The sequence below is a fragment of the Clostridium sp. AM29-11AC genome (assembly GCF_003480545.1).
GTDB classification, from domain to species: domain Bacteria; phylum Bacillota; class Clostridia; order Lachnospirales; family Lachnospiraceae; genus Otoolea; species Otoolea saccharolyticum_A.
Map to the genome: position 1 here is coordinate 1 of NZ_QUJI01000018.1, position 81,770 is coordinate 81,770.

The following is an 81,770-nucleotide window of genomic DNA, read 5'->3' on the forward strand; positions in this document are numbered from 1 at the left end:
CTGATTCTTCTGTATCCGGAACGTCTTACACCGTATCTGTAAAGGAAGAAAAAGCAATATAAGCCGGGACAGCGTTTTATAGGCATAAGCAGCTGTTCCGGCTCTGTAATACAGACATTTACAGTATAGCCGGGAAAGCCCGTTTTAAACCTGAAGTACGGGAAATGGCTTTGGCTTCTGTAAATGTCTAATCAGCATGTAAAAATTTAAAAAGCATGTATAAAAGAAAGCGGGCAGGAAATACTATAACCAGAAAGATAAATTCGACAAAAGATACGGCTGCAAAAGCCGACAAAAACCACTACATATCGAATTCTTATCTGGAAGGTTTCATTCCCATAGACACAGAATATTTTACAGCCTCAACTAATTTCTCCCCTTCCTTCCCCCGTGCCAACACACTACCCGTACCATCCCGCCATCTGCGCCGCCTCGCTTCCTGCACCATCTCACCGCCCGCGCCATCTCACCGCCGCGCCGGCTTCCACACAAAAAACCCGCTTTCTCTGAAAAGGTGAAACAGCCTTTCGGTGAAAGCGGGTTTTTATCCCGTCTGAGCACTACGTCCTGTCCGAGTCTGATTCTGCGCAGACCTGGCTGTGCCAAATGCTGTGCAGACAGTTTTCTGCAGGACGCCGCCCGGCATGGGAGGGCATGTCCAGCAGGCCTGATGCCTCTGTCCATACCGTCCCCCGGCCGATTATTTAATTCTATGTATCAGGCTGTATCTGAAATGATACCTGGCCAAATGTTCTGTCTGATCCGCAAATTAAGCGTTCTGAGCAGCCTTTGCAGCTTTCAGCTTCTCTGTTAATAACGGAACTACCTTGTTCAGGTCGCCTACAATGCCGTAGTCAGCTACGTCGAAGATCGGAGCTGTCTCGTCCTTGTTGATGGCGATGATGATGTCAGACTCCTCCATACCAGCTACGTGCTGAATAGCACCGGAGATACCGATTGCGAAGTAAACGTTCGGACGAACAGTCTTACCTGTCTGACCTACCTGTAATGCCTTTGGCTTCCAGCCTGCATCTACAACGGCACGGGAGCAGCTTACTGTTCCGCCGATTGCCTCTGCCAGATCGTCAAGCAGCTTGAAGTTCTCTGGGCTTCCAACACCGCGGCCGCCGGATACCAGGATCTTTGCGTCCATGATATCTACTGTATCAGCCACTGCCTTTACTACGTCGAGGATCTCAACATAGTTCTTGTTTGGAGTAAAGCCTGGGTTGTACTCTACTACATTAGCCTTAACGCCAGCCTGCTTTGGAAGCTTCTGCATAACGCCTGGACGTACTGTAGCCATCTGAGGACGGAAATCCGGGCAGGCGATAGTTGCGATTGTGTTTCCGCCGAATGCAGGACGAGTCATTAATAACTGGTTGTGCTTCTGCTCCTTGCCTGGCATTGGGTTGATTGGGAAATCGCCAATCTCAAGCTGTGTACAGTCAGCTGTCAGACCTGTATGGATTCTTGCGCAAACACGAGGTCCTAAGTCACGGCCGATTGCTGTAGCGCCGATTAAGAAGATCTCCGGCTTGAACTCATTGATAACGGATGCCAGTGCGTGTGTGTAAGGCTCTGTTCTGTACTCCTTTAACTCCGGATCGTCTACAACGATAACCTTATCTGCGCCGTACTCAGCCAGCTCGTCTGCAAGGCCCTTCACGTCAGAACCTACTAAAACAGCTGTAACCTCTGTTCCTAAATCTTTTGCTAAATCTTTTCCTTTGCCAATCAGCTCAAATGCGATGCCGCTGATCTCATTGTCAACCTGCTGTGCAAAGACGAATACTCCCTTATATGCTTCTAAGTTCATTCTTATTCACCACACTTTTCTCTTATTTTTAATTAGATAACATGTTTTGCTGCCAGCTTCTCAACAATGTAGTCAGCTGCTGCTGCCGGATCAAGAGTAACCTGCTCGCCTGCTCCCTTTCTAACCTTATCGGAAGCTCTTGCGATCTGTGTCGGGGATCCCTTAAGTCCTAAGTTGGAGTCCTCTACATCCTTCAGGTCATTTCTTCCCCATACGGTGATTTCCTTCTTATAAGCATCGAAGATTCCGCCTGGAGTCATGTAACGCGGCTCGTTTAACTCTGCCAGAGCTGTGATTAAGCATGGCATCTGAGCCTTTAATACGTGGTATCTGTCGTCGTACTGACGCTCAACGATAACGCTGTCGCCCTCGATCTTGATATCCTGAGCGTAGCTGATTACCGGAATATTTAAGTGCTCGGAGATCTGAGGACCTACCTGAGCTGTATCTCCATCGATAGCCTGACGGCCTGTGATAATTAAATCATACTCAAGGTTTCTGATAGCACCTGCGATTGTCTGGGATGTAGCCCATGTATCGGCACCGCCCAGTACGCGGTCTGTAACCAGGATTCCCTTGTCAGCGCCCATAGCCATAGCCTCGCGGAGAACCTCCTCTGCCTTTGGAAGTCCCATGGTGAGAACTGTAACCTCTGCGCCGTACTGATCCTTTAAACGAAGGGCTGCCTCAAGGCCTGCCTTATCATCTGGGTTCATGATTGTGAGCATAGCTCCTCTGTCGAGAGTTCCGTCCGGGTTGAATTTAACGCCGCCCTTAGTATCTGGAACCTGTTTGATACAAACTATAATTTTCACTGTATTTTCACTCCTTATTTTTTAATGTCATACAGCCTGTCCCGCTCCGAACGGGCTGCAGCTTATTTAGAGCCACCGTCTGTACGATTGCCTGGCCGGCAGACCGGCGCGGCAAACGGTCTTCTGCGGATAGATGCAGAATACGGATACTATTTTAACAGAGCGCCGGAGATAACCATTCTCTGAACCTCAGATGTACCCTCGTAGATCTCTGTAATCTTTGCATCGCGCATCATACGCTCTACATCGTACTCTCTGATGTAGCCGTATCCGCCGTGAAGCTGTACAGCCTTTGTTGTAACTTCCATAGCAACCTCTGCTGCATACAGCTTAGCCATAGCTGCCTCTACGGAATAGGTCTTCTGTGTAGCCTTAGCCATAGCTGCTCTGTAAACAAGGAGCTGAGCTGCCTTAACCTTTGTTGCCATATCAGCAAGCTGGAACTGTGTATTCTGGAACTGTCCAAGAGCGCGTCCGAACTGCTTTCTCTCTTTTACGTACTCGATTGTTCTCTCAAGAGCGCCCTCTGCAAGACCAAGAGCCTGAGCTGCGATACCGATACGTCCGCCGTCCAGTGTGTGCATGGCAATGTTGAAGCCCTTGCCCTGCTGGCCTAACAGGTTCTCCTTCGGGATGCGGCAGTCTGTGAAGATTAACTCATATGTAGCAGATCCGCGGATACCCATCTTCTTCTCCTTTGTACCAAAGGTGAAGCCTGGTGTTCCCTTCTCAACGATGAATGCGGAGATCTCTTTCTTCTTTCTTCCTCTGGCATCCTCTTTTGTGCCTGTTACAGCGATAATCACATAGATGTCAGCCTCTTTACCGTTTGTGATGAAGATCTTGGAGCCGTTTAATACCCACTCGTCTCCGTCTAAAACAGCCTTTGTCTGCTGGCCCTGAGCATCTGTACCAGCGCCTGGCTCAGTAAGACCGAAAGCACCTAACTTCTCGCCCTTTGCAAGGGGAACCAGGTATTTCTGCTTCTGCTCTTCTGTACCGTATGTCTGGATTGGATCACAGCACAGGGATGTGTGAGCAGATACGATAACACCTGTAGTACCGCAAACTTTGGAGAGCTCCTCCACGCACATCGCATAGCACAGCGGATCGCAGCCCTGTCCGCCGTACTCCTTCGGAACCGGGATGCCCATGAATCCGAGCTTCTGCATCTTCTTAACTGTTTCTGTCGGGAAGTGCTCTGTCTCGTCAACTTCCTGCGCTAAAGGCTTAACCTCTTTCTCGGCGAAGTCATGGAATAATGTTCTCGCCATCTCATGCTCTTTACTTAATGTAAAATCCATGTCTAATCCTCCATCTTCTTATATCACGCTAAAAAGGGGCCTGACCTGGACCCCTTATGCGGTTGTAAATCTATTATAACAGAAAACCAAAAAAAGTGGTATCCATTATTTGCTGTAATCGTAGAATCCTTTTCCTGTCTTCTGTCCTAAATAGCCGGCACGAACCATCTTTCTTAACAGCGGATGCGGACGGTACTTTGTATCTCCTGTCTCGTGCTGCAGAACCTCCATGATGGCAAGGCAGACATCCAGGCCAATCAGATCGCCCAGAGCTAACGGTCCCATCGGATGGTTTGCGCCTAACTTCATGGCTGTGTCGATTCCCTCTACAGATGCGATTCCGTCAGCGTAGATGCCGACAGCCTCGTTGATCATCGGGATCAGGATTCTGTTTACAACGAAGCCTGCGCCCTCCTCAACCTGTACCGGAGTCTTTCCGATAGCCTTGGAGATTTCGATTACCTTGTCAACCATCTCCTTCGGTGTGTTGAGTCCTGCAATGACCTCTACTAACTTCATAACAGGAGCCGGGTTGAAGAAGTGCATGCCTACAACCGGTCTTGCGCCTGATCCAACTTCTGTGATGGAAAGGGAAGAAGTATTTGTGGCAAAAATGCAGTCTGGCTTGCAGATAGCATCTAACTCCTTGAAGGTCTGTTTCTTGATCTCCATGTTCTCAATGGCAGCCTCCACAACCAGATCGCAGTCGCCGCAGATATCCTTAACGCCTGTGGTGATCTTGGCAAGGATCTTATCTGCATCCTCCTGTGTCATCTTGCCCTTAGCGATTCTCTTCTCAAATCCTTTGGCAATCTTTTTCTTTCCGTTTGCGGCAAACTCTTCGTTAATATCACATAAAACTACTTCGTAGCCCTCTGTCTGTGCAAATGCCTGTGCGATTCCAGAACCCATGGTTCCGGCTCCGATAACACCAATTTTCATTGTTATCTCCTCCTCTGATTTAAAACAACAAGCGGCGGACTCAGTCTTAACAGTACCGTCGTGAACATTATGTACCATAAAGATTAACGGTTTTTAAACTGTTTCTCTTTTCTCTTTTCAAGGAAGGCTGCCATGCCCTCTTTCTGATCCTCTGTCTCAAAGCAGGCGCCGAACAGCTTTTCCTCGATGACAATCGCCTGATCCATATCTGTCTGCAGTCCGTCGTTTGCTGCCTTCTTGCTGTTTCGCACAGCAATCGGGGCGTTTGCGGCGATGATGCCTGCCATCTTCTTGGCTGCCGGCATCAGTTCCTCCTGCGGATAGACTGCGTTGACAAAGCCCAGACGGTATGCCTCGTCAGCCTTGATATTTCTGGCTGTGTAGAGCATTTCCTTGGCCTTTCCCACACCGATGAGGCGGGCAAGCCTCTGAGTTCCACCAAAGCCTGGAGTGATTCCCAGTCCCACTTCCGGCTGTCCAAACACTGCGTTTTCAGAACAGATTCTGACGTCGCAGCTCATGGCAAGTTCATTTCCGCCTCCGAGGGCGAACCCGTTCACTGCCGCAATTACCGGAATCGGGAATGTTTCGATTTTGCGGAAAATATCATTTCCATATTTTCCGAAGGCCTCTCCCTGCTCCTTTGTCATCGTGCTCATAGCCGCAATATCGGCTCCCGCCACAAAAGATTTCTCCCCTGCGCCTGTGAGGATCACCGCTCTCACTGTGTTCTGATCAATGGAATCGAACGCAGCTTCCAGATCCTTAAGCACTTCCTCATTCAGAGCGTTTAATGCCTTGGGCCTGTTGATAGTTACAATACCAACAAATCCTTCCTGTTCGTAATCTACATAACCCATGCCGTTCATCTCCTTAGGCTTTTTTGCAGCCGGAGAGCAAAAGGCGCTGCCTTTTGCATCTGCCGGCCGCTGACTGCTGCTTTATTTAATTTTATGCTTCGCACTATGTGCTCAGCTGTTTTTTATTTCACTCGTTCCTCGTTTCATAAAAACGGACGGGAAACCCAAACTCCGCTTCGCTTCGTTCGGGTAGCAAACAGCTTCGCACTATGTGCTCAGCTGTTTTTTATTCCACTCGTTCCTCGTTTCATAAAAACGGACGGGAAACCCAAACTCCGCTTCGCTTCGTTCGAGTAGCAAACAGCTTCGCACTATGTGCTCAGCTGTTTTTTATTCTCTCTCGACGATGGTTGCGCAGCCCATTCCGCCGCCGATACACAGGGTTGCAAGTCCCTTCTTTGCATCGCGTTTCTGCATCTCGTGGAGCAGTGTAACCAGGATACGGCAGCCGGAAGCTCCTACCGGATGGCCGAGAGCGATGGCTCCGCCGTTTACGTTCAGGTTCTCTTTGTTGAAACCAAGCTCACGGGCTACTGCGATAGACTGTGCAGCGAATGCCTCGTTGGCCTCGATTAAATCAAAGTCGTTTACTGTAAGGCCTGTCTTTGCCAGAACCTTCTTTGTGGCAGCTACCGGGCCGATACCCATGATGCGCGGGTCTACACCGCCAAGGGCTCCTGCAACCCATGTAGCCATCGGCTTAATGCCGAGCTCTTTTGCCTTCTCCTCGCTCATAACGACAACTGCTGCCGCACCGTCGTTGATGGAGGATGCATTTCCTGCTGTCACGCGGCCGCCGTCTGGCTTAAATGCCGGGCGCAGCTTTGCAAGGCCTTCCATGGTTGTGCCTGGACGCGGACCCTCGTCTGTGTCAACGATAACGGTTTCTTTTTTCTTCTTAACCTCGATCGGCACGATCTCGTCTTTGAATCTTCCGGACTCTCTCGCTGCGCATGCCTTTGCCTGGCTTGCAACGGAGAACTCATCCAGCTCTTCTCTTGTGATGCCCCACTCGTCGCAGATGTTCTCTGCTGTGATTCCCATGTGGTAGTTGTTGAAAGCATCCCAGAGAGCGTCATTTACCATGGTATCAATCATCGGAGCGTTGCCCATGCGGTATCCGTAACGCGCATTCTTGAGGGCATATGGAGCAGCGGACATATTCTCTGTTCCGCCTGCTACAACAATGTCAGCGTCGCCTGCGATAATCATCTCAGCAGCTGCATTTACGCACTGAAGACCGGAGCCGCAAACAACATTCAGCGTAACTGCCGGAACCTCGATCGGAAGTCCTGCCTTGATGGATGCCTGGCGTGCCACGTTCTGTCCAAGGCCGGCCTGGATTACACAGCCCATGTAAACGTGATCAACCTGCTCCGGAGCAACTCCTGCTCTCTTGAGAGCTTCCTTAATAACAACTGCGCCCATCTCTGCCGCCGGAACTGTGCTTAACTGTCCGCCCATAGAGCCAATGGCAGTACGGCATGCACCTGCTATTACGACTTTCTTTGACATAATCTGTTTCCTCCTTGTCATGATTAGCCTGTAAGATAAGATATTTGCATAAATGATAGTAATTCTATAGTACCACCGCTTGGCAAAACTGTCAACGAAAAATTGATAAATAATTATCAATTTATAATTTATTAACTTATTTTACCTGCATTTCATAAGTAATCTTATTGACCTTGCCAGCGGGTAATGATAAACTATTAACAAAACTAAATATAAAAATAAAAGGAACAGGTGAACAATATGGATTATAAGAACATGTATGATCAGAAACTTGTGTCCGCAGACCAGGCCGCCGCTGTCGTTAAATCCGGAGACTGGGTGGACTATGGCTGGACTACCGGCACGACGGTTGCCTTCGATGGGGCTCTTGCCAGGAGAATGCCGGAGCTTCACGATGTAAGCTTACGCGGCGGTATCCTCATGTGGGTGCCGGAGGTTTTCAAGATTGAGAATCCGGCAGAGCACTTTACATGGAACTCCTGGCATATGAGCGGAATCGAGCGAAAGGCCATTGCCCAGGGCTTTGCCTACTATGCTCCTATCCGTTACTCTGAGCTTCCCAGATACTACAGAGAGTCCTCCACTCCTCTCGATGTAGCTGTATTTCAGGTTGCTCCCATGGATGAGCACGGCTTCTTTAATTTCGGCCCCAACGCCTCCCACATGGCCGCTGTATGCGAGAAAGCCAAGGTTGTGATTGTGGAAGTGAATGAAAACATGCCGGTCTGCCTGGGCGGCTTCGAGAACTGCGTACATATCTCTGATGTAGACATGATCATCGAGGGGGACAACCCTGCCATCGGAGAGATGGGCGGCGGCGCAGCTGCCTCCGAGGTGGACGAGGCTGTTGCAAAGCTCATTGTGGAGGAAATTCCTGACGGGGCATGCTTGCAGCTGGGAATCGGAGGAATGCCGAATGCAGTAGGCTCCCTGATTGCCAAGTCTGACTTAAAGGATCTGGGCGTTCACACGGAGATGTACGTAGACGCGTTCGTAGATATTGCAAAGGCCGGAAAGATCACAGGCGCCCACAAGGCTATTGACAAGGGACGCCAGGTATATGCCTTCGGAGCCGGAACAAAGAAGCTCTACGACTACCTGCACAACAATCCGGAGTGTATGAGCGCGCCTGTGGACTACACAAACGACATCCGCTCCATCTCCGCCCTGGACAACTTCATGTCCATCAACAATGCAGTTGACGTGGATCTGTTCGGACAGGTAAATGCAGAGTCTGCAGGAATCAAGCACATCAGCGGAGCCGGCGGCCAGCTGGACTTCGTGCTGGGAGCTTACCTCTCCAAGGGCGGAAAGAGCTTCATCTGCTGCTCCTCCACCTTCAAGGGCAAGGACGGCAGCCTTCAGTCCAGAATTGTGCCGACCTTAAATCCGGGCTCCATCGTCACTGACACGAGAGCCAACATCCACTATCTGGTAACAGAGTTTGGAAAGGTCAATTTAAAGGGACTTACCACCTGGCAGAAGTGTGAGGCCATTATCTCCGTAGCTCACCCTGACTTCCGGGATCAGCTCATCGCCGATGCTGAGAAGATGCACATCTGGAAGAAGAGCAATAAGCGTTAAGCCTTCTGTTTTTATCTGGCTTTTATGTTATACCAAAACAGCCACAAATAAAGGAGCAGAGCCGCTTCCTGAGCGGCCTTCCGCAGGTCAGATTTCGGTCTGGAATCTGACTTTCGGCAGGTCGTCTCAGGGGGAGGCTTCTGCTCCTTTTCCTTACTGTTCGTCTGCTTTCTTTTCTTTTAAACACCGGCTAATCCGGAGCGCTCTGCGCCGGGCTTTTCTGGTTCTGACTGCTCCGCGCCGGGCTGTCCTGGTTATGGATGCTCTGGTTCTGGATGCTCTGGACCCGGCTGCCCCGGATTCTGACTGCCTGATGCCTGGCTGCCCTGGCTCTGACTGCCCGAAGCCTGGATGTCCTGCCCCTGACTGTCCCGATTCTGACTGCCCGAAGCCTGGATGTCCGGTTCCCGACTGTCCCGGCAGTCTTCGGAGGATATGGGGGTACCGCACCTACGGCAGAAATTTACTTTTTTTGCATAGACTGCCCCGCACCGGGGACAGAAAAAGCGGGCTTCCTGTTTCTCTGTTTGTTTTTTCTCTGCCTTTTTTCCCTCTTCCTCCTCTGACTCTTTTTTTGTCCCTGCTTCTTTTTCCTGTTCCTTTTCTGGCTTCTGTTCCGGCTCTTTTTCTGACTCCTGTTCCGGCTCCTTTTCTGTCTCTTTTTCCGGCTCCTCTTCCCCGCAAAGCTCCTCATTATTCTTCAGAGCACGCAGCTCTCTGGATGTCTTTTCCAGACAGACAATGTCCTTTTCCCTCTCCTGATTTTCCTCTTCCAGCTCCCTGGCCTGGAAAAAAGCTTCCTCAAGCTCCTCCAGAAATTCCTCTCCTGCCTTCCACTTCTCATAGGCCTCCATGGCAGCCTGGGCAACCAGCGCTTCCTTTTCTCTCTCTGTCTGGGCGATCTCTCCCCTCAGATTTCCGGCTTCCAGGCGCAGGCGGCTGAGCTCCAGGATGAGAGCTGCCTTCCGGTTCACTGCCGCCGCCTTTTTCCCAAGTTCCAGTTTCACTCTCTTGATCGTATCCTCTGCCATTGGTATCCCTTCTTCCCTCTTTCCCGTATCTTTTCCTGTCTTTTCCGCTTTTTTTCAGTGTCTTTCAGATTTTCCTCTGTCCTCTGCCTGACGGCAGAATGTGTTTTATCACCTTTATTAGCTGCCTTGCTGTTTTTCTGCCGGATGTCCTAGCGGATCTCCGTCTGCCGCACAGCTCCTCTCTCCCGGCCGTCCGCCGACTCTGCGTAATAGGCCCAGACATCCGTATCTATCTGCTCTGTTTTTTGGCTTTCTCTGTCATACAGGTTCAGCGCAGCCCGCCCCCTCTGAGGCTCGTAATCAGTAAAATAGAAAATCTGTCCGTCTGACGTATACCCGTATCCGGAAACATCCTCTCCTATCTGCCTGGTTCCCCCTTCTGTCACCTCCAGCAAAACTCCGCTCCGGGCCTCAGCGTCATACTGGGCAATGCAGTATGCCTTTGTCTGCGCGCTGTCCAGCGTCACAGAATCCATCTTTACATCATAGGCCGCTCTCTCTTCTCCCAGGTAGAGATCTCCTGCTTCTTCGCTTCCATCCCTCAGATAAAGGGGCGTTTCCCCCAGCAGGCCGCACCAGGCCTCCACTGCCTGCACTATCTCCTCTGTTCTCCCAAAGCTGTCCGGTTCAAGGGATACCCGGTACAGCGACAGCGGCACTCCCGGCTCCGGCTCTGCTGTATACCAGGCGTACCCTCTTTCTTCGGCAATCGGGGTTTCCTGCCCGCAGTCTACAGCTGCACTGCCATATTGTGTCGCAATTCTCACTTCTTCCCCGCTGTCCGAAACGGCCTTGTAGGTGAGAAGTCCATCCTCCCCGTGAATCAGAAACAAAAATTCCCGGTCAAGCAGATTCTCCTCTCCATTTTCGTCCAGAAAATACAGGCTCTCTCCTTCGCCTTCCTCCCTGGTAAAAAACAGGGTTTTGCTCTCTGCTTCCGGCAGAAAGAGCTGTGAAGTATTCTGCACAAGCCGTTCCTTCTCCTTTCCTCCGAGGAGCAGCCACACATCTCCATCCTTCTCGTATAGGATGGAGCTTAAATCACCGGATACGTCAAGCAGGGTATCTTCCCTCTCTAAGCGCACATTCTCTGCGTCTCCTCCGTCCAGCTGTCTGTAAAACAGCTCCCTTGTTCCATCTGTATTTTCCTCCTCCCAGATAACAGAGCTTCCATCTTCTGAGAGCTGGTAGAAGGCCACGCCTGCCGACAGCTTATCTCTCCCTTCGCCGCGGCTGACATACAAACCTGTATTGTTTTTTTCATATACCGCTGTGCTTCCCGCCGCCTGGAAGGATACCACACCGCTGTCTATCTTTTCCTGCTTCTTCTTATTATAATGCATCAGAGTGAAGGAGCTGTCCCCTATTTTTTCCGGATACCAGATCTGTGTCCCGTCTGCCGTGATAACGGGAGCGCAGGAATTGTCATAGGGAAGCCGCGTCTCTTCCCTCCGCTTCCAGTCTGACAGATAGTAGTCTGTCAGCTCCTCTGCCGCTCCATCCCCGTCGATGGCAAACAGGCTGTTATCCTTTATGTATCCGGAAAAGCTTTGACTCCCTTCTGTCTCCTTTCCCGGGGCAATCAGGAGAAGAATTACTCCGCAGGCGGCAGCAGTCAGGAAAACGGCCAGTTTCTTTTTTTCAGCTGCATTCAGAAATAATTTTCCTGTCTTTTTGCCTTCAGGTTCATCTGCAGCGTCCTTAGTTTCCTCCTCCAGCTCCCTTTCTATTTTCTCTCCGCAGAACTCACAGTACACAGATTCTTCCGGAAGAGGCCTTCCGCAGCTGGTACACCAGATCACAAAATCTGCAGAAAAATTCTCTTCTCCTTGATCCGCCTTCTCTCCTCTGCCGTCCGGCTGGCTCAGCTCCCCGCCCGTTTTTTTCTGTGTCTCTTCTTTTTCATCCCTGCAGGATGTATGTTCCCTGTCCCTCATCCCAGTCCTCCTGCCATATCTGTTTTATCCTGTCTGGTTTATCACGGCTGTTTTATCCCAGCTGTTTTGTCCCGGTTGCTTTGCCCTGGCTGTTTTGTCCCGGCTGTTTTATTCCGGCCGCTTTGTCCCGGTTGCTTTGCCCTGGCTGTTTTGTCCCGGCTGCTTTGTCCCGGCTGTTTTATTCCGGCCGCTTTATCCCCGCTGCTTTTCCCCGCTTTCATCCGCTCCGGGAAGGATCGAACGGCTCGCATCATCTCTTCTCAGCCGTTTCCTTAACCTGCCGTTTTTCGGCATTCTGCTCTCTGTCCAGTCTACCATAAAAGCGCGGACAATGGAAGGCAGATGAAAAGGTGTCTTTACACCCTGCCGTCCATTGTCCGCGCAGTCTTATTCAGAGACAGATTTTCTGCTCTGCTTTTTACTTGATTTTAAGGGCCCTCATGGCATTTAGTATGGCGATAACCGAGACTCCCACATCGGCAAATACTGCCTCCCACATATTCGCCATTCCGAAGGCGCCCAGAGCCAGAACCAGAGCCTTCACTGCCAGAGCAAACACAATGTTCTGCTTTACAATCGCCAGGGTCTTCCTTGCTATCCGAACTGTCAGCGCGATGCGGGCCGGGTCATCGTCCATCAGAACAATGTCGGCAGCCTCAATCGCTGCGTCAGAACCCATGCTGCCCATGGCAATTCCAATGTCTGCCCTGGTGAGAACGGGAGCATCGTTGATTCCATCTCCCACAAAGGCCAGCTTCCTGCCCTCGCCCTCTGATTTCAGCAGTTCCTCTACCTTCTCCACCTTATCGGCCGGAAGAAGCTCTGTGCAGACCTCGTCGAGCCCCAGCTTTTCAGCCACAGCCTCGCCTACAGCTTTTCTGTCTCCTGTAAGCATAACTGTCCTTCTGACTCCTGCCTTCTTCAGAGCAGCCACAGCCTGGGCGGAATGTTCCTTGATAGTGTCAGAGATCACGATGGTTCCTGCAAATACACCGTCCCTGGCCACATAGACTACTGTTCCTATGCTGTCACAGCTTTCATAGGGAATTCCCATCTGTTCCATCAGCTTTCCATTGCCCGCAAGGACTGTGGATCCTTCTATTTCTGTCTTGATGCCGTGTCCGGAAATTTCCTCACTCTGACCGAGGGCAGAGGTATCCAGTTTCGCCTGGCTGGATGCCTCATAGGCCTCCCGGATCGATGCCGCGATCGGGTGGGTGGAATAGGATTCAGCCAGAGCTGCCAGCCTCAGCAGCTCCTTCTCCTCTATTCCCGCCGGGAGAACCTCCGTCACCTTAAACTCTCCCTTGGTGAGTGTTCCCGTCTTGTCAAATACAATCGTATCCATCTGCGCCAGCGCTTCCAGATAATTGCTTCCCTTTACAAGCACTCCGTTTCTCGATGCAGCACCGATTCCTCCGAAGAAGCCAAGAGGCACAGAGATAACAAGGGCACAGGGACAGGAGATAACGAGGAAGATGCAGGCTCTCTGAATCCATTCCCCAAAGTCTTCTCCCAGGAGGACAGGAGGCACGACTGCGAGAAGCACGGCCGCGATCACTACTATGGGAGTATAATATCTGGCAAAACGTGTGATGAAGTTCTCCACCTTGGCTTTTTTGCTGCTGGCATTTTCCACCAGCTCCAGAATCCTGGCCACTGTGGAGTCGTCGAATTCCTTTGTGACCTCTACGCGGAGAAGCCCGCTGCCGTTGACACAGCCGCTTATGATCTCAGAGCCCTCGCTCACTCTGCGGGGAACGGATTCTCCTGTCAGAGCCGAGGTATCTACCATGGATTCACCGGAAACCACACGGCCGTCTAAGGGGATTCTCTCGCCTGCCTTGATCACAATGATGTCTCCTACTTCCACCTCATCCGGATCCACCTGTTCAAGCGTTCCGTCCCGCTCAATGTTGGCATACTCAGGGCAGATGTCCATAAGCTCTGTGATGGACTGTCTGGAACGGTTCACCGCATAGCTCTGGAAAAGCTCGCCTACCTGGTAGAACAGCATTACAGCTACCGCCTCTGAATACTCTCTCACTCCAAAGGCTCCGAAAGTGGCCAGTGTCATCAGGAAGTTTTCATCAAACACCTGTCCATTTGCAATGCCCCGGAAAGCCTTGTATACAATATCCCAGCCAATCACCAGATACGGGACGAGAAACACCGCAAACTGAACCGGCCGGCTCATGCCCTCCGTCACACCCATATGGGCGGCTGCAAACAGTGGTATATAGATAATAAATGCTGCGATAATCCTTGCCAGCATCACTTTATGCTTCTTTGTCATAACGCCTCCGTCTTTCTCAAAATACTGTATCCCTGCAGCTGCTCAACCTTTTTACCTCCCACAGGAATGCCCTGAAGAGGGGCTGGGACCGCTCAGTCCCCTTACGCCCTCTGCTACATGTTGATGATGCAGTCCGGCTCCACCTTCCTGCACACCTCTACGACCTCTTTCATAATCGCGTCGAAGCGCTCCTCATCTGCCTCAATGGTCATTTTCTGCATCAGAAAGCTGACGCTTGCATCGGAAACCCCCTCGATTTTCTTGATCGCCGCTTCCATCTTTGCAGCACAGTTTGCACAGTCCAGATCCGTCAGTTTAAATTTTTTCTTCATATCAGATTCCTCCATCCTTCTGCTGTTCTTTTATTTTCTCAGCCCTTCTTCGGGGCCGGACATACGGTTTTTCTCTCTATTCCTCAATATGCTCAATTCCCTGGTTAATGATGCTTCTCACATGACTGTCTGCCAGGGAGTAAAACACTGCCTTCCCGTCCCGGCGGCTTTTCACCAGCCTGGACTGCTTCAGTATCCTGAGCTGATGTGAGATTGCCGACTGGGTCATATTCAGAAGCTGGGCAATGTCACAGACGCACATCTCCGCCTCAAACAAAACGTAAAGAATCTTGATTCTCGTAGAATCTCCAAACACCTTGAAAATCTCGGCCAGATCGTAAAGCTCATCCTCCTGCGGCATCTTGTCCCTTACGGCCTGCACCACATCATCGTGCACCTGGTAGAAATCACAGCACTCGATATCGTTCAATGCCATCCCGTCCTCTCCTTTCCGGATTCTCTGTGAAAAGCCCGGCTCTTTCTGCCTTTCTTTTCCCTTTTCCTGTAAATGCTTTTCCTTTGCTCTGGGATTCATTCAAACATATGAATGATTGTTCATGTGTTTATAGTAAGATATTTTTATAGGAATGTCAATAGATTTTCAAAAAATTATTTTCCAAAGACTTCCGCCTTAATCCTTCACCTTCCGTTATCCTCCCGGCACGTCAAAAGAGGCAGGCACCACCGGCCAATCAGCCCGGCAGTGCCTGCCTCTCTTTCTTCTATATTTAAAATCTTAAAAATTCAAAATCTTAAAAATCCTTCTTCTCCAGAATTGCTGCCGACAGAAGATAGGAAGGAAATACTGCTGCCACAGAAAGGATAAAGCAAAAGGCAGTGATTTTTAACACTCCGCTTTCTGTCAGGCTCAGATACCCCCGGGACACCGCATAGGTGCCTCCGAAGGCAATCACTGCCGCAGCAGCAACCATGGCGAAGCGGGCTCTGTTTTCCCCAAGGCCGTAGATAGCCGGAAGAAGAATCACCTGCATCAGGAGCGCCACATCGAAGACAGCGGCAAGTGAAAGACCGGCTTCTGCCAGATCCTCTCCAAACAGCCGGCTCAGAACCAGAGCCGTCCCTCCAAAGACAAAGGCAGCGGCAGCGTCCCAACTCAGCAGGCAGACGTATCTGGCTGCCGCAATCTCTTTTCGCATCACCGGAAAAGTTCCTGTATATCTGTCGCTTCTGCTCATCCGCTCAACTGTAAACGGCATAAAGGTATGAATCATAACAGAAGCGCAGAGCCCTCCCAGCAGGGGCCCGATATCCCTTGTAAACAGGCTGAAAACAATAAAAAACAGGAGCAGCGCAAGCCGTGTTTTAATCTGGGCCGTAAAAATACAGTATTCTTTATAGAGCAGTCCCCTCATCCCTGTTCCCCCTTTCTCTCCCCTCTTCTTCCTTCATCAGACAGACCACAATCTCCTCCAGACTGGCCGGCTCTGTGACGACACTCTCTCCCAAAAGTCCTTCTCTGCCCTTTACGCTCTCCCTGTCTAACAGGGCCCAGGTGCCGAAGCTGCCTCTGCGAGTTCCCAGAAGGCGGACTTTCTTCTGCTCCAGGGAGGAAATATCTTCCCACGAACCCTTTACCGCCGCATACCGTTCCAGCAGGGCATCCTTTTCCTCATAGAGAACCACTTTTCCATCCGACAACATGACGAGATAATCTGAGATTTTGTCCAGATCTGTCAAAATATGGCTGGATATGAGTACCGTGTGTTCCTCATCTGCGGCAAATTCCCTGATAAGCTCCAGAACCTCCTCTCTTGATACGGGGTCAAGGCCATTTAACGGCTCATCCAGCAGAAGCAGGGAGGCCCGGTGAGACAGGGCCCCTGCTATGGCCAGCTTTACCTTGGTTCCGGCCGAATAAGACTGAAGCTTTTTTTCCTGAGGAATCCGAAGCTGAGCGGAGAGCTCGCCAAAGCGCTCCCGGTCGAAATCCTCATATATTTTTTCCCAGAGCTTCGCAGCGTTTTTTGCCGTAAAGGTGCCGGGAAGCTCAATTTCCCCAAATACAGCTCCTGTCCTCCGGCGGATCTCACGTCCCTCTTTCCTGATATCCCGTCCCAGACAGCGGAGCTCTCCGCTTTCCGTGCTCACCATTCCCAGTGCCGTTTTAATCAGCGTGGTCTTTCCCGCTCCGTTCTCCCCTGCCAGCCCGATGATACAGCCCGAAGGCAGCGCAAGATTAATCGGCCCAAGGCAGAAATCTCTGTAGCGCTTTGTGACGTCCCGAAATTCCAGTGCCCAGCTTTTATCCTCCCCTGCGGGTTCTGCGGCAGCCCCCACGTCTGCTCTGTTTTTGTGCAGCCACTGACTTTCCCTCATGATTACAGCCCCTTTCTACTCTTCATAAAGCGTTCTGACTAATTCCTCCATCTCTTCGCAGGTAATGCCCGCCATCCTCGCCGCTTCCACTGCGCAGCCAAGATAGGATTCCACCTTGCGGAACTGTTCCTCCCGCAGCAGCTCCCGATTCAGTTTCGCCACAAAGCTCCCCTTTCCCGGAACAGAGGTGATATAGCCCTCCCGTTCCAGCTCCTCATACGCCCTCTTTGTGGAAATAACGCTGACTCTCAGCTCCTTCGCCAGAAAACGCAGTGACGGCAGCGCCTCTCCCGGCTGAAGCTCCCCTGCAATGACCGCATTTTTTATCTGCCTGGCAATCTGATCATAGATGGGAATCTCTCCGGAATTGCTGATAATAATATTCACTTTCCCACCACCCCTCTCTTATCTCTCATCAGATATTTCACCTGCTTGATTTTTCGTTTTACTGTACATCAACATTATATACAGTAGTTACAGTTCTGTCAACCCCTGATGTCTTTCAGGGCTGCGCGTATGGCAGAAAAAGGCAGAACCTGGCCGGGAATCATCCTGTTCCCGGTCAGGTTCTGCCTTTCTTGTCTGATACCTCTTGTCTGGTACTTCTTATCCTCTTTCTCCTGTCTGTTCCTATTCCCACTGGCCGTCCTGTTTCTGCTCCGGCCTTTCCCCCTGGCCTGCGGCTTTTTTCGTCCCGACTCCCCATTCAGGGCCGGTCCGGCCGTACAGACGGCTCAGGCGGTACAGATTTCTGAACCGTCCGCTCCTCTCACGGATATCCTTCTCAGATACCCCGTAATAGGAAAAGATCTCCCAGAGCATTTTCCCTGCTTTGTCGAGAGCCGGCCTCTCCCCTGAGGCCTCCGCCCGGACTGCCTGGCGCTTTTTCTCGATTCCCACCCGTATGACTGCCCCTGTCTTCCTCCCCTCCGGCTGGCTGCTCTGGCCGGTCCAGCGGTTTTTCAGGGCTGTGTACAGCCGTCTTGCCCGGGACGGCGTCTCCGATACACGGATGCCTATCTCATAGAAGGAAAACTCTGCAGGAAATTCCTCATGGGAAATTTCTCTGGCCTTCTCCTCCCGACGCGCCATATAGTCAAAATACCGCTTCAGCTTTTCGGCATCGTTTCTGTCAGAGGGGTATCTGGCCGGCCTGGGAAGAAGCCAGGGGGCATCCCTGTCTATCAGCTCCGTCTTCATGCTGTCGCGCATCCTGCTGCACCTTCTGGAATCCTCCGGAAGCTTCCTGGCGTGGCAGGTCCTGATAAGGTACTCTTCAAGCTCTGTCCCGGAGCGCGCGCCTGCCTTCAGATACCTGGCATACACATTCATCTCCCACTGGCGCTCCCTCTGTCTGCCTGCCTCCCTGCCCCCGGTGGAAAAAATCAGCTCTCTGGACTCCCGTTCTGCTTTTCGGTCTCTCGCCCTCTTCTTCAGCCTGTCAAGCCCGCTCATTTTGATCATCTCTTTTCTTCTCTTCCTCCCAAACCCTTGGTTTTCTTATCATCTTACCAGAAATCGCAGTCTGCCGCCATGGCCTTTTTCCAATCTTTAAAAAATCGTCATAAAAATGAAAGAATTCCCTCTTTCCCTCCTTCAATTTGGCAGTCTGTGCGGTTGCAATTAGGAGAAAATTATAGTACACTGTAGAATCATTGATAAATATATGACAGGAGGAAGAAACCATGAAAGCAGTTCAGATAAAAGAAGGCATTTACTGGGTGGGTGCCCTAGACTGGCATGTGAGGAATTTCCACGGCTATACCACGGACCGGGGAGCCACCTATAATGCCTATCTCATTATGGATGAAAAAATAACCTTAATCGATACAGTGAAAGCCCCATTCGCCGCAGAAATGCTGGAGCGGATCAGCGATGTGGTTGATCCGGCCAAAATTGACTATATTATCTCCAACCATGTGGAGATGGATCACTCCGGTGCACTGCCAAAGCTTTTAAAGGTATGCCCAAATGCAACCATTGTCACAAGCTCTCCTAACGGAATCAAGGGGCTGACTGCCCATTACGGCGATTACAGCTACCAGCCGGTAAAGAGCGGAGATTCTCTGAGCATCGGAAAGAGAACGCTGTCCTTCGTCTCCACCCCTATGCTCCACTGGCCGGACAACATGGTTGTCTACTGCCCGGAGGAGAGGGCCCTCTTCTCCAATGACGCCTTTGGCCAGCACTACTGCACAAGCTGCCGCTTTGACGACGAGACCGATCTGGCCATCACTCTGTTTGAGGCTAAAAAATATTATGCGAACATCGTTATGTGCTACGGCTCTCAGGCAGCCGGCGCATGGAAGATTGTAAAGGAGTTAAATCCTGAGATGATCATTCCGGGACACGGCGTAATCTGGAGAAGCCATGTGTCAGAGATTCTGGATGCCTACGAGAAATGGAGCACAAAAGCCCCTGAGACAGGAGCTCTTGTGGTCTTTGACAGTATGTGGAATTCCACCGAGTCTATCGCCAGGGCCATCGCCGAGGGCTTCTCATGCAAGGGCGTTCCGGTTAAGCTGGTTGATCTGAAGACAGAGCACATTTCCAATATCATCCCGTTTGTGCTGGACTGCAAATACATCGCTGTCGGCTCTCCGACTCTTAACAACAATATGATGCCGAACGTGGCAGCCTTCCTCTGCTACCTCAAGGGACTTTCCCCGAAAAACCGCGAGGCCTTTGCCTTCGGCTCCTATGGATGGGGAGGACAGAGTGTCGGACAGGTTGAGGAAGAGCTGGTTAAATGCGGCTTTAACATCTGCATGGACAAGATCCGCATCCAGTATGTTCCTTCCAGGGAGCAGCTGGAGGAGGTAGAGGCAAAGGTAGAGGCTCTGATCGGCGCATAGCCGGCACAATTGACTCTCCGGCAGACGGCAAGTCTTCAGCCCATGTGGCACTGCATCTTTTGCGATAGAGAGAGGGGTCAAAAACATCGGTTTTCGGCCTCCTCTTTTCAGCTGGTCCAGACAGCCTCGGACGGGCAGATACAGGACAGAGACAGAATTCGGTCCGTCTTCCGGAAACATCAGGAAGTTTGCGGAAAGAATACTTCAGAGTCAGGAGGAGTTTTATGTACGAAACTATGTTTTCCCCTCTCTCCATCGGGAGTGTTACACTGAAAAACAGAATTATATTTGCCCCGACTACCATGGGATTTGCAGGAGAGGCGTATCTGTCCTCCATGGAACGGATCGCGGCCGGCGGGGCAGCTATGCTGGTAATCGGGGATGTCCCGGCGTTAAATGAGCCGCCTTCCTTCGGGGCTCCTTCCCCTCTGACGGAGGACGGTTTTTTCTTTTACCAGAAGCTGGCAGAAAAGATTCACCGCCACGGGGCGGCTGCCTGTGCCCAGCTCCATATGTCTGACACAGACACGTCTGCCGTGTCCGGCCTCATACCGAATCTGAAAGCTGGCCTCATCTCCATGGATGAGATGCGCCGTTTTATACACAGCCGTGTCCGGCCGTTTATCACCCAGATGTCTGCAGATCGGATTCGTTTCATCGCAGAGGGCTTTGGAAAAAGCGCAGCCAGACTGGAGCAGGCCGGCTTTGACATGGTGCAGATCCACGGCGACCGGATGTGCGGCAGCTTTCTCAGCCCACTGTTTAATGAGCGGAATGACCGGTACGGCGGCTCTCTGAAAAACAGGGCCCGCTTCGCCCTGGATACGATCTGTGCAGTGCGCTCCTGCTGTCCCGAACTGCCTCTGGAATTTAAACTGGCCGTCCGCATGGAACACCCACATTACGGCAATGCCGGTGTTACAGAAGCAGAGCTTGAGCAGTTAATCCCCCTTCTTGAACATGCAGGGATCAACTGCTTCCACGTCACTCTGGCCAACCATTCCAGCCTGAGCGATACAATCCCCCCGGCTAATCACCCCTATTTTGGAAAGGAAGGATGTTTCCTGCCGTTTGCTGACAAAGTCAAAAAATATACCGCACGCCCCGTCTGCGGCGTAGGCGGTCTTTCCAATCCGGACTTCATTGAAAAGCAGCTGGCTTCCGGCCGTATCGACTATGCCGCCATGAGCCGTCAGCTTCTGGCCGATCCGGAGTGGCCCCAAAAAGCAGCCTCAGGGTGCACAGACTCTATCTTCCGCTGCATCCGCTGCAATAAAAAATGCCTGGGAGGATTGAAATCCCGCCAGGGCACACACTGTATCTATGACGATCAAAGGAGAAAGTGACATGAAATATCCGGTTTTTTACAGCAGCAGCACCGGAAATACCGGTCTTCTGGCAAAAGCCCTCTCTGACCATCTGGAGGGCACTCTGATTTCAACGGAGGAAGCTCTTAGCAAAGCCCCTTCCCAGACTGTGGACAGCCTGCCCCAGGTTGTCTTCGTTGGCTTCTGGACTGACAAGGGAAGCTGCGACACAGATACTCTGAACCTTCTTTCCACACTTCATGGAAAGCAGATTCTCCTCTTCGGTACTGCCGGCTTCGGGCAGAGCGAATCTTATTTTTCTCAGATTCTCAGCCGTGTCAGCGCTGTTATTCCCTCTGACAGCCAGTTTCTTTCTGGCTTCATGTGCCAGGGCAGAATGCCCTCCTCCGTTCGTTCCAGATATGAAAGCCTTCTTGGCGCTGCCGGATCCGACGAAGAACGGGCCCGCCTTTCTGCTCTGATCCAGAATTTCGACAGCGCTCTCTCACATCCGGACAGCTCTGATTTACAATCTCTCCTCTCCTGGGCTGACAGCCAGCTTCCGGCTGTCTCAAAAGAAATCTGTTAATTTTCTGTTAAGTTCATCAAGACTGAAGGACATTTTTATAGTATAATAGCTGAAAAGGCAGGAGGCGGAAGCAGAGCTTCCGTCTTACCTGCCCGTATACTATACAGCTCAGGAGGCGACAACTGTGAAACAGGAACTGCATTTTGATCTTTCCATTCATTTTCTTATGGCTCTCTGCGGAGGTTTTCTGGGGGCTTACGCCATTTTCAACCGTATGGCAGTATTTGCCAATGCCCAGACAGCCAATCTCATCGAACTTATCGGCGACCTTGTAGGACGGGACTTTACGGAGGGAATGATCCGGCTGGGGGCCTTTCTTATTTTCGCCTTTGGCATTGTTCTGTCGGTGTTTCTGGAACAGCTCCTTCACCGAAAGCTCAAATATCTGGAAATTTTCGTTGAACTTGGAGTCGTCTTTCTTGTCGGTTTCTTCCCGGCAGGCCTGCATCCCATTCTGGCCGTCTATCCCATTTTCTTTATCGCCGCCCTTCAGTGGTGCGTATTTCCGGGTGCAGACGGCTTCACAGCTGCCAATGTCTTTTCCACAAATAATGTAAAGCAGACTGTAGCCTCCTTCACAGAATATCTGATGGAGCGCAGAAAAAATCCGGAAAAAGCCGCCAAAACGGCAAGAAAGGCGCGTTTTTTCGGCGGGACCCTTCTCTCCTTTCACAGCGGGGTTCTCTGCGGATACATAGGAAGTCTGTTCCTGGGTCTGAAAAGCATCTGGCTGTGCATGATTCCCCTGCTTTCTGTTCTCCTTCTCCTTTTCACGGAGGACAGGAAACGGGGCGGACACCTATCTTAAAAGGTGCACCAGCACGCCTCCCAGGGTCAGCATGAGAGCGCCGCAGGAGCGCGTCACAATCTGTGCAAAGGGAAGCAGCTCCATTCTCTTTGCACTGCTTAAAACAGCCACATTTCCTGAACCGCCCATATTGGTGGTGCACATTCCCGCTGCGATGGCTGCCTCAAGGGGATAAAAACCCACTGCTCTTCCCACTGCGGCAGCTGTCAGGGTAATCACTGCCACAGACGCCACCACAGTAAACAGGTAAAACGGCGTCAGGGTGTGAAGAATCGTCTTTAAGTCAATCAAGGTCGCCCCGATTCCCGTCAGCGCGGCAGCTGTCCAGCTGTGGATGGCAAACTGTCCCCATTCTCTCGCCGCATCCTCCAGCTCCTCAGACAGAATTCCGGTTCCCTTTACCACCACAACTGCTATGATCATCCAGGCGTAGGTGGGAATGATGCTCACAAACCGGTTGCACAGGGCTCCCAGCTCATAAAAGGCAAGGGAGAGAATCAGCCCCGTGCAGAGGAGGGCAAAGGTAGGCTTCATAGGCGGCCGCTCCGGCGTTTTCTGCCCGTCGTTGACAAGACGTCCGTTTCCTGTCAGGGACGGCCGCCTCTCCCCGAGATTATTTGCCAGGCCTCCGAAAATGATGGCCACACAGTTTCCCAGCACAGTCGCCGGCGCGATCCTTGTGAGAATTTCCCCGGCCTCGATTCCCAGCACAGGGGCGTACATGCCGGAGAGAGGCACAGCCCCTGCTGTCATTCCCCCGCTGGTCATGGGGATTCCGATAAACAGGATTCCCTCCAGAAAGGAGTTTCCCATAGCCATCCCGAGAATCCCTGCTGTAGCCACCCCGGCTGCCAGGGCAACTGCCGCTGTGGGAAGCAGCTTCACTGTTGCCCGAAGAAGCAGATCCCTGTCAATGTTGAACAGGCTTCCCGTGATCAGTGCCGAAATGTAAAACACCAGAAAGCCCTCCTGATTGACAAAGCTGTCCATCATCTCATAGGCATCCTGGGTGAATACTCCGGCCGCCTGAAGGACGGCTGCTCCCAGAATGCAGATGACGGAGCCGCCCAGGTAGGTCTTCACCACCGGCACAGTATTCCCCACAGCATTCAGCCCTTCCCCCAGAACCATCAGAAGGATGAGAGAGCCCACCAGTCCCCTGGGAAGGCAGCCTGTATACATGCAGACAGCCACCAGGGCCAGAACTGCAAAGTAGAGGGGCAGGGGAAGCCCTGCTATCCTGAACCCTGTTCCCGGAAGCTTCTGCCCTGGTTTTTCTGCTTTCACGCTGTCTTTCTTCTTTTTATCTCTTTCCACTGTTTCTCTGTTTCGTTTCCTGCCGAAAATTCCTCTCACCAGTTCTTCCCTCCCGTCTTTTCCAGGCGGTCCTTCCTCTCTCCCTGTCATTAATAGCTGCGGATCGGATCCGTTCCGTCGTCTCCGGTCTTTTCAATTTTTCTCACTTCCACATAGTAGCCGGCTCTGTCGTTTACCTCCACATAGACCCGGTCGCCGACCTTATGGCCTCTGACGGCCTTTCCGAGAGGTGACTCGATACTGATCTTGTTTTCCAGGGAATTTCCCCTGATGCTTGTGACAAGGCGGTACACATCCTCCTCGTCATCGTCCTCAAAATAGAGGGTAATGGTGTCATTGAGCCCTACCTCATCAGACCTGGACTTATCTGACACAACTCTGGCATTTTTAATCATATTCTCCAGATAGCGGATGCGGCTCTCGTTCCTGTTCTTGTCCTTCTTGGCCGCGTAATATTCAAAGTTTTCACTCAGATCTCCCTGTGCCCGGGCCTCCTTCACCGCCTCAATGGCTTCCTTTCTCACTACCAGCTTCCTGTAGTCTATCTCCTCCTGAATTTTCCTGATATCGCTTTGTGTCAGCTGTTCCCTCATCACTCTCACTCCCATTCTGTCAAAACGCAAAACCTGCCTGCTCTGTCTTCAGAGGTTTGTCTGCCTGAAGCGTCTTAAACCCGCCTGCTCTGTATATGGCCAGGCATCTTCGCTTTTATATCGAAGGGCCGGCAGCGGCGCACAGGCATGTTCGCCTGCGGCCCTGCCAGCCCTGTCTGGTTATTCTTCCAATTTCTCCTCTGCGCTGCAGCAGCTATTATCTTTTATCTATTATCAGCTCTGAGTCAGAGCCGTTCTGCGGCCTCTGTCATTACAGCACATGTCCCTTGGCCTTCATCACCTCGATGACCTGATCCACATACTTCTCGCAGATCTCATCGGTCTCAGCCTCTACCATGACGCGGACTACCGGCTCTGTTCCGCTCTGTCTTAACAGAATACGGCCTGTGTCTCCCAGAGCCTCAGCCACCTTCGCTACCTCTGCCTGAACATCGGCGTCATCCTGAGCCTCTTTCTTATCGTGAACGCGCACGTTCTTTAATACCTGAGGATAAATCTCAATCTCGTCGGCCAGTTTTTTCAGGCTCTCCTTCTTCTCCAGCATAACCTCCATCACCTTTAAGGAGGTGAGGATACCGTCTCCGGTGGTAGCGTGCTTGCTGAAAATGATATGGCCGGACTGCTCGCCTCCCAGGCAGTGTCCGTTCTGAGACATGTTTTCATACACATATTTGTCGCCTACAGCTGTCTTTTCAAAGCGGATGCCCTCACGCTCCAGAGCCTTGTACAGACCGAAGTTTGACATAATGGTGGTGACAACGGTGTTGTTTACCAGGCTTCCCTGCTCCTTCATGTACTTTCCGCAGATGTACATGATCTTGTCTCCGTCCACCAGATTTCCCTCACTGTCCACAGCCAGGCAGCGGTCTGCGTCGCCGTCGTAGGCAAAGCCCACATCCAGGCCGTTCTCAACCACATATTTCTGGAGTCCCTCGATGTGGGTGGAGCCGCAGTTTGTGTTGATGTTCAGCCCGTCCGGATTGTTGTTGATCACGTGGGTCTCTGCACCCAGAGCGTCGAATACATTCTTCGCAATGGCAGATGCGCTTCCGTTGGCGCAGTCCAGTCCCACCTTCTTATTCTTGAAGGAACGGGTTGCAATGGAAATCAGATAGCCGATGTAGCGGTTTCTTCCTGCTGCAAAGTCCACGGTCCGTCCGATATTTTCTCTGGTGGCATAGGGGATCTCTCCCATCTCTCCGTCCAGATACTTCTCGATCTCAGTAATCACATCCTCCTCCAGCTTCTCTCCGCGCTCGTTGATGACCTTGATTCCATTGTCATAGAATGGGTTATGGCTGGCAGAAATCATAATTCCGCAGTTAAATTCCTCGGTGCGCACCACATAGGAGACGCTCGGCGTCGTCGTCACATGGAGCAGATACACGTCAGCCCCTGACGCGGTCAGCCCGGCTACGAGAGAGTACTCAAACATATAGCTGCTCCTTCTCGTATCCTTTCCGATTACCACGCGGCAGCGCTCCCCCTCATTCTTCTGTCCGTAATACCAGCCGAGGAAACGGCCTACCTTGTAAGCGTCCTCCACAGTCAGAGTCACGTTTGCCTCACCCCGGAATCCGTCTGTGCCAAAATATTTTCCCATTTTTACCTGTCCTCCTGTTTTATGTCAACTTATTCTTACATGATTTCCTTTAAATATCTGGAAAGTGCGTCCTGCCATGCCGGAAGCGGCTCAAAGCCGTTGGCCGCAAGCTTGCTCTTGTCCATGCGGCTGTTCATCGGGCGCTTCGCCTTGGCCTTAAACTCATCGCTTGTCACCGGAGTCACCTTCACCTGATCCATACCGGCCTGTCTGAAAATCTCCGATGCGAACTCATACCAGCTGCACAGCCCCTCGTTGGTGGCGTGATAGCGCCCATACTTCTCGGACTCAATCATATCCACCAGAAGCCTTGCCAGATCATAGGTGTAGGTAGGGGAGCCGATCTGGTCGTCTACAACGCTCACCGCTCCGTTTTCTTTTCCCAGGCGAAGCATGGTCTTAATAAAGTTCTTTCCGTTTACCCCAAACACCCAGGCGATTCTGACAATGAAGAACTTTTTCACAAGCTCCTCCACTGCCATCTCGCCCTCACACTTGGTCTGGCCGTAGACATTTAACGGCTCCCTCTCATCATCCGGCTCCCAGGGGCGCAGTCCCTGGCCGTTGAACACGTAATCCGTGCTGATATACATCATTTTGATGTCCAGATCACGGCAGACAGCGGCAATGTTTCTTGTTCCGTCCGCGTTTACCCTGCGGCACAGGTCCACATTGTCCTCGGCTGCGTCTACTGCAGTATATGCGGCGCAGTGGATGACTGCATCTGGTCCGGCCTCTGTAATTACCCTGCGGCATGCCTGCCCATCCGTAATATCCATCTCCTCCACATCCACGCCCACTGCCTCATGGCCGCGCTTTTTCAGTTCATTTACCACATCATAGCCCAGCTGGCCCTTTACGCCTGTAACAAGTACTTTCATTATAATCGATCTCCATACATCTTCTCAAAATAGTTCTGATACTCACCGTTTAAAATGTGCTTCCACCAGTCCTCATTGTCCAGGTACCACTGGATAGTCTGGGCAATGCCTGTGTCAAAGTTGTATTTTGGCTTCCAGCCCAGTTCTGTCTCGATCTTGGTGGGATCGATGGCGTAGCGGCGGTCATGGCCAGGGCGGTCCTTCACATAGCGGATCAGGCTCTCCGGCTTGTCAAGAGCCTTCAGGATCGTCTTTACAACCTGCAGGTTTGTCCTCTCGTTATGGCCTCCGATATTGTAGACCTCTCCCACGCGTCCCTTGTGGATAATCAGGTCAATGGCCTCGCAGTGGTCAGATACATGGAGCCAGTCGCGCACATTGGCGCCGTCGCCGTAAACCGGAAGCTCCTCATCTGCCAGAGCGCGGCTGATCATCAGAGGAATCAGCTTCTCCGGGAAGTGGTAGGGACCGTAGTTGTTGGAGCAGCGGGAGATAGTCACCGGAAGCCCGTAGGTTCTGTGATAGGCCAGTACAAAGAGATCCGCGCTGGCCTTGGAGGAGGAGTAGGGGCTTGAGGTGTGCAGAGGGGTCTCCTCTGTGAAAAAGAGATCCGGGCGGTCTAACGGAAGATCTCCGTAAACCTCATCAGTGGACACCTGATGGTAACGCTTGATTCCAAACTCCTTGCAGGCGTCCAGAAGCGTTGTGGTTCCCATCACATTGGTGCGGACAAAGCTCTCCGGGTCTGTGATGGAGCGGTCCACATGACTCTCCGCGGCAAAGTTTACCACCACATCCGGTTTTTCCTCCCTGAATAAGTCAAATATGAATTTCCTGTCCGCAATGTCGCCCTTTACGAACTTATAGTTGGGTTTTCCCTCCACTGGCTTTAAGGTTTCCAGGTTTCCTGCATAGGTTAAGAGATCCAGGTTTACGATCTGGTAATCCGGATACTTGTTTACCATATGGTGTACGAAATTTCCGCCGATAAATCCGGCTCCTCCTGTTACAATAATCTTCATGATTCTTTCTCCTGTTTTGTTTCTGTTTATTGAATGCACCTGGCTGTGCCGAAATACGCCGCCCGCAGGCTGCACCCGGCTGGGCGCACGCGCCCCGGTCCGGCCTTAGTTCTGGTGCAGTTTATCTACGTACTTGCCGTCCAGAATATCCTTCAGGTACTTGCCGTACTGGTTTTTCTTGTATACCTCATAGGCGGCCAGAACCTCTTCGCGGCTGATCCAGCCGTTCAGATAGGCGATCTCCTCCAGGCAGGCAATCTTTCTGTGCTGGTGGGTTTCCACGGTTTTTACGAAATTCGTGGCTTCCACCAGAGACTCATGGGTTCCCGTGTCAAGCCAGGTAAAGCCCTGACCTAAAAGGATTACATCCAGCTCTCCTTTTTCCAGGTAAATGCGGTTCAGGTCCGTGATCTCAAGCTCTCCTCTGGCAGACGGCTTTAAGCTCTTTGCAAACTCCACCACGCGGTTATCGTAGAAATAGAGTCCTGTCACACAGTAATTGGACTTTGGATGCTCCGGCTTCTCCTCGATGGAAACGGCCTTGCCGTTTTTATCGAACTCTACAATTCCAAACCGCTCCGGATCGTCTACATAGTAGCCGAATACAGTGGCTCCCTGATCCTTTGATGCAGCCGCTCTCAGGCGCTTGGGAAGTCCCTGTCCCTGGAAAATATTGTCGCCCAGAATCATGGCAACCGAGTCGCTGCCGATGAACTTCTCGCCGATGATAAAGGCCTGGGCCAGTCCGTCAGGACTTGGCTGCACCTCATAGCTTAAGCTGATTCCAAACTGATGCCCGTCCCCTAAAAGCTCCTCAAACCTTGGCGTGTCCTCCGGTGTGGAGATAATCAGAATGTCTCTGATCCCCGCGCTCATCAGCACAGAGATCGGATAGTAGATCATCGGCTTGTCGTAGATGGGCAGAAGCTGCTTTGATGTTACCTTGGTAAGCGGATACAGGCGTGTGCCTGAGCCGCCGGCTAAAACGATTCCCTTCATGTCTCTCTCCTTGCACTGTGGATTTCCCACGTTTTCTTTTTGTAATGTCCTGAAGTCAGTCCTTCTAAGTTTTGAGATTTTCTCCGTCTGCCCGCTTCTGGCACATGAGCGCTTTTATAAAGCTGCTGCAGGGCTGGTGGCCCGGGACACTGATGCACGGGCAGACTTATGCACTATAGGTAATATAGCATAGATAAAACCGTTAGTAAATGTTTAAGAATTACAAAATCCTTAATAGTTTCAGCGTTTTTTATGTTTTTCAGTCATTAAATGTCCGTCTGAAACTCTCTTTCAGCCGGGGCACCGTTATCCGGTGCCAAATTCGGTGCCAAAATCACTCCGAAGCTTCGTGTTTAAGGAGCCGCCCCGGCAGACCCGTCCCGCCTATGGATTTCCCGTGCTCCTTTTCCAGCTCATGGTATACTCTGTTTCTCCCGCATCTTCATCAAGCTGTTCTGACTGTACGGCAAAGCCCTCCCGGAAATAGAAGGAAACGGCCCCCTCATTTTTCTGATAGACGCCTAATGACAGGGAATCATATAATTGCTTGGCGCAGTTTAGAAGCTCTCTTCCTGCTCCCAGGGAACGGTACGCTCTGTCCACAAAAATTCCCGCAATATATCCCCCTACAATTCCGATAAAGCCCTGGATTTCTCCATCCGCCTCATATACGAAAACCTCTGCCTGAAGAATCTGTTCTTCCACCATGGAATAGTTGGATTCCCAGTACTCTTTTGGAATAAAAGGATGGGCATCCTTATTTCCGTTCAGCCAGATTCTCATCACCTGTCCCGTATCTTCTTTCTGAAATTTCCTTATCATAATCACTGCCTCCTCTGTTCTGCCGTATGGCGGACAGCCACAAGGGCTGTAATGACTGTCATGCTCACTCCGGATATGAAAAACCAGGTATTTACGCCAACCTTTTCTGCTATGGGGCTGCTGAACAGCAGGCCCACCGGCATTGTCACGGATGAGATCAGGGTGAGCACAGAAAATGCCCGTCCCATTTTTTCACTGACCACCGTCTCCTGTATATATGCAGTCAGAGGGATTGTATGCACATTTCCTGATGCCCCCAGGCCGATACAAGCCGCCGCAAAGAGAAACCAGCCTGCGTAAACCGGCGGGATCAGGCCGCAGACTGCGGCCATAATACCCATGCCGAACAGGCCTGCGAAGGAAACTCTGATCTTTCGCTCTACCTTCAGCACACTGGAAAATAACAGCGAGGACACGAGCATCCCTGCTGCGAAGGAAAGTTCCACCGCACTTCCATATACAGCCGACAGACCGAAGTATTCGCTTGTCATAAGGGGATAGAAGGAGGACAGGGGCCCATAGAAAAACATGCAGAGAGCTTCCGCCATTACGATATGGAACAGCTTTCTGTCTTCTCTGAATATCCGGATTCCCTCTTTCACCTCTGCAGCAAAATGCTGTTTTTCTTTTTCTGCTTTGGGCAATGGCGGAATTTCAACCGCAGCCAGGGCAATACTTGCCAGAATCGCCCCCGCCACATCCGTCAGCAGGACAACGGGCATGGGGAAAGCTGCATACAGTGACGCTCCGATTACTGGTCCTAACAGGAAGGAACCTGAATTTAAAAGCTGCATCCAGCCATTGGTCCTGACCAGCTGATCTTTTGGCACAAGCTGCGGAATAATCGACTGTATGGCAGGCTGCTGAAATGTACTTCCGATTCCGCGGATGCAGAGCATAATAAATACAGTCCATACAGGCAGCTCAAACACAGAAAGCAGTACCGCATAAATCAGTGCGGCCGTTCCCATTGCCAGGTCCGAGAAAATAGAGATAAATTTCCGGTTATAGCGGTCTGCCGCAATCCCCGCTGCCGGGCTGAACAGTGACATGGGCAGATATGCCACAATGCCTGATATTCCCAGCATAAGCGGGGAAGACGTTTTTTCAGCAAGCCACCAGATCAGTGCAAACTGAACGCCGTGACTGCCAAGAATGGAAATTGCCTGTCCTGATGCCACAGTGATAAATTTTGTTTTCCATCTGTCTTTTTCAAACATTTCAATCATCCTTCCGTACTATACTTTTTCTGAATGAAAAGGACAATAACAAAGAAAACGGAATGTTCCTCCTGAGGGATTCTCTGCCCGGGGGCGGACCGCTCCAAAAACAGACTCTGCTCTGCCGCAGTGCAGTCCTGTTAGCCGGGGCTTTTTCACTCACAGAAATCCGGCAGAATTTCTGTAAAATAAAAAAAACAGATAACCCGGGAGACAGGTTATCTGCACAATTATTCTGCTTGCTCTCTCAGCGCAGCCAAATACAGGCAAAACGGCACAGCAAACCAACAGGCCCGCAAAAGCGCCTGAAAAGAGCTGGCTGTAATGAAGCTGTCCGCAGAATAAGTACAACAAAATAACCCATCACCGTATGATGAGGACGAAATTCTTTCGTTCATTTTATTGTCCTGTAATCAGCGAACAGACGACATCAAGCCACCTCCCTTTACTTTAAAATCTTTCTGAAGTCTACCACAGAACGGTTAAAAAGTCAAATCTGATAAAATTTTCCTCCTATTCCGACAGCTTGACAATGATCATCCCCTCCTCAAACAGGATGGAACCTTCTGCCGGATAGCAGGGCATGTCCCGGGAAAGCTCTTTAGCGCGGGCATACTGGCTGTCTGTCGGGTAGGAAGCCGGAAGCCCCAGGCTGTTCATCAGGCAGACGATACGAACGCTTCCAATTCTCGTGGTGGGATCTGTCTCAAAAATCGACGCTCCCAGGGCATCCCACTTCAGCCTGTTGGAAGGAGTCTCCACTGCCTTCCTGCCGCCGATGAACACGAAGGGCACCGCTTTCTCGTCAGCCGGATCCCGGACACTCTGTGTCTGGGCGTAGATCTTCTCCGCCAGCATCTGATCCTGAAGAGCCGTCAGATGCATGGCCTCATAATAGCGGTTAGCAGTCTTTGTCTGCTCCAGTCCCGAAAACAGGAAAAATACACAGAGCAGGGCCGTCAGGATTTTCCTGTCTCCCACCAGCTTCACAAGAGCCGCGCTGCAGAACGCCAGAACGAAGGGATAGACCAGCTGAGCCCGGAGAATCTGGGGGCCCCCCACCACAAAGGTCATGAAAAATGTGGAGAGCACCGTGACGGCGGCAGAAAGCAGCAGGAATATCTTTCCCTTCTTCTCAGCCCTCCAGCCTCTAAAGAGACACAGAAGGAAAAACAGCACTGTCACCGGAAGATAAAAGCGGCTGTAGGCCGGCAGCTCATGGGCGAGGACTCTGACCAGATCCTGCCGGATTCCCGCAGCTATGCCGGACAGTTCCATACTGCCCCATCTGGAATAGGTCTGAAACAGCTTTCCCGTCCCTGCCATGTGGCTTAGCAGGGCTGCGGACACCCTGGCCAGAATCAGATATCCCGCAAGTCCGGCTGCAAACATGGCCGCCAGCCGGATACAGACAGAAAACAGCCCCCTGCCGTCCCTTCTTTTTCCCTGATCCTCCAGGTAGTAAAGGACAAAGACGGATGCATTAACTGCAATATAAAACGGAACCAGTACCTGATAGGTGGAAAATCCCCATATCATCAGTCCTGCCGCCGGCACACACCACCATGGGCTTTTTCCAAACCAGGCCCAGGAGAAGGCGCAGAAGGCTGCTGTCACACAGAGCAGAAAGGCAAACGCCACCTCAAAGGCCTGGAATCCGAAATAGAACTGGTGAGGAAATACCGGACTCGTCAGGTAGAGGGCATTGAAGGCATAAAAAAGCAGGCTATTCTTTCCCTGCATCCCCTGGGCCAGGAAAAAATCAAAGGCGAGGCAGGTGAGAATCATGGCTCCCATCATAAACAGAATAAAAAGAAAAGGCGTGTAGCCGTCCATCCTGAAGAGCAGCTTTGTAAACAGAAGGCCGAATCTTCCAAGCCCCACAAAGGTCTTAACAGAATCCCTCCACTCCATGATATAATATTCTGTATCTGTCAGGATATCCTGGCTGTTCATCAGAAGCGCCGTATGGCATACGGCACAAACAAGCACAGTAAAAAGACAGAGCCTGAGGTTCTGTCCCAGCCACTGTCTCAGCTCTCTGCCTGTCTCTCCCGCCTCTTTTATAAACTGCTTCATTTCACACTCTCCATTTCCCCTCATTTGTCAAAAGCCATTATTGCCTATCCTCCGGATATGCTGCCTCCGGCGGAATTTAGCGCCCGGATTTCAGAAGTAAATGCTGAAACCGCTCTGCGGTCATTATACCATTTCCTTCCTCGGGCTACAAGGCGGTTTGGGGAAATGGGGGAAATGGGGGAAATAGGGAGAAACGGGGCAGCGCTGTGCCCCTGCTTCGTCAGCAGACCTTGCTCCCGTTTGCTATCAGCTTAAAGCGGCATCCGAGAACCTCCGCCGCCCGGCGGCACATCAGCATCCGCTGAAGGAAAATTTCAAAATAGTCCATGACGGAGCACATGGAGTCATCCAGCTCCATCTCCATCTGGATCACCTTTTTCTCCTTCTGTATCTCCAGACTGGAGGACAGAACTGCATAATTTACCCTGTCATGGGCATCAAAGGTGGCTTTCACACGGTTTCTGACCCGGTTTCTCCTGACATCCGTCTTGTCCGCGAGAATCAGAGCCGCTGAAATGGGATCCACCGCTGTCCCCGTTTCCTCATCGTGATTTCCAATCGCAGACGCTATCACGGCTGCTTCCTTCAGGGACATGCCCTCCTCCCTCAGTATCTGCCATGCCAGAATGGCGCCGCTATGAGCGTGATCGTGGCGGTTTACACTGTTGCCGATATCGTGCATGAAGCCTGCAATTCTGCTCAGCTCAGCCTCCCTCTCGCTGTAGCCCAGCTTGCTCAGTATCATTCCCGCCGTGCTGGCCGTTTTGACTGCGTGGGCAATGGAGTGTTCCGTATAGCCGAGAGCTCCCAGAACCTCGTTTCCCCTCTCTATCAGGACATTTACCTCCTCATTTTTGCGTATCTGCCGGAAGGTGAGGGGTTCCTCTCTATTCCGCTCCCACACAGCCTCAGCCGGTATTTCACTCTGTCTGCCTTCCCTCAGGTATTCCGGCTTTTCAGCTCTCCTGTCCTTTGTTTTCTCTTTCACTCTATTTTTTATCTTCACATCTGTTTGAAAATTTACCGTTTTTTTCTCCCTTTCTCTCCCGGCATTCTCTGCTGACTTTCCGTTCTTTTCACTTTTCAATTTTTTGTTCTTCTTTTCCTTTTCACTCATTCTACTGCCTTCTTACATCTTTTGTTTGTCGCTCTCCTGCCGTCCGAAAAGCCTGTACTGTCATTCTCCCGTACGGGTTCTGCGCTTTTCACACGGCTTCTAAAATTTAGCCCATTCTCTGAACGGCATCCATGGCAAGCTTTGATCGCTCGCACTCAGAGGCCTTCATGGATACCTGCCAGCAGAGAGGACTTCCCTTCATATGCTCTGACGCATAGCTGAGCCCGTTTGTCCTCTCGTCCAGGAAGGGTCTGTCTATCTGGTTTGGATCCCCGAGAAGAATCACCTTCGTGTCCTTTCCGGCCCTTGTAATGATTCCCTTTGCCTGGCGCGGCGTCATATTCTGGGCCTCGTCAATAATCAGGTATGTTTTCACAATCGAGCGCCCTCTGATAAAATTTAATGCCTCCGCCTGAATCAGCCCTCTCTCAAAAATCTCATCGATTTTCCCCTGAAGCTCTCTCTCATCTTCATACCGGCTCTCCTCGTCTGAATCGATAAGCTGCTCTAAATTGTCCATAATGGGCCTGAGAAGAGGGGAAATCTTCTCCTTCTCATCGCCTGGAAGAAAGCCGATGTCGTCATCAAACTGGGCGTTGGGCCTGCAGATCAGGATTCTCCGGTACTCTCCTGTCGGGTGGTTCAGCAGCTTTTCAAGTCCTACTGCCAGCGCGTAGAAGGTCTTGCTGGTGCCGGCCATCCCCTTGACGATAACGAGAGGAGCTTTTTCTGCCGGCTGCATTAAAGCCTCCTGAAGAAAATACTGCCCCGCATTCCTCGGATTAATTCCATAGGGCCTGCTCTTTTTATATTCCAGCTTCCTGATTTTTTCATTTTCTACCCGCCCCAGCTGCGTTTTGTCAGGGGACATCTCATTGTGGAGAATCACAAACTCGTTCTCAAAAAACTCGAGATTCAGCTTTTTTCCTTCCCCGTCCACTCTGTAAACTTCTTTTAAGGGAATTCCTTTTTTCTTAAATTCCCGAAAGTTTTCCTCTGACACAAAGACGTCCGTCCTGCCTCTGTACTGATCCATATCCTCCCGCACCTGCTCTGAGGTAAAGTCCTCTGCCCTGATTCCGATCATCTGAGCCTTAATCCGGAGAAGAATGTCCTTGGTCACCAGGACGACCTGCCTCTCCTCTGTCTGGGAAAGACCCAGGCAGATCTTCAGAATCCGGTTGTCCATCCGGTCCTCCGGCAGATCCTCCGGGAGCTTCACATCGATGAAATTCTTTTCCACCCGCAGGCTCCCTCCGTTCTCCAGCTCCACTCCCTTTGTCAGATCTCCCGCTCCTCTGAGTCTCTCTAAAAGGCGGATCGCTGCTCTGGCGTTAGCGCCCCGCTCCCCCTCCGCCTTTTTCAGATTGTCCAGCTCCTCCAGAACTGCCAGAGGCAGAACTACCTGATTGTCCTCAAAACACCTCAGGGCATCTGGAGCCTGAATCAGCACATTTGTGTCCAGCACATAGGTTTTAATCATTGAATGACCCTTTCCCGTCACAGCCCTTGTCAAATCCCCTTTCGTCCCTGTCTGCGCTTTGGGGATACATCTGTTATGATGTATGACAAAAGGCTGTTTCCTGCATATTTGTCCTCCGGCTCAGCCGGATGTGTCAACAGCTTACAGTCCGCCTTCTAAGCTTTTTGCCTGCCCTGTTTTTTGTGTTTCCCTGACGCGCTTAATTCCTGATTTTCAGAAAGCCGGCAGAACCACTGTCTTCCCGCAGAGGATACCCCTGCTGCCATAGCCGCTCTGCAGGCAGAAATACTGGAAATTTCAGGGAATTTCTTCAGAAATTCCCTGGTCCTCTGTAAGGACAGCCAAAGGTCTGAACTGTTATCTCAATGGTACCATTCTTTTGTAAACTGCCATGGTTGGATTCTCGAAATCCAGGTAAAAAATAAGTAATTTTCTGTATGCAGACTCCTTAGCGCCATTCCCCTGAGAGTATCTTCCCTGTGCAGGCCCTCTGTTCTTTTTCAGCAGAAAACAAAAGCTTTAAAAACAATAGCTTTAAAAGACAAAAGGCAGATAAGCATTCCGCTTATCTGCCCTCAGACTTTCATTAAGATCAATCTTCTGCAAATCTTCTAGCCGGCACATTATTTTCAGCCGCCATATCATACTCCCGCCGCTGTCCTCACAATCCCGATGAGAAGCAGGTGAGCCGGATAGTAAATATAAAAGAACCATTTTCCCCATGTCCTGCTGCCCTTTCCTGAATTCTCTTTTCCATTGTAGAGAAACAGGATTGTGAGGCAGGCTGCCGCAGGGGCGACGGCACTGCAGACAGCCCTGAGCAGAGCCTGTGCTGCCCCGTAGACTGTGCCGCAGGTACTCACAAAGGTGAAAATCAGATACAAAATCACCACAAATCCGCAGGCCTTTTTCCTCTCCTCCCAGTCTGTTCCTGCATTGTAGAACAGGAGTGTAAAGACAGGAGCCAGAAACGGCCAGTCACAAAAACTGCTGAGAAATACTACCAGAAGCCCAGGTACCAGCCTTTTTCCGGCAAAGCGCTCATCTGTCCTGATAATTAACAGCAGAAAGCACAGAAACAGAGTAAACATCATATTCAGAACAGGGTATCCGAAGGCCATAAAAAACGGGATCTGTGAAATAAAGCCAAACAGCAGGAGCCTTAAACCGTACCGTCTTTTAGAGCTTGTGTACCGGAATCCCTCTGCCAGAAAAAAGCACATGACGATGGCCGTAAAGTAGCCGATATCCTGCATAACTGTCTTCACAAGGCCATCGGGGAGCAGCCCTGTCCCGATGTGGTTCACTGTCATGGCAGCTATGGCAATGTACTTGATCTGCTCTCTTGTAAGTCCTGTACCTCCTGCTTCTGATCGTTCTGCCGTCATCCTTCAAAGTCCTCCCTGATAACCTCCCAGGCTGCGTCAATGCTGAAATGGTTTTTAATATAATCCTGTGTCTTTTCTGCCATCTCCCGGAGCTTTTCTGTATCGTCGTAGAGCCTGACAACTGTGTCCGCAAAATCTTCCGGCTGATCCCTGACCTCGAGAACCTCCTCGACGCCGGGGATTCCCTCGCTTCCCACTGAGGTTGTGACAATCGGCGCACCGTTGTAGATGGCCTCCACCACCTTGCCCTTGACGCCGGCGCCGTAGCGCAGCGGAACCACCACCAGGCGGCAGTTCCGATAAAGCTCAGAAAGCTCCTCCTCGCTGACGAATCCTTTTACGATAATTCCGTTTCCCGGCTGTTCCAGGGCCTTGATTTCCTCTGTCACCTTAGAACCGACCACATAGAAATTAACCTTAAGCCTTGCCCTGATAAGCGGGAATACTTCCTTCGCAAACCACAGCACTGCATCTGCATTCGGCGGGTGGGCGAAGCCTCCCACAAACAGAAGCCCCTCCCTCTTCTCAAAGTCCAGATTCAGGCTGTCTAAAAATTCTTCATAGACGTAGGCTGTGATGGCCTTCGCGTTCACCGTATCGTCAACCTCATGGATTGCCTCTATCTCCACCTCAGAAGGGTAATAGGAAACCGCAGCCTTGCGCATCAGTGTAAACTCAATGGATTTCCAGTAATCAGACTCCCTCTTCTTTGCCGGATCCCCTGTCAGCTCAAACTCCCTGAACTCTCTCAGGAAGTGGAGATCATGGCCGTAGAAGATAATCTTCATATCTGTGTGTTCTGCAATATAATCCACATACTTGGTGGCAATGTGGGGCCTGTTTAAATAAGCCGCTCTGATCTCGCTGCCGTTCTTATCCAGCCAGTCCCAGATCCCTGTCACATACTCCGGGCCGTAGAGGATCTCGATTCCCATCTGCTGAAGGATGGTGGAATAGGGCTCCTCGTGGAGATAGTTGTCTCCCAGGAACTTCACCACATACCCTTTCTTAAGGAACATTTTCAGGTACTGGAAGGTGGTCTTGGATCCCGCATCCCTGTCAAAGGTAGGCACATAGTGGTCCACCACCAGAATGATTTTCTTTCCCTGGCTGCGCTCTCTGGCCCGGAACGGATTGGGATTTCCCGTGTTGACGCACTGCTTTTTCAGCTCATCCTTCCACTTTTCTTTGAGCTTTTCGCTGTTCTCTACCTGATATCGCTTTAAACCGCTTCCATTGACGTCGGTTCCATTGGAAATTCCCTCAAAATGGATCACCTTGGAGAGAGGCTGGTAAACCACCCGGTAGCCTGCCTTTCTCACCTCAAAGGCCAGATCCGAGTCCTCACAGTAGGCAGGCGCAAACCGCTCGTCAAAGCCTCCAATCTGTTTCCAGAGCTTTGTGGAGAGCAGGATGGCCGCCCCTGAGATGTAGTCCACATCCTTCACATAGTTGTACTCTGCCTTGTCCGGGTCGTCCAGCCGTCCGTAATTCCATCCGGAGCCGTCGCTCCAGATAATGCCTCCGGCTTCCTGAAGCCTTCCGTCCGGGTAAACCAGCTTGGAACCCACCATTCCGATGGTTTCATCCGACTCGATTAGGTTTACCAGGGAGCTGAGCCAGCCCTCCGTCACCTGGGTATCATTGTTCAGAAACATAATATACTCACCCCTGGCCGCCTTTGCCGCCTGGTTGCAGTTTCTTAAAAAGCCCTGGTTCGTCTTGTTCCGGCAGATCACGATATTCTCCGCAAACTCAGACAGGTGCTCTGTGGCGTCTGCAGACACATCGTCGGCAATGATTACCTCATAGCTCACATCCTTCGTGTGTTCTAAAATAGAAACCAGACACAGGTAGGTATAGTGAATCTGATTGTATACCGGAATCACGATGGACACCTTCGGATGCTCCGTTCTGGGGAAAACTACCTTTCCGTGGGCCAGATACTCGTCACCGATCTCAAAATGGCCTTTGATCCGGTTCTTTCCCTCCGCAGTCGTATACATCCTGAAATATCTGGCCGGGTGGAGGATGGTATTTTTCACATATCCCAGCTTCTTGCGCTTCACCGTTCCCTTTGGCACTGCCCTGTTAAAGGCCTGGCCAAGCTTCCTCTTCACCTTAAAGATCATAGCCTCGTGTCTGTTTAAGTAGGTCAGAGTCTTTCCCATCTCTCCCACTTCCCGGCGCAGATCTCCGATGATCACTTCCAGATTCGCCACATGGTTGTTGGTCAGCCGCTGAACCTCCTGGCCCTTTCTGAGGGCGATTTCTTTTTCGGAAAGCTCTGCCTTCAGCTGCTCAATCCTGTCCTTGGCCTGGTAAAACTCCTTAGCCATCTGCCTTAAATCCTTCACGGGTTTCGTGGAAACATAGTAGTTTTCCAGGAAAATTTCCTGATTTTCCCCGTGGACATAGAATTGGAAAGAGTGTTCCATTCTCTCGTAAACAGAAATCATGGACGGGGTAATGGAAAATTCCGATAAAAACCGTTCTCTGTCCCCAAACAGCTCCTGCAGCTCTTCCCTGCAGGAATCATAGAAATAAAACAGCGCTCTGTACCGAAGGAAGCTCTCCGGCACAGGAAAGGAAAATACCCATTCATAGTCGAGGGCCAGCGGTACTTCCTCCTGGCTTATCAGGGACGTAGGCTGTCCTGCCTCTTCTTCTTTTCCCTTCCCTCTCTCTGTACAGAGCATGACATTTTCAAAGAGGGCATCCACATTCGATGTTCGAAAGGCCAGGCTTCCCTTCTCAAAATCCAGGTCGGAAAGCTCCGCTTCCTGCTTTCCTTCACCGGCTTTATCTGCCTGCGCCCTGCCAAACACCTCCAGAAATTCAGGTGTCACCGCAAAGGGGCTGATAAACTCCGGCCGGCAGGAGACGGCGACGTGAAGTGCTTCCTCCACGGCTGAGATGACATCCTTTTTTCTGCTGTCCTCCTCGCTGCCTGACTCCCCTCTCTGAGCAATTTCAGAAATTCTCTCCTTCAGGCGCTCTGCCAGAGTCACTCCCGTCAGAAATTCAAATCTCGCCGTCCTTCCTCCGTCCCTCAGCTCTGGTTTCAGGTAGGAGAGCACGCCGCTCTCTTCTGAGAGCAGGCGGTATTTTTCTTCAAAGGAACGGATGTGCGCCTCCCCTTCGGGGCAGAGGGCAGTCTTATCTACCGCCCGCTTCCCATCCTCTGAGAGAATGGCCGTCTTGATCTGGAAGGTCTCCCGCCTCGTCCTGTTGTATTTTACATAAGTGGTTTCTGCCATGGTTTACTCTCCTTTTTCCCAGATGATGAGGAAGGAATCTGCAAAATTTTCAAACTGTCCATCCTCGCAGGCCGCCTCAAAATCTGCTCCCACGTCCGTGAAAGGGTACTCCGGGAAGTCATACAGGGGATGCATTCCTGCAAGCTCTCCCCTCGCCGGCAGACAGCGGTCCGAATAGATCACAGAAGGCACCCTGTAATCCGGCATGGGATAGTAAAATTCACAGCCAGGGAACAGTCCCGCAAGCTGTCCTCTCATGACGCTCACCGAATCTCTTGGGGCTCCGGCAAAATATTTCAGGCCAAAGCGGTTGCAGGCCGCAAGGAGCAGTGTTCCCCCCGGCTTTAAGAGGGATTTTAAAAGCTCTGCCCACTCACTGACCGGCTCTCTAAGGCTTCCGGCACAGACCACATAGTCATATCGCTTCCCTGCGGCCGCGATCTTCTCAAGGGGCTCACTGGTGAGAGAAAGGGCGCAGGAGGCGGAAGGCTGTTCTGCCTCCTTTTTTACCTCCGGGAACCGGGCTCTCACCACATCCAGGCTTTCCTCTGACTCATCCCACACCTCCACATGGTTCACCCGCTGCCTGAAAAGGCCTGTCAGGGCTCCGAAATCGGCGCCTACCTGAAGAAGTGATGCGTCCCTGCGAAACTCATACCACTCGAGCAGGTTTTCTCTGAGTGGGGAAAGAGCCATGAAATATTCCAGGTTCACATGGGCCCTCAGAGCACTCCTGTAATCATTTCCATATTTATCTATCAGAGAAATAACCTTCTGATTCAGATCTTTCATAGTGATTTTTTGTTCTCCTTTTCTCTGCATTTCTCTGCATTCATCCGGCCACCCTCAGGCTATGGCTGACGTTTTATGCATCCGCGTTTGCCGGCGTGAGCTTTGTCTCCACCTGGGACTCCATATCATAGACACCCACCGTGTTCTTGTTGGAGATAACCGTAATATTGGCCACATCGTAAAGGCGGTGATACACCACATGCTCGCCGTTCTCAAAGCCGGTACAGCTCATGGAGAGCAGGTACTCCCCGCCCTGCAGCGTCATCTTCTGCCTGAAGGAGACCTCATAGACATCTCCCCGCTTCACAGGCTTTATGTCCGTCCCCTCAAACATGGTGTTGGTTCCCGTCAGATCCGTACCCTTTTTATCTTTGATAGTGTAAGTGAAAATCGGCGCCTGGATCTCTGTGCTGAAACGGATTTTCTCCTTGATCGTAAACATCTCGCCCTTTAGCAGCAGGTTTGTCAGATTCCCCCTCTCGTCGAACAGGCCCAGATCTACAATCTCCGCGCGGCCGTCGCCGTACTCGGTACGGTTTGCATTAATTGTGATCTTATCCTTCATCAGTCCCTTCTGATGCTGCTCTGAGCCGTCTTCTTCCTTCTGCCCGGCTGTGTCTGTGCTGCTCACCGCGCTGTCTCCGGAGAAATCGTTCATCTGTGACAGCTCCTCATTCAGGGAATCCAGCTGGCCTGCCAGAATCTTCTTGTAGAGATCCACCATCTTTCCGGCCGGGCCCTCAGCTACGAACTCACCGCGGTTTAACAGCACTACCTTGTCGCAGTACTTGATCACGCTTCCCATATCGTGGGTTACCATGACAATGGTGGTTCCGCTCTTTCTCAGCTCGTCCATACGGCGGTAACATTTAGACTGGAAGAACACGTCTCCTACGGACAGAGCCTCATCTACGATCAGGATCTCCGGTTCCACATTGATGGACAGGGCAAAGGCCAGGCGGACAAACATACCGCTCGAGTAGGTCTTGACCGGCTGGTAGACAAAGTCTCCGATGTCTGCAAACTCCAGTATGTCCGGGAGCTTTTCATCCATCTCCTTCTTGGAAAAGCCCATCATGGTTCCGTTCATGTAAATGTTCTCAATTCCTGTATAATCCTGGTTAAAGCCGGCTCCCAGCTCCAGAAGGGCCGATATCTTTCCGTCCACCATGACTTCGCCGGAGGTGGGGGTAAGTACCCCAGTGATAATCTTCAGGATCGTGGATTTTCCTGAACCGTTGGTTCCGATAATCCCCACCGTCTCCCCCTTTTTCACGTCAAAAGAAAGATTCTGAAGGGCATAGAAATCCTTATGGTAGTTTTTATGGGTAACGCTTAAGGATTCCTTGAGCCTGTCAATGGGCTTGTCATACAGACGGTAGATCTTTGTCACATTCTTGACGGAAATTGCATTGGCTCCTGCTTCAGTATGTGTATTCAATGGAAGGTTCCTTTCTGTTCTGTCTTTCATTTTTATACGGTTTATCTCTCCTGTGGATCGGGCAGGTGGAATAAACCCCTGTCTGCTTCCTTCAGCCTGCAGAACTGTCTGCCCTGTCCCAGAGTCGGTTCCTGCCCGGAGCTGTCCCGCAGGCAAAAAAGCACATTTTGTTTTAGTATATCATACTTTCTGTTATTTTACAGCCCCTTTCACATGTTTGGATTCACTTGCAAAAACAGTGAGAGGCCGGATAAATGCCCCTCACTGTTTTCTGTTCCCGGCTGGATTTTCAAATCTGTCTGGATCTCTCCTTCCAGTTCTTTCATCTACTTTCCTTCTATGATCTCTTCCGCCATAGAAAACATCTCCTCAGCCCCGGCGGTGCCTGTGATGTCCACCAGACTGTACGCCTGATCCTCTGTCCTCCACTCCATGGAGTGAACCTCCTGCACCTTCACCTCGTCAGAACCATAGGAAATGCCGAAGTTCGGATTCTCCATATCCTTTTTGTCCTGCTCCGTCAGCTCATAGTCCGGCGGCACAACCTTCATCGTAGTTTCCAGATAGCTTACAGAGACTCCTCCAATCTCGCGCACCTCCTTGGCCTCGGGCATTCCCTCTGACGATTCTTCCATCCCCTTAAGCTTCGGTGTGACAGAAGCCAGAATTTCATTTCCATCCTTCTCGTAGCTCACAAAGATATCGGTGTACTCGGTTCCCGGGATCGGGTTTCCGTCTGCATCCACAGCAGCCCCGTCTCCCGTGTTCACATACTGGAACTGATAGCCGTTTGAAAAGCTCTCCGGCATTCCCGTCTCAAGCCCTGTCTTTTTCTCTGCATCCGCCAGCCCGCTGTACTCCCTCACCTCTGTCAGATGGCTGCTGCCGACCATGGAGCCTGCCATTTTTCCTGCTGCAATACAGGTAATGCTTCCTATCATCATAACCGCCGCTGCCGCCAAAACCAGTTTTCTCTTTTTGAATCTCATATCTGAACCCTTTCTTTCTGAATGCTCTTCATTCTCCCTCATGCTGTCAATCACGGCAAGCTCCCTGTCAATCCGGTCTTTCAGGCTGTCAGGGGCTGTCATTTTTCCCGCTTCCCTCTCAAAAAACTCCTTTAACCTTCCGTCCGTTTCCCTGTTCACAGACAACTCCCTCCTTTCCCGGCTCACTCATAAGCTCTGCCCTGATTTTTCTTCGCGCCGTAAACAGCCTTGATTTCACCGTTCCCTCCAGGCAGCCCATGATGCGGGCAATCGTCCTGGTGGAAAATTCGTTGAAATAGTAGAGAATCAGCACCGTTCTGTGTTTTTCATCCAGACGGTCCACCGCGTCCCTGATCCTCTGGCGTTCTTCCTCCTTAAGAAGACGTTCGGGAGTCAGATCGGTCTGTATATCTGAGGATGCGTCTGCGTGAGTCAGTATCTCGCTGTCGGGAAATTCCCGCCTTCTGCCCTCTGACTGTTTCCAGGCCGTCCTTGTGAGAATCCTGTAAAACCAGCTCTTGAAGCCTCCTGCATCTTTAAGCTGTCCGATATTCACATATACCTTGACAAAGGTATCCTGGACAATATCCTCCGCATCCGCCCGGTTTCCGGCCAGAAACCATGCGGTTCGGAAGGCCTGATCCTTATAAAGTTCATACAGCGCGTCAAACGCCTCCCTATCTCCGGCCGCAAACCGTTCTACAAGTTCTGTTTCTCTCAAGTCCTCTGCTCTCCTTCCCGTTTTGGTGCACCTGTCTATAAGAGCATTCTGCAGGCAGGCTGGTTCATTTTCCTGCATTTATTTTTCCCCTTTGGCGTTATCAGAGCGTGGAGTAAAAAAAGCCGCCCTCATTTCAGAAGGCAGCTGCTTTTCCTTTTATTTATTCTTTCCCTTTTGTGTCCGTCTCGCTTTCCTCCCCGGACAGGCTCCTCAGGAAGGCAAGCCTTTCCCCTATCTGCTTTTCATATCCGTTTTCTGAGGGCTCATAGAATACAGCGTCCTCCATTCCATCCGGAAGATACTGCTGCTTCACATAGTGATAGGGGTAATCATGGGCATACTTATAATCAAGCCCCCGTCCCAGAGCGGCGGCACCGCTGTAGTGGCGGTCCTGAAGATGCACAGGAACCGGGCCCAGAGGTCTTGTCTTAACTGCGTTCATGGCAGCTTCTATGGCCTTGACTGCCGAATTGCTTTTGGGGGCGCTGGCCACATAGGTTGCGGCATTGGCGAGAATAATCTGCGCCTCCGGCATTCCAACCCGCTCCACCGCCAGGGATGCGCTGACAGCCACACAGAGAGCCTGGGGATCTGCATTTCCCACGTCCTCTGAGGCGCAGATCATAATTCTCCTGGCAATAAACTTGATATCCTCCCCCGCGTAGAGCATTCTGGCCAGATAATAGACTGCAGCGTCCGGATCCGAGCCTCTCATACTCTTGATAAAGGCAGATATCGTATCATAGTGGTTGTCTCCCCCCTTGTCGTAGCGCACAGCCCGCTTCTGGATGCACTCCTGGGCCACGGCCAGGTCAATGTGGATGAGCCCGTCCTCCCTGCGCTCTGTGGTAAGGACGCCCAGCTCCACCGCATTCAGGGCAGCCCTCGCATCCCCGTTTGCCGCCTCTGCCAGAAATTCCTCAGCCTCCTGTTCCAGAACTGCCCGGTACATTCCCATCCCCTTTTCAGGATCCGTCACAGCCCGCCTCATCAGCTCTATGATATCTCCCTTTTCAAGAGGTTTCAGCTCAAAGATCCTGGATCGGGAAATCAAAGCTCCGTTCACCTCAAAATAAGGATTTTCCGTGGTTGCGCCGATGAGAATAAGGGTTCCGTCCTCCACAAAGGGCAGAAGATAGTCCTGCTGGCTCTTGTTGAAACGGTGAATCTCATCCACAAAAAGGATCGTCTTCTGCCCGTACATTCCAAGAGCGTCTTTGGCCTCCTTTACCGCCTCCTCCATGTCCTTTTTTCCGGCTGTGGTGGCATTAATCTGGGTGAAGCGGGCGCTGGTGGTATTGGCAATCACTCTCGCAAGCGTTGTCTTTCCAGTTCCCGGCGGCCCGTAAAAAATCACTGAGCCCAGCTTATCTGCCTTGATCGCCCGATACAGCAGCTTGTCCTTCCCGATTATGTGCTTCTGCCCCACCACCTCGTCCAGGGTGGACGGGCGCAGGCGGGAGGCCAGAGGCGCCTCCTTCTCCATCGTACTGCTCCTCATATAGTCAAATAAATCCATCGCGGTTTTCTCCCCTTCACCTGCTCACTGATAGGCGGCTCCCAGGAGCTTCTCTATTCTATCAGCAGCTCGTCTACTGTAACAAAAGTATAGCCCTGCTCCTTCAATGTGTCAATGGCCGCAAGGGCTGCCTTCACGGTGGAGGGAAACGTGTCATGCATCAGCACAATCTGGTGCTTTCCCGCCTGTCTTTCAATTTTCCCAAGGACGGCTGCGCTGTTCTGACTCTTCCAGTCCAGGGTATCAATATCCCAGAACACAGGAGTCATCTGAACCTCCTCCTCCAGTTCCTCATTCCACGCCCCGTATGGAGGTCTTATATAAGCCGGCTTTGTCCCTGTAATCTCCTCAATCATCTCGTTTGTCTTCTCAATCTGGCTGACTGCGCTCTCCATACTCTCCCGGGTCAGATCCACGTGGCTGTAGCAGTGGGTCCCGATGAGATGGCCTTCCTCCTTCATCCTCTGAATCAGTCTCTCGTTGCCGGGAATATTTTCTCCCATCAGAAAAAAGGATGCCTTCACCCCTCTGTCTTTCAGCCCGTCCAGCAGCTCCTCCGTACAGGACGAGTGGGGGCCGTCATCAAAGGTGAGAGCCAGAAACGGGCTTTTCTGGTTTGGATCAATGGCAGGTCCATTCTCCCGCTCCGAAGCGGGGACAGCAGAAATCTCTCCCCTTTCTCCCCCTCCCGCTTCCCAGACCACTCTCCCCAGATTGGCCGCCAGCAGAATATCTGCAAGCAGGACAGCCGCCAGTACCCCTGCCTGTAATCTCAGTTTCTTCAACTCCTGTCCCTCCTTACTGCCGTAAAGTTCCCTTGTCTAAATATACGGTTCTCCCTTCCCAGATATACATGCCCCCGCCAGCGTTTTCCGATGCCAGAACAAAGCGGCGGGTCGCAAAAGCGACATTTTCCTCTCCAACCCAGTGCGATCCCCGCGGAGCGTTTTTATATACCAGGGAACAGAGTTTCCTGGTATATAAAAACGCAGGCTCTGTCTCCCTGCCCAGAAATCCATTCTGGACAGGGAGACAGAGCCTGCGCCCTTCTTTTTCGCACACAGTTTTCTCTGTCCTGCTTTTTTTCTGTTTCTCTCCCCAAAGGATCTCTAAGCAGCCACAAGTGCAGAGATTCCGAAATAGGAAAGCACAATGATTCCCAGCACGATTCTGTAATATCCGAAGAACTTGAAATCATGCTGCTTTACATACTCCATCAGGAATTTAATGGAGTAGACAGAGACGCCGAAGGCCACTGCCATTCCAAAGAGCAGGTAGAACACCTCATATGCCTGGAAGGTCATTCCGTCAACAAATATAAATTTGATAATCTTTAAGAAGCTGGCGCCAAACATGACAGGGATTCCCAGGAAAAAGGAAAACTCTGCCGCAGCCCCCCTTGAGCACCCTAACAGCATGGCCCCTAGGATTGTCGCTCCGGAACGGGAGGTTCCGGGAACCATGGCAAGAACCTGAAACAGTCCTATGCAGGCAGCCGTCCGGAAGGAAATCTGTGTCACCCTCTGAATTCTGAACTGCACGCCCCGGTTCCTGTTTTCCAGCAGAATAAAGAAAACGCCGTAGAGAATCAGCATGGCCGACACCACATAGCCGTTCATAAGCTTATCTAACAGGTTGTCAAAGGGAATTCCGATGATCGCTGCGGGAATACAGGCCACCACTATCTTCATCCAGAGGCGGATGGTCGCCCGCTTCTGGTTTTCTGTCTTTCGCGGTGAGAAGGGATTCAGTCTGTGGAAATACAGCACCACCACAGCCAGAATCGCACCCAGCTGAATCACCACCATAAACACTTCTTTGAATGCCTGGCTTACGTCCAGGTGAATAATCTCATCCACCAGAATCATATGGCCTGTGCTGCTGATGGGAAGCCATTCCGTAAAGCCCTCCACAATTCCCAGTACAAGCACTTTTAAAATCTCAAAAAAACTCATACCATTTCCTCTCTGCTAAATATTTTCGATCTGCCAGTCAATGGGCTCAATTCCGTTTTCCTTCAGATATTCGTTGGTGCGGCTGAAGGGCCTGCTTCCGAAAAATCCTCTGAATGCGGAGAGCGGGCTGGGATGGGGTGCTTCCAGAATCAGGTGTTTCGGGTTGGTCAGCATCGGCTTCTTCATCTGCGCCGGTCTTCCCCACAGGATAAACACCATCGGGCGATCCTGCTCGTTCAGTGCCCGGATCGCCGCGTCTGTAAACTCTTCCCAGCCGATTCCCCTGTGGGAATTGGCCTGATGGGCGCGCACAGTGAGAACCGTATTCAGAAGCATGACTCCCTGATCCGCCCACTTCTTTAAATATCCATTGTTGGGGATATAGCAGCCCAGATCGTCGTGAAGCTCCTGATAGATATTCACCAGGGAGGGCGGCGTCTCCACTCCCGGCTTTACGGAGAAGCACAGCCCGTGGGCCTGGCCGCGGCCGTGATAGGGATCCTGCCCCAGAATGACCACCTTCACCCTGGAAAGAGGTGTAAACGCAAAGGCGTTAAAAATATCATCGGCATCCGGATAAATCACCCTTGTTTCATATTCGTGCTTCACTGTCTCATACAGCTTTTTATAGTAAGGCTTCCTAAACTCCGCACTGAGCGGCGCAAGCCAGTCATTGCTGATCGCTCCCATTCAAGCTTCCTCTCTTTCGTCTGCGCCGTGCCTTCCCAATCAGTCATAGCCTGAAACTTCTGTAGTGCCTGACGCCCTTTATTTCTTTAAAAATATTATCACAGACAGGCAGAATAAACAATCGGAAAGTGCAAATTTTCGTTTTCCCCTATCGGCTGGAGCCTGCCGCCTCTTCTGCCGCCTTCACAATGAAATCTACAGAATTTTCCTTTATGGAGACAGCCCGCTCTCCAATTTCTTCGGAAATCTGGGCAAAGGTCTGGTTCACACGGTACATATGCGCTTTTTGTTAAAAAATACCGTCTTTTCAAAAGGCCATCGTATCAGCTTCGGCATCCGGAAGTCCTCTCCCAGCTCCAGCGCCAGAAGCCTCCTGTTCAGTGTCCTTCCCAGCCACTCCTGGTAGGCCTTCCACTGAGGCAGATACCCTTCCTCTATGTAAGTTTCCGCATGGATGGTATTTCCCGTCAGAGGCGCGCCGCAGTGGGGGCAGAGACCGTCCGGAATCTCTCCCGGCTCCCATATGTCCTTTGTGCAGGCTCTGCTGCACTGCTTCCACTGCTCGTTTCCGCAGGGCGCCACAATACGGCTCTGATCCAGGGAGCTCTCCCTGACTTTTCCGTCGGTCACCGTGGTGATAATAAAATAATCCTTTCCCTTCACCATATCTCCCAATGCCTCGTAAGCTCTTTTCGCCTGCTCCGGCTGGAGAGATGAGGGCCTGCCCGCCCCGGTCTCCCACTCTGCTCCGATTCCGATTAAAAGACAGTCGCTCTCCCTCAACATCTCTGAAAAATTCTCTGCAGATAAACCATTCTGTTCCATTCTCTCATCTCCCTGTGTGTCTTCTCTGCGTCTGTCAGGCCTGTGAGCACAGACGGGCAGAGCCTTTACTGCCTTCCGTCCGGCTGTTCCTGTTTTCCTCTCCCCGTATACGCCTCAAGCATGGCCTTCACCGATCGGGCCATCTCCTTTGAAAAAGCAGCGCCTGTCTTTCTCTTATAAAACGCCTGGGCAAAATTGTCCGCCGTGACAGCCGGCCCTTTGACGAAGCTCTCCGCCTTCCCGGCAAACATATCCTCCAGCTCCTCATCGGAAAGTCTCCGGTAGGTCTCCTCAAACACCACATACTTTCTGTCAAATCGTTCCCTGTGTACCCGCCTGTAGCCTTCCCTGTAATATCCGAGGCAGAGCAGGGAAATGGGAACCGCGTGCTGGGGCAGTCTGAAAAGCTCCCTGTGATATTCGAAATTTTCCAGAATATCTCCGATGTAGCAGGAGCCTATTCCCAGTGATTCCGCCATAATCACTGCATTCTGGGCTGCAATCATGGTGTCCTCGATGGACAGCAGCAAATCCGCCTCATTGGGCTCCTCCCAGGCAAGCCCCTCCTCCCTGCCTGCAAACTCCCTGCAGCCTTTCAGCCTGTAATAATCAAACCATTTCTGCTGATCCGCCACAAACAGGAGCAGAACAGGAGCCTTGGCTATAAACGGCTGATGGTCACAGCTTGCTGACAGCTTTTCCTTCATCTCCCGGCTCTTAATTACTATCACGGAATAGAGCTGCTGGTTTCCCGCCGTAGGCGCAAGGGAAGCTGCCTCAAGAATCTGATCTAAATCCGCATCTGAAATCTGCCTGTCATCATAGACACGCAGAGAAACTCTGTTTTTTACCGCATCTGATACCCTCATTTCTGTCCATCCCTTCTTTTTATGTTTTGCCTGCCGTTTAAACAGCGCGCCAAAAGGGCTCCGCCTGTTCGGCCCTGCCCATTCCCTTTCTGCCGTCCTCCATCTCATCTGCGGAAATTCTGAGGAATTTCCTGTAAATAAGAAAGTGGGCAGGCCCGCCTCAGCTCCCCACTCCCTCAATCATTAGGGGCTTGCCTGCTTTTTCGCGCCGCCGCGCGGCTGCTTTAAGCAGCCTTTTTCCTCTGCGCGGCGTGCGCATCCCGCCCGGCAGGGCTTTTCATATTATAGGAAATTCGGAGGATTTCCTATAATATGAAAAAGCCCAGAGTGTGCTTTCATACACTCTGGACTTTCGGTGTGTAATGCATTTAGTGTTTATAGAATGGCAATGGATTACTTTAATGTAACCTTTGCTCCCTCTGCCTCTAACTTTGTCTTAAGGTCCTCAGCCTCTTCCTTGGAAACGCCAGCCTTAACTACCTTCGGAGCGCCGTCAACTACTTCCTTAGCTTCCTTTAAGCCAAGACCTGTAGCCTCACGAACAACCTTGATAACCTTAACCTTGTTAGCGCCAACCTCTGTCAGCTCTACGTCGAACTCTGTCTTCTCCTCAGCTGCCTCTGCTGCGCCGCCTGCTGCTGCAACTACAACGCCTGCTGCTGCGGATACACCGAACTCTTCCTCGCAAGCCTTTACAAGCTCGTTTAACTCTAATACGGATAACTCTTTAATAGCCTCAATGAACTCAGCTGTTGTTAACTTTGCCATTTTAATTTCCTCCTGTTTAATAATTTATTCTCTAATGAAATGTTTTCATGCCGGATTCCCGGCTTCTGCAGTTCTGACGCTGCAGAACGGCTCTTCCATCACGCGGCTATGCAGCCTCTCTCATGTATGGAATTAAGCCTCCTTTGCCTCTGCGATCTGGTTGATAACGCGTGCAAAGTTTGCGATCGGGGACTGGATGCTTCCCAGTAACTTTCCGAGAAGAATTTCTCTGGACGGGATAGTAGCGATAACCTGAATTCCCTTCTCATCGTAATATGTGCCTTCCACAACGCCGGCCTTTAACTCTAACTTGTCTGCCTTCTTTGCAAACTCAGCTAATACTCTGGCCGGAGCAGTAGCATCTTCCTTGGATACAGCTAAAGCTGTAGGTCCTTCCAGATGTGGCTCTAAAGCTTCAAACTCTGTTCCCTTTGCAGCAAAGCGAATCATGGTGTTCTTGTATACCTTGTAAGTAACACCAGCTTCTCTTAACTGCTTACGAAGCTGTGTATCCTGCTCAACAGTTAATCCGCGGTAGTCAACAACTACAGCAGACTTAGCGCCGTTGAATAACTCAGAGATCTCAGCAACGATAGGCTGCTTTAACTCAACTTTTGCCATGAATGGTTTACCTCCTGTATTATTTTCGTCGTATGAACCGCCAGGAGTCTTACAGAAAAAGCCTCCCTGCCAGAGACAGGGAGGCACCGTTTACATCAGTAAGTGTACGTTTCCTCGGCAGGCGTTTTCACCTTATGCCTTGCGGCACCTGCTGTCTTAGGCAGTCAATACTTAAGTAAGATAGCATATTTTTTTGTGGTTGTCAAGCATTAAAATCGGGGATTGGCTGATTTTTTCAGGGCTTTTTATTTTACAGGAAATTCGGAGGAATTTCCTATAAAAAAAGCGGAGCCCTTCCCGGATTTCTCCGGCGAAAGGGATCCGCTCTCTTCTATCTGCCGCAATTAGTTCACAAGCTTTGCTACGTTTAACTTCACACCTGGTCCCATTGTGGATGTCAGTGTTACGCTCTTTAAGTAAGCGCCCTTTAATGTAGCTGGCTTTGCCTTCAGAACTGCGTCGATAAGCGTCTGGAAGTTGTCCGCTAACTGCTCCTCTGTGAAAGAAGCCTTTCCTACTGGCACGTGGATAATATTTGTCTTATCAAGTCTGTACTCAATCTTACCGGCCTTGATATCGTTGATAGCCTTTGTCACGTCCATGGTAACGGTTCCGGCCTTCGGGTTTGGCATTAAGCCCTTCGGTCCGAGTACACGTCCTAAACGTCCAACAACGCCCATCATGTCTGGTGTAGCTACAACTACGTCGAAGTCAAGCCATCCCTCGTTCTGAATCTTCGGGATTAACTCCTCTGCTCCTACGTAATCAGCGCCTGCTGCCTGAGCCTCGTCAGCCTTCGGTCCCTTTGCGAATACAAGGATTCTGACTGTCTTACCTGTTCCGTGAGGAAGAACTACAGCGCCGCGGATCTGCTGATCAGCATGACGTCCGTCACAACCGGTTCTGATATGAGCTTCAACAGTTTCATCAAATTTAGCACCTGCTGCCTTCTTAACGATAGAGATAGCTTCGGATGCGTCATAAAGATTTGTACGGTCTACTAACTTAGCAGCCTCTACGTATCTTTTTCCTCTTTTCATTATAAATAACCTCCTAGTGGTATTGTCGGGGATTGCCCTCCCACGTTTCTAATTCAACATCTCATTTTCGCAGACTGTAAGTGAAACTTACTCCTCTACTGTGATACCCATACTTCTTGCAGTTCCGGCGATCATGCTCATAGCAGCCTCGATGCTTGCTGCATTTAAGTCTGGCATCTTGAGCTCAGCAATCTTTCTGACCTCTTCCTTGGAGATGGTAGCTACCTTTGTCTTATTCGGTACTGCAGAGCCGGATTTCAGCTTGCATGCCTTCTTTAATAAAACGGCAGCCGGCGGAGTCTTTGTAATAAAGCTGAAGCTTCTGTCAGCATATACAGTGATGACAACCGGGATTACCAAGTCACCCTGATCTGCTGTTCTGGCGTTGAACTCTTTTGTAAACTGTACAATGTTAACGCCGTGCTGTCCGAGAGCCGGACCAACTGGCGGAGCTGGTGTTGCTTTACCAGCAGGAATCTGTAATTTAATGTATCCTGTTACTTTCTTTGCCATGATAAGGCACCTCCTAATATTGTGGTAATGGCGGGATGAACCCTCCCACGAGCCTCTCAGATATGACAGGCCGCATCTTACATCTTCTTAACTTCTGTGAAATTAAGCTCAACCGGTGTCTCACGGCCGAACATTTCCACGGTAATTTCAAGTGTCTGTTTGTTCTCGTTGATGGACTTGATAACACCAACGGTATCCTTCCAGGCACCGGAGATAACGACAACCGCATCTCCAATCTCGTAATCGACAACTACTCCGGCTGGTTTAAAGCCGAGATTTGCCATCTCATCCTCTGTCAAAGGAACCGGCTTGGAACCCGGGCCAACAAAACCTGTTACACCGCGGGTATTACGCACTACATACCATGTGTCATCATTCATAACCATGTTAATGAGCACATATCCGGGAAACATCTTTTTGGCAACCTGCTTCTGGGCTCCATTCTTGATCTCGACTACATCCTGCATGGGAACGGACACCTCCAGGATCTGATCCTGAAGACCTCTGTTCTCGATGGTCTTCTCAATGTCTACCTTAACCTTGTTTTCATAGCCTGAGTAAGTATGAACTACATACCAATTCGCTTCTGACATAATCTCACCTTATCCCCTGTTATTAGATGATATAGTGCAGCAGGAACACGATTCCGGTATCCAGTGCTGCAATAATCAGACCTAAAGCGACAGCTCCTGCAATAACAGCCGCTGTCTCCTTCTGAAGGGTTTCTTTGTCAGGCCAGATTATCTTCTTGTACTCAGCCTCAAGGCCTTTCCAAAAGCTCTTCTTCTGAGCCTTCTCGGTATTCCCTGTCTCACCCATTCTCTGTCCTCCAAAATGTTCAAGCGAATGCCTGATCCTTTATACTGGCACGGAAATTATTTTGTTTCCTTGTGCATCGTATGTCTCTTACAGAATCTGCAGTACTTCTTCGTTTCCATTCTGTCTGGATGAGTCTTCTTATCCTTGGTCATGTTGTAGTTACGCTGTTTGCATTCTGTACATGCCAGTGTGATTCTTGTGCGCACGACTTCCACCTCCACATAAATTCAAATTTTTCAGGCTTTTCTCTGCTTTTTTGAGCATAAAAAAAAGACCTGGCTCTTCCATTCGCCCGTCTACTATACCATAAAACCTGTGATTCGTCAATATATTTATAAATCTATTTCTTGATTTAATAATATAAAGCTGATTATACCATACCGGCAGGTAAAAAGCAATTAGTTTTTCCCTGCCGGTCAATGCCTGTTTCTGTTTTCCCCTTCCCGCTGCCCCTCAGCCTTTTTTCCGAACCTGGCAGCTTTTACTCTTCCCACACAACCGGCTCCGTCACATAGCCCCCTGTTTCCCTGTCCTTCCACATCAGGCAGAAATCCGTGAGCGCAGGCCCGTCGGCGCAGAGGAATACTTCCGTTCCATCTGCAGTCATGGCGCTGTCATAAATTTTCATGGCCGTTTTCCCCTCCGTCTCTGACTCTGAACCCTTTCCTTTTTCCGCAGACGTTATACCTGATTTCTCGTTCACCTGCCGGATGGCAAGGAGCAGGCTCTCCGCCTCATCCTTTCCGATGGCAGATACGTCCAGCTGGAAGAGCTGCCCATTCTCCATGACAAGCTCATACATGGCCGTGATGCTTCCGCGTTCTCTTACAGAAATAAAAACCGCCCCTCCTGCCGGAAGCACTTCTGTATTGTCCCCGCTCTCCATATAGGAGCTTTCCATCTCTGCCATATCCACAGAGCGTTCCGCCAGCCAGGAGCCGTCCTCCCGATGCCGAAGCAGGATGACTCCAAAGGGGCCGTAAATTACTGCAGTTCCCATCTGATCCGTTCTCGGACTCCACTCACCGCTTTCTTCCAGGACATAGACTCCGTCACTCCGGACGCTGTCCAGAAAAACTTTTCCCTCCCCGTCCGGATCAATCTGTGTATCCCCTGCCATTTCCCTCAGAGACGGGTAATTTTCTATCTCCTGGGCGCTGTCCGCCTCCAGTGCGATAAAAATTGCCGTCGGACCGTCCGCCCCTCCGATTATCTCCGCCCCCTCTTCCTCTGAGCTGCCGGTGACCTCCCCCTGCTCCTGTTTTGTCTGTTCCTGTTTTGTCTGTTCCTGCTCTCTCGTTTCTGCCTGTACGGACGCTGTACCAGGCGGAGCTGCTGCGCCGCCTGTGCTGCTGCCGCATGCAGTCAGGAAAACAGCAGCAGCCGCTGCCAGAGCTTTTAAAGATTTTCTCATTCTTTCTCCCCTCTCTCCTCTTCTGAAAGTTTTCCCTTTGTCCTGATTTCAGCTTATCATACGCCTGCACAGGCTGCAAGGAACAAATCTCTTACAAATCATTACAAAAAACAGCGATCCGCCAGGGCACCGGTTTCTGTCTGCTCTTCCCTATCTCCACAAAAATAGGAGGCGCACAGCCAGCCAACACCGGCAGTGCACCTCCTTATCTGTCTCCTGCTCCATTCCGGGGCAGCTGTTTTATCTTTCTATTCTGTTAATATTCGGGGTCCCTCTCAGACAAGGAGCTCATAATTGACAATGTCCAGCATTCTGCCGAATTTCTCTCCTACCTCGTGCATCTTGCCGCAGAAGGAAAAACCAAGCTTTTCATGAAGCCGGATGCTGGCCTGGTTTTCTGCTGTAATCACAGAAATGACAGTCCTGGTATTTCTGTCCTCTCTTGCCAGGCGGATGATCTCCTGCATCAGCGCCTCGCCCACTCCCCTTTTCCGAAAATCGGGCGATACATAAACGGACAGCTCCACTGTTTTTTTGTACGCCTCGTGGGGACGGTACTGGGACAGGCAGGCATAGCCTGCAACCCTTCCATCCTCCTCGGCCACAATCAGCGGATGATTCCCCGTGCCGTGGGCGTGAAACCATTCCAGGCGATCCTCATAGGTCTTTTCCTGAATCGCAAAGGAGGCTGTGGAGTTTCTCACCTCATAATTAAATATTTCCATCATCTCCCTGACATCCTGCTCCAGGGCACTGCGTATTTTCAAGCCGATCTCCTCCTCTTTTACCTTGCTGAGCTGAGTCTGCAGCAGCTGCCAAAATCAGCTGAATTTTCAGACTGCTTTCACAAATTTCCGGCGGACTAAAGCTCTTCTGCCTTCTCTTCCTCCTGTTCCGGACAGTCCGCATCATCACCTGTTCTGCCATCTGTCTCTTCCTCCTCGCCTGAGCGCGCGAGGATGTTCGCCATCTGACCAATCTTTCCCATTCCCGCAGTATTCTGGTTTCTGACCACGTAGCCCTCTTCCCAGATATTCCCTTCTGTCTCATCACTGCCGGTGCCTGCAATAGCCCCCGTCTCTGTTCTTCTGTACTTCTCGGGATTTTCCCTGGCGTCCGCCATCTTCTCTCTCAGGAAGCTGAGAAATTCCTGCTTCTCTTCCTCGGTAAACACTCTTTTGGCCACAAACTGGTAACTTCCGTCAGATGTCTTTAAAAGCAGAAGGCGTTCCAGCTCCACAATGTCCTCCAGGCTGGTGTACTGGTAATGTACATGCTCAGCTTCCCTGTCAGGCCCGAAGAGATCAAAGCCGTCCTCCCGCACTGCCAGGTTGATGGTAGGAAATCCTGTCTTTTCCATCTTTTTAAGCCCGCTTTTCTTCCAGATCATTTTCTCCTGGTTCTGCGGAGAAATAAAATAGAGCATGATTGCTCCTAGTCCGATAAACGTCACCACCGAGCCAATTGCAGCGGCAATGGGTCTTCCCGACGAAAAATTTCCGATCAGGGTGACAGCCAGAAGAGCCAGCATTACTCCCACTGTGAGCAGCTTCGCCTTCCTCTGATCATGTTTTTTAATGTTCCACCGGATCCACTCTCTGTAATCCTCTTTTTCCAGTTGATAGGTATACTCCTTCATTTGCAACTCCTTTTCGCAGCTTTTCAGGCCTGCGCTGCCATGTTTCCCGCCGCCTGCATAGGCAGCAGGCAATGCTTCCTGTTTTTCCTGGCAGCCGTCCTCTTTTTCATATTCTGGCAGAAGTCTGCTCCCTCTGCCGGACAGAAAGTCCTTTTATCATCATATCCTACTTTAGCGTCCATGTCCAATACAAACAGCAAAAAAATAAACCTTTTTTACTCCGGCGTTTAAAAGTGCCCTGGTGCACGCCTCAGCAGTGCTCCCTGTGGTGTAAATGTCATCCACCAGGAGCACCCGCTCGAAACTTCCCGCTTCCGGCAAGGCCCGAAAGGCCTGTTCCAGGTTCTTGAGCCTTCCCCCTGTCCCCAGGCCTTTCTGGGGATCTGTCTTTTTCACTCTAAGAAGAAGCCCGGCGGCCGGAATCTGAAGCTCCTTTGAAAGCCTCTCTGCCAGCTCCCCGGCCTGGTTAAATCCCCTTTTCCGAAACCGCGACGGGTGAACGGGAACCGGCACAATCCTCTGGATCCCCGCGGCCCGAATCCGCTCCCCGAAACGCACTGTGGCCGCGCAGGAATAAAAATCCAGATACTCCCTTTTATTCCTGTACTTCACTGCCGCCATGGAACCCGCCGCAGTCTTATTATAATTCAGAAGGGCCATTCCATATTCAAAGCTCTTTGGGCGCCGCGCGCAGTCCGGGCAGTACTCCAAAAGCCCGCTGTCTATCTCCTTTCCGCATTTCATGCAGATCGGCGGCGTCACAAAAGACAGCTTTTTTACGCATCCGGGACAGATAAGCCTTCCCTTTGGAAGCACTACATCGCCGCAGACGGGACAGCGCCGCGGAAACAGCAGATCTGCCGCCAGGAGGGCCAGCTCCTGCGCAGAATCCCCGCCTGCCCTGCCATATTTCAGCCAGATTTTCTTTAAATCGAACTCCAAGAATATCTCCCTCCCCGCACGGACTCTGTGCTTTCCCTTCCATTGCCCTGCTGTGAGCAGACTTCTGCCGCAGCTTCAGAATCTGCGGCCGCGGCAATGCAAGGTGCAGCGATTAAAAATCACAAAGATGGCAAAATAAACAAAAAAGAAGAATGATAGAAGATGGTAAAACAAACGAAAAAGAAGAATAATAGAAAACAGTAAGATTCCCAAAGTAAATACGATACGAAAAGTGAATACGATATGATAAGGATATGTTCCAGATAAAAGCAGCCTGGAAAAAAGCGGTTCTCCGGCTGCTGCTCCCGCTGCCGGATGGGAGCGGGGCGGTTCCGGCTTCGCGAAAGGCGCCCCTTTTTCTCTTCTGCCTTCTCTGTCTTTTATGTTCTCCCGGCTTTCTACATCAGGCTCTCCTCAATCTCCTGAATCCTGTCCTTTAATCCACAATATCTCTTCTGTTCTGAAGCGTTATCCACCATGCTCTGAAAGATCTGTGGAATACCCACCAGGCAGACGCAGGTTCTGGCTCTCGTGACAGCCGTGTAGATCAGATTTCTCGTCATCAGCATCCTGGGCCCCGGATAGACAGGGAGCACCACAGCCGGGTACTCGCTCCCCTGAGATTTATGAATGGTGATGGCGTAGGCCAGCTCCAGCTCTTCCAGCTGCTTGAAACTGTATTCCACCATCTTTCCCTCGTCAAATTCCACGGTGACCAGCTCGGAGAAGGTATTGATGTCCCTTATGATGCCTGTATCCCCGTTGAACACGCCGGTTCCTCTGTCTACGGGAATCCCGTACCTGTTTCTCAGCTCCCACTCCATCTGATAGTTGTTTTTTATCTGTATCACCTTGTCGCCTGTGCGAAACGTAATTCCTCCCGTCTCCTTCTCCTTCTTGTCAGGCGACGGCGGGTTCAGGTGCTGCTGCAGGACAGTGTTCAGCCGCTCCACCCCCAGGGCGCCCTTTCGCATAGGAGTCATGATCTGGATATCAAACACATCAGCCTTCACATAGCCCGGCAGCTTGTCCTTCACCAGGGTGATCATGGAGCTGACGATGGCAGACGGATCCTCCTGCCTGATAAAGAGAAAATCTCTGCTTCTCTTTCCCAGGGGAATCTGCTCTCCCCTGTTGATCCTGTGGGCATTGACGACAATATCGCTCTGGGCTGCCTGGCGGAAAATCCGCGTCAGCTTCACCACATGGAAACAGCCGGACTCAATAATATCTCTGAGCACATTGCCCGGCCCCACGCTGGGAAGCTGATCCACATCGCCCACCAGAATCAGCCTGGTTCCCACATTCACCGCCCGCAGCAGGGAATGCATCAGGTGGATATCCACCATGGACATCTCGTCGATAATAATCACATCTGCATCCAGAGGATTTTCCTCGTTTCGCTCAAAGCGCATCCCTCCGTTTGCCAGCTTTCCCCTCTGTCCCGCGTCATTTCCCTTTTCCTCCAGGGGCGCTCCCGTCAGCTCCAGCAGGCGGTGGATCGTCTTGGCCTCACAGCCGGTAGCCTCCGTCATCCGCTTGGCGGCTCTTCCTGTAGGCGCTGCCAGCAGGATGTCGAGACCGCCCAGCTCAAAGTATCGGATAATCGTATTGATGGTTGTGGTTTTTCCCGTTCCGGGGCCTCCTGTAATAACCAGAAGCCCGCAGTTGACCGCCTCGATCACTGCCTGTATCTGAAGCTCGTCCAGCTCTATGTTTTCCTGCTCCTGAATGCGGCCAAGGCTCTTTCTGATGGACTCCTCGGACTGATCCCCGGTAATGTTCAGATCGTGGAGCATTTTCGCCGTGTTGAGCTCCGTGTAGTAATACTGGGAGGCATAGACAAGCTGGGGGCGCTCCCTTTCAGAATCAGGCCCTTCTTCCCCTTCCTCTCCCGTCTTCCCAAGGAAGGCCGATGCCGTCTGTGTGCCGCTCTCCTCTCCGCTGCGCCCGTACTTGATCACAAGCCGCTTATCCATCTGCATGTCCGCCAGATGTTTTTCAATCTCCTCCTGCTTTACGCCGAGAAGCTCTGAGGCCTGGGCGCAGAGAACCTCCTTTGGAAGGTATGTATGGCCGCCTGCCGTGGCTTTTAACAGAGTGTAGAGAATCCCGCTCTTGATTCTGAAGTCAGAGTCCGTAAATATTCCCACCTTCGCCGCGATCTCATCTGCCATCTTAAAGCCCACGCCGGGAATGTCGTCAGCCAGCTTATAGGGATTCTGCCTGATAATCCCGTACATAGCCGGGCCGTACTCCTGATAGATCTTGGCTGCCAGATTCATGGAGATGCCATACTCCTGCAGAAACATCATGGCCTGGCGCATATCGCGCTTCTCCTCCACCTGCTCCGCAATGGCCATAGCCATCTTTTCGCTGATCCCCTTGATCTCGGCCAGCCGCTCCGGTTCCTCCTCCATGATCCGGAAGGTGTCCGTCTTAAATTTTTTTACTATCCTTGAAGCTAAAGCAGCCCCGATGCCCTTGATGGCACCGGAGCCTAGATAGCGTTCCATGGAAACCGTATCCTCCGGCGGCCTGATCTCGTAGTGCTCCACCGCAAGCTGTTCCCCGTAAACAGGATGTTCGGTTATATGGCCCGACGCCTCAATAAGCTCCCCCTCACTGATGTAGGAGAAGCTGCCCACAAGGATGTATTCCTCCCCATCCTCCGAGCCGGTGACGCTTAAAACCGTATAGCCGTTGTCCTCGTTCCTGTATTTAATTTTTTCAACAAAACCTTTCACTGAAGCCATAGCTGTCCCTAGTCAAAATTCCTGGAGCCCTCTCCGTGGGCGAACTCAATGAACTTTCCGGTTCCGATGGCAACTGCTGTCAGAGGATCCTCAGCAATCATCGTGGTGATTCCTGTCTTTTCCTCGATCAGCGCATCCAGTCCGCTGAGCAGCGATCCGCCTCCTGTCAGCACAATGCCGCGGTCAAAAATATCGGCTGCCAGCTCCGGCGGCGTTCTCTCAAGCACGTTGTGAACAGCGTCCACAATCTGCATGGCCGGCTCTCTGAGTGCCTCCAGCGTCTCATCGGAGGTCACAACAATCGTCTTCGGAAGTCCTGTCACCAGGTTTCTTCCCCTCACCTCCATAGTGATCATCTCAGGTCTTCTGTAGGCTGCGCCGATGTTGATCTTGATCTCCTCAGCCGTCCTCTCACCGATCAGCAGGTTGTGCTTCTTTCTCATATAGCGCACCAGCGCCTCGTCAAAGTCATCTCCGGCCACCTTAATGGAGGTGCTGACAACTGTTCCTCCCAGAGAGATCACCGCAATATCAGCCGTACCGCCGCCGATGTCTACGATCATGTTTCCGCAGGCCTTGGAGATGTCGATGCCTGCTCCGATGGCAGCCGCAACCGGCTCCTCGATGATGGAAACATCCCTGGCTCCTGCCTGGTAGGTCGCGTCCTCCACGGCCTTTCTCTCCACCTCTGTGGCGCCGCTTGGAATACATACGCTGATCCTCGGCTTTCTGAGGGTTTTCTTTCCAACTGCTTTATTGATAAAGTATTTCAGCATTTTCTCTGTCACTGTATAGTCGGAGATCACACCCTGGCGGAGCGGACGGACTGCCACAATGTTGCCCGGCGTTCTTCCGATCATCAGGCGGGCCTCTTCTCCGATCGCCATGATCCTGTTTGTGTCGCGGTCAATCGCAACTACGGATGGCTCCTTCAGCACCACGCCCTTACCCTTGATATACACAAGGATACTGGCCGTACCCAGGTCAATTCCAATGTCATTAGACATCATCATAGTTGTTCTTCCTCCTGTTTTTCTCCCATTCATCCAGAACAAAACGGACAGTCCTGCGTCAGCTCTCCTGCCCGGCTGCCAGTCAACCCTTCGCATTAAATGTTTTCTGGCTATCTAAGAAGCTGCACCGAATCCGGCGGCAGCTTTCATACTGTCATCTGCGTATAAGCAAACTATACCATTTACTATTATATACAATTTTCACCTGTTTTTAAAGGGTTTTTTCTTTTTTTATGATCTTTATTCTTTTTTTATGATGCTGACACACTTTGGTCACATTTCCACCCTATAATCTAAGTATGTTATCCGAAAGGGTAACAGGCCTTTGTTTCAAGTATTGCTTGAAATAATAAAAGCTTTTTCATACTCATACCGGACGGCCAGAGCCGTCCGGCCCCCCTAAGCCAATTTCTTTTTTATATATACCTACCATTCCCAATATTACAAAATGCCCGCCGGAAAATCGGCGGGCATTTTGTCTGTCTCCTCTCCCGATCCACGCTCTCACGTCAGGACAGCCGTCTCGCCTCCTGCCTATGAGCAGGCATAAAAACGCTTACCATTCAGGCCCCACCAGAATATCCTGGCTCACCCTTGTATAAAACATTTTCTTCACTGTTTCAAACTCCGTTGACTGTCCCATAATCCACATCAGCTTCACAGCCGCAGCCTCAACTGTCATATCGTAGGCCTGGAGCACATTGTAGTGGTTTACCGCCCGGTAGCCCACCTCATAGACCTCGGCGTCGCTTCCCTCCAGCATCACCTGAGTGGCAATCACGACGATTTTTCCTTTCTCCGTCAGGTCCTCCAGTCCGCTCAGAAAATTTCTCTTATTGTAGAATGGGATTCCTCCCACCCCGTAGCTCTCGATGATAATCGCATCGTACCGCTCTCCGATATACTGCAGAATCTCCGGCTCGATTCCCGGTATCAGCTTGAGCACGAATACTCTCGGATTCAGCCTGTCATAAAACACCGTCTCCCCTGTCCGGCTCTCCCCGTCTACGTACTGGATAATGCGGTTCTCGTCTATAAAGGCGGCCACCGGATAATTGATGCTCTCAAAGGCGCTGTAGCTCTTGGAGCGGATCTTTCTGGCCCTGGTTCCCAGAATGGCCTTCCCGTCAAACACCAGATAGACACCCCGCACCCCGTCCCTGGACGCGAAGCGCAGGCTGTCCATCAGGTTTTTCCTGGCGTCGGTAATGGGGACGCTGATAGGCTTCTGGGAGCCGGTGAGAATGATGGGCTTTTCCGGATTCTGAATCAGGTAGGACAGAGCCGCCGCCGTGTAGGCCATGGTATCTGTTCCATGGGTTACGATGAACCCGTCATAGCCTTCGTACTCCCTTCGGATCTCCTCGCTGATGCGAATCCAGTGCTCCGGCTGAAAATTCGTGCTGTCCAGGTTAAAAAGCTGTCTGACTGAAATTTCACAGAATTTCCCTGCTTCCGGAATATAGCTTAACAGCTCCTTTGGCGTTGCCGCCGGGGCAAGTCCGTTTTCCGTCATCACAGAGGCGATGGTGCCTCCCGTTGAAAGTAGTAATAGTTTTTTCATCCTGCCTCCTGTATCTGCCCCTTTCCCGCTGTCTTTTTTCTGTCTGGCTTTCTTCTGCCCGGCTTCTTTCGCCTTCCTTATCAAAGCGTCTCTGCTCCGCTCTCTTCCTCCCGGTTCTGCAGAGGCATCAGACTGCCTCCCAGTCCCTCTCCTTCATAATCATAAACGTAAATGACATAATTATACGCAGGACGGCTCAGCTCGTTTTCGGACCCCACAGCCTCCAGAATCTCTTCCTGTTTTACGGTGCCCTCCTCTCCTGCTGCAAAATCTGCCAGCTGCCGGAGAATTTCCGCTGCCGTTTCATTTTCATCCGGTGAGAAAGCGTTGACAGATACTCTGTGGACCTCGCCTGTAACCGTGTCGCCGTTTAAGAGGACGGACAGGCGCTCCTCTCCGTTTTCATCCAGTACGCTGCAGAAAATGCAGGTATCATAAAATTTATAGGAGTCTTCGTCTGAATATATTATGTAATTATCCGTATACTCATCTTTTTCAGCCTGGAGACCAAGCTGGGAAATCACCTCATCCAGCCGCCTGTCCATATCCGTAATGCTGCAGGAAAAATGTTCCTCCCCGTCGCATCGAGTCCCTGCCTCCATTACCTCTGCCTCATCAAGCTCTGTTACCCCATAGCCGTACTCCGGCTCTTTGGAAGCACTGTTCTCCTGGCTCCATTCAGCTGCAGCATTTTCCTGGTGAGACTGCGTCAGCCGATCAACCATCCTGCCTGCCGCCTCAAAAAATAGGTTGATGACAATTAAACACACCACAATAGCTATGACAACATAGACTGTGCGCCCCTTCTTTTTCTCCTCTGAGCGGTAAAAACCGCTCGTCTTCACACGGACTTTCGCTTTTTTGGAGGTTCCGGAACTTTCATACACCGGTCTGGCTCTCTCACTCTTTTTCCTGCCTTTTTCCGTTTTTTCCCCGGCGGTCCTGATTCCCTTCTGCAGGTTTTCCGCCTGCTTCATGGCCTTCTGGCAGTACCCGGCCATCTTTTCCCGCAGATCTGTTTTCCCTCCTGCCTCCAGCTGGTTTTCCTCTCCGATTCTCTTCTGATTCAGAAGCGTCTGGTTATCCGGTCTGTTTTCATTGAGGTAGTAGTCAACGTCGCGCACCACCGGCTTAAACACCAGCCTCCTGCACAGACGGCAGTAGCCGGCTGCTGTCAGCTCTCTGTCACAGACTGGACAGATTTTTTTTCTCATATGCATGCACCTCCCCCGGTTCCCCTGCACGGTTCTCCTGCCTGGCTACAGCTTCAGGCTCCATTCTCTGCAGTCCCACACCTTTGTAGCCACATCACTGTAAAACTCTGGCTCGTGGCAGATGAGAAGGATGCTTCCCCTGTATTCGCGAAGAGCCCTTTTCAGCTCCTCCTTCGCGTCTACGTCCAGATGGTTTGTCGGCTCATCCAGCAGAAGAATATTCGTTTCCCTGTTAATCAGTTTACATAATCTTACTTTCGCCTGCTCCCCTCCGCTCAGGACTCTCACCTGGCTCTCTATGTGCTTCGTCGTCAGCCCGCATTTGGCAAGGGCGGAGCGCACCTGATACTGGGTGTAGGACGGAAACTCCTTCCATATCTCCTCAATACAGGTGGTGGTATTTCCAGGCGCCATCTCCTGTTCAAAGTACCCGATTTCCAGGTAATCCCCCAGCGTCACCTTCCCCGAGAGCGCCGGAGTCAGCCCGAGAATGCTCTTTAAGAGGGTGGTCTTTCCGATTCCGTTGGCACCCACCAGGGCAATCTTATCCCCCCTCTCCATGCAGAGATTTAACGGCCTTGACAGCGGTTCCTTTTCATCATAGCCGATCACCAGGTTCTCTGTCTCGAAAATGCACTTTCCGGCTGCTCTGGCCTCCAGGAAGTGAAACTCCGGCTTTGGCTTCTCCTTTGCCAGCTCAATGCGCTCCATCTTGTCCAGCTTCTTCTGGCGGGACATGGCCATATTTCTCGTGGAAACTCTGGCCTTATTTCTGGCCACGAAATCCTGAAGCTCGGCGATCTCCTGCTGCTGCCTTTTGTACGCTGCCTCCAGCTGGGCCTTCTTCACCTCATAGACCTCGCGGAATTTATCGTAATCCCCCACATACCGATCAAGCCTCTGGTTTTCCATGTGGTAGATAATGTTGATCACGCTGTTTAAGAACGGAATATCATGGGAAATGAGAATGAAGGCATTCTCATACTCCTGAAGGTAACGCCTGAGCCACTCGATATGCTGCTCATCCAGGTAGTTGGTGGGCTCGTCCAGCAGGAGGATATCCGGTTTCTCCAGCAGCAGCTTTCCAAGCAGGACCTTTGTCCTCTGCCCTCCGGACAGCTCTGTCACGTCCTTATCCATGCCGATGTCAGAAAGGCCCAGAGCCCTTCCCACCTCCTCCACCTTTGCGTCGATGGTATAGAAATCATGGGCCATCAGAAGTTCCTGGATCGTTCCCAGCTCCTCCATCATGGCTTCCATCTCACTCTCCGGCGCTTCTCCCAGACGGTCGCAGATCTCATTCATCTGCTCCTCCATCTCAAACAGGAAAGAAAATGCGCTTTTCAGCGCCTGGCGAACTGTCATGCCCTTTTCCAGGACGGAATGCTGGTCCAGATATCCCACTCGCACACGCTTGGCCCACTCTACCTTTCCCTCATCCGGCTGCAGTTTCCCTGTGATAATGTTCATGAAGGTGGATTTTCCCTCACCATTGGCTCCTATCAGCCCGATATGCTCCCCCTTTAAAAGGCGGAAGGACACATCGTGAAAGATTGCCCTGTCTCCAAAGCCGTGGCTCAGATGCTCTACATTTAAAATACTCACTCTTATTGCTCCTTTATCTGAATCTGTTTTTTCTTTTCAGCCCGGTTACGTCCGTTTACTCTCCCCGGCTCTCCTGAATCTTTATCCAGGCCTGTATGGCGGAAATTTATACATACCCATTCTACCTGAACCCGCACATTCTGGCAAGCAGAAAGAGACAGCCCGGCTTCTCTGGCCGTTTGACATCGGGAAATCCCGTGTTATAATGGCAGAAAAGCGTGTTTGTCTGGAATAAAAACGGCTTTTTGATCCAATAGTAACAGCAGTACTCTCGCAGCATTTTACAACAGGAGATTTTTTATGTACGACTATTCCTTCCTTCAATGGCTCGCCTTCTTTTACATTTACAGCTTTTTCGGGTGGATTTTTGAATCCTGCTATGTATCCATTTTAAAACACCGCTTTGTCAACCGGGGCTTCCTCAGGCTGCCTCTGCTGCCTCTCTATGGCTCAGGGGCTGTCATGATGCTGTGGGTCTCCCTCCCGTTCAGGGAGCATCCGGCTCTCGTCTGTCTCTCAGGCGTGATTGCAGCCACTGCTCTGGAATACGTGACCGGTTTTGTGATGGAGCGGCTGTTCTGCGTCAAATACTGGGACTACAGCAATAAAAAATTCCAGCTGGACGGCTACATCTGCCTGAGCTCCTCCATCGCCTGGGGCTTCCTGACGATCCTTCTCACAGAGTATATCCACCAGCCCATCGCCCGTCTGGTTTTAGGCGTCAGCTATCCCGTCCTGCTTGTCTGTGTCTCTGCTGTCAGCGTACTGTTCCTTTTAGATACTTACGAGTCTGTGAGGGAGGCTCTCGCTCTCGGAAACGCTCTCAAAGCTATGACCAGGCTTCACTCAGAAATCGAGGAGCTTCAGAAGAGGCTGGAGGCGCTCCAGGAAGAAGCGGCCGGCTTCAGGCAGGAGTTTTTAGATGAGACAGAGCTGAGGCTGTCAGCGGCAAGAGAAAACGCAAGAGAGCGGCTGGACACAGCCAGAAGCGATTTTGCCGATCGGTTAGACGAGGCCAGGACCGGCATACAGGAGCGGCTGGATGAGGCCAGAAGCAGCATGAGGGAAAGGCTGGACGAGGCCAGAGCAGATGCCAGAGAACGGCTTTCCGGCGCTAAATTTGATACGAGGGAGCGGCTCTCATCTGTTGCAGAGCAGCTGAGTGATGCCCGGCTTCGCCGGGAACAGCTGGCAGGAGGCGGAAAGCTTCGCCGTTTCTATCGCCGGGGACTCTTTTCAGGCAATCCCGGTGCCGTTTCCCACCGATTCCCTGAGGCATTTCTGGAACTGCAGCGTCTGTCTTTAAAGCAGACAGACGGGAAGTCCAAAAAAGAACCTGATAAAGACGTGAAAGAAAAACAGGAGCAAAAAGATAGCGAAAATTCTCCGTCATAACTTTCTGTCAGTTAAAAATACATGTATATGCCGCAAAAATATGCCGCAAAAAATACGGGGAGCGCCCCCGGAACTGTGTCCGGACGCGCCCCTCGTATTCTTCTGCTTTACTTTGCTGTCTTTATATTTCCCCTTTCAGGCCTTCCGCCTTTCTGCCCTCACTGTACGGTTCCGGCAGAATCTACAGAAGTCCGTTCACAATATCCATGACGGCCTTTCCAAGCTTCTCAGCCTTCTCGTCTGCATCAGCCAGGGAGGTTCCCTTCACGCCGTAGTAGAACTTGATCTTCGGCTCTGTTCCCGACGGTCTCACACAGAGCCAGGCGCTGTCCTCCAGATCATAGTAGAGCACGTTGGAGGATGGAAGTCCGGTGGGCTTCACCTCTCCTGTGGCTGTATCCCGGATGGTATCTGCCTTGTAGTCCCTTGCGGACAGAACCTTACAGCCTGCAAACTCTGTCGGCTCATTGTTCCTGAAATACTCCATGATCTCCTGGATCTTGGCAAGCCCCTCGATTCCCTTAAGGCCGATGGACTGAACGGAATCCTTGTAATATCCGTATCTCTCATACATTGCAACCATGGCATCCCAGAGAGTCATGCCCTTTTCCTTGTAGTAGGCGGCCGCCTCGCAGAGAGCTGCCGTAGCAGAGATGGCGTCCTTATCGCGGGCATAAGTTCCGATCAGGCATCCATAGCTCTCCTCCATTCCGAACAGGTAGGTTCCCCTGCCCTCCTGCTCGTTCTTGAGGATCTGCTTTCCGATCCACTTAAAGCCTGTCAGAACCTCAATCAGCTCTGCCCCATAGTACTCTGCCACCGCGTCCACCAGATTTGTGGTGACAATGGATTTTACCACCTGTCCGTCTGCCGGAATCTGTCCTCTCTCCTTTTTCTGGCTGAGAACGTAATCACACAGAAGGGAGCCTGACATATTTCCTGTCAGCGGAATGTATTCGCCGGATTTTGTATCCTTCACATAGACACCCAGGCGGTCTGCGTCAGGGTCTGTGGCCAGAACCAGATCTGCGTTCTTTTCCTTCGCCAGCTTCAGTCCCAGCTCGAAGGCCTCCGCAGCCTCCGGATTCGGATAGCTTACAGTCGGGAAATTTCCGTCGGGAAGCTCCTGCTCCGGCACCACGTACACATGCTCAAAGCCCAGCTCCTTCATCACTCTGCGGGCCGGAATATTTCCAGTGCCGTGAAGCGGCGTGTAGACAATGGCAATCTGATCCTGCATCTTGTCAATGGCTTCCTGATTCACCACCTGAGCCTTCACCTGGGCGATGTATCTGTCATCTATCTCAGCTCCGATTGTCACATACCTTCCAGATGCCACAGCCTCCTCGCGACTCATGGTCTTTACGGAGGAGAGATCTGTGATAGCCATAACCTTCTCCGTCACCCCTCTGTCATGAGGAGGAGTGAACTGGGCGCCGTCCTCCCAGTATACCTTGTAGCCGTTGTACTCCGGCGGGTTGTGGCTGGCCGTGATATTGATTCCGGCGATGCAGCCAAGCTCTCTCACAGCAAAGGACAGCTCAGGAGTCGGCCGGAGCGATTCGAAGCGGTAGGCCTTTATTCCGTTGGCCGCCAGAGTGCGTGCCGCCTCATCCGAAAATTCCGGTGACATGCGGCGGGAATCATAGGCAATGGCAACGCCTCTGTCAGCGCCTCCCTGCTCTAAAATATAGTCTGCCAGTCCCTGTGTGGCGCGCCTTACTGTGTAGATATTCATGCGGTTGATTCCGGCCCCGATCACACCGCGAAGACCTGCAGTTCCAAACTCCAGATCCATGTAGAAGCGCTCCTTTATCTCGTTTTCATCCCCCTGGATAGCCCTGAGCTCCTTCTTTGTATCCTCGTCAAAGTAAGGGTTTGCAAGCCACTCCTCGTAGATCTTCATGTAATCTTTCATTCTGATACTCCTCCTGTGCCGTTTCTGCCACTAGATTTTGTCCTAATTATAGTATATGACGGTGAAAAAATAAAGCAGAATTATTAATGTCAGGCACAGCGCCGTCTATCGCGCCGATCCGGCCTGCGCCGCTTTTCTTCATCCCCGGATTCGGCTCAGGAAACGGTTCCTGTCCTCCTGCTGCTGTTCCAGATTTTTCAGTTTTTCCACATTTCTGGCAGGAATCCAAGCCTTGTTTGCATTAAAATAGAAGTTGATCTGCTTCCAGTACTTTTCAGGATAGAGGAAGAGATAGTAGAGATACTCCCTCTCTGTCTCCCCCATGGGAAGGATCCGGTCGTAGGCCTCCAGCATCTTCATTCCAAGCTCCAGGTTCCAGCTGTGCTTTTCCATGGCCTTTCTGATAAAATGGTACAGATCTGCCGCCTGAACCCCCAGGTGCATGCGGTTGAACTCGATAATCGGCGTATCCTGATCTCCCATCAGAATGTGGTGCTGGTTTAACTCTCCATGGCAGAGATAATGCTCCGGCTCCCGCCCCTCCCGGGCCATCCTCTCGAGCCCTCTCTGAGCCTCCAGCGCCTGGTCAAAGAACAGGCTGAAGTTTCCAATCACACACAGCTCAAAGTCCGACTTTCCCCTTCTGGCGCTGATAAAGCTCCTGGCTCTGCGAAGTTCCCGGTTGTGGCGCTTCATCTCCTCCTCCATGGGTTCAGCGAGAATCGAGCCCAGGTTCCACTCCTCCCTCACCTTCACTCCTCTTAAAATCCGGTGAAGTCTGGCAATCTGGGCAACAGCCCTCAGGATTTCCGCCTCATCCCTGACATCACATTCTCTCTCCGAAAACCAGTCCTTGACAATATATCTCAATCCGTCCTGCCCTACTGACTGGAGCTCTCCCTCCCGGTTTCTCACATACTGATCCACCTGGGTGAGTCCTTCGTCCTTCAGGACATTCAGAACCTCTTCTTCAAACTCAAGCCTCTTTTTCGTCCCTTTATACTCCCGAAGGAGCTTAAGGCCCCTGTCGGTTTCGCATATCCAGGCGCCGCGGCCTCTCCTTGCGGAGCTTACCTCCATCTCATACTGTTCCAGAACCTCTGTATTCCTGTCGTTCACACGTCACCCCTCCATACCATTCGCTGGCTTTTTCTTCAACTGTTTTCAGCTAATTCTAAGGTATGTACAGGAGGGTAAAAATATGTTTCTGACCGGGGAGATTCACTGTTCAGGCCAGGCAGGACAGTGTTCTAGCCAATGCTCCTGCCCAGGTTTCTGGCCTCCTCCGGATAGCGGCTCTTCTCGATTTCCTCGGGAACTGCGCAGTCGGCAGCATATACAGCCCCGGCATCCTCCCATTTAAGATACTGACAGACTGCATGGTAGTGGGCCTTCAGTGCCTCCACAGCCGATTTGTCATCTGCGCAGGCCGCCAGCATACAGGCCTTTTTGGCGCTGCTTCTCAGCTCCTCGTTAAATGCATAAAAGCGATCAATAGCTGTCTTCAGCTGTGCAGACATTCCGAAGTAGTAGAGAGGCGTCACAAATGCCACCAGATCTGCCTGGCTGACTGCCTCCCGCACCACGTTCATGTTATCCCTGTGGACGCAGACGCCTCCATGCTGCCGGCAGTGATCGCAGCCCAGACACGGGTGGATATTCATGGAAGCCAGATTCAGGCAGGTAACCTCATTTCCCGCCTCCTCGGCTCCTTCTGTAAATGCCTTTACCAGAACGGAAGTCGTCCCGTTTCTGTGGGGACTTCCGGCTAACACTGTAATCTTCATCGCTCTTCTCCTTTCATTCCATCTCTATTCTGCCGGCCGCCGCAGACGGCTCTGCAGGTTTTATCACAGCAGATTCAGGCAGGCGCTTCCGGCGCTCTCGCCTTTAAAAGCCAAAGTAGGCATGAATCCCGGCTACCAGCCCGTCAGCCAGGCGGCTCAGCGTATCCTCAGAGTGGCTGGATCCCTTATCTCCCAGCTCGATGTCCACACTGGGCACAGTCGAATAGGAAGTCTGCGTCAGATCCATCTCCATGGCTCCGCTGGAAAAAATTTTATTTCCGGCGCCGCGCAGCCCTTCTACCAGAGCCTCGCCCAGACTGTTGTGCTGCTGCCAGTGAGAAGCCACCGGCTCCATGGAGCGGTATCTCTCATTGGAGGGAACACTCATAAAAAAGCAGCCCTTATCGCTGGAAGTTGAATCCCAGTGAAGGGAAATATGGCAGTCCGCATAGTTATTCGCAAGTACCGTCCGGGCAATATTGTCCAGCTGTACATCCTCCCCGTCCCGGAGCATCAGCACATCATATCCCTCTGCCAGCAGGCGCTCCTTCAGAATCTGCGCCATCCGGAGGGTCACTGAGGCCTCCGGTGTGCCGTCTGCAAATGTCATTCCGGCTGACACCGCGGCGGCAGTGGTGGCGCCTGCCGCAGTGGTACCGCCTGTTACCTTGGCGCTTCCGTCCGGGTGGCACAGTGTCTTTACGCTGCCTCCTCCGGCTGTGCCGTGGCCTGCATTCAGGCCGATGGTCTTATTTTTTCTGTTTTCTGCTGTGCTCTTATACAGAACGGCTTTCCCGCTGTTTATCTTGGAAAATTCAGCATACTGGAGGCTGCTGTTAAGCCCCACTTCCGTCCCGGACTGCAGCTGAGCCCCTGCTTCACCCTGGCCTTTGGTCTCCTCCTTCACCGGCTGTCCGGCTTTTTGCCCCTCTGCCAGGTATGCGGAGGACACATAGAATTCTCCGCTGTCCGTCCTCACCACACTCCATCCATTTCCCTCGTAAAGCCGTTCCAGGACTGTGCCTCCGGGAACTGTGCCCTTTATATTGTCTCCCTCTGTGTCAGGGGAGGTGCGCAGCCGGAGGGCATCAGCTGTGACGGTCACCTTGTCATTTCTGGCTGTCATGCCCTGGCTCTCATAGGCATTGGCCGTGGTCCGGGAGGACTCGGAGCCTGGCTGCACTGTCGCAGCTCCTGCCTCTGCCTGAACCTGGGCGGCAGGCTGAACCTTTCCCCCTCCCACGGATGCAGCTGCCGCCCCTGCTGCCAGGGCTGCGCAGACAAGCATGCAGGCTGCCGGAATCATGTATCGTTTTCTCATAAACCTTCCTCTCTCTGCTCTTCCCAGATGCGGGGAGCAGGTTCCCTGTTCTGAAACCCGCCATCGGGCTTCTGACTGTCTATAGCCGCTCAGCGTACACGAAAACGCCTTACAGGCACATGTAAATCTGAACTGATCCTATCATATCACAGGGCGCCTGTTTCTCAACTGACATTTTTCTTACAATTATGTACAGCGTCCCCTCCGCCGCCTGAGCAGATGCGCGGCGCCTTTCCTGTCACTCGATGCGATATCCGTTTTTTGTGGTCCGTTTGACACTGTAGAGGGCCTTATCTGCTCTCTCGATGGCAGATTCCAGTTTTTCATCCGGGAGAATCTCCGTTCCCCCCACGGATATGCTGGGCCAGGCCTTCTCTGTCCTGTGCGCTGCAATACAGTCCACTATCCTCTCAGCCAGCCTGGCCGCCCCTTTCCTGCTGCTGATTCCGCCGCACAGCAGCAGGAACTCGTCCCCACCCATGCGGCATACGAGATCGTGAGTGCGCACAACACGGTTTAAGAGACCGGCGATTGTTTTTAATACCTGATTTCCTTCCATATGGCCATAGGTGTCATTGATCTTTTTAAAATCATCGAGATCTACTATAAACAGCCATTTCTCAGTTCTGTCTCCTTTTTTCCATATCTCCTCAAAGGTGTGGTAGTTGATCAGCCCTGTGAGCCCATCCCTCTGAGCCAGAAGCGCCATTCTGCCCGCCTCCTCCTGAGCCTTCTGCACCTGCTCAGTCAGGGTTTTGGGATAGTACTCTCCCTCTCTCTGCTCCAGATTCGGCATGGACTGATGGATATGCACGATTTTCCATCTGTCTCCTCTCCTCTCATAGAGAACTGAATAGCGGCTGTCCATATCGATCTGTACCTTCCCATCGGCACTGCTGCCCCTGATATAGAGAACCCCGTATACCAGGCAGGCGTCCTCCCCGGTCTTTCTTTCCCGGCACCGGAGGTTTTCAAAACGGAAGGAAACCTCTTCCACTTCCTCACTCTCCTGTGACATCGCTTTATAAAAATCCTGTTTATTGGTGTAAAACTCATGGGCTCCTGTGCCGATAATCACACAGTCCTCATCCAGCCATTCGCTCACCATTTTCTGCTTTTCACCGGCGTCACCGCAGAGGTAAACTCTCCAAAGTTCCTCCGTCAGTCTGCAAAAATCCATCTGCCATCCTCCCTGACGCAGCCCTCCTCCTAACATACCCTGTCCGGATACCGCTGTCTGGCTGCCGATTCTGATACTGCTCTGATTCTGATATTGGCAAGAACCGGTAGTCCGGAGAGACTTCCCTATACTACAAAAGGATGCCTGAAGCTGTTTCCATCTTCAGGCATCCTCCTTGCCAGCCTAGAGCCGTCACAAGGCTTTATGGCGTCCTTTCAGACGCCTCTGCCTTTACTCCTCGCTCAGTTCATCTTCATTTAATACGATCTGCTCTGCCTCGTCCAACTCTCCGCTCTCAGGATACTCCTGGGACAGGCCGGCTTCCTCGCTGCCCATGGACGTCTCAAGCTCCTCGCCGTCGGTGCTCAGCTTGATGGAACGGTATCTCTTCATACCTGTTCCGGCCGGGATCAGCTTACCGATCAGAACGTTCTCCTTCAGACCGATCAGGTTATCCACCTTGCCGTTGATAGCTGCCTCTGTCAGAACCTTGGTGGTCTCCTGGAAGGAAGCTGCGGATAAGAAGGAATCTGTTGCAAGGGAAGCCTTTGTGATACCCAGCATAACCTGGCGGCCCACTGCCGGCTCCTTGCCCTCTGCGATCAGGGCCTCGTTCATATCGTTGAACTCCAGAATGTTCATGGAGGTTCCCGGAAGAACGTCGGAATCGCCGCTCTCCTCAACCTTGATCTTCTTTAACATCTGGCGCACGATCATCTCGATATGCTTATCGTTGATCTCCACGCCCTGTAAGCGGTAAACTCTCTGTACCTCCTGGATCATGTAATCCTGTACGGCGCGCACACCCTTAATCTTTAAGATGTCGTGGGGATTTACACTACCCTCTGTCAGCTCGTCGCCTGCCTCAAGCACTGCGCCGTCCTGAATCTTGATTCGGGAGCCGTAAGGAATCAGGTAAGTCTTGGAGTTTCCTGTCTCGTTGTCTGTGATAATGATCTCGCGCTTCTTCTTCGTGTCCTTGATAGTAGCCACGCCGCCGAACTCAGCGATAATCGCAAGTCCCTTAGGCTTACGTGCCTCGAAAAGCTCCTCGACACGGGGAAGACCCTGTGTGATATCGCCGCCGGCCACGCCGCCTGTATGGAAGGTACGCATGGTAAGCTGTGTACCAGGCTCACCGATGGACTGTGCAGCGATAATTCCGACAGCCTCGCCTACCTGCACCGGCTGTCCTGTAGCCATGTTGGCGCCGTAGCACTTAGCGCAGACACCGATGTGGGACTTACAGGTTAACACGGTACGGATCTTCACAGAGTTTCTGCCCTGCTTCTCAAGGGCCTTCATGACAACGGCTGCACGCTTCGGCGTACACATGTGGTTCGCCTTGATCACGATCTCACCTGTATCCGGATCCACGATATCCTCGGCGATGAAACGGCCTGTGATACGCTCCTGGAGGCTCTCGATGGTCTCCTGTCCGTCTGTAAAGCCCTTGATCTCCATATATGGGATCTCGCCCTTGCCGGCGCAGCAGTCGTCCTCGCGGACAATCAGATCCTGGGAAACGTCTACAAGACGTCTGGTCAGGTAACCGGAGTCGGCTGTACGAAGAGCCGTATCGGAAAGCCCCTTACGGGCTCCGTGGGCGGAGATGAAGTACTCCAGTACGTCAAGACCTTCACGGAAGTTGGACTTAATAGGAAGCTCGATGGTGTGTCCCGTCGTATCTGCCATCAGGCCTCGCATACCGGCCAGCTGCTTAATCTGCTTATCGGAACCACGGGCGCCGGAGTCAGCCATCATGAAGATGTTGTTGTATGCGTCCAGTCCTGTCAGCAGGTCATGAGTAAGCTGGTCGTCAGTGGCCTTCCAGGTCTCGATAACCTCTTTATATCTCTCCTCCTCGGTGATAAGACCGCGGCGGAAGTTCTTTGCAATTCTGTCAACCGTTGCCTGTGCGTCAGCGATGAGCTTCGGCTTGCTTGCAGGCACAGTCATATCGGATACGGATACGGTCATAGCGGCCTTTGTGGAGTACTTGTAGCCGATGGCCTTGATGTCGTCCAGAGTGATAGCTGTCTGGGTAGCTCCGTGGGTATTGATAACCTTCTCCAGGATCTGCTTCAGCTGTTTCTTTCCTACGTGGAAGTCAACCTCCAGCTTCAGCTCATTGCCCTCGATGCTTCTGTCCACAAAGCCCAGATCCTGAGGGATGATCTCGTTAAAGATAAAGCGTCCCACCGTGGACTCTACCATTCCAGTCTTAACGGTTCCGTCCGGCATCTCCTTCTGCATTCTTACTTTTACCTTGGAGTGCAGCGTTACTTCCTTGTTCTCATAGGCAAGAATGGCCTCGTTCACGTTCTTGAAGGCCATGCCCTCTCCCTTTACGCCCGGTCTTTCCTGTGTCAGGTAGTAGATACCGAGAACCATATCCTGGGAAGGAACGGCCACAGGGCCTCCGTCGGAAGGCTTTAACAGGTTGTTCGGGGACAGAAGGAGGAAGCGGCACTCTGCCTGCGCCTCTACGGACAGAGGAAGGTGAACAGCCATCTGGTCGCCGTCGAAGTCCGCGTTGAAGGCGGTACATACCAGCGGGTGCAGCTTAATAGCCTTGCCCTCTACCAGAATCGGCTCGAATGCCTGGATTCCCAGTCTGTGCAGTGTAGGAGCACGGTTTAACATAACCGGATGCTCTTTAATTACGTCCTCCAGCACATCCCACACTGCCGGCTGAAGGCGCTCTACCATCTTTTTGGCGTTCTTGATGTTCGGAGCGTACTGCTTTGCAACCAGCTCCTTCATAACGAACGGCTTAAAGAGCTCAATGGCCATCTCCTTCGGAAGACCGCACTGGTAGATCTTCAGCTCCGGTCCAACGACGATAACGGAACGTCCGGAGTAGTCAACTCGCTTTCCGAGCAGGTTCTGGCGGAAACGTCCCTGCTTACCCTTTAACATATCGGAGAGGGACTTTAAAGCTCTGTTTCCAGGACCGGTTACAGGGCGTCCGCGGCGTCCGTTGTCGATAAGGGCATCCACGGCCTCCTGCAGCATCCTCTTCTCGTTTCTCACGATAATGTCCGGGGCTCCAAGCTCCAGAAGTCTTGCAAGACGGTTGTTTCTGTTGATAATTCTTCTGTATAAATCATTTAAGTCGGATGTGGCGAAACGGCCTCCGTCCAGCTGTACCATAGGACGGATATCCGGCGGAATAACCGGGATAACGGTCATAATCATCCACTCCGGCTTGTTTCCGGAGTTTCTGAAGGCCTCCACTACCTCAAGCCTCTTGATGATTCTGGCTCTCTTCTGGCCGGTGGCATCCTTAAGCTGCTTTCTCAGATCCTCGGAATCCTTCTCAAGGTCAATGCCCTTTAACAGCTCCTGGATCGCCTCGGCTCCCATTCCCACGCGGAAGCTGCCGTAGCCGAAGTTCTCCACCGCATCGCGGTACTCCTTCTCGGAGAGAACCTGCTTGAACTGCAGGCTGGTTTTTCCCGGATCCAGTACGATGTAGGATGCGAAGTAGAGCACCTTCTCCAGGGTTCTCGGAGAAATGTCCAGGATCAGTCCCATACGGCTCGGGATTCCCTTAAAGTACCAGATATGGGAGACCGGGGCGGCGAGCGCAATATGGCCCACACGCTCCCTGCGGACGCTGGCCTTTGTGACCTCAACGCCGCACCTGTCACAGATAACGCCCTTGTATCTGATCTTCTTATATTTGCCGCAGTGGCACTCCCAGTCCTTGCTCGGTCCGAAGATTCTCTCACAGAACAGTCCGTCCTTCTCAGGCTTTAAGGTTCTGTAGTTGATTGTCTCCGGCTTCTTTACCTCGCCGTGGGACCACTCCAGGATCTTCTCAGGGGAAGCCAAACCGATTTTGATTGCATCAAACGTCAATGGCTCATAAGTTTCATTTGTCTCTGGCATGAGCGGTACTCCCTTCTATTTATTCTTCATCGTCAGAATATGAATCATCCTGATCGTTCACATAGTCATCCGTGTAGTCGTCTGTATAGCTGTCAGATTCTACAGAGGCCAGCTCTCCGTCCTCCTTGAATTCCTGACGCTGAAAGCCCATGCTCTCGAAGGATTCGTTCTGTGAGTAGCTCTTGCTGTCGCCTTCCAGAATCGAGCGGATGTCGGTGTCGCCGTAGTCGATATTCTCGCTCAGCTCTACCTCGGAGCCGTCCTCCCGCAGTACCCTCACGTCCAGACCTAAGGACTGAAGCTCCTTTAAGAGTACCTTGAAGGACTCCGGTACGCCCGGCTCAGGGATGTTTTCACCCTTGATGATGGCCTCGTAGGTCTTCACACGTCCTACCACATCATCGGACTTAACGGTAAGGATCTCCTGTAAGGTGTAGGATGCACCGTAGGCCTCCAGAGCCCAAACCTCCATCTCTCCGAAACGCTGTCCGCCGAACTGTGCCTTTCCTCCCAGAGGCTGCTGTGTAACCAGGGAGTATGGTCCGGTGGAACGGGCATGGATCTTATCGTCTACCAGGTGGTGGAGCTTCAGGTAATGCATGTGTCCGATGGTAACCGGGCTGTCGAAGAACTCGCCGGTACGTCCGTCTCTCAGGCGCACTTTTCCGTCGCGGCTGATGGGAACACCCTTCCAGAGCTTTCTGTGCTCCAGGTGACTTCCCAGGTATTCCATTACCCCTTCATCCACCTTGTCTTTATATTTTGCCTCAAACTCTTCCCAGGAGGTGTTTACATAATCGTTTGCCATCTCCAGGGTGTCTGCAATGTCGTTCTCGTTTGCACCGTCGAAGATCGGTGTGGATACATTGAAGCCCAGGGCCTTGGCTGCAAGGCTTAAGTGAATCTCAAGAACCTGTCCGATATTCATACGTGACGGCACGCCCAGCGGGTTCAGCACGATATCCAGCGGACGTCCGTTCGGCAGGAACGGCATATCCTCAACAGGAAGCACGCGGGAAACCACACCCTTGTTTCCGTGACGTCCGGCCATCTTGTCGCCCACAGAGATTTTTCTCTTCTGGGCAATGTAAATGCGGACGGTCTCGTTTACACCCGGGCTTAACTCGTCGCCGTTCTCTCTTGTGAACACCTTGGCGTCCACAATAATTCCGTAGGCTCCGTGAGGAACCTTGAGGGAGGTGTCGCGGACCTCTCTTGCCTTCTCGCCGAAGATGGCGCGCAGAAGCCTCTCCTCAGCAGTCAGCTCAGTCTCTCCCTTCGGAGTAACCTTTCCTACCAGAATGTCTCCGGCACGAACCTCGGCTCCGATGCGGATGATTCCTCTCTCATCCAGATCCTTCAGGGCATCCTCGCCGACACCCGGCACATCCCTTGTGATCTCCTCCGGCCCTAATTTCGTGTCGCGGGCCTCTGCCTCGTACTCCTCAATGTGAACGGAGGTATATACATCCTCCTGAACAAGACGCTCGCTCAGGAGAACGGCGTCCTCGTAGTTGTAGCCCTCCCAGGTCATGAAGCCGATAAGCGGGTTCTTTCCGAGGGCAATCTCTCCGTTGCAGGTGGAAGCGCCGTCTGCAATAACCTCGCCGGCCTCCACATGGTCTCCCTTGTAGACGATAGGCTTCTGGTTGTAGCAGTTGGACTGGTTGCTTCGTGTAAATTTCGTCAGGCGGTATACGTCCTTCTGTCCGTCAGAGTCGCGCTTTACGATGATCTCATTGGAAGCGGAGCGCTCTACCACACCTGCATTCTTTGCCAGCACGCAGACACCGGAGTCAACGGCAGCCTTGCCCTCGATACCTGTACCTACAGCCGGAGCCTCTGTGGTCAGAAGCGGAACGGCCTGACGCTGCATGTTGGAACCCATCAGGGCGCGGTTTGCGTCGTCGTTCTGAAGGAACGGAATCATGGAGGTCGCCACGGAGAATACCATCTTCGGGGAAACGTCCATCAGGTCGATTCTTCTCTTCTGGAACTCAGAAGTCTCCTCGCGGAAACGTCCTGATACGTTGTTGTGAACGAAGTGTCCTTCCTCGTCCAACGGCTCGTTCGCCTGAGCAACCACGAAGTTATCCTCCTCGTCAGCTGTCAGGTAAACTACCTCGTCTGTTACCACCGGGTTAGACGGATCTGTCTTGTCTACCACGCGGTAAGGCGCCTCCACGAAACCGTACTGGTTTACTCTCGCATAGGTAGCCAGAGAGTTGATAAGACCGATGTTCGGTCCCTCAGGTGTCTCGATAGGGCACATACGTCCATAGTGTGTATAGTGAACGTCTCGCACCTCGAATCCGGCACGGTCTCTGGAAAGACCGCCAGGTCCCAGGGCGGAAAGACGTCTCTTATGTGTAAGCTCGGACAGCGGGTTGTTCTGATCCATGAACTGGGACAGCTGGGAGCTTCCGAAGAACTCCTTCACAGCCGCTGTTACAGGCTTGATATTAATCAAGGACTGAGGAGAAATATTCTCCATATCCTGTGTCGTCATCCTCTCGCGGACTACTCTCTCCATTCTGGAAAGACCGATGCGGTACTGGTTCTGTAAAAGCTCTCCCACAGCGCGGATACGTCTGTTGCCCAGGTGATCGATGTCGTCCGGCGTTCCGATTCCGCCTTCCAGGTGCATATTGTAGTTGATGGAAGCGATGATGTCTTCCTTTGTGATATGCTTCGGAATCAGCTCGTGGATATTCTTTCTGATGGCTTCCTTTAACTCATCCTCGCCCTTTCCGTCATTTTCTGCCAGGATATTCTCGAGTACAGGGTAGAATACTAACTCTGTCACACCGATCTCCGCAGGGTCGAAGGAAACATAGGCAGCCAGATCCACCATCATGTTGGAGAGAACCTTGTGATTCTTCTTCTCTCCGGCAATCCATACAAACGGCACTGCCGCGTTCTGGATCTTTGTTGCCAGCTCCTTGTCTACAACCGTTCCCTTCTCTGCCAGAATCTCGCCTGTGGACATGTCGACCACATCCTCAGCCAGTGTGTGTCCGGCGATACGGTTCTTGAAATGGAGCTTCTTATTAAATTTATAACGTCCCACCTTTGCCAGGTCATATCTTCTCGGGTCGAAGAACATGCTGTTTAATAAGCTCTCGGCGCTGTCCACAGAGAGCGGCTCGCCGGGACGGATTTTCTTGTATAATTCGAGAAGGCCGTCCTGATAGTTGTCGGAGGTATCCTTCTCAAAGCTCTTCTCCAGCTTTAACTCATCACCGAACAGGTCGATGATCTCCGCATTCGTTCCGTAGCCTAACGCACGGATCAGGACTGTTACAGGAACCTTTCTTGTCCTGTCCACACGAACATAGAAAATGTCATTAGAGTCAGTCTCGTACTCAAGCCATGCACCGCGGTTCGGGATAACCGTGCAGCTGTATAACTCGGTTCCGATCTTGTCATGTCCAATGCCATAATAAATACCAGGGGAACGTACTAACTGGCTGACGATAACACGCTCTGCTCCGTTGATCACGAAGGAGCCGGTATCCGTCATAAGCGGCAGATCACCCATGAAAATCTCATGTTCGTTAATCTCGTCCTTGTCCTTGTTGCAAAGCCTTACCTTCACCTTTAAAGGCGCTGCGTAAGTCGCGTCGCGTTCCTTGCATTCTTCGATTGTATATTTAATATCATCTTTACAAAGCGTAAAATCTACAAATTCCAGACTTAAATGGCCCGCAAAGTCAGCGATCGGGGAAATATCATCAAACACTTCCCGTAAGCCCTCGTCAAGGAACCACTGGTAAGAGTTTTTCTGAATTTCAATTAAGTTTGGCATTTCCAGAACTTCCTTCTGCCTAGAGAAGCTCATTCTGATACCTTTACCGGCTTTGGCCGGACGCATTCTGCTTTTCTCCATTCGACGTTTCACCCCTGTTTTCTTTCTATGTTTAATGGCGGGTTTCGCGCGCTTCACGATGCGGTTCTCTGTATAGCTTTAGGCGCACGACACCACAATAGTGCATTTTTCATAATATCATGGCTGTGTCAAGATGTCAAGAGGGGGGATGGAAATTTTTTTCTGCGGCAAGGAACAGGAGAGGGATATTTATTCCAGCGAAGTCACAAATATCCCTCTCCTGTTCCTGGGACGGGTACGGAATTTTTTCTGGTTCTGGGGATGTTCCTGGTCTGGAGAAGGGAAGAGAGCGGCAAAATTTTTCCGGGAGGGAAAGGAGGTGAGAAAGCAGGAGCGGCGGGTGAAACAGAACGGAAAGAACGGCAGGCGGCAAAGACGGCAGGCGGGAGCGAAACGGTTGGAAAGGCAGATGACGGCAGGAAGCAAGGGAATCGGCGAAGGCGGTGGAACATTTCTTTCTGTGTACAGGGCCGGAGAGAAAACAGATGAATATTGCCAAAAAATGGCATAATATATAGAATACGCCGCAATGCCTCCG

The 81,770-nt window shown here is 51.7% G+C and carries 69 protein-coding genes and 1 other annotated feature; of the genes, 7 read left to right on the forward strand and 62 right to left on the reverse strand.

The genetic code is table 11. The annotated features are described in order from the left end of the window. Positions 1-769 precede the first annotated feature (769 nt). From DW757_RS12710 to DW757_RS12735, 6 genes are all read right to left on the reverse strand, one after another. On the reverse strand, positions 770-1,819 hold the full coding sequence (locus tag DW757_RS12710) for an electron transfer flavoprotein subunit alpha/FixB family protein (protein ID WP_008399406.1): 1,050 nt from the start codon (positions 1,817-1,819) through the stop codon (positions 770-772). A gap of 32 nt (positions 1,820-1,851) precedes the next feature. Continuing rightward, positions 1,852-2,634, reverse strand: a complete 783-nt coding sequence (locus DW757_RS12715; RefSeq protein WP_008399407.1) for an electron transfer flavoprotein subunit beta/FixA family protein — start codon at positions 2,632-2,634, stop codon at positions 1,852-1,854. Between the two features lie 149 nt (positions 2,635-2,783). Further along, a complete protein-coding gene (locus DW757_RS12720; RefSeq protein WP_008399409.1) occupies positions 2,784-3,938 on the reverse strand; it encodes an acyl-CoA dehydrogenase in 1,155 nt (384 codons plus the stop codon). Between the two features lie 105 nt (positions 3,939-4,043). Next, positions 4,044-4,880, reverse strand: a complete 837-nt coding sequence (locus tag DW757_RS12725) for a 3-hydroxybutyryl-CoA dehydrogenase (RefSeq protein WP_015544237.1) — start codon at positions 4,878-4,880, stop codon at positions 4,044-4,046. Positions 4,881-4,963: 83 nt separating this feature from the next. Further along, the gene (locus tag DW757_RS12730) at positions 4,964-5,740 is read right to left on the reverse strand and encodes an enoyl-CoA hydratase-related protein (RefSeq protein WP_118751863.1); all 777 of its coding nucleotides are present in this window, start codon (positions 5,738-5,740) and stop codon (positions 4,964-4,966) included. 330 nt (positions 5,741-6,070) lie between these two features. Next, positions 6,071-7,255 (reverse strand): acetyl-CoA C-acetyltransferase, encoded by a 1,185-nt coding sequence (locus DW757_RS12735; RefSeq protein WP_021965618.1) that lies wholly within the window; start codon positions 7,253-7,255, stop codon positions 6,071-6,073. Positions 7,256-7,495: 240 nt separating this feature from the next. Between DW757_RS12735 and DW757_RS12740 the strand changes: the two genes are divergently transcribed. Then, a complete protein-coding gene (locus DW757_RS12740; protein WP_118751864.1) occupies positions 7,496-8,839 on the forward strand; it encodes a butyryl-CoA:acetate CoA-transferase in 1,344 nt (447 codons plus the stop codon). Positions 8,840-9,093: 254 nt separating this feature from the next. Here DW757_RS12740 and DW757_RS12745 read toward each other — a convergent pair whose 3' ends face one another. The 9 genes from DW757_RS12745 to DW757_RS12790 all read right to left on the reverse strand — a co-directional run bounded on the left by DW757_RS12745 (position 9,094) and on the right by DW757_RS12790 (position 18,236). Beyond that, on the reverse strand, positions 9,094-9,870 hold the full coding sequence (locus tag DW757_RS12745) for a zinc-ribbon domain-containing protein (RefSeq protein ID WP_243033663.1): 777 nt from the start codon (positions 9,868-9,870) through the stop codon (positions 9,094-9,096). A gap of 149 nt (positions 9,871-10,019) precedes the next feature. Next, a complete protein-coding gene (locus DW757_RS12750) occupies positions 10,020-11,807 on the reverse strand; it encodes a zinc ribbon domain-containing protein (RefSeq protein ID WP_118751865.1) in 1,788 nt (595 codons plus the stop codon). 418 nt (positions 11,808-12,225) lie between these two features. Continuing rightward, positions 12,226-14,103 (reverse strand): heavy metal translocating P-type ATPase, encoded by a 1,878-nt coding sequence (locus DW757_RS12760; RefSeq protein WP_118751867.1) that lies wholly within the window; start codon positions 14,101-14,103, stop codon positions 12,226-12,228. Between the two features lie 113 nt (positions 14,104-14,216). After that, positions 14,217-14,435, reverse strand: coding sequence for a cation transporter (locus tag DW757_RS12765; RefSeq protein ID WP_015574739.1), 219 nt, complete (start codon positions 14,433-14,435; stop codon positions 14,217-14,219). A gap of 76 nt (positions 14,436-14,511) precedes the next feature. Then, a complete protein-coding gene (locus DW757_RS12770; protein WP_021965613.1) occupies positions 14,512-14,871 on the reverse strand; it encodes a metalloregulator ArsR/SmtB family transcription factor in 360 nt (119 codons plus the stop codon). Positions 14,872-15,187: 316 nt separating this feature from the next. Then, positions 15,188-15,808, reverse strand: coding sequence for an ABC-2 transporter permease (locus DW757_RS12775; protein WP_118751868.1), 621 nt, complete (start codon positions 15,806-15,808; stop codon positions 15,188-15,190). Then, positions 15,789-16,772, reverse strand: a complete 984-nt coding sequence (locus DW757_RS12780; RefSeq protein ID WP_118751869.1) for an ABC transporter ATP-binding protein — start codon at positions 16,770-16,772, stop codon at positions 15,789-15,791. The genes DW757_RS12775 and DW757_RS12780 overlap by 20 nt, the downstream gene beginning before the upstream one ends. A gap of 15 nt (positions 16,773-16,787) precedes the next feature. Beyond that, the gene (locus DW757_RS12785; RefSeq protein ID WP_008399428.1) at positions 16,788-17,159 is read right to left on the reverse strand and encodes a GntR family transcriptional regulator; all 372 of its coding nucleotides are present in this window, start codon (positions 17,157-17,159) and stop codon (positions 16,788-16,790) included. Positions 17,160-17,402: 243 nt separating this feature from the next. Next, positions 17,403-18,236, reverse strand: a complete 834-nt coding sequence (locus DW757_RS12790) for a hypothetical protein (protein WP_087382335.1) — start codon at positions 18,234-18,236, stop codon at positions 17,403-17,405. A 221-nt stretch (positions 18,237-18,457) separates the two neighbouring features. On the opposite strand from DW757_RS12790, the gene DW757_RS12800 reads away from it, so the two are divergent. From DW757_RS12800 to DW757_RS12815, 4 genes are all read left to right on the forward strand, one after another. Next, positions 18,458-19,627, forward strand: coding sequence for an FprA family A-type flavoprotein (locus tag DW757_RS12800; RefSeq protein ID WP_118751871.1), 1,170 nt, complete (start codon positions 18,458-18,460; stop codon positions 19,625-19,627). A gap of 224 nt (positions 19,628-19,851) precedes the next feature. After that, positions 19,852-20,973 (forward strand): bilirubin reductase, encoded by a 1,122-nt coding sequence (gene bilR / locus DW757_RS12805; protein WP_008399434.1) that lies wholly within the window; start codon positions 19,852-19,854, stop codon positions 20,971-20,973. Between the two features lies 1 nt (position 20,974). After that, the gene (gene bilS, locus DW757_RS12810) at positions 20,975-21,523 is read left to right on the forward strand and encodes a flavodoxin family protein BilS (RefSeq protein ID WP_021965608.1); all 549 of its coding nucleotides are present in this window, start codon (positions 20,975-20,977) and stop codon (positions 21,521-21,523) included. 124 nt (positions 21,524-21,647) lie between these two features. Continuing rightward, entirely contained in the window at positions 21,648-22,331 is a 684-nt protein-coding gene (locus tag DW757_RS12815) for a YoaK family protein (RefSeq protein ID WP_118751872.1), read from the forward strand. Here DW757_RS12815 and DW757_RS12820 read toward each other — a convergent pair. The 40 genes from DW757_RS12820 to DW757_RS13020 all read right to left on the reverse strand — a co-directional run bounded on the left by DW757_RS12820 (position 22,323) and on the right by DW757_RS13020 (position 65,845). Beyond that, complete coding sequence (locus DW757_RS12820; protein ID WP_243033665.1) at positions 22,323-23,687, reverse strand: 2-hydroxycarboxylate transporter family protein; 1,365 nt, start codon at positions 23,685-23,687, stop codon at positions 22,323-22,325. The genes DW757_RS12815 and DW757_RS12820 overlap by 9 nt on opposite strands. Before the next feature lie 50 nt (positions 23,688-23,737). Then, positions 23,738-24,241 carry a transcription elongation factor GreA gene (gene greA / locus DW757_RS12825; RefSeq protein WP_044931886.1) on the reverse strand — a complete coding sequence of 168 codons (504 nt, stop codon included), beginning with the start codon at positions 24,239-24,241 and terminating at the stop codon, positions 23,738-23,740. Between the two features lie 271 nt (positions 24,242-24,512). Beyond that, complete coding sequence (gene glmM / locus DW757_RS12830) at positions 24,513-25,865, reverse strand: phosphoglucosamine mutase (protein ID WP_008399441.1); 1,353 nt, start codon at positions 25,863-25,865, stop codon at positions 24,513-24,515. A gap of 35 nt (positions 25,866-25,900) precedes the next feature. Then, the gene (gene rfbD / locus DW757_RS12835; RefSeq protein WP_008399443.1) at positions 25,901-26,746 is read right to left on the reverse strand and encodes a dTDP-4-dehydrorhamnose reductase; all 846 of its coding nucleotides are present in this window, start codon (positions 26,744-26,746) and stop codon (positions 25,901-25,903) included. Further along, positions 26,746-27,768, reverse strand: a complete 1,023-nt coding sequence (rfbB, locus tag DW757_RS12840) for a dTDP-glucose 4,6-dehydratase (protein ID WP_008399445.1) — start codon at positions 27,766-27,768, stop codon at positions 26,746-26,748. The genes rfbD and rfbB overlap by 1 nt, the downstream gene beginning before the upstream one ends. A 105-nt stretch (positions 27,769-27,873) precedes the next feature. Then, on the reverse strand, positions 27,874-28,767 hold the full coding sequence (gene rfbA, locus DW757_RS12845) for a glucose-1-phosphate thymidylyltransferase RfbA (RefSeq protein WP_008399448.1): 894 nt from the start codon (positions 28,765-28,767) through the stop codon (positions 27,874-27,876). 384 nt (positions 28,768-29,151) lie between these two features. Then, complete coding sequence (locus DW757_RS12850; protein WP_118751874.1) at positions 29,152-29,589, reverse strand: N-acetyltransferase; 438 nt, start codon at positions 29,587-29,589, stop codon at positions 29,152-29,154. Positions 29,590-29,591: 2 nt separating this feature from the next. Beyond that, positions 29,592-30,809 (reverse strand): MFS transporter, encoded by a 1,218-nt coding sequence (locus DW757_RS12855; RefSeq protein WP_243033667.1) that lies wholly within the window; start codon positions 30,807-30,809, stop codon positions 29,592-29,594. 513 nt (positions 30,810-31,322) lie between these two features. Further along, positions 31,323-32,888 (reverse strand): glucosyltransferase domain-containing protein, encoded by a 1,566-nt coding sequence (locus DW757_RS12865; protein ID WP_243033670.1) that lies wholly within the window; start codon positions 32,886-32,888, stop codon positions 31,323-31,325. Positions 32,889-33,108: 220 nt separating this feature from the next. Next, on the reverse strand, positions 33,109-34,005 hold the full coding sequence (locus DW757_RS12870; RefSeq protein WP_008399455.1) for an HD domain-containing protein: 897 nt from the start codon (positions 34,003-34,005) through the stop codon (positions 33,109-33,111). A 106-nt stretch (positions 34,006-34,111) separates the two neighbouring features. After that, positions 34,112-35,488, reverse strand: a complete 1,377-nt coding sequence (locus tag DW757_RS12875) for a PhoH family protein (RefSeq protein WP_118751877.1) — start codon at positions 35,486-35,488, stop codon at positions 34,112-34,114. A 641-nt stretch (positions 35,489-36,129) separates the two neighbouring features. After that, the gene (locus DW757_RS12880) at positions 36,130-36,876 is read right to left on the reverse strand and encodes a TraX family protein (RefSeq protein ID WP_015544962.1); all 747 of its coding nucleotides are present in this window, start codon (positions 36,874-36,876) and stop codon (positions 36,130-36,132) included. Then, a complete protein-coding gene (locus DW757_RS12885) occupies positions 36,873-40,136 on the reverse strand; it encodes a glycosyltransferase (RefSeq protein WP_118751878.1) in 3,264 nt (1,087 codons plus the stop codon). Before DW757_RS12885 ends, DW757_RS12880 begins: the two co-directional genes overlap by 4 nt. A gap of 3 nt (positions 40,137-40,139) precedes the next feature. Continuing rightward, positions 40,140-40,928: a class I SAM-dependent methyltransferase gene (locus DW757_RS17755; RefSeq protein ID WP_243033672.1), complete on the reverse strand. Its 789-nt coding sequence runs from the start codon at positions 40,926-40,928 to the stop codon at positions 40,140-40,142. Between the two features lie 73 nt (positions 40,929-41,001). Next, positions 41,002-42,399, reverse strand: coding sequence for an ABC transporter ATP-binding protein (locus tag DW757_RS12895; RefSeq protein WP_015574727.1), 1,398 nt, complete (start codon positions 42,397-42,399; stop codon positions 41,002-41,004). 296 nt (positions 42,400-42,695) lie between these two features. Continuing rightward, positions 42,696-43,517 (reverse strand): hypothetical protein, encoded by an 822-nt coding sequence (locus DW757_RS12900; RefSeq protein ID WP_021965443.1) that lies wholly within the window; start codon positions 43,515-43,517, stop codon positions 42,696-42,698. Then, a complete protein-coding gene (locus DW757_RS12905) occupies positions 43,477-44,079 on the reverse strand; it encodes an RNA polymerase sigma factor (protein ID WP_008399469.1) in 603 nt (200 codons plus the stop codon). Before DW757_RS12905 ends, DW757_RS12900 begins: the two co-directional genes overlap by 41 nt. A gap of 160 nt (positions 44,080-44,239) precedes the next feature. Beyond that, positions 44,240-45,598, reverse strand: a complete 1,359-nt coding sequence (locus DW757_RS12910; RefSeq protein ID WP_118751881.1) for a replication-associated recombination protein A — start codon at positions 45,596-45,598, stop codon at positions 44,240-44,242. A 53-nt stretch (positions 45,599-45,651) separates the two neighbouring features. Then, entirely contained in the window at positions 45,652-46,383 is a 732-nt protein-coding gene (locus tag DW757_RS12915) for a polysaccharide deacetylase family protein (RefSeq protein ID WP_021965441.1), read from the reverse strand. A gap of 324 nt (positions 46,384-46,707) precedes the next feature. Further along, the gene (locus tag DW757_RS12925) at positions 46,708-47,553 is read right to left on the reverse strand and encodes an undecaprenyl-diphosphate phosphatase (RefSeq protein ID WP_118751883.1); all 846 of its coding nucleotides are present in this window, start codon (positions 47,551-47,553) and stop codon (positions 46,708-46,710) included. Positions 47,554-47,568: 15 nt separating this feature from the next. Further along, positions 47,569-48,243 carry a uracil-DNA glycosylase gene (locus tag DW757_RS12930; RefSeq protein ID WP_008399583.1) on the reverse strand — a complete coding sequence of 225 codons (675 nt, stop codon included), beginning with the start codon at positions 48,241-48,243 and terminating at the stop codon, positions 47,569-47,571. A 148-nt stretch (positions 48,244-48,391) separates the two neighbouring features. Then, positions 48,392-48,520, reverse strand: a complete 129-nt coding sequence (locus DW757_RS18055) for a hypothetical protein (protein WP_347559990.1) — start codon at positions 48,518-48,520, stop codon at positions 48,392-48,394. Continuing rightward, complete coding sequence (locus DW757_RS12935) at positions 48,508-49,068, reverse strand: hypothetical protein (RefSeq protein WP_347559991.1); 561 nt, start codon at positions 49,066-49,068, stop codon at positions 48,508-48,510. Before DW757_RS12935 ends, DW757_RS18055 begins: the two co-directional genes overlap by 13 nt. 65 nt (positions 49,069-49,133) lie before the next feature. Continuing rightward, positions 49,134-49,937 (reverse strand): nitroreductase family protein, encoded by an 804-nt coding sequence (locus tag DW757_RS12940; RefSeq protein WP_008399580.1) that lies wholly within the window; start codon positions 49,935-49,937, stop codon positions 49,134-49,136. Positions 49,938-50,330: 393 nt separating this feature from the next. Further along, positions 50,331-50,705 carry a 50S ribosomal protein L7/L12 gene (gene rplL, locus DW757_RS12945; protein ID WP_118751884.1) on the reverse strand — a complete coding sequence of 125 codons (375 nt, stop codon included), beginning with the start codon at positions 50,703-50,705 and terminating at the stop codon, positions 50,331-50,333. Between the two features lie 132 nt (positions 50,706-50,837). After that, positions 50,838-51,326 (reverse strand): 50S ribosomal protein L10, encoded by a 489-nt coding sequence (rplJ, locus tag DW757_RS12950; RefSeq protein WP_008399574.1) that lies wholly within the window; start codon positions 51,324-51,326, stop codon positions 50,838-50,840. A 45-nt stretch (positions 51,327-51,371) separates the two neighbouring features. Next, positions 51,372-51,505 (reverse strand) — a sequence feature (ribosomal protein L10 leader region). A 165-nt stretch (positions 51,506-51,670) separates the two neighbouring features. Then, positions 51,671-52,366, reverse strand: coding sequence for a 50S ribosomal protein L1 (gene rplA / locus DW757_RS12955; RefSeq protein ID WP_008399572.1), 696 nt, complete (start codon positions 52,364-52,366; stop codon positions 51,671-51,673). Between the two features lie 87 nt (positions 52,367-52,453). Further along, entirely contained in the window at positions 52,454-52,879 is a 426-nt protein-coding gene (gene rplK, locus DW757_RS12960; RefSeq protein WP_008399571.1) for a 50S ribosomal protein L11, read from the reverse strand. A gap of 77 nt (positions 52,880-52,956) precedes the next feature. Next, positions 52,957-53,472, reverse strand: coding sequence for a transcription termination/antitermination protein NusG (nusG, locus tag DW757_RS12965; protein ID WP_008399569.1), 516 nt, complete (start codon positions 53,470-53,472; stop codon positions 52,957-52,959). A gap of 22 nt (positions 53,473-53,494) precedes the next feature. Next, the gene (gene secE / locus DW757_RS12970; RefSeq protein WP_008399567.1) at positions 53,495-53,698 is read right to left on the reverse strand and encodes a preprotein translocase subunit SecE; all 204 of its coding nucleotides are present in this window, start codon (positions 53,696-53,698) and stop codon (positions 53,495-53,497) included. A gap of 56 nt (positions 53,699-53,754) precedes the next feature. Continuing rightward, entirely contained in the window at positions 53,755-53,904 is a 150-nt protein-coding gene (gene rpmG, locus DW757_RS12975; protein WP_022346358.1) for a 50S ribosomal protein L33, read from the reverse strand. 275 nt (positions 53,905-54,179) lie between these two features. After that, positions 54,180-55,112: a hypothetical protein gene (locus DW757_RS12980; RefSeq protein ID WP_118751885.1), complete on the reverse strand. Its 933-nt coding sequence runs from the start codon at positions 55,110-55,112 to the stop codon at positions 54,180-54,182. Between the two features lie 275 nt (positions 55,113-55,387). After that, complete coding sequence (locus DW757_RS12985) at positions 55,388-55,879, reverse strand: GNAT family N-acetyltransferase (RefSeq protein ID WP_008399563.1); 492 nt, start codon at positions 55,877-55,879, stop codon at positions 55,388-55,390. A 95-nt stretch (positions 55,880-55,974) separates the two neighbouring features. Beyond that, positions 55,975-56,751 carry a YcxB family protein gene (locus DW757_RS12990; protein ID WP_243033674.1) on the reverse strand — a complete coding sequence of 259 codons (777 nt, stop codon included), beginning with the start codon at positions 56,749-56,751 and terminating at the stop codon, positions 55,975-55,977. A gap of 171 nt (positions 56,752-56,922) precedes the next feature. After that, positions 56,923-57,693, reverse strand: a complete 771-nt coding sequence (locus DW757_RS12995; RefSeq protein WP_347559992.1) for a ComF family protein — start codon at positions 57,691-57,693, stop codon at positions 56,923-56,925. Between the two features lie 398 nt (positions 57,694-58,091). Further along, on the reverse strand, positions 58,092-60,449 hold the full coding sequence (locus tag DW757_RS13000) for an ATP-dependent RecD-like DNA helicase (RefSeq protein ID WP_118751886.1): 2,358 nt from the start codon (positions 60,447-60,449) through the stop codon (positions 58,092-58,094). An 8-nt stretch (positions 60,450-60,457) separates the two neighbouring features. Continuing rightward, the gene (locus DW757_RS13005; protein ID WP_347476105.1) at positions 60,458-61,459 is read right to left on the reverse strand and encodes a rod shape-determining protein; all 1,002 of its coding nucleotides are present in this window, start codon (positions 61,457-61,459) and stop codon (positions 60,458-60,460) included. 559 nt (positions 61,460-62,018) lie between these two features. Continuing rightward, positions 62,019-63,026, reverse strand: a complete 1,008-nt coding sequence (locus DW757_RS13010; protein ID WP_087382540.1) for an asparaginase — start codon at positions 63,024-63,026, stop codon at positions 62,019-62,021. An 80-nt stretch (positions 63,027-63,106) separates the two neighbouring features. Continuing rightward, positions 63,107-64,240: a hypothetical protein gene (locus DW757_RS13015; protein ID WP_243033676.1), complete on the reverse strand. Its 1,134-nt coding sequence runs from the start codon at positions 64,238-64,240 to the stop codon at positions 63,107-63,109. A 45-nt stretch (positions 64,241-64,285) separates the two neighbouring features. Next, positions 64,286-65,845, reverse strand: coding sequence for an ABC-F family ATP-binding cassette domain-containing protein (locus DW757_RS13020; protein WP_118751888.1), 1,560 nt, complete (start codon positions 65,843-65,845; stop codon positions 64,286-64,288). 300 nt (positions 65,846-66,145) lie between these two features. Between DW757_RS13020 and DW757_RS13025 the strand changes: the two genes are divergently transcribed. Continuing rightward, positions 66,146-67,240 (forward strand): hypothetical protein, encoded by a 1,095-nt coding sequence (locus DW757_RS13025; RefSeq protein WP_118751889.1) that lies wholly within the window; start codon positions 66,146-66,148, stop codon positions 67,238-67,240. A 181-nt stretch (positions 67,241-67,421) separates the two neighbouring features. Here DW757_RS13025 and DW757_RS13030 read toward each other — a convergent pair whose 3' ends face one another. From DW757_RS13030 to DW757_RS13060, 7 genes are all read right to left on the reverse strand, one after another. Beyond that, positions 67,422-69,158 carry a phospho-sugar mutase gene (locus DW757_RS13030; RefSeq protein WP_118751890.1) on the reverse strand — a complete coding sequence of 579 codons (1,737 nt, stop codon included), beginning with the start codon at positions 69,156-69,158 and terminating at the stop codon, positions 67,422-67,424. 138 nt (positions 69,159-69,296) lie between these two features. After that, positions 69,297-70,277: a phosphotransferase gene (locus DW757_RS13035; RefSeq protein WP_118751891.1), complete on the reverse strand. Its 981-nt coding sequence runs from the start codon at positions 70,275-70,277 to the stop codon at positions 69,297-69,299. A 131-nt stretch (positions 70,278-70,408) separates the two neighbouring features. Next, positions 70,409-70,945 carry a flavodoxin family protein gene (locus DW757_RS13040; RefSeq protein ID WP_008399539.1) on the reverse strand — a complete coding sequence of 179 codons (537 nt, stop codon included), beginning with the start codon at positions 70,943-70,945 and terminating at the stop codon, positions 70,409-70,411. 103 nt (positions 70,946-71,048) lie between these two features. Next, positions 71,049-72,266 carry an N-acetylmuramoyl-L-alanine amidase gene (locus tag DW757_RS13045; protein ID WP_347559993.1) on the reverse strand — a complete coding sequence of 406 codons (1,218 nt, stop codon included), beginning with the start codon at positions 72,264-72,266 and terminating at the stop codon, positions 71,049-71,051. Between the two features lie 238 nt (positions 72,267-72,504). Then, positions 72,505-73,446 (reverse strand): diguanylate cyclase, encoded by a 942-nt coding sequence (locus DW757_RS13050; RefSeq protein WP_243033678.1) that lies wholly within the window; start codon positions 73,444-73,446, stop codon positions 72,505-72,507. Positions 73,447-73,677: 231 nt separating this feature from the next. Next, the gene (rpoC, locus tag DW757_RS13055) at positions 73,678-77,343 is read right to left on the reverse strand and encodes a DNA-directed RNA polymerase subunit beta' (protein ID WP_118751893.1); all 3,666 of its coding nucleotides are present in this window, start codon (positions 77,341-77,343) and stop codon (positions 73,678-73,680) included. Between the two features lie 19 nt (positions 77,344-77,362). Then, positions 77,363-81,232: a DNA-directed RNA polymerase subunit beta gene (locus DW757_RS13060; protein WP_008399533.1), complete on the reverse strand. Its 3,870-nt coding sequence runs from the start codon at positions 81,230-81,232 to the stop codon at positions 77,363-77,365. A gap of 148 nt (positions 81,233-81,380) precedes the next feature. Here DW757_RS13060 and DW757_RS13065 point away from each other — a divergent pair, with 148 nt between their 5' ends. Beyond that, entirely contained in the window at positions 81,381-81,743 is a 363-nt protein-coding gene (locus tag DW757_RS13065) for a hypothetical protein (RefSeq protein WP_118751894.1), read from the forward strand. Positions 81,744-81,770 lie beyond the last annotated feature (27 nt).

What these genes read in the sequence shown, in the direction of transcription:
- rplA (WP_008399572.1), bottom strand. Translation starts at nt 52,366, where the DNA reads ATGAAAAGAGGAAAAAGATACGTAGAGGCTGCTAAGTTAGTAGACCGT.
- DW757_RS13015 (WP_243033676.1), bottom strand. Translation starts at nt 64,240, where the DNA reads ATGAGAAAAAAAATCTGTCCAGTCTGTGACAGAGAGCTGACAGCAGCC.
- greA (WP_044931886.1), bottom strand. Translation starts at nt 24,241, where the DNA reads ATGAGGGAACAGCTGACACAAAGCGATATCAGGAAAATTCAGGAGGAG.
- bilR (WP_008399434.1), top strand. Translation starts at nt 19,852, where the DNA reads ATGTACGAAACTATGTTTTCCCCTCTCTCCATCGGGAGTGTTACACTG.
- DW757_RS12780 (WP_118751869.1), bottom strand. Translation starts at nt 16,772, where the DNA reads ATGAGGGAAAGTCAGTGGCTGCACAAAAACAGAGCAGACGTGGGGGCT.
- DW757_RS12775 (WP_118751868.1), bottom strand. Translation starts at nt 15,808, where the DNA reads ATGAGGGGACTGCTCTATAAAGAATACTGTATTTTTACGGCCCAGATT.
- rplJ (WP_008399574.1), bottom strand. Translation starts at nt 51,326, where the DNA reads ATGGCAAAAGTTGAGTTAAAGCAGCCTATCGTTGCTGAGATCTCTGAG.
- DW757_RS12875 (WP_118751877.1), bottom strand. Translation starts at nt 35,488, where the DNA reads ATGATTAAAACCTATGTGCTGGACACAAATGTGCTGATTCAGGCTCCA.
- DW757_RS12730 (WP_118751863.1), bottom strand. Translation starts at nt 5,740, where the DNA reads ATGGGTTATGTAGATTACGAACAGGAAGGATTTGTTGGTATTGTAACT.
- nusG (WP_008399569.1), bottom strand. Translation starts at nt 53,472, where the DNA reads ATGTCAGAAGCGAATTGGTATGTAGTTCATACTTACTCAGGCTATGAA.
- DW757_RS13060 (WP_008399533.1), bottom strand. Translation starts at nt 81,232, where the DNA reads ATGGAGAAAAGCAGAATGCGTCCGGCCAAAGCCGGTAAAGGTATCAGA.
- DW757_RS18055 (WP_347559990.1), bottom strand. Translation starts at nt 48,520, where the DNA reads ATGTACCGTGTGAACCAGACCTTTGCCCAGATTTCCGAAGAAATTGGA.
- DW757_RS12725 (WP_015544237.1), bottom strand. Translation starts at nt 4,880, where the DNA reads ATGAAAATTGGTGTTATCGGAGCCGGAACCATGGGTTCTGGAATCGCA.
- DW757_RS12735 (WP_021965618.1), bottom strand. Translation starts at nt 7,255, where the DNA reads ATGTCAAAGAAAGTCGTAATAGCAGGTGCATGCCGTACTGCCATTGGC.
- DW757_RS13000 (WP_118751886.1), bottom strand. Translation starts at nt 60,449, where the DNA reads ATGGCTTCAGTGAAAGGTTTTGTTGAAAAAATTAAATACAGGAACGAG.
- rfbA (WP_008399448.1), bottom strand. Translation starts at nt 28,767, where the DNA reads ATGAAGGGAATCGTTTTAGCCGGCGGCTCAGGCACACGCCTGTATCCG.
- DW757_RS12765 (WP_015574739.1), bottom strand. Translation starts at nt 14,435, where the DNA reads ATGAAGAAAAAATTTAAACTGACGGATCTGGACTGTGCAAACTGTGCT.
- DW757_RS13050 (WP_243033678.1), bottom strand. Translation starts at nt 73,446, where the DNA reads ATGGATTTTTGCAGACTGACGGAGGAACTTTGGAGAGTTTACCTCTGC.
- DW757_RS13030 (WP_118751890.1), bottom strand. Translation starts at nt 69,158, where the DNA reads ATGAAAGATTACATGAAGATCTACGAGGAGTGGCTTGCAAACCCTTAC.
- DW757_RS13065 (WP_118751894.1), top strand. Translation starts at nt 81,381, where the DNA reads ATGGAAATTTTTTTCTGCGGCAAGGAACAGGAGAGGGATATTTATTCC.
- DW757_RS13045 (WP_347559993.1), bottom strand. Translation starts at nt 72,266, where the DNA reads ATGAGAAAACGATACATGATTCCGGCAGCCTGCATGCTTGTCTGCGCA.
- DW757_RS13010 (WP_087382540.1), bottom strand. Translation starts at nt 63,026, where the DNA reads ATGAAAAAACTATTACTACTTTCAACGGGAGGCACCATCGCCTCTGTG.
- rplK (WP_008399571.1), bottom strand. Translation starts at nt 52,879, where the DNA reads ATGGCAAAGAAAGTAACAGGATACATTAAATTACAGATTCCTGCTGGT.
- DW757_RS13040 (WP_008399539.1), bottom strand. Translation starts at nt 70,945, where the DNA reads ATGAAGATTACAGTGTTAGCCGGAAGTCCCCACAGAAACGGGACGACT.
- rpoC (WP_118751893.1), bottom strand. Translation starts at nt 77,343, where the DNA reads ATGCCAGAGACAAATGAAACTTATGAGCCATTGACGTTTGATGCAATC.
- DW757_RS12790 (WP_087382335.1), bottom strand. Translation starts at nt 18,236, where the DNA reads ATGATCAAAATGAGCGGGCTTGACAGGCTGAAGAAGAGGGCGAGAGAC.
- DW757_RS12760 (WP_118751867.1), bottom strand. Translation starts at nt 14,103, where the DNA reads ATGACAAAGAAGCATAAAGTGATGCTGGCAAGGATTATCGCAGCATTT.
- DW757_RS12880 (WP_015544962.1), bottom strand. Translation starts at nt 36,876, where the DNA reads ATGACGGCAGAACGATCAGAAGCAGGAGGTACAGGACTTACAAGAGAG.
- DW757_RS12710 (WP_008399406.1), bottom strand. Translation starts at nt 1,819, where the DNA reads ATGAACTTAGAAGCATATAAGGGAGTATTCGTCTTTGCACAGCAGGTT.
- DW757_RS12885 (WP_118751878.1), bottom strand. Translation starts at nt 40,136, where the DNA reads ATGGCAGAAACCACTTATGTAAAATACAACAGGACGAGGCGGGAGACC.
- DW757_RS12935 (WP_347559991.1), bottom strand. Translation starts at nt 49,068, where the DNA reads ATGGAACAGAATGGTTTATCTGCAGAGAATTTTTCAGAGATGTTGAGG.
- DW757_RS12720 (WP_008399409.1), bottom strand. Translation starts at nt 3,938, where the DNA reads ATGGATTTTACATTAAGTAAAGAGCATGAGATGGCGAGAACATTATTC.
- bilS (WP_021965608.1), top strand. Translation starts at nt 20,975, where the DNA reads ATGAAATATCCGGTTTTTTACAGCAGCAGCACCGGAAATACCGGTCTT.
- rfbB (WP_008399445.1), bottom strand. Translation starts at nt 27,768, where the DNA reads ATGAAGATTATTGTAACAGGAGGAGCCGGATTTATCGGCGGAAATTTC.
- DW757_RS12770 (WP_021965613.1), bottom strand. Translation starts at nt 14,871, where the DNA reads ATGGCATTGAACGATATCGAGTGCTGTGATTTCTACCAGGTGCACGAT.
- DW757_RS12850 (WP_118751874.1), bottom strand. Translation starts at nt 29,589, where the DNA reads ATGATAAGGAAATTTCAGAAAGAAGATACGGGACAGGTGATGAGAATC.
- DW757_RS12740 (WP_118751864.1), top strand. Translation starts at nt 7,496, where the DNA reads ATGGATTATAAGAACATGTATGATCAGAAACTTGTGTCCGCAGACCAG.
- DW757_RS12940 (WP_008399580.1), bottom strand. Translation starts at nt 49,937, where the DNA reads ATGAGGGTATCAGATGCGGTAAAAAACAGAGTTTCTCTGCGTGTCTAT.
- rplL (WP_118751884.1), bottom strand. Translation starts at nt 50,705, where the DNA reads ATGGCAAAGTTAACAACAGCTGAGTTCATTGAGGCTATTAAAGAGTTA.
- DW757_RS12865 (WP_243033670.1), bottom strand. Translation starts at nt 32,888, where the DNA reads ATGAAGCAGTTTATAAAAGAGGCGGGAGAGACAGGCAGAGAGCTGAGA.
- DW757_RS12750 (WP_118751865.1), bottom strand. Translation starts at nt 11,807, where the DNA reads ATGAGGGACAGGGAACATACATCCTGCAGGGATGAAAAAGAAGAGACA.
- DW757_RS13005 (WP_347476105.1), bottom strand. Translation starts at nt 61,459, where the DNA reads ATGATGTCTAATGACATTGGAATTGACCTGGGTACGGCCAGTATCCTT.
- rfbD (WP_008399443.1), bottom strand. Translation starts at nt 26,746, where the DNA reads ATGAAAGTACTTGTTACAGGCGTAAAGGGCCAGCTGGGCTATGATGTG.
- DW757_RS12895 (WP_015574727.1), bottom strand. Translation starts at nt 42,399, where the DNA reads ATGAAAGACAGAACAGAAAGGAACCTTCCATTGAATACACATACTGAA.
- DW757_RS13025 (WP_118751889.1), top strand. Translation starts at nt 66,146, where the DNA reads ATGTACGACTATTCCTTCCTTCAATGGCTCGCCTTCTTTTACATTTAC.
- DW757_RS12980 (WP_118751885.1), bottom strand. Translation starts at nt 55,112, where the DNA reads ATGAGAAAATCTTTAAAAGCTCTGGCAGCGGCTGCTGCTGTTTTCCTG.
- DW757_RS12745 (WP_243033663.1), bottom strand. Translation starts at nt 9,870, where the DNA reads ATGGCAGAGGATACGATCAAGAGAGTGAAACTGGAACTTGGGAAAAAG.
- DW757_RS12930 (WP_008399583.1), bottom strand. Translation starts at nt 48,243, where the DNA reads ATGGGAGCGATCAGCAATGACTGGCTTGCGCCGCTCAGTGCGGAGTTT.
- DW757_RS12925 (WP_118751883.1), bottom strand. Translation starts at nt 47,553, where the DNA reads ATGAGTTTTTTTGAGATTTTAAAAGTGCTTGTACTGGGAATTGTGGAG.
- DW757_RS12800 (WP_118751871.1), top strand. Translation starts at nt 18,458, where the DNA reads ATGAAAGCAGTTCAGATAAAAGAAGGCATTTACTGGGTGGGTGCCCTA.
- DW757_RS12855 (WP_243033667.1), bottom strand. Translation starts at nt 30,809, where the DNA reads ATGTTTGAAAAAGACAGATGGAAAACAAAATTTATCACTGTGGCATCA.
- glmM (WP_008399441.1), bottom strand. Translation starts at nt 25,865, where the DNA reads ATGGGAAAATATTTTGGCACAGACGGATTCCGGGGTGAGGCAAACGTG.
- secE (WP_008399567.1), bottom strand. Translation starts at nt 53,698, where the DNA reads ATGGGTGAGACAGGGAATACCGAGAAGGCTCAGAAGAAGAGCTTTTGG.
- DW757_RS17755 (WP_243033672.1), bottom strand. Translation starts at nt 40,928, where the DNA reads ATGAAAGATCTGAATCAGAAGGTTATTTCTCTGATAGATAAATATGGA.
- DW757_RS12870 (WP_008399455.1), bottom strand. Translation starts at nt 34,005, where the DNA reads ATGAGTGAAAAGGAAAAGAAGAACAAAAAATTGAAAAGTGAAAAGAAC.
- DW757_RS12910 (WP_118751881.1), bottom strand. Translation starts at nt 45,598, where the DNA reads ATGGATTTATTTGACTATATGAGGAGCAGTACGATGGAGAAGGAGGCG.
- DW757_RS12990 (WP_243033674.1), bottom strand. Translation starts at nt 56,751, where the DNA reads ATGAAGGAGTATACCTATCAACTGGAAAAAGAGGATTACAGAGAGTGG.